Origin of the sequence: Planotetraspora sp. GP83, assembly GCF_041262585.1 — a bacterium.
Lineage (GTDB): Bacteria > Actinomycetota > Actinomycetes > Streptosporangiales > Streptosporangiaceae > JAOEGB01.
Window position 1 is genome coordinate 509,897 of sequence record NZ_JBGCBZ010000001.1, and the last position, 112,812, is coordinate 622,708.

Here is a 112,812-nt window from a genome sequence, read left to right on the forward strand (position 1 = left end):
TCCTCCACCACGTACAGGCCGTACCGATCACACAGTTCGAGGAAGTAGGGATCGGGCGGATAGTGACTGGTGCGCACGGCGTTGACGTTGTGCCGCTTCATCAGGACCACGTCGCGTTCCATGGTCTCCCACGTCACCGCGCGTCCCGAGCGGGCGTCGATGTCATGGCGGTTCACTCCGCGGAACACGAGCGGAGCGCCGTTGAGCAGGAGCCGGCCGTCCTCGACGGAGACCGTGCGGAATCCGATGTCGGCCGAGATCGTCTCGGCCTCGCCGGCGATCAGGACCCGGTAGAGACGCGGCGCCTCGGCCGACCACGGTTCCACCGACGTCAGGTGGATCGTCTCCCCAGCGGCTCCCCGGACGTCGCGCTCGGGCACCTCCACCGTCACCGGTCGCGTGCTCTTCGCCTCCACCCGCAGCAGGCCGTCCCCGCTGCGGTGGTCGTAGTCCGCGACGATGCGCACGTCGTGGATGCCGTGCTCAGGGCGATGCAGCAGGGCGACCGAGCGGAAGATCCCCGACAACCACCACTGATCCTGGTCCTCGACGTAGCTGGCGAAGCTCCACTGGTGTACCCGCACAGCCAGCACGTCGTCGCCCCCGGTGAGCAGGCCGGTCACGTCGAACTCGACCGTGAGCCGGCTCCCCGAGGACCGGCCGGCGGGCGAGCCGTTCACCCACACCTCGAACCACGAGTCGACGCCGTCGAACCGGAGGAGCACGCGCCCGGTGTCCCATCCGGGCGGACGCCGGACGATCCTGCGGTATTCACCGGTGGGATTCGCTTCGGGCACGCGGGGTGGGTCGATCGGGAACGGATAACGGACGTTCGTGTACGCGGGGGCGCCGTAACCGCACACCTGCCAATGGGCGGGAACCGGGATCTCGTCCCACGTGTCACCGGGATCCGAGGGGTCCTTCCCGGTGTGCGCGGTGGGCGACCAGGCGAACCGCCAGGTGCCGTCGAGGGAGAGCACACCCGCGTCCGAGCGCGTCCGCGCGCGTGGCGGTTCCGCCCCTGTGGGCGGCGAGACGATCTCGTGGACTGCCAATCGAAAGGACGTGTCGGTAAATGTCGGCATGACCTAGCTCAGGTGGAAGGTGCGGATTTCCCACGGCTGCAGTGGGATCTCTCGCACGGACGCGGCAGGGAGACGTTCGATGGGCCGGCCGAGCAGGTCGACGGTGGTCGCGGCCTCGTACGGGCCCGCGACGGTCGCCACGGTGGGCTCCGGCGTCATGGCGACGATCCGCAGCTCTACCCCGATGGGCACCGCGCGCAGCGCCGACACGTGGACGCCCCGGCCGGAGACCTCGATGCCCGACCGGGCCGGTGGCAGCGCGGCACCCGGCTCGGCCGAACCGTGCCGCCACAGCCCTGGCGAGCGGAAGTGCTCGGCCCAGCGGACCGTGTCGGCGGCGCGCCAGCCGCCCGCGGACGGGAGGATGGCCAGATCCACGTTGATCTCGCTGCCGAGTTCCCTGCCGCCGGGGATCGGGATCTGGGACGCGGCCGGTTCGTCCCGCAGCGGATGGACGTTGACGCTTATCGACCCCACCGAGCGGAGAAGCGTCACGGCGAGTTCCGCGCCGTCCGCGGCAAGCTCGTACTCCGTGGCGCCGCGCAGCAGGACGGTCGCGTCGCCCGAGGACACGAAACCGGTGGCCGGATAGGTGGGAATCGGGAATTCCCCCCAGCCGCCCTCGTTGGTCAGCCCGCGATCGGTGACCGAGAACTGGCCCTCGGCCGAGGAGTGCGACGCGGGCCGCGGCAGGGGGACGTGCAGCCTCAGCCGGTGATCGGCCACGACGTTCACGAATGAGACGGACACGCGCGCGAACGGCTCGCCGGCGCGTAGCTCGACCCGCGTGCGCACCGGCATGTCCAGGATCTTGTCCGAGCGGCGGTCGGGGTCTTCGCTCAACGCGGTCGGCAGTCCGTACCGCCGGTCGATCTCGACGGCGGCGCGGACCGGTCCGGACTCCACGACCCGCACCTCGACGCTCGCCGGTGCCTCGACCAGCCGATCGAAGGCCGGCGGGCCGTAGTTGTAGCTGTCGCCCCGGTCGCCCCCGTCCACCAGACGACCGACCCCGTGCAGCACGGTCCCGTCCTGCCCGCGTACGTCGAAGGTGCCGTCGGGGAGCACCTCCACGGAGACGAGCCCGTTGTCCAGGCGGGACCCCGACGCGCGCGGTACCGGACCGGGAGGCGCACCGGGCGCGTCGCCCGGATCCTGGGCAATCCGTACGGCGGTGCTCCCGGAAGCGCCCACGAGAACCGGGATGAGGACGCTCCTTCTCGGCTCCGCCAGGGTCCGCACGTTCCACGGGCCCGGGTGCGCGTCGACCGCGCGGCGGAGTTCGCTCCGGAGGGCGAGCAGGTCGAACGCCGGCGTCGAGGGCACCTGCGCGACCCAGAAGGTGAGACCGCCGGGGACGATCTCGTACCTGTCGATTTCCTGGCCGAACAGCTCGCGGCGGTGGATCCGCCGCAGGACCCGTTCGACGTCCGCGGCCTCCCAGACCTCGTCTCCGAGGACCACCGGCGCGCGGCCCGACTCCTGCACGGGGAGCCGTCGCCCGTCGGGGAGCGTCGCGCTGACCGCCAGCCCGTCGGACGGCGCCGCGACGTCGGTCTCGACGACAATCGTGCGCGGCGAGGTGAGGGTGTTGACGACCAGGATCGCGTCGCTCGGCACCTCCAGGGCGGCCTCACTGACGGCCTGGTCGCGTACGGCACGGCCGAGTTGCGCCGCCTCGGCGAGACGCGACGCGACCTGTTCGACCGTCTCGTCGGTGCCGGACCCGACCACCGAGTCGTGTGCGCTGGACTCGACGATGTCGCGCCACGCCAGGTCGAGGAAGGGAGCCGTCCGGTCGAGAGGGACGCCGAGGGACACGCGTTCCGCCTCACCGACGACGCGCTCGGCCTCCGCCATGGCGTCCTTGAGCCGGCGGCGAATGGAGACGACCCCCGGCAGGATGTTGCCGCGGGCGTGGCTGCGGAGCTCTCCGTGGACCCGCGTCAGGTCGCCGTCGTCCGGCAGCCCGTGGATGTATTCGCCGAGGGTGGCGACCGTGATGGGAAAGTCCGGCGAGTCGAAGCGCCGGACCAGGTCCATCAGGTCCGCACGGGGCGCCATGTGGTCGGTCCCGACCATCCCGAGGATGGGGTCCGCGCCCCAGCGGGATCGGGTGAGCGCGCGGTAGTCGCGCAGCGCGCGGGGGATCTCGTCGGGGACGAGCAGCACGTCGAGGGCATTGCCGTACCCGTCGAAGAGATATTCCGCGCGCACGCTCGAACCGTCGGGGGCGACCCAGCGGAACGCGTGGCCGGTCACGCTTCCGGGCACGCCGCGCCAGAACGCGGCGTGCCGGATGCCGGCCCGCGCGAGAATCTGCGGCATCTGTGCGATGTGGCCGAACATGTCGGGCAGGTAGCCGATGTCCATCGCACCGCCCAGGCGTTCCGCGCCCGCCCATCCCAACTGGAGGTTGCGCACGATCGTCTCGCCGGTGCAGAGGAACTCGTCGAGCAGGATGAGCCAGGGGCCGAGCGCGAGTTGCCCCCGTCGTACGGCCGCGCGCACGCGGTCGAGGTGCTGGGGCCGGATCTCGAGGTAGTCCTCGATCGCCGCGGTCTGCCCGTCGAGGGTGAACCGGAAGGTGTGGTCGGCCTCCGCCATGTCGAGCACACGGTCGAGCGCGTCGACGAGGCGGTGGCGGAACACCTGGAAGGGCTCGTACCACTCGCGGTCCCAGTGCGTGTGGGGCACGAGGACGATGCCCGGATTCTCTGTAGTGGTCATGCGTGGCCCGACTCTATAACGGCCTCCGCGGCGGCGGTCATGGGCCGCCGCAGCCGGGCGAGCCCTCCCGAGGGGACGCTCAACGCGTGGGGCCCGCGGCCCAGGACGACGCCCCCATCGGCGACCCGCCGTCCCCTGGCGTCCCAGATCTCCAGGCCGGCACGCACCTCGTCTCTCTCGTTCACCAGGATCGGGGAGCTGTCGTCGGCGTTCGCGACCAGCAGTTCCGTCCAGTCCCCCTCCGGGATCCGGATCGTGTGCGGGGCGTACCTCGCCACGAGGTGCCGTCCGCCGTCATGGACGCGGGCCACCGGGTACAGCAGGTCGGGACGCTCGGGCGTGAGCCTGCCGTGCAGCAACAGGTCGCGGTACTCGCGCCAGACACCGAGCCAGAACGCCAGCGCCTCGGACTGCTCACCGGGAAGCCCCACCAGGTCCATGGAGATCTGCGGCACGCCCAGGATTGCGTTGATCAGGTGATGGGCGACCCGCTCCGGGCTGTCACCCTCGGCCCACATGATCGGGTCGCTGTGGATCGGCGTGTCCGGCCGCGCCAGGCGGAGGTCGAGGATGCCGACGCGGTTCTGGACCGCGTTCAGCGGGCAGTCGCCGACGCGGATCATCGAGGCGAACCGCCCCACCGCCGGGTGCACGTACGGCTCGCGGAACTCGATCAGCGGCTCGGTCCCGAGGCCTCGCAGCCTGTCGACGATCTCGGACATGGTGTCGACGGCCGCTGCCACGGACCCCGGCGCCCCCTGGTCCTCGAACTCTTCCAGAAAGTCGAGTTTCAGGCCATCCGCCGCCGTCCGCGCGATGATCTCCTCCATCCGCCCGACGAGGTAGGCGCGGGTGGAGGGGTCGCGCGGGTCCAGGACCTCGGCCTGGAGTTCGGGCCTGTCGCGGAGCGTCGAGAGCCCGAGGTCGCGGGCCTTCGCCTGATGGCCCAGGAAGGGAGTGCCGACCCACCACACGGTTCGCAGCCCCCGGCCGCGCAGGGCGTCGACCAGGCCGGCCGCATCGGGGAACTTCTCCTCCGCGGCCTCCCAGTCGCCGCATGATCCGTATCCCCGGTCGTGCGAGTTCGTCTGCCAGCCGTCATCGACGATGACGGTGCCGAACCCCATCGCGGCCGCGCGATCGGCCTGTGCGAGCACGGTGGCGGCTGTGACGTGCTGGTGCGCGAAGTACCAGGTGCACAGGACAGGGTCCTCGGCTCCCGGCGCCGTACGGTGGCCTTCCTCCCCCTGGAGCCACCGTCCCGCCTCGGGTACGGCCTCCGCGAAGGATCGGCCGGATGCGTCCAGGAGCAACCTCACGTGATCCGACGTGCGGGAGGCGCCGACCGTGACCATGATCGCGAATTCGGCGGTCTCCTCCACGAGACCGGCCCGCACCGTGGTCACGCTCGTGCCGGCGTCGACCGCGTAGAGCAGCCGTGCGAGGTCGTGCGTCGCGAGCAGGGCCCCGATCGGGAGCCCCCGCAGGGCGGTCACGTCGGACGGCTCTCCCCATGACGGCGGAATGGTGGCGTGCGGCACGGTGCTGCCGGGGCGCCACCAGGCGGCGGCGTCCGTCGCGGGAATCGTCGCGGTGAAACCGAGCGGCTCGCCGAGCGTGCGGAACACGACCTCGAAGACACCTTCTCGGAGCTCACTCACGCACACGTCGGCTGAACGGGTCGCCTGCAGCCGGAGACCGGCGTCGGGGTGGCTCCCGGCCAAGACGACGGGTGTCTCGGGCGGCGCCTGCGTCGTGCCCGGCAGCCAGAATGTAACGGTCGACGGCGATGCGACGTCGGTCATTTGCTCCCCGTGAATGATATTCCGCCGATGATGTGGCGCTGGGCGATGAAGAAAAGCAGTACGCATGGAAAGGTCACCACCAAGGCGGTGGCCATCAGGAGTGGAGTGTTCGCGCCGTTGACGGACTGGAAACCCGCCAGGGCGAGGGGCAGGGTCTTCCACCGATCCGTCGTCAGGTAGATGGCGGCCTGGAAGAAGTTGTTCCAGTAGGACATGAACTGCAGCACCGCGGTGGCGATGATGATCGGCCGGGAAAGCGGCAGATAAATCGAGAACCAGATGCGGAACCAGCCCGCGCCGTCGATGAGCGCTGCGTCCGTCAGCGCCTCCGGCAGTCGCAGATAGAACTGCCGGTACAGGAAGATGAAGAACGCGGAGCCGAAGAAGGTCGGGACGATGATCGGCCACAGGGTGTCGATCATGTCCAGATTCTTGAATAGGATGAACTGCGGCACGATCGTCACCTCCTGCGGAAGTAGGAGCGTCGAAAGGACGACCGCGAAGAGCACGCCGGATCCCCGGGCCCGAATCCGCGCGAACGCGAATCCGACCAGTGACGAGGAGAAGACCACGGCGACGACCGGCACGAGCGTGCTCAGCAGTGAGTTGCGCAGATACGCCCAGAAGGGGAACGAACCGAGTCCGTCGCCGAAGTTGGACCACTGCCACTGGATCGGCCAGAGCGACACTCCCCCATGCGACACACCCTCCGGCGTTCGCAACGCGGTCGCGATCATCCAGAGGAACGGATAGACGAAGCCGACCGACCCGACCACGAGCAACGTGACCGCGAGGATCCGGCCGCCGAGCGGCGCACGGCGCGACCCGCCCGCCGTGGTCAGTGCTTTCGCGGTCGGTGCTTTCGCGCTAGCCGACATGGACACGCCGCCTTCGCTCCCTCGGTCGTTGCGATTCGTAGTAGACCCAGAAGGCGCTTCCCCGGAACACGAGCGCCGTGAGCACCATGATCATGATGAAGAAGATCCAGGCCAGGGCCGACGCGTATCCCATCCGGAAGAACGAGAACGCGTTCTTGTACAGGTAAAGGACGTAGAAAAGGAGCGAGTCGGCCGGGCCGCCCCCGTTGTGGGTGACCACATATCCCTGAGTGAACGTCTGCATCGCATAGATGAGCCCGGTGACCACGTTGAAGAAGATGACGGGGCTCACCTGTGGGATCGTGATGTTCCACAGAAGGCGCCATCGGCCGGCGCCGTCGATTTCCGCGGCCTCGTAGAGTTCCTTGGAGATGTCCTGCAGGCCCGCGAGATAGATGATCATGTTTCCGCCGACCGTCCAGAGGCTCATGATGATCACCGTCGCCAGAGCCCAGTGCGCGTCGAAGAGCCATTTGGGCCCTTCGACGCCGAAGAGGCGAAGCAGCCCGTTGGCGAGACCGTAGCTCGGGTTGAAGACCCAGATGAACAGCACCGCCTGCGCCACCCCGGTGACGAGCGACGGCAGATACCAGATAGTGCGGAACACATGGATTCCGCGCACCTTGATGTTCATCAGCAGCGCCACGGCCAGCGAGAGCACCGTCTGCAGCGGAACGCTGACGACGGCGTAGATGAGCGTGACCTTGATCGCTTGCCCGAGATCGGGATCCGAGACCGCTTCCTTGTAGTTGGCGATCCCGACGAACTTCGCCGGGTCGATGAGGTTCCAATCCGTGAACGACAGGACCAGGGAGTACACCATCGGCCCTCCCGTGAAAAGGAGGAAGCCGACGATCCATGGCGAGACGAAGATCCAGAATGCCGCGGTGTTCCGCGTGATCCAGCGTGCTCGGACAGCCCCCCAGAGGACGGCGCAGATGACCGCGAACACGGCGGCCAGCAGGATGACCAAGGACAGGATGGGTCTGATTCCCGCATCGATGTGCAGCCGTTCGAGTAGTCCCTCGAGGCCCTGCACGATGTCCGACATGTCGATGTTCTCTCTCTACGCCGCCCAACGACTCCAGTCGTCCTACTTGGTCGCGTCCAGCATCTTCTGGCACTGGGCCTGAAGCTCCGGCAGCACGACCGCCGGGTCCTCCTTCCCCGAGCCGATCGCGGTGCGCGAGTTGAGGTCGGTGGAGAAGGTGCTCTCGATCTTCACCTTGTCCTTCACGTAGGGCGTGGTGACCGCGTTGGTGACGGCGTCGACGAAGGCCTGGAGGTTCACTTTCGGGGCGATCGCCTTGAAGGTGTCGAGCGATCCCTGGATGACCGGGACGCCGAGCGCGGACGTCGTCGTCGCCAGCAGGTTCTGCGCGTCAGGGCTCGTGCTCATGAACTTCGTGAAGGTCGTCGCCGCGGTGCGCTCGGCCTCTGTCGCCGACTTCGAGATGCCGAGGCTGTCGACCTCCATCGGCTCTCCCTTGCCGGGCATCGGCACGATGAGGAACTTCGAGGTGTCCAGCGCGGCGATCTTGGCGATGTTCCACGGCCCGAAGTCGGGCAGCATGGCGACCTTGCCGTCGGTGAGCCACTGGAACATGTCCTGGCCCTGGGCGTCGGTCGGGTTCGGCGCGAACCCGTCGGGCTTCGTGGAGTCGACCACGGTCTGCGCGGCGCGGATTCCGTCAGCGTTGCCCATGGTGCAGTTCTGGGCGTCCGGGCTGTAGTAGGAACCACCCTCCGCGATCAGCCAGCCGTCGTACCACAGGGGCGCGGAACCGTAGACCTTCTTCGCCCCGGACCCGGACGTCAGCCGCTTGGCGGCGGACACGAAGTCCTGGGTGCTGATCGGCGTCGAGCCGGAGGGAACGGCGACGCCGGCCGAGTCGAATGCGGCCTTGTCGACCGCCATGACCTTGCTCTTGGCGACGAAGGGGACCGCGTAGTCGGTGCCGCCGACGTTGCCGGCCTTGCCGACGGCCGCCGAGTAGTAGACGCTCGGGTCGACCTGGACCGGCGTGAACGCGTTGGCGAAGCTCGGCAGCGAGGTGTTGGAGATCTGCGCCACGGTGGGGGCGTCACCGCCCGCGATCGAGGTTTGCAGTTTCTGCTCGTAGTCGCTCTGAATCCAGTTGGCCTCGACCTTGATCCCTGGATTCGCCTTCTCGAACGCCGCGATCATCGACTTGATGGTGGCGGATTCGTCGTTGTTGCCCCAGAAGGCATAGGTGATCGTGGTGGTGCCGGTGCCGGTGCCGGTGCCTCCGCTCGGCTCGCTGCTACACGCGGCGAGCGCGAGGAACGAGGCGGCGGCGACGGCGGCGAATGCCTTTCCCTGCAAGGGGGGTCTCCTTTTTGTTAGTGATCTATCGCTGCTCGTGGAGCACGACGACGCTGCCGTCGGCACCTGCGCGTACGCGTGAACCGTTCGGCACGTCGACAGTGAAGACGTGGCCGTCGTCCCAGGCCGAGGTCCAGGTCACGCCTGGTCCCCCGGTCACCTCGAACTCGGTGGCCTCCCGGCCCTCGTGCCGCACGCCGACGATCGAACCGCCGACGCGGACTCCGCCGACTTCGATCCACTCACCGGCCGGAAGGTGGGAGCGGGTGTGGACGACGCCCTCGTCGGTGCCCGGCTGCAACCCGGTCAGGCCGACCGCGACGTGGGCGACGTGCGTGAAGGGAACCTCCGGGTAGTCCGCGCGCGAGCCGGCGAGGAACCGCATCCACCGCAACGCCTCGTCGTCCCAGCCGTACCGGAAGAACGCCTCCGGAAGGTAGGTGAAGGCCTCGATGTTGGACGGCGGCGTCGCCTCCAGACCGGACCGGAGGAAGCCGAGGTGGGCGCTCAAGCGCTGGTCCTCACGCATGATCCCCTTGACCGCCGGGAACCACGTGCTCTCCAGGCGGAATCCGCCGACCGGCCCCTCGGCGGTGAAGCCCGCCGCGTAGTGCTGGTCGCCCGGCAACCACCATGAAGTCGAGAAGTGGTCGCCGAGTTCCTCCGCCCGTCCGCGGTTCCACGCGGCGAACTCCTCGTCGAGCACCGCGCCCGTGACTGAGCCGAGTGCCTGGTGCGCCGCCCACTGGCTGGCGATCCCATCGGCGGCGACCTGCAGGTACGGCGGTCGTTCCACCTCGTTGTAGGTGGCGGTCCCGCGGAAGATGTCCCCGGTACCCTGCTCCCCTGCGACGCCCGTCCCAAGGGGATCATGGGCGTCGACGAACGACGTCATCGTGTTCCGCAGGAACGACGCGATTTCCGGAGCGCGCAGGAATCGGTCGTCCGCCGTCCAGCGATACTGCTCGACCGCCTTCTCGACGAGTTCGAAAGGCGCGGGGATCTCCCGCACGAAGTCGTCATCCGAGTGGTAGTCGATGGCCGCCGGCGTGCCGTCGAACTCGAATGCCCACAACGGATACCAGGCGCGGTCTCCGTTCGACGATCCGGCGAATTGCCGGAGCATCGCGAAGTTCTCGGCATCCAACCCCAGCAGGTGGGCGCCGAGCATCTGATGGGCGAGGTCTCTCGAATAGAAGAGGGGCCGGTCCGTCAGGCCCGCCCAGTAACTCGGCAGATATCCCGGGTCCCGTTCCGTCTGAACCCACTCGTACGAGCGCGCTGACGCCCAACTGAAAGACTCGACAAGATCGCGCATGCTCGAATCAATCCGGACATGTCCAGATTGATCGTTTCGGTCCACCCTTGCTGCCATCATCGCAGGTGGTGACTTCCTCGTCATGAAAGTCAGTGTTACAGACACGTCATAAACACGTCAACAGCAGGACAAAAACGTGCATTACAAGACGGCAACGCGACGCGTGACCCAACGACGACGGCGACGGGCCTGGTCCGGGACCGCGTCGCGGATGAGTGGACGGCCCTCGCGGTCGGACACCGCGTGCGCATGAACAGCGCCTGAAGGCGCGGATGTGCCAGCAGCCTTCACGTTGCCACGGCTCCGTCACCGGAGGACGGATCGCGGACGAGTCGCGGACGAGTCGCGGACGGATCCCAGGACGGATCCCAGGACGGATCTCAGGACGGATCTGACCGGCGCCGATGCCGGGGAACATGTCCCATCGGCAACCAGCCGTTCAAAAGCCGGGGACCGCTCCTACGCGGGATCACCCTGGTGGGCTGGGACCGGTGTCACTGGGCGCGAGGGGCGGCCGTCGATCCGCGAATGATCAGCTCGGGGTCGAACATCAACTCCCCCGCCGGCACCGGTCGCCTGTTCACCAGATGCACCATGGCGGCGGAGATCGCCTGCGCGATCCGCTCGACCGGCTGCCGGACCGTCGTCAGGGGCGGGTCGACGAAGCCCATGATCTCAGAGTCGTCGTATCCGACGACGGACACGTCGCCCGGCACGGACAGACCGCGGCGGCCCGCCGTCCGGATGGCGCCAAGAGCCATGTAGTCGCTCGCCGCGACGATGGCGGTGACGCCCTGGTCCAGCAGGGTCTCGGCGGCCGACATGCCGCCTTCGACGCTGTACACCTGGTGCACGACGAGTCGCTGCGGATCGTCGACGCCGCGTGAGCTCATCGCCTCGACGAAACCGTTGAGGCGCCGCTCGCTCGGCCGGTTCCCGACCGGGCCGACTATCATGCCGATCTCGCGGTGGCCGAGGTTCCACAGGTGGTCGACGGCCAGCGCCGCCGCCACTTTGTCGTTCGTGGAGAAGCTGGGGGCGCAGACGCTTTCGATCGCGCCGTTCATCGAGACGAAGGGGATCTGGCGTTCCTGCAGCAGCCGGTACGGCGCCGGATCGGCTCCGATCAGGGTGTTACTCGCCGAGGCGAAGACCGCCCCCGCGATGCCCAGATCCATGGTGCAGGTGATGAAGTCGATCTCCTGCAACCCGCCCACCGTCGTGGAGCACACGACGGCCTTGAACCCCTGGGGAGCCAACGCCGACTCGATCAGCTCGCAGAGCCGTCCGAAGAAGGGCTGGGCGAGGCCCGGGGTCAGGACGATGATGAGCTGGCTCTGTCCTCCTCGCTCATAACCCAACTCCCGGATCGCGTCCTCCACGACACGGCGCGTCCGGGCGGCGACCACACCCCGGCGGTTGAGCACGCGGCTGACGGTCGCTTCGCTGACCCCGGCGCGAGCGGCGACGTCACTGATTCCGACCTTGGCCATAGCTCCCTTTGATCGATACGGACGACGCGTGATGTCACTATACGGCCAGACGTCCGGCTCAGGCAGTTCGGTGAAGCCGCGGGCGGGCGGCCGGCCCCATACAGGGCGGCGGCCTTGCACGGCTGCCGGGCCTTGCGGAGGTCTTCCGGCAGGAGATTCAGCGGCACGTCCAGGTCCGCGGGCTCAGTTGGCCGGGCCGGCGATCCGCGCGAGCAGGCGGGCGAACTCCGGCGGCGGCGCCACGACCAGGCGGGTCTGCCCGTCGTGGGCGACCAGGTCGGCCTGGATGCGGGTCAGCCGGTCCCGGTGCCACCAGTAGACGTGCGGGCTCAGCCCCTCGTCCCGGCTGTCGAACTCCCGCTGGGCGAACATCCGCAGCCGCTCGATGGCCCGCACCACCCCGATGCCCGCCACGGGGTGCAGGGCGGCCATCCGGCGCTGCGGAAGCGCGACCAGCATGCCGTCCGGCGGCACGAGCATGTGATCGGAGAGCCGGCGCAGGTGCGCGGCAGCGCTCGGAGCCGTCAGCAGCGAGACGCCGGTCCCGCCGAGATCGAGCCGCGACACGACCGGCCGCTCGTCGGCCAGCGCGTTGTCCACCGCCACGTCGAGCGCCTCACCCGGAGGGATCGGCCAGCAGAAGGCCTCCTCCGGACGCACCGGCCGGGTGCCGATGGTCAGCACCTCGATCAGGTCGGCGCTCAGGTGGCGGCCGATGATCCGGGACGGGTCCGGGATCGCCGGGTCGTCGGCGGTGTGGATCCTCGTGCGCAACAGCGGCCGGATCGGCGTGAGGTTGCAGGCGTCGAACGGCTCGCCGGACACGGCATGGGCCAGGTGCTCGGAGACCAGCATCGGCCAGTCCTCGCGGGAGCGGCGGCCCGCCTCCCGGCGGAGCCCGACGAGGTTGACCATCCGGCCGGACGTCTCCCCCGGCCCCGTCGAGCCCAGCGTCAGCGACGCGCCGTCAGGGGCGAAGTGGCAGGCGAACCCCATCGTCTCGGCGACGAGGGCGAGAAGCGAGTCGAGGTCGACATCCTCGATGGACCTCGATGCGGGAGGACTGGGCTGCGTTCGGCCGAGCAGTCGCCGCAATAGTCGCAATGCACCATCCCTCCGCCTCTGCCCGGAGGTTCCAGGCGCGTTTCAGGCTGCCGTGTCCGGGTCGCGGAACAGGCCAGCTAGTGAATACGTTTCGGTATCAATCACCCCATGTGCCCCAAGCCACACACTGAACTGTGGTGTGCCGTGGCCGATGGGGAGGCCCGCGATGATCGGCACGCCCAGCGGCTCCAGCCGCTCCGCGAGCACCGGGAGCGGGTCGCCGCAGTCCACCCAGGAGCCCAGGGCGAAGCCTGCCGCGCCGTCGAAGCAGCCCGCCTGGAGGAGTTGCGTCAGCATCCGGTCGATCCGGTACGGCGCCTCGTCCACGTCCTCCAGCAGCACGATCCGGCCTTCGGCGCGGAGGGCGTGCGGCGTGCCGCAGAGTGCGGCCAGCATGGTCAGGTTGCCCCCAGTGACAGGCCCCTCGGCCCTCCCCGAAGCGATCACCCGGTCGCCCGTGACCGCCCCGGCGGCCGCGCCGGCGAACAGGCTGTCCCGCAGATGTCTGAAGGTCCGGGGTTCGGGTCCTCCGGGATCGCTGATCGTGGCGCACGCCGGCATCGGCCCGAACAGCGTCGGCAGGCCGAGCCTCCGGGCGAAGGCGAGGTGCAGCGCGGTGATGTCGCTGGAGCCGAGGAGGATCTTGGGCCCGGCCGCCGCCATCGCGTCCCAATCGAGCAGGTCCAGCAGCCGCGTGGCCCCGTAGCCACCCCGGGCGCAGATCACGGCCGCTACCCGGGGGTCGCACCACACCTCCTGGAGACCGGCGGCCCGGGCCGAGTCGGTCCCCGCGAGGTAGCCGTCCCGGTCCGTCAGCCCGGCTCCGAACACCACGTCGAGGCCCAGCCCGGTGAGGACCTCGGCGCCGCGGGTGAGCCGTACGGGATCGACGGGACCGGAGGGGGCCACGAGCGCGACGGTGTCCCCCGGCCGGAGACGCTGTGGAGGGCCGTCCACCGTTATCGAGGCGTCATCCCCCAGGGCCCCCGAGATGCGTTCGTTCACCCCCCAAAGGGTGTCAGACTTAGCCGTACCTATGCGACCTCCGACGCACATTCTCGTGGTCAACGGCGTGAAGGTCCGCCAGCCGGTGTTCGTGATGGGCGCACCGCACTCCGGCGCGGACCTCCTGGGCCGTGCCCTCAAGCGCTCCCCCGGGTTCCACGTGACGATGGGCCGGGCCCCCGTGGCCCGGGTCGTGTACGCCTTCGCCAGGAGGCCGTCGATCGCGCGCAGCGGCGGCGCGCCGAGCGTGATCCGCGATGTGCTGGCCGAGGCGTGGCAGGTCGTCCCCGGAGCCTGCGCGGAGTGCACCGCGACCTGCCGGGAGGCGGGCGGGATCGTCGGATCCGGCCCCTGCGTGGGCGCCGGGACGCTCACCCGGTTCGGCGACGCCAGCCCCGACCTGCTCTACAGCGCCCCCGTGCTGCTGCGGGCCTTCCCCGACGCCCGGCTGATCCAGATCATCAGGGACGGGCGGGACGTGGTCGCCGACATGCTGGCCGACCCGAACTGCATGGCCTGGTTCAAGCCGCACATGCTGAGCGAGGACGCCGAGTTCCCCAACCCGTTCCTCGGCGTGAACTCGGCCGACCACCGGGGCCGCTGGAAGGACATGGCCCCCGCCGGGAAGTGCGCCCTGCGCTGGCGCGGCGCCGTACGGCTCAGCGCGGCGCTCCGCCGGGAGTTGCCGGCCGAGCAGTTGCTGACGCTGCGCTACGAGGACATGCTGGCCGCGCCCGGCGAGGCGATCGACGCCGTGTCGTCCTTCCTGGAGACCAAGATCTCCACCATCGCGTTGTACGGCACGGCCGTCCCGAAGCCGGGCGGCTGGCGCAAGCGGCTGGCCCCAGCCGACGCCGAGCTCGTGGAGAAGGTCGGGCGCGACGAGCTCAGCCGTCTCGGCTACCGGTGAGCTCCGGGCTGACAGTGACATCCGGGCTGCCGGCGGTGAACTGGGTCCGGTAGAGCTCGGCGTAGGCGCCGCTCCGCTGGAGCAGCTCCTCGTGCCGGCCGCGCTCCACGACCCGCCCGTCGTCGATCACCAGGATCGTGTCGGCCTCGCGGATGGTGGACAGCCGGTGGGCGATCACCAGCGAGGTCCGCCCGCGCAGGGCGGTCTTCAGCGCCTGCTGCACCGCGGCCTCGGACTCGGAGTCGAGGTGGGCCGTGGCCTCGTCGAGCACCACGACCCGCGGCGCCTTCAGCAGCAGCCGCGCCAGCGCGATCCGCTGCTTCTCGCCTCCCGACAGCCGGTAGCCGCGGTCGCCCACCACCGTCTCGAGCCCCTCGGGCAGGTTCTTGACCAGGTCGGCGATCTGGGCCGCGCGCAGCGCCTCCCAGACCTCCTCGTCGCTCGCCTCCGGCCGGGCGTAGCGCAGGTTGGCGCCGATCGTGTCGTGGAAGAGGTGGGCGTCCTGCATGACCACGCCCACGGTGTCCCTGATGCTCGCGAGGGCGGCGTCGCGGACGTCCGTGCCGTTGATGCGGACGGCCCCCTCGTTGATGTCGTAGAGGCGGGACACGAGCGAGGTGATGGTGGTCTTGCCGGCCCCGGAGTGCCCGACCAGGGCGACCATCTCCCCCGGCCGCGCGGTGAAGGTCACGCCCTTGAGGACCTCCTGCGAGGGCCCGGTGTCCGGCCGGGCCACCGACTCCAGTGAGGCGAGGGACACCTCGGACGCCGCCGGGTAGTGGAAGCGCACGTCGTCGAACTCGATCGTCACGGGGCCGCCGGGGATCGGCCCGGCGCCGGGCCGCTCGGCGACCATCGGCTTGAGGTCGAGCACCTCGAAGACGCGGTCGAAGCTCACGAGGGCGGTCATCACGTCCACGTGGACGTTGGACAGGCTGGTCAGCGGGCCGTACAGGCGCATGAGCAGCGACGAGAGGGCCACCAGCGTGCCGAGCGCGAAGGCGCCGGACACGGCCAGCGCGCCGCCGAAGCCGTAGACGAGCGCGGTCGCCAGCGCGGCGACCAGGGCCAGCGCGATCCGGAAGACCGCGCCGTACATCGCGACCGTGACGCCGACGTCGCGCACCCGCCCGGCCCGCTCCCCGAAGTGGACGGCCTCGTCCTCGGGCCTGCCGTACAGCTTGGCGACCATGGCCCCGGCTACGTTGAAGCGCTCGGTCATCACCGAGCTCATCTCGGCGTCGAGCTGCATCTGCTCGCGGGTGAGCGCGGACATGCGGCGCCCCACCCACTTCGCCGGGAAGATAAAGATCGGCAGCAGGACCAGCGCGACGAGCGTGATCTGCCACGACAGCACGAGCATGGCCACGAGCACCATGACCAGGCTCACCACGTTGGAGACCACCGAGGACAGCGTGCTCGTGAGGGCGCGCTGCGCCCCGATGACGTCGCTGTTGAGCCGGGAGACCAGCGCGCCCGTCTGCGCCCGCATGAAGAAGGCGACCGGCATGCGCTGGACGTGGTCGAACACCTCGGTGCGCAGGTTGTAGATCAGCCCCTCGCCGATCCGCGTGGAGAACCAGCGCTGCACCAGCCCGAGCCCGGCGTCGACGAGGGCCAGGCCGCCGATCGCGAGGGCCAGCCACAGCACCACGTCGGTCCGCCTCGGGATGATGCCGTCGTTGATGATGGCCCTGATCAGCAGCGGGTTGGCGATCACGATGACCGCGTCGACCACGACCAGCGCGAGGAAACCCGCGATCTGCTTCTTGAACGGCCGGGCGTATCCAGCGATGCGCCGCACCGTCCCCGGCGCGATCCGCTCCTTCGTCACAGAGCTGTCACGCCGGAGAGACCGCATCACTTGAGGCCCGTAGCCCCCGCCCATCATCGTCATATACCGCTCATCCTCCCGCCTGTGAAGCATCGGGAGGACATCCCCGATTCCTCCTGAGCCTCAGCTGGAAGCGAACAGCGTCCGCAGCCGCACCGCCTGCTCGGCGCGCTCGGCGGCGGCCTGCTCCTCCAGCGTCCTCGTGGCCGCCCCCTGGAGCAGCCGCTTGGTCGCGGCCGCCGCGTTCCGGTCGGTGCCGAGCAACGCGGCCGCCAGGTCCGCCACGGCCTGGGCCAGCTCGCCCGGCGGCACCGCGATCTCGGCCAGGCCGAGCTGGAGCGCTTCGGCCGCGCCCACGGTGCGCGCGGTCAGGCAGATCTCGATCGCCCGGGGAACCCCCACGAGTTCCACGAGCGGCTTGGTGCCCGTCAGGTCCGGAACCAGCCCGAGGGCGGGCTCCTTCATGCAGAACTTGACGTCGTCGCCGACGACACGGAGATCACACGCGAGTGCCAGCTGGAACCCCGCGCCGATCGCGTGGCCCTGGACCGCGGCGATCGACACGATGTCGGGCCGGCGCAGCCACAGGAAGCCCCGCTGGGCCTCGGCGATCGACCTCTCCAGAGCCGTGTCGTCGAGCCCGGCGTAGCTCGCGAACGAGCCCTGCCCGGGGATTCCGTCGGCTGTGAACATGCGGAGGTCGATGCCCGCTGAGAAGGACGGCCCCTCACCTCGGATCACGACCACTCGTACCTGGTCCGGCAGGTTTTCCCCGATCCGGGCCAGTGCCGACCAGGTGGCGAACGTCTGAGCGTTCCGCCGGTCCGGCCGGTCCAGAGTGATTGTCGCGATCTCGCCGCCCACCTCGAAGCGCAGCCCGATCTCGGCCAGTTCGGCCGCTGAGATCGTCTCCGTGTCCGAGGGGTCGCTCACCGCCTGGGCTTGCTTCCCACTCCCCCCAAATGCCGCTTCCGCCATCGCCTGCTCCTGCGTCCGGTCGAGGTCGCGTCGCCTCGCACGGCCGGTCCGGTGCGGCGTCCCGTCCGTGCACGACTCGCGATCCCCATTTGTCCTGCGGTCGCGCCCGAGCCTACCGAACGATATTCGGATGGGCCGGACGCGACCGCTCCGTCCACGGGAACGAGCGGCTGCGGTCGCGCGTTGTGAGGCGGATCTCTAGCGCTTGGACTTGCCCCGGGTCGCCCCGCCGCGCCCGCGCAGAGTCACGCCGGACTCGCTGAGGATGCGGTGGATGAACCCGTATGACCGGCCGGTGGAAGCCGCTAGGGCGCGGATGCTCTCACCCGCGGAATAGCGCTTCTTGAGATCGCTGGCCAGTTTTTCACGGTCGGCCCCGGTCACCCGGGTGCCCTTCTTCAGAGTCTCGGCCACGAGTACCTCCTGTAGTGCCAGACTTCCGCAGCGTTACTTACGCCATGATCAGTCATTTCGGCTGGATCGGCTACCTACTCCGCGGGAAAAGATCCCTACCCGCTCAAATTAAGATCAGGCGAGTGCCACAAGATCGGAAAATTCGTCGCTCCAGGCGTCCTCGACTCCGTCTGGCAACAAGATGACCCTATCGGGCCGTAGCGCCTCAACCGCGCCCTCATCATGAGTGACCAGCACAATCGCGCCCGTATAGGAGCTGAGCGCGGACAGGACCTGGTCCCGGGAGGCCGGATCCAGGTTGTTCGTGGGCTCGTCGAGCAGGAGCACGTTGGCGCTCGACAGGACCAGCGTCGCGAGGGCCAGCCGGGTCTTCTCGCCTCCTGAGAGCACCCCGGCGGGCTTGTCCACGTCGTCTCCGGTGAACAGGAACGACCCGAGGACCTTGCGCAGGTCGACGTCCGCCAGATCGGGACCCGCCGAGCGCATGTTCTCCAGCACCGTGCGGTCCGGGTCGAGCGTCTCGTGCTCCTGCGCGTAGTAGCCGAGCTTCAGCCCGTGACCGGGCCTGACCTCGCCCGTGTCGGGCGTCTCCAGGCCACCGAGGAGACGCAGAAGCGTGGTCTTGCCCGCGCCGTTGAGACCCAGGATGACCACCCGCGAGCCGCGGTCCACGGCCGCGTCGACGTCGGTGAAGACCTCCAGCGAGCCGTACGACTTGGACAGGCCCTGCGCCGTCAGGGGGGTCCGCCCGCAGGGGGCGGGGTCGGGGAACCGGAGCTTGGCCACCCTGTCGGAGCGCCGCTCGCCCTCCACGCCCGCGAGCATGCGCTTGGCCCGGCGCTCCATGTCCTGCGCGGCCTTGGCCTTCGTGGCCTTGGCGCGCATGCGATCGGCCTGCGAGAGCAGCACGGACGCCTGCTTCTCCGCGTTGGCCCGCTCGCGCTTGCGGCGCTTCTCGTCGGTCTCCCGCTGGGCCAGGTAGGCCTTCCAGCCGACATTGTAGGTGTCGATCACGCACCGGTTCGCGTCGAGGTGCAGAACGCGGTTTACCGTCGCATCAAGAAGGTTGACGTCATGGCTGATGATCACCAAGCCGCCTTGGTGGGATCGCAAAAAATCACGAAGCCACCCGATTGAGTCCGCATCTAGGTGGTTTGTCGGCTCGTCAAGCAGGAGAGTCTCCGCCCCGCTGAACAGAATCCGGGCCAGCTCGACCCGGCGGCGCTGGCCTCCGGAGAGGGTCTGGAGCTGCTGTCCGAGCACCCGGTCGGGCAGCCCGAGGCTCGACGCGATCGACGCGGCCTCCGCCTCCGCCGCGTAGCCGCCGAGGACGTGCAGGCGGTCTTCCAGCCGCCCATAGGCCCGCACGGCCTTGTCCCGGACCCGGGGGTCGTCGGCGGCCATGCCGAGCTCGGCCTCGCGGAGCTCGCGGAGCACCTCGTCGAGCCCGCGCGCGGACAGGATGCGATCGCGGGCGAGCACGCTCATGTCGCCGGTGCGCGGATCCTGCGGCAGGTAGCCGACGCTGCCGGTGATCGTCACCGTGCCGCCGGCGGGGATCCCCTCACCGGCGAGGACCTTGGTCAGCGTGGTCTTGCCCGCGCCGTTACGGCCGACCAGGCCGATCTTGTCACCCGGGTTGACCCGGAACGAGGCGCTCTCGATGAGCAGCCGGGATCCGGCGCGCAGTTCGACGTCAGTAGCTATGATCATGATAAAGGAGACACTCCCGGGAAGTGGTGGAGGACAGGATCGGCGGGGAGTCGATCAGTCGGGAGTGCGCATACCCGTCATTGTAGGGCCACGACAGGCCCCCCGATCTGGACCGCTCACCTGTCGGCGGTCCGCGTCACGTCCGAGGGTCTCCGCGGCGCGTCGCGGGATCCGGGCCGGCGGAGATCATTCGCCCGGGTCGATGACGCGGATCCGGACCGCGCGGAATTTCGCGGAAGCGCCTTCCAGCACGGCCAGCCGGGGATCGGGGACCGTCAGGAAGGGATCCGCCTCCAGCGCGAACAGCGGGGCGAGGCGCCTGTCCTCGCGCAACTCGTCGATCGCGCGCCTGTCGCCTCCCAAGACGACCGCGTCCAGTTCGGCCGCGCGGGGCGCAAGCACCCGGGCGGCCACGTCGGCGGCCGCGCGCATCGCCTCCGACGACTGCTTCTCCCTGCGCCTGGCGAACCGCTGCTGCGACCAGCCGCCCGCCGCGCTGCGCCCGTGGACCAGCCGCGACCCGACCTTGGACACCACCAGCCGCTCCCCCTCGAACACCCCGGCCGCGTAGCCGCCGAGCCGTACGAGAAGGACCCCGATCCGGCGGCTCCGGCACGCATGGGCCACCAGGGCCGGCAAGGGGGCCGTATCGCCGCCAGAGACCAGGGGCGGGAAGGGCACGTGGCATTCGGCGACCGCGCCGTCGGCGGCGGCCAGCCGTACGACTTGGGGGGCCGCTCCGGGGGTCGCCGTCGCCTCGACGGCGCCGTGCCGTTCGGCGAACCCGCGCGTCCACCCCGAGAGCCGCTCGGGGGACACCGCCACCCATCTACCGCCGCCCGCCGCCGGCCGCACCGTCATGGCAGGTCAGATTACCTCGGCTCGCCTCGACGGCGGCCCGCGCCGGCTCTCCGGGATCCATGCTCAACATATGGGGAAATGTCGGTGAATTTCGGTCTGCTTGGCCGGTATGCCGGGTGGGAAGGGCCCACAATTCAATCGTGTTGGCCCCCTCCTCTCCGGCGGTGCCCGCTGTGACCCCACCTCAAGCGACCGCTCCCGACGTCCCGGGATTCAGCGACTTCGCCGCGATCCCCTCCGGACCCCCGAGCAGGCTGGACCGTTCCGGCAGCCCGCTGTTCCTGCCGGTCGTCGACCTCGACACCGGAGGCGTCGTCGCCGTGGAGGTGATCGCCCCCGGCGTGCCGGGCGATCCGCGGCCGGGCATGGACGGGACGGTCAACGGCGTCCTCGCCGCTTCGCGCGAAGAGGCGCTGCTTCCTCTGGTGCTCCCCATCCCGGCGTCGGCCGTGATTTACGGTTCGGCCGGGCTCGCGCCGCTTCACGAGGCGCTGCGCGCGTCCAACCGCCGCCCGCGCGAGGTCATCCTCATGATCGAGGGTGACATCTCCCCCCGCGACCGCACCGCACTGCTGTCCGGCATCGACGGACTCCGTGCCGTGGGCTATCTCATCGCGTTCGGCGGCCTCGGCACCACGTATCTCCCTCTCGACCTGCTCGCGGACGCCTCGCCGTACGTGCTGGTCATCTCGCCGGACGTGGTCGAGCGAGTGCCGCGCGACCCGCGCCGCAGTGGGCTGGCGGAGTCGCTGGTGAGCCTCGCGCGCGGCATCGGCGCCCACGTCCTCGCACCCGGCCTGCGGGAGGAGAGCCAGCTCGCGGCGGTGCGCGGCTGGGGCATCAGGCTTGCTCAGGGACCGCTGCTCGCCCCGCTCGACTGGAAGCCGTCGCACGGCCACGGCCGGGTCCACGTGCCGCTGCCGGTGCCCGAGACCACGCCGATCGACGCCATGCTGGGGCCCCGGGTCCAGGAGTTCCTCCTGCCCGCCGTGACTCTGCCCATGGAGGCCACGGCGGAGGATGTGGTCTCCGTGCTCGGCGCCGAGCCGTCGATCACCAGCGTGGTCCTCGTGGACGAGTACCAGCGGCCGCGCGGCAGCATCGACCGCAGCCGCTTCCTGCTGTTCATGGCGGGGGCGTACGGCCACGCGCTGCACGCCAGGAAACCCGCCGGCCGTCTGGCCGACGCGGCGAGGGTCGTGCCGAAGACGACCCCGGCGATAGCCGCCATGCAGGTCGCGGGGCGCGACAACGCCCGCGTCTACGACGATCTCGTGGTCGTCGACGAGGTGGGCCGGTGCATGGGCGTCGTCCGCGTCAGCGACCTGATCCGCCACGTCGCCAACCTCCAGCACACCCGCTGACCCCCTCCCTCGTGGGTGTGATCATGCACGTCCCCGTGAAGGTGATCATGCACAAGTTCCCATGACGCCTCGCCCACCTGCGGCTCCCGGGTTCATGATCATGCACGCGGGGGGCTGCCGGCTTTCCGAGGGCGACGGTCAGAGCCAGCCCTGGGCCTGGGCCCTCTGCACCGCTTCGATCCGGTTGCGGGCGGCGGTCTTCTGGATGGCCGAGGAGAGGTAGTTGCGGACCGTGCCCTCGGACAGATGCAGCCGCCTCGCGATGTCGCTGATGGTCGAGCCGTCCACGGCGGCGGCCAGCACATCGCGCTCACGGGCGGACAGCGGGTTGGGCCCGGCGCTCAGGGCGGCCGCCGCGAGCCCGGGGTCGATGACGCGCTCCCCGGCCAGCACACGCCGGATCGCGGCGGCCAACTCCCGGGCCGGACTGTCCTTCACCAGGAACGCCGCCGCCCCGGCCTCCATGGCCCGCCGCAGGTAACCCGGCCGCCCGAACGTGGTCAGGATCATCACCTGGCACTCCGGCAACCGCCGGCGGATCTCCCCGGCGGCGGTGATGCCGTCCATCCCCGGCATCTCGATGTCCAGGAGGGCGATGTCGGGCTTCGTCGTGACGGCCACGGCGAGGGCCTCGTCTCCGGTGGCCGCCTCGCCCACGACCTCGATGTCGGGCTCCAGGCCCAGCAGGGAGGCGAGCGCTCCCCTGATCATGCTCTGGTCCTCTGCCAACATCACCCGGATCACGGGGCTCAACCTATCCGCCGCCACCCCGGCCGTCGTCATACGGCTGCCTGATCGGGCTTCAGCTCGACGGGCCGGCGTGGGACCACCACCCGCAGGCGGAACCCGGCCGGCATCGGAGCGGCCTCGACCGAGCCTCCGGCCGCGCTCACGCGCTCGGTGAGCCCGGTGAGACCGCTACCCGGCTGGTACGGCCCGGCCTTGCCGTTGTCGGCGACCTCCAGCGCGGCGCCGGCCTCGCCGTACGTCAGGTCGATCTCGCAGCGGGTGGCGCGCGCGTGCCGTATGACGTTGGTGGCCGCCTCGCGCACGGCCCACCCGAACAGGCCGTCGAGGTCGTCGGGCAGCGGGGTGCCGGCGGTGCGCACGGTCACCTCGACCCCGGCTGCCGCCAGCGCGGCCCTGGCGCCGTCGATCTCGTCGGTCAGGGAGCGCTGGCGGTATCCCGTGACGGCTTCGCGCACCTCCACCAGCGCCTGCCTCGCCACGGACTCGATGTCGGCCACCTCCTGGGCCGCCCGCTCGGAGCCCTGTTCGGCCAGCCGCCGGGCCAGCTCGCTCTTCAGGACGATCAGCGACAGGCTGTGGCCGAGAAGGTCGTGCAGATCTCGGGCGATCCGCAGGCGTTCCTCGTTCGCGGCCAGCCTGGCGACCTCGCTCTGCGCCTTCCGGAGCTTGACGATCAGCACGCGGGTGTTCCGGACGCTCACGAACAGGACCCCAAGCGTGACCACCTGGAGGAGCAGCAGGGATATCGCGCCGCCGTCGGCGTTCGTCACCAGCCCGTCGATCAGCACGATCGCGGCCATGCCGCCGATGCCGACCAAGGCGCCCCGCGGAGGCAGCGCCATCGCGTAGACCACCGTCGTATAGATCGGCAATGCCAGCCATCCGCCGCTGAAGAGCAGCGGGTAGACGGCCGCCATGGCGGTGGTGAGGCCGAGCAGGGGGAGGGTCCATCTGCTCTTCTCCTCGTACCCACGAGGGCTGAGCACGGTCAAGACGTAGGTCACCACGAAACTCGCCAGTGCGACGGACTGCCACACGGCCGTGGCTCCGGTCACCTTGCCGCCGACGATGTCCGAGATCGGGTAGAAGAGGTACACCAGGCCGAACGACATGCCGACCAGGCGTCGCCAGCGGTTGGGCCTGTCGTCCATCCCACCGAAGGTGAAAATGCGAGCCAGCCGGCTCATCCTGCCTCCCTGCCTCCCTGCCTCACTCCGCCTTGCCGTACTCCGCCCGGCCGGGTCCCATCGTGTCCGCCCCGCCCTGCCGGGTCCCGCTCTGCCGTACGGCTCGCCGGCTCGCTAGGCCCGGACCGTGGCGCGGCGGTAGGCGACCACCGCGAGCGCACCGAGGACGACACCCCAGCCGAGGATGCCGAGGACGGCGGAGACCTGCGGCGCCTCGCCCGCGACGATCCGCCAGCCGATGCTGGCGTAATCGTAGGACGGCAACGCCCGCGCGATCGATCGCATCGTGGCCGGCATGATCTCCAGCGGGAACCAGAGCCCTCCCAGCAAGGCCAGCCCGAACATTCCAACCATGGCGGCCGGCTGCGCGGTGTCGGGCGGGAGAAGCGAGCCGATGATCAGTCCGAGCGCCACGAACGGGATCGTCCCGATCCACATCGCCGCGATCAGCCCGGCCCACTCCCCCGCGGAAAGCGACACATGCTGGGTCAGCACGGCGGCCAGGCAAACGAGCAGCAGCGACGGCAGCACGAGGAGCAGCGACGCGACCAGCTTGGTGACGATGATCGCCCAGCCGGAGAGCGGGGTGATCTGGAGCTGCCGCAGCCAGCCGCTCTGCCGCTCCTGCGCCCACGGCACCGCGCTGGACATCATCGACGACGCCAGCGCGCCGTACGCGGCCATGGACACCATGAGGATCACGCTGCCCTTGAGCCCTGTGGTCTTGTCGACCTGCGAACCCCAGAGGTTGGAGTAGAGGAGGTAGAACCCGACGGGGAAGGCGACCACGAAGATGACGTAGCGCTTGTTGCGGAACATCCTCAGCATTTCGATCTTGATGTAGTGCGGCATGGTCATGCCTCCTTGGTCAGGGCGAGGAAGGCGTCCTCCAGGTCGGCCCCGTGGACCTGGAGATCGCGGATGTCGAGAGTCGTCTTGCGGTAGAGCGCGTCGACCGTGGCGTCGGGGTCACTGGTCCTGAGCGTGACCCGGCCCGAATGGATCTCCACCGCGGTGGTCCCGGGCAGCGCGTCCAGCCCGGCGGCGGACTGCCCGCCCAGCGAGAAGCTCACCGCGTGCCCGGCCACCCCGGCCTTGATCTCCGCGGCGGTGCCGTCCGCGACGACCCGGCCGCGGGCGACCACGATCACCCGGTCGGAGTTCTCGTCGGCCTCTTCCAGGTAATGCGTGGCGAACAAGATCGTGCGGCCCCCCGCCGCGTACGCCCGCATGTTGTCCCAGAAGGCGCGGCGAGACTCGACGTCCATGGCGGCCGTCGGCTCGTCCAGCAGCAGGAGCTTGGGCGCGCCGGCGATGGCCAGCGCGAAGCGGACCCGCTGGGTCTGGCCGCCGGACAGTTTGTCGGCCCGCCGCTTGGCCAGGTCAGTCAGGTCCGCCATCCGCAGGATGTCGTCCAGGGGCAGCGGGTTCGGGTACAGGCGGCGGATGAACTCGACCGTCTCGGCGACGGTCAGCTCGGGGATCAGCGTGCCCTCTTGGAGCATCGCGCCGATGTCCCCCCGGGCGACTGCCTCACTCGGGCTGTCGCCGAAGACCCGGATCTCGCCGCTGGTCGGGCGGAGAAGGCCCAGCAGCATGTTGATCGAGGTCGACTTTCCCGCCCCGTTGGGCCCGAGAAGGGCGACCGTACGCCCCACGGGCACCTCCAGGGTGAGCCCGTCGACCGCGAGCACGTCTCCATAGCTCTTGGTCACGTCGTTGAAGGCGATGGCGTTCATGAGATCAACGGTAGGAGCCGGCGCCGTAGAGCTTTAGTGGCGAGCCTCCGGGCTTCGCCATGACATTTGTCAGCTCACCCCAGACTCCGCCATCCGCTCCGGAGCTCAACGTTCCGCTGCCTGTGCCGTTCATGGTCAGTTCATGGTCTTGCCGCTTCTGCGGGCTCGGTGGCATTCGCGTTGCGGTACGGCATGCCGCCTGCGGATAACACTCGCGGATAACTCTCCGGCCTTATCATATTTATCGCCAGGCGAAACACGTCCGAACAGGGTTGCATGGAAATAAACTGACAAAAGGCGTCTAGATACGACTATGTTCGGCGCTGCGTCGCCATTTTCTTGGGGGGCACTCTCAAAGGAGTTCTCGTCGCCTGGACGCGTTTTTGTCGGTGGTGGTTGGTAGTTTTACCGTGTGATTGTCGAACGGCAGCGAATCCCTGAGGGGCTGGCGCGGATGGCGCCCGGTCCTGGGCTGGCCGCCGTCCTGGACGGGTTGGACATCGCCCGGTTGAGCGGCTACGACGCGGTGCTGGTGCTGCAAGCCTACGCCCGGCTCGAAGCGCACGTCCAAGCCCGCAAAGCCGCCGTCATGGCCGAAGTCGGCCTGTATGAGCCGTCCCCGTGCGATATGAAGAAAATGCCGCGCCCGGACAAATACTCCGCCGATGAGATCCGGGCCGCGCTGGTGTTGACCCGCCGCGCCGCCGAGCGTGAATACGTTTTCGCTTATGATCTGTCGACCCGCCTTCCCGCCGTCCACCGGGCCCTTGCGGTGGGGGTCATCGACAAAGCCCGCGCCCTGGTTTTTCATGACTGGCTGGAGGGTGTCCCCGACCCCCTCGCCCGGGCGGTGGCCGGTCATCTGCTGCCGAAGGCCGGGACGTGCACGACCAGCCAGCTGAAAGACAAGATCAAGACGCTGCTGGTGGCCGCCGACCCGCAGTGGGCGCGGCGTAAGTATGAGCGGGCGCTGCAGCGGCGCCGCATCGAGGGCATGCGGCACGCCGACGGGACCGCGACGATCACCGGTCACCAGTTGCCCGTGGACCAGGCGGCGGCCGCCATCGCCCGGGTGGATGCCATCGCCCGGCAGACCAAACGCGCCGGACTGCACGCCCCGATCGACCACATCATACTCGCCGCCTGCACGAGACCCTGGGTTCCTGCCGAATTCCCATCGGGGCCATCAGCCGTGTCGAGCTTCGGCCGACCTCGGGCTGGCGCGGACACGGCGAACTGCGCGTCATCACACGGCCAGGAGCCGACCCCTACCGCGCCATCGTCGAAGGCCACCTCCCCGACCGCTTCGACCCCTTCCGCCTCCACTTCACAAAGAAACAGGAACTCCTGGCCGAGTACTACGCAACCGAGATAACAACGGCCGCCGGAAACGAACCGTCGACCTCACCGATCCCCACACCACCACCGCCGATCGCCATTGACTCGACTGCGGGCGGGATCCACTTCGACGGAGCCTACGTCCAGCGAACTAAGCACAGCCGGACAGCCCGCCACGAACACCCCCCGGCCAGCGGAAACAGGGCCAACGGGCCCATGCCAAGGGCAGGCCAGCCGAACAGGAAGCACAACCGAACAGGCCGCCGCCGCGAACACACCTGGGGCCGCCCTGGTGAAGCCCCCCGGCTGGCCATACCCGACTAACAGACCGCCGCCGGGACCGCGCCCCGGCCAGCGGAAACCTAGCTAACAGGCCAATACTGAAGGAACCGCTGACCACGGGAAGCGGGACCACCAGGGCCGCCGACCAGGAAACCCACGGCCGGTAGGCCGCGGCCGAGAGCAGACGGCTGGCCCACGCAGTGCGCCGGCCACAGCGCGGGCCGCCACACAGCGCGGGCGAAGTGCCTGGCGGGGAGGCGGGGCTAGAGGCGGCAGGCGTAGATGGCGGTGACGAGGATGGCCTTCGCGCCGATCTCCCAGAGTTGATCCATGACCTGCTGGTGGCCCTTACGGGGAACCAAGGCGCGGACGGCGACCCAGCCCTCGCGGTGGAGCGGGGAGACCGTCGGCCCCTCCATGCCGGGGGTGATCGCGATGGCCTCGTCGATCCGCTCGGCGCGGATGTCGTAGTCGATCATCACGTAGTCGCGGGCCACCAGCACGCCCTGGAGGCGCCGGATGAGCTGCTGGAACCCGTTGCTCTCGGAGGAGCCCGCACGCTTGATCAGCACGGCCTCGGACCGGGCGATCGGCTCGCCGAAAACCTCCAGGCCGACGTTGCGCAGGGTGGTCCCGGTCTCGACCACGTCGGCCACGGCGTCGGCCACACCCAGCCGGATGGCGGTCTCGACGGCGCCGTCCAGCTTGATCACGCGGGCGTCGACGCCCTGGTCGGCGAGGTACTTGCTGAGAAGGCCGGCGTAGGACGTGGCGATCCGCAGGCCGGCGAGGTCGGCCACGCTGGAGTAGGTCCCGGCGGTGGACGCGAACCGGAACGTCGACTGGCCGAAGCCCAGCGGCACGACCTCCTCGGCGGGAGCGCCGGAGTCGAACAGCATGTCGCGGCCGGTGATGCCCGCGTCGAGGGTGCCCTCGCCGACGTAGACGGCGATGTCGCGGGGGCGCAGGAAGAACAGCTCGCAGGAGTTCTCGGGGTCGACGACCACGAGTTCCTTGCTGTCCCTGCGCTCGCGGTATCCGGCTTCTTTCAGGATGGTCTGGGCGGCCTCGGTGAGCGCGCCCTTGTTCGGGACTGCTAGTCGCAGCATGACGTGAGAAACCCTTCCGGAGTCAGGAGAACAAGGTCAAAGGAGGCAAATGGCCGCGAGATCGCGGCTACAGATGCTTGTAGACCTCGTCCAGCCCGACGCCGCGCGCCAGCATGAGGACCTGGATGTGGTAGAGCAACTGCGAGATCTCCTCGGCGGTCCGCTCGGTCGACTCGTACTCGGCCGCCATCCAGCTTTCGGCGGCCTCCTCGACGACCTTCTTGCCGATGGCATGGACACCGGCGTCCAGGGCGGCCACCGTGCCGGACCCAGCGGGCCGGGTGCGTGCCTTCTCTGCCAGCTCGGCGTACAGCTCTTCGAAGGTCTTCATGGTCTCTCTCGGGTCGTCGGGCGTGCGCATCCCAGGGTAACCACCGTACGCGCGCATCCAGGTTAGTCCCGCCCGGGACCTGGGAGCGCGTCTTGTCCACGCTCCGAGATCGCACGGATCCGACACAGATCCCGCGCAGATCCCGCGGGAGGTCCGGCGGAGATCTCGATGCGCCGCCGTACGGCTTCGCGGGCCGTACGGAAGTCAGCCGAAGAGCTTCCGGGCGACCCGGAGTTGCTCCAGGGCCTGCTGGGACTCGCCGCCCTCGTGGCCGTTGAACGGCCAGACCGCGATGTCTTTGGGGCCCGCGTAGTGGTTGTACGCGGCGAACACGGTAGAGGCCGGGGTCACGCCGTCGCGCAGCCCGACGGAGAAGAGAGCGGGCGTCTGGGCACGCACGGCGAAGTTCACACAGTCGAAGTAGTCGAGCGTGGCGAAGATGTCCTCGACCCGGGTGCGGTGGACGGCGCAGAACCGGCCTAGTTCCCCATAGGGGTCGATGTCGGTGATCTCCACAGCGCGCCGGAAATGGCTCATGAATGGCACGTTGATGAAGGCGTGTGTGATCCCCGGGACCAGCGCGGCGGCTACGAGCGCCATGGCCCCGCCCTGGCTTCCGCCCGCGACGATGACCTTCTCCGAGTCCACCGCGGGATGCGACCGAGCCGCCTCGACGGCCCGGACGACGTCCGTGAAGAGCCTCCGGTAGTAGTACGCCTCGGGATCGAAGATGCCCTGCGTCATCTTGCCGGACTGCTCGGGCCCGATGCCGGGGAAGGGGTCCGGGGTGTCGCCGGGGCGCCAGCCGCCGCCCTGCCCACGGGTGTCCATGACGAAGACGGCGTATCCGGCGGCGGGCCACAGCAGCCAGTCGTGGGGCAGGCCCCGGCCGCCGTTGTAGCCGATGTACTCCACCACGCACGGCAACGGGCCGGAAGGCGACGCCGGCTTGAGGAACCATCCCTTGATCGGATGGCCGCCGAACCCCGCGAACGTCACGTCGAACACCTCGACCAGGGAAAGATCAGCGGCGTACGGCACGAAGGTGGCATTCAGCTCGTGCTCCCGCGCCTCGGCCAGAGTCCGCTCCCAGAAGAGGTCGAAGTCCTCGGGCTCCCGGCGCTCCGGCAGGTAGGCACGCAATTGGTCGAGGGGCATGTCAACGAACATGGGGGCACTCCGGGGGAACGTCATCGGGCCAGCCCTCCGACCCTACCGGTGCTCCATCCCGTGGCAGTGATCGCGTACGGCCCTCCGCGTACGGTCCTCCGGCGCCCGGCGCCCGGCCGGCGACGGAAATAGATGTGACTCGCGACGTTCGAGTCCGCAAGGATGCCGGGATGAAGGCCCGCCCCTACGCCGACGACGACATGCCGCTGCTGCAATCGACCTTCGCGACGTGGATCGCCGAGGCGGGCAGATGCGGGTACGACCACATCGGCGAACTGCCCCACCGGATCTACGAGAACCTGCGAGATCGCCGCCCGGTCGGGGAACTGGTTCGTCTGTGGGAGGGCGACACAGGCCTCGCCGGCATCGCGATCAACCTCCGCTTCGGCTCCGCGTTCGACGTCTTCACCGCGCCCTCGCTACGCGGCACGCCCGAAGAGCGTCGCATGCTGGAGTTCGCTTACCAGACCACGGCCCGCTTCATGAACCCCGGCGAACGATACGTCCTGACCGACGTCTTCGACTGCGACGCCACCAGGATCAGGCTGCTGCGGGAGCTCGGCTTCGAACGCTTCAGAACCTGGGACCACGTCAACGACCGCGACCTCGGCCAGCCGGTCGCCGAAGCTCGCGTCCCCGCCGGCTTCGTTCTGCGTGGCGCTCGTCCGGCCGACGCCGACCAACTCGCCGAGGCCCGCAACCACGCCTTCGAGCAGGATTGGACCGGGTCGCAGTACCGCGCGGCGGTGATGGAGAAGCCCGGGTACGACCCGGAACGGGAGATCGTCATCGAGGCGCCCGACGGCCGGATCGCCGCGTTCACCGTCTACTGGATCGACGAAGTCAACCGGACCGGCCATTTCGAGCCGGTCGGCACGCACCCGGACTTCCAACGTCGGCGCCTCGCACGGGCGGCGATGGTGCACGCGATGCGGCGAATGCGGGCGCTCGGCATGACGGTGGCGACGGTCAACCACGATGCCGGCAACCTGCCCGCCCGCAGGCTCTACGAGTCCCTCGGCTTCGTCAGGCGGCACGAGACGTACGGCTTCCGCCGGCCCTCACCCAGCACGCCTCCACTCAGCGTGTCCCAGTAGCCGGCCCGAGCCTCGGAACCGGGCACGGCGCCGCGCCGTCCGCCCGGGCACGGCCGAGCTCTCCTCATCGACGTGGTGGCTGTGGCGGCCGCAATGGCAACGGCGTGTGTGGTGGTCCTGGGGCCCCGGCGGTCGTGGTCCCGGCGCGATTGCCGCGCCGAGGATCAGCAGATCGGCAGGTAGGGCGGCTCGGGCCTGTGCGGTTACCTCCGGAGACGCGGACAGGCCTGCCCCTCCCCCCTCTCATGGAGCAAGAGCAGGAGCAGGAGCAGGCCTGTGCGTCGCCGGCCCTGCCAGTCACAACGACCAGACGCAGACAGCACTACGAACACCCGTGGCGTACGGACTCCGTCCGCCACGACGCCATTGCCGAGGGCGTGCCCGCCGACCGGTGAGGATTCTCGTCAGCGGCCGGTAAAGCGGTTGCCGGAGTGACCGCCGGTGCGCCCGGTGGGGCGGCCGCCCTGGCGGAACCCGCCGCCATAGGGGGCACGGGACTCCCCACGGCTGTCCGGACGGCGCTCGGAGCGGCCTTCGCCGCGTCCCCGCTCACCCTGATAACCGCCGCCCTGGTAACCACCACTCTGGTACCCGCCGCGCGAGTCGCTGCGCGAGTCACCGCGCGAGTCGCTACGCGAGTCACCGCGCTGCTCGTAACGGCCGTCGCCGTTCGAGGGCCCGCGCTGCCGGTCGCCCTGGTAGCCGCGGCCGCTTGCCCGCTCACCGTCCCGGAACGAGCCGCCCTCACGGTTCTCCCGGAAGGGGCGGGCTCCGTCGCGGTAGTCGCTCCCCGTGCCGCGGCCACGCTCGCCATGGGCGTCCCCGCGCCGGCCGTCGCCGAGCCTGCGATCGTTGTCCCGGCCGGCGAAGCCGCCGCGGTCCCCGCGGAACTCGCCGCCACGGTCACGGCGCTCGCCACCGGAACCCCCAGCGCCACCGGAACCCCCAGCGCCACGGTCACCCCTGTCACTGCGGTCACCACGGTCATCTGCCGAGCCGCCGCGGGAGGAGCGGAACGAACCCTCGCGGAACTGGCCGCGCAGGTCGCGGACGCTGCCGCCGGAGTCGTTGCGACGCCGGTACTGCGTGGCCTCGGCCGGGCGCCCGTCTCCCGGGGCACGGTCACGGCCGGAGCTCTCGCCTTCGCGGCGGAACCCCTCGTTCCCGCGCCGGAAACCCTCGCCCTCCCGCCGGAAACCGCCATCGGAGCGGTCGCGCCAGGGGGCGCCTTCGGGACGGTCACGGCGGGGGCCGTCGCCGTCCCGGCCGCGGCGGTCGCCGAAGCGGCGCGGACGACGCTCGCCGCCGGGGTGGTCGTCGCGCTTGGGCCGGAGGGGCCTGCGCACGTCGGGCTCCCAGACGGGGATGGCCTCACCGCTGGGGCGGCGGGCGCCGGCGATCTCGGCCAGGATCGGGTCGCCGGGCGCGACCCGGTGGCGGGACGGGGTGATGCCCGCCCGCCGCGTCATCGAATCGGTGGAACGCCGCTCGTTGGGGGTGATCAGCGTCACGACGCTGCCGCGCTCGCCCGCGCGGGCCGTACGGCCGCCGCGGTGGAGGTAGCTCTTGTGGTCCATGGGCGGGTCCACGTGGAGCACGAGGCTGACGTCGTCCACGTGGATGCCGCGGGCGGCCACGTCGGTGCAGACCAGGACCTTGACGTTGCCCTCGCGGAACTCGCTGAGAATGCGGGTGCGCTGGTTCTGCCGCTTGCCGCCGTGCAGGCCGCCGGCGCGGACGCCGACCCGGGCGAGCTGCTTGACCACCCGGTCGACGCCGTGCTGGGTGCGGACGAACAGGATCGTACGGCCCTCGCGGTTGGCGATCTCAGCCGTCACGTCGATCTTGTCGTCCCGGTGGACCTGGACGAGGTGGTGCTCCATGGTCTCGACCGAGGAGGTCGCCGGGTCGAGCGAGTGGGTCACCGGGTCGGTCAGGAACCGCCGGACCAGCTTGTCGACGTCGCCGTCGAGCGTGGCGGAGAAGAGCAGCCGCTGGCTGTCGGCGGGCGTCTTGTCGAGGATCGCGCTCACCACGGGGAAGAAGCCGAGGTCGCACATGTGGTCGGCCTCGTCGAGCACGCTCACCAGGACGTCCTGGAGCGAGCACTCACCCTGCTCGATGAGGTCGGTCAGGCGTCCGGGCGTGGCGACGACGATCTCGACGCCGCGGCGCAGCGCGTCGATCTGCTTGCCCATGGACATGCCGCCGACGACCGTCTTGACCCGCAGCGACAGGCCGCGGCCGAGGGGCTCGATCGCGTCGGCGACCTGCAGGGCCAGCTCTCGGGTGGGGACGAGGACGATGGCGCGAGGACGCTTGGGCAGGGCCTTCTCCCCCGCGATGCGGGCCATGGTCGGCAGGCCGAACGCGAGGGTCTTGCCGGAGCCGGTCTGACCCCGCCCGAGCACGTCGTGCCCGGCGAGGATGTCGGGAATGGCGGCCCGCTGGATGGGGAACGGAGAGGTGATGCCCTGCCGGGCCAGCCCCGCGACAAGCGGCTTGGGCAGGCCGAGCAGAATGAACTCGTCAAGCACCTCAGGCAGCCCGGAGTCGATGGTCTCGGGCAGGCCGGAGTCGAGCATGGTCACGAAATCGTGCCTTTCATCGAAGATGACGTGTCGGAACACGGGGGCGCGTCACTTCTGCGAAAGGACGAGCCAGGACATGTACGGCGGTGCCGTACCTCATCAGGACGCGGGGGATGGAATCCCTCTCATCGGGGCTTCCAGGAGGTCGTCCCCCTGGACGGACACAAAGTCCGGCGCGGCCGACGGTCGATCCGTCGGCCAGCAGGCCCCTGCGTCGGGCGGCAGTGCCGCGCGGTCCACGCGCTTGGTGGTCCAGCACTGCGATCTGTCCGCGAGTCTATCCGAACAGGGCCGACTCGCGATCACGGCGGCTTCGGCGCTCCCGCAGATGTGCCGGCCATCACGCGAAATCGGATGGCCTTCTCACGGACGCCATGTTGCAAGCCGCTAGGTAAAGCAAAACACCACTATACGGCATTCCCAATTGTCACAGGACATCATCGGAACCGCTTGCGGCGCGCGGGCATGGCCCGGCGCGCCGGGCGGCGATACGACCGGGGATCAGACGGGGGATCAGACCGGGATCAGGGATCAGACGTTGAAGCCCAGCATGCGGAGCTGGTCACGCCCGTCATCGGTGATCTTGTCCGGGCCCCACGGCGGCAGCCACACCCAGTTGATCACGACACTGGAGACCAGGTCGGCGAGTGCCGAGTTGGCCTGGTCCTCGATCACGTCGGTCAGCGGGCAGGCCGCGCTGGTCAGCGTCATGTCGATGGTCGCGATGGGGCGCTCGCCCTCGCCCGCCGGGTCGAGGTTGATCCCGTAAATGAGGCCGAGGTCCACGACGTTGATCCCGAGCTCGGGGTCGACGACGTCCCTCAGCGCCTCCATGACGTCGTCCAGAGAGGTCTCCCCGTCGTACGTCGCTGTCGGGGCCCCAGTGGGGGTCTCTGTCGGCTTGCTCACGTCGTCTCCTCACCTCGCGGCTTGCGCTGAGCGGTCACGCCTGGCTCCGCACGACCGCGTCCTTGTACGCCATCCAGGCCAGCAGGGCGCACTTGACGCGGGCGGGGAACTTCGCCACTCCGGCGAACGCCACCGCGTCTCCCAGCACGTCCTCGTCGGCCTCGACCTGGCCCCGGCCCTGCATCAGCCGGGTGAACTCGTCCACCACCGACAGCGACTCCTCCACGGTCGATCCCGTGGCGAGCTCGTGCAGCATAGACGCGGCGGCCTGGCTGATCGAGCAGCCCTGGCCGTCGTAGGACACGTCGAGGACCTTGCCGCCGTCGTCCACCTTCACCCGCATGGTGACCTCGTCACCGCAGGTCGGGTTCACGTGGTGCACTTCCGCGTCGTACGGCTCACGCAGTCCCCGGCCCTGGGGGTGCTTGTAGTGCTCCAGGATCAGCTCCTGGTACATGGATTCAGCGATCATGGCTCAGCCGAACACCTTCTGCACGTGGTGGAGGCCGCGGACCAGCGCGTCGATCTCGGCCGTCGTGTTATACAGGTAAAAAGACGCCCGCGTGGTCGCTGGAATTCCGAACCGGAGATGCAGCGGGCGGGCGCAGTGGTGACCTACCCGGACAGCGATGCCGTACACGTCGTCGAGGATCTGCCCGACGTCGTGCGGGTGGATTCCCTCCAGCGTGAACGACACCGTGCCACCTCGGGCGACAGCCGTACGGGGACCGATGATCCTGAGCCCGGGGAAGCCGTCCAGCGCGTCGAGGGCGTAGGTGACGAGCTCCTTCTCGTGCCGCTTGATCTCGTCCATGCCTATCGATGTCAGGTAGTCGACCGCCGCGCCGAGGCCGATGGCCTCCACGATGGGCGGGGTCCCGGCCTCGAACTTGTGCGGAACAGGGGCGTAGGTCGAGTGGTCCATCCAGACCGCCTCGATCATCTCGCCGCCGCCGAGGAACGGGGGCATGGCGTCGAGCAGCTCCCGGCGACCCCAGAGCACGCCGATGCCGGACGGGCCGACCATCTTGTGCCCGGTGAAGGCCACGAAGTCCACGCCCAGCCCGGCCACGTCGACCGGCTGGTGGGGCACCGACTGCGACGCGTCGAGCATCATCAGCGCGCCGACCTCGCGGACCCGCGCCAGGACAGGGGACACCGAGTTGACCGTGCCCAGCACGTTGGACTGGTGCACGATCGAGACGATCTTGGTGCGCTCGTTGACCAGCTCGTCGAGGTTTCCGATGTCGAGACGGCCCTCGTCGGTGACGCCGAACCAGCGCAGCGTCGCGCCGGTCCGCTGCGCCAGCAGCTGCCAGGGCACGATGTTGGAGTGGTGCTCCATCTCGGAGATGACGATCTCGTCACCCGGGCCGACCTTGAACCGCTCGTCGGTGTTCACCGGGTTTCCGAAGGAGTAGGCCACCAGGTTGATGGCCTCCGAGGCGTTCTTGGTGAAGATCACCTCGTCGCGCGAAGGAGCGCCGACGAAGGCCGCGATCTTGTCCCGCGCGCCCTCGTACGCCTCGGTGGACTCGCTGCCCAGCGCGTGCAGCGCCCGGCCGACGTTGCTGTAGTGGGAGGCCAGGTGCTCGCGCATGGCCTCGATCACCTGGGTGGGCTTCTGGGAGGAGTTCCCCGAGTCGAGGTAGACCAGCGGGCGGCCGCCGGGCAGCTCGCGGGAGAGGATCGGGAAGTCCTTCCTGATCCTCTCCACGTCGAAGCTCTCGGCAGCCATCAGGCGGACGCCTTCGCGGTGTCGGCCTTTCGCGCGTCCCGCACGTATGACTCGTAGCCCTCGGCTTCCAGCTTCTCCGCCAGCTCGGGGCCGCCCTCCTCGACGATCCGGCCACCGGCGAAGACGTGCACGAAGTCGGGCTTCACGTAGCGGAGGATGCGGGTGTAGTGCGTGATCAGCAGCACGCCGGTGTCGCCTGTGGACCGGAACCGATTGATCCCCTCGGAGACGACGCGCAGGGCGTCGACGTCGAGGCCGGAGTCGGTCTCGTCGAGGATGGCGATCTTCGGCTTGAGCAGCTCCAGCTGGAGGATCTCGTGCCGCTTCTTCTCACCGCCGGAGAAGCCCTCGTTGGTGTTGCGCTGGGCGAAGGCCGAGTCGATGGACAGCGCGTCCATGCCGGACTTCAGGTCCTTGGCGAAGTCGCGCAGCTTGGGGGCCTCGCCGCGAACGGCGGTGATCGCCGAGCGCAGGAAGTTGGACACCGTGACGCCCGGGACCTCGACGGGGTACTGCATGGCGAGGAACAGGCCGGCGCGGGCCCGCTCGTCGACGGACATGTCGAGCAGGTCCGCGCCGTCGAGCAGGACGCTGCCGGACGTGATGGTGTACTTGGGGTGACCGGCGATCGCGTAGGCCAGCGTGGACTTGCCGGAGCCGTTCGGCCCCATGATGGCGTGGGTCTCGCCCGACCGGACGGTCAGGTTGACGCCGCGCAGGATCTCCTTGTCGCCGACGGCGACGTGCAGGTCACGTATCTGAAGGGTGTGCACTCGATTACTCCTTCGAGAGCGAGACGAACACGTCGTCGCCGTCGATCTTGACTCGGTAGACGTTCACGGGCTTGGTTGCGGGCGGCCCGGTGGGCTTGCCGGTGCGCAGGTCGAAGCAGGAGCCGTGCAGCCAGCACTCCAGCGTGTGGTCGTAGACCTCGCCCTCGCTGAGCTTCACCTCGGCGTGCGAGCAGACGTCGTGCAGGGCGAAGATCTCGTCGCCCGTGCGGACCACCGCGACGGGGACGCCGTCGACCTCGACACCGACGGCGCCGTTGTCCGGGATGTCGCCGACCTTGCAGACCTTCTCCCACCGCCCCTCGTGGGAGACGTCAGCGGACGAACGTGCGCCGATCATCGCGCCAGCTCCGCCTCAACAGCGGCGAGGACGCGCTCGCGGATCTCCCCTACCTCGATCTTCTCGAGGAGCTGGGCGAAGAAGCCGTGGATGACCAGGCGGCGGGCCTCGTCGAACGGGATGCCGCGGGCCTGCAGGTAGAAGATGTGCTCGTCGTCGAGACGGCCGGAGGCGGACGCGTGTCCCGCCCCGGCGACCTCGCCGGTGAGGATCTCCAGGTTCGGCACGGAGTCGGCGCGGGCCCCGTCGGTGAGGATCAGGTTCCGGTTGAGCTCGTAGGTGTCGGTGCCCTCGGCCTCGGCCCGGATGATCACATCGCCGATCCACACCGCGTGGGCGCCGTCACCCTGCAGCGCGCCCTTGTAGGTCACGTTGCTGCGGCAGTTCGGCACGGTGTGTTCTACCAGCAGGCGGTGCTCCAGGTGCTGCCCGGCGTCCACGAAGTAGAGGCCGGTCAGGTCGGCGTCGCCGCCGGGCGCCGTGTACGCCACGGAGGGCGAGAGCCGTACGAGATCGCCGCCGAGGGTGACCACGAAGGACCGGAAGGTCGCGTCCTTGCCGAGCTGGGCGTGGTGGTGCGAGACGTGCACGGCGTCATCGGCCCAGTCCTGCAGGCTGACGACCTTCAGCGTCGCGCCGTCGCCCACGACGAACTCGACGTTGTCGGCGTAGACCGCGCTGCCGCTGTGGTCCAGGACCAGCACGGCCTCCGCCAAGGGCTCGACCTTGATCAGGAGGTGGCCGTAGGCCGCCCCACCGCCCGTACCCCGGAGGCTGACCACGGTCGGGCGCGAGGTGACGGCCTCACGCGGGACCGTGACGACCGTCGCCTTCTCGAACGACGCGTACGCCTGGGCGCTGACCCGGTCGGCAGGCACATAGGCCTTGCCGAGACGCGGGTCGTCGCGGCCCACGGTCTCGACGGTGACCTCGGGGGCCGCGTCGACCTCGACCAGGACGTCGCCGGAGGCGGCCGCCGTGCCGTTGTGCAGGCCCTTGAGGCGGGACAGCGGGGTGAACCGCCACTCCTCCTCGCGGCCGGTCGGCACGGCGAAGTCCTCCACGTCGTACGACGACCTCTCGTGAAGCGTCGACAGCGGCTTCGTTGCGAGACCCATCAGCCGACGGCCCCTTCCATCTGCAGCTCGATGAGGCGGTTCAGCTCCAGCGCGTACTCCATCGGGAGCTCGCGGGCGATCGGCTCGACGAAGCCGCGCACGATCATCGCCATCGCCTCGTCCTCGTTCATGCCGCGGCTCATCAGGTAGAACAGCTGGTCCTCGGACACCTTGGAGACCGTGGCCTCGTGGCCCATCGAGACGTCGTCCTCGCGGACGTCGACGTACGGGTAGGTGTCGGAGCGGCTGATCTGGTCGACGAGCAGGGCGTCGCACTTGACGGTCGAGGCCGAGCCGGCCGCGCCCTCCTCGATCTGGACGAGACCGCGGTAGGACGTCCGGCCGCCGCCACGGGCGACGGACTTGGAGATGATCGTGGACGAGGTCTTGGGCGCGAGGTGCACCATCTTGGCGCCCGCGTCCTGGTGCTGGCCCTCACCGGCGAAGGCGACCGACAGGGTCTCGCCCTTGGCGTGCTCGCCCATGAGGTAGACGGCCGGGTACTTCATCGTGACCTTGGAGCCGATGTTGCCGTCGATCCACTCCATGGTCGCGCCCTCGTACGCCACGGCGCGCTTGGTGACCAGGTTGTAGACGTTGTTCGACCAGTTCTGGATGGTCGTGTAACGGCAGCGGGCGCCCTTCTTCACGATGATCTCGACGACCGCCGAGTGCAGGGAGTCCGACGAGTAGATCGGCGCGGTGCAGCCCTCGACGTAATGGACGTAGGAGTTCTCGTCCACGATGATCAGGGTCCGCTCGAACTGGCCCATGTTCTCGGTGTTGATCCGGAAGTAGGCCTGGAGCGGGATCTCGACGTTGACGTTCGGCGGCACGTAGATGAACGAGCCGCCCGACCACACGGCGGTGTTCAGGGAGGCGAACTTGTTGTCGCCCACCGGGATCACCGAGCCGAAGTACTCCTTGAAGAGCTCCTCGTGCTCCCGCAGACCGGTGTCGGTGTCGACGAAGATGACACCCTTCTCCTCAAGGTCCTCACGGATCTTGTGATAGACGACCTCGGACTCGTACTGGGCGGCGACACCCGCGATGAGGCGCTGCTTCTCCGCCTCCGGGATGCCCAGCTTGTCGTAGGTGCTCTTGATGTCGGCGGGCAACTCGTCCCAGGACGCGGCCTGCTTCTCGGTCGAGCGCACGAAGTACTTGATGTTGTCGAAGTCGATGCCGGTGAGGTCGGAGCCCCACGTGGGCATGGGCTTCTTCCGGAACAGCCGAAGACCCTTGAGGCGCAGGTCGAGCATCCACTCCGGCTCGTTCTTGAGCGCGGAGATGTCGCGGACGACCTCTTCGGACAGCCCACGTCGGGCTACGGCCCCGGCCGCGTCCGAGTCGGCCCAGCCGAACTTGTAATTCCCGAGGCCTTCCAGCTCCGGGCGGTCGGTGACAGTCACCTTCCGGTCTCCTTGCTCGTTGATGTGCTCGATTCATGGGTACGCGCCTGCCTCCCGGCCAGCGCGTGGGAACTCACATGGGTGGTGCAGACCCCGTCGCCGTTCGCGATGGTGGCCAGTCGTTGCACCGGCGTGCCCAGGAGCTGCGCGAAGGCCTCGGTCTCCGCCTCGCACAGCTGGGGGAAGGCCGCGGCGACGTGCGCGACCGGGCAGTGGTGCTGGCAGAGCTGTTCGCCGCCCTGCCCCGTCTTGGTCGCCGACGCGGCGTAGCCCTCTGCGGACAGCGCCTCGGCGAGCACGCGGACCCGCTGGTCGGCGGGCACCTCGCGCATCAGCGTCTCCAGCCTGCTGACCAGGCCGGACACCTGCGCCCGCGCGAACTCCGACACCGCCTCGCCGCCCATCCGCTCGGCCAGGAAGCGCAGGGCGCTGCCGGCCAGGTCGTCGTAGGCGTGGACGAAGGCGCTGCGGCCCGCGTCGGTGATCGCGAACAGCTTCGCCGGCCTGCCGCGGCCTCGCTGGCCGCGCGGCCGTGCCGTACGGGGCTCGATCATGCCTTCGGCGAGCAGCGCGTCGAGGTGGCGGCGGACGGCGGCGGGCGTCAGGCCCAGCCGCTCCCCGAGCGCCGCCGCGGTCACCGGGCCGTGCTCCAGGATGAGCCGGGCCACCCGGGCGCGGGTGCCGCGCTCCGCCGTGATCTGCGCGGACGCGGCTGGGCCGATCTGCGCGGGGGCCTGGGACACCGGGTGCGCAGGGGACAGCGCGGAGGGCCGCGTCACGGCGGTCTCCTCGGCGTTCGTCTTACCCGGCACGTATTTCACAACATCAGTGTGCCGTAATTCCTTCCCGCACGACAAACCCAAGGCACGATCCAAGTGAATGCAATTTCTCACGCAGGTAAGCCTTACCTAACCTGGGACGATGTCCTCGCGGCAGGCTTTAGCGATCATGTACGGCGGGCACGGTCGAGCGGCCGGTCCGGGCGTGAACGGAGACTATCGCCCACCGGCCCGGCCCGCAGGCCGGGGCCACCGCTCCGCGGCCCGTGGCGGACGGCTACCGCCCGGTCGCCTGCCACACGGCGAAGGACGCGCCCTGCGGGTCCGCGAGGATCGCGAAGCGCCCTATCGGGATGTCCTTCGGAGGGAGGAGAACCCTGCCCCCGTGCCTCTGGATGCCGTCCACGGCTTCGTCGCAGTCGGCGACCCCGAAGTAGACCAGCCAGTGCGGAGGCACCTCAGGCGGGTACAGATCCCCCATGGGCATCATCCCGGCGATGGAGCGGCCGTCCACCTGGAACTCGGTGTACGGCATGGGGCCGCCCTCGTGGGTCTGGGACTCCCAGCCGAACACCCGCGAGTAGAACGCCTTGGCGGCCTCGACGTCACGGGTGGCGAGCTCGTTCCAGGTCAGCGTGCCGGGTTCGTTGACCAGTTCGGCGCCCTTGTGGTTGCCGGGCCGCCACGCGCCGAAGAAGGCGCCGGCCGGGTCCTGGAAGACGCCCAGCCAGCCCTCCTCGAAGACCTGCATGGGCCCCATCACCACGGTGCCCCCGGCCTCCCGGACGGACTCGGCGGTCCTCTCGATGTCATCGGTGGCGATGTATGTGTTCCACACGGCGGGCATGCCGTCGACGAACGTGGGCCCGACGCCCGCGACCCTCTTGCCCCTCAGGCGGAACTGCCCGTAGCCACCGGCCTCCGGGCGCGGGTCGATCCCGGCCTCCCAGCCGAAGACCTCCCCGTAGAACGCGGTCGCGGCGGTGACATCGGTGGTCGACAGATCCACCCAGCAGGGCACGCCGGGCTGATACTCGGTCGTCTCGGTCATCTCGACCTCCCCCGGTCTGTGACACCGTTCATTGACACCGTACGTATCGAGACGTATCGAGCGATTCACGGCATGGCGAGGCATGGGACGCATCGGCCCGATCGAACTCAACCATTTCCAGATCCACCCCAATCGTTTACCCGTCCTTCCGCCCGCTCGGCAGGCATCCGCCGTCCAGACCGGCCGGTTCGCTCCCTAGACTCAAGTGAATCGACGACCAGCGGGGCGACGCGTCTGCCATGCCGCCCTGGCGGTCCTGCCTGGCTGAGGGGAGGCCGGTGACGTGCGGGCGGGTGACAACGCCTCAAGTAGGGCCTCAAGTAGGGCCGCGGGTAACGATGCCTCGGCCGGCGGGGCCTCAGGCGGGGCGGCCGTCGAGATCCGGGGACTGGTCAAGCGGTACGGGCGGACCACCGCGGTCGACGGCCTGACCCTGACCTGCGGCAGGGGCGAGGTCACGGCGATCCTCGGGCCGAACGGCGCGGGGAAGACCTCCACCGTCGAGATCTGCGAGGGATTCCGCACGCCCGACGCCGGAACCGTCCGCGTCCTGGGCATGGATCCGGCCGACCCCGCCCTGAAGCCGCGCCTCGGCGTGATGTTGCAGGCGGGGGGAGTGCCGCCCGCCGCCCGCGCCGGCGAATGGCTGCGCGTGGTCTCGCGTTTCTACGCGCATCCCCTCGACCCGGACGCGCTGCTCGACCTCCTCGGCCTCAGCGGCCACGCCCGCACGCCGTACCGGCGCCTGTCTGGAGGGCAGCAGCAGCGCCTGTCGCTGGCGGCGGCCGTCATCGGGCGGCCCGAGCTGGTCTTCCTCGACGAGCCGACCGCCGGGCTCGACCCTCAAGCCAGGCACGCCTGCTGGGACGTGGTCACCGGGCTCCGCGAGGCGGGCGTCTCCGTGGTGCTGACGACCCACCACATGGACGAGGCCGAGAAGCTCTCCGACCTCGTCGTGGTCATCGACCACGGCCGGGTGGTCGCGGAGGGGTCGCCGCAGGAGCTGACCGGCGCCGAGCGCCAGCTCCGCTTCCGGGCCCGTCCGGGCCTCAACCTCGACGAGCTGCTCGGCGCGCTCCCTCCCGGCAGCGCCGCCAAGGAGTCTCCGTCGGGGCACTACATCATCGAGGGGCAGGTCGGCCCCCAGCTGCTGGCCACGGTCACCGCGTGGTGCGCCACCGAGGGCGTCACCACCGAGGACCTGAGCATCGAGCGCCGCACGCTGGAGGACGTCTTCCTGGAACTCACCGGCAGGGAGCTCCGATGAGCCCCGACGAGCACCTGATGAGCACCTGATGAGCCCCGACGAACTCTGGACGCCGTGATGACGACGCTCGACTTCACCCCGAGACCGGGGGCGGCGCCGCTCCCCCGGATGGTCCTCGCGCAGGCGGGCGCCGAGGTGCGCGCCATGCTCCGGAACGGCGAGCAGCTGCTGCTCACGATGATCATCCCAATCCTGCTGCTGGTCGGGTTCTCCCAGGCTCCGCTGATCGACGTCGGCGGGTCCCGGATCGGCTTCGTCACCCCCGGCATCCTGTCGCTCGCCGTCATGTCGACCGCGTTCACCGGGCAGGCCATCGCCACCGGCTTCGAGCGGCGGTACGGCGTGCTCAAGCGGCTGGGCGCCACTCCCCTGTCGCGGGCGGGGCTCCTGCTCGCCAAGACGGCGGCCGTCGTCGCGGTCGAGCTGGTGCAGGTCGTGGTGATCGGCGCGGTGGCCCTGGCGCTCGGCTGGTCGCCCCACGGCAATCCCCTCTGGGTCGTGCTGCTGATTCTGCTCGGCACGGCGGCCTTCAGCGGGATCGGCCTGCTCATGGCGGGGACGCTCCGGGCGGAGGCCACCCTCGCGGGGGCCAACCTGGTCTACCTCGTGCTGCTCGGGCTGGGCGGCGTGGTCTTCCCGCTGACCAAGTTCCCCGCGGCCGTGCAGCCGGTCCTCGGGCTGCTGCCGATCACGGCGCTCACCGACGGCATGCGGTCGGTGCTCGCGGCGGGGGCCGGGTTCCCGGGCGGCCAGCTTCTCGTGCTGGCCTGCTGGGCGGTCGTCACCCTGGGCGTCGCCTCCCGGACCTTCCGCTGGGAGTAACCGCGTGATCATGCACGCCTTCCCGTGCATGGGCGCCGACCAGCCCCAACGCCAGCCGTGATCATGCACAGGTTCCCGCGCGCGGCAGATGACCTCGTCCGACGCCGACCGTGATCATGCAAGGGCGTCCGTCGTGCCCGTACGGCTCTGGCATAGTGCTTTTGCCCGGTAATGGAATGATTGACCCCTTCGTAATTGGAGCCGTGCGCATGACCGCTGAAATCCTGTCCGGGGCCGCCGAGCCGTACAGGATCAGGCCGGGAAAGGCGATGCGCGCGGCGTCGGACGCGGTCCCCCCGTCCGGGCTGGTGCTGCTGGCCATCCTGTCGGTGCAGGTCGGGGCCGGTCTGGCCAAGCACCTGTTCGCGCAGCTCCCGCCGAGCGCGGTGGTCTTCCTCCGGATCACCACGGGGGCGCTCATCCTCGTGGCCGTCGCCCGGCCCAAGGTGCGCGGCCTGACCCGGCGGGACCTCGCCGTCGGCATCGGCTTCGGGCTGAGCCTGGGCCTGATGAACTGGTCGTTCTACGAGGCGCTCACGCGGCTGCCCATCGGGATCGCGGTGGCCATCGAGTTCATCGGGCCGCTCACCGTGGCGGTGGCCGCCTCCCACCGTCGGCGCGACCTGCTCTGGGTCGCGCTTGCCGCCGCTGGAGTGCTCCTGATCGCGCCATGGGGTCAGGGCGGCGCGGGTCAGGGCGGCGCGGCGATCTGGACCGGCATCGGGTTCGCGGCGTTCGCCGGCGTCTGCTGGGCGGCCTACATCCTTCTGGCGGCCGCCACGGGGGCGCGCTTCCCCGGCGCCAGCGGGCTCTCCTTCGCGATGATCGTGGCCACGATCCTCATCACGCCCGTCGGGGTCGTCTCCGGCGGAGCCGCCCTGCTCCAGCCCGAGATCCTGCTGCTGGGCGCGGGTGTGGGGCTGTTGTCGTCGGTCATTCCGTACTCGCTGGAGCTGGAGGCCCTGCGCCGGATGCCCAAGCGCGTCTTCGGCGTCCTCATGAGCCTGGAGCCGGCCGTCGCCGCGCTCGTCGGCCTCTTCGTCCTCGGCGAGGTGCTGCGGGTGCGCGAATGGACGGCGATCGGCTGCGTCGTCATCGCCTCGATCGGGGCAACCCGCTCGGAAGGGTGACGCACAGCGCCCTGACCGGGGCCTAAGCGGGCCCTAAGCGGGGCCGCTGGACCAGATGCCCCGCATGTGCTCGATGTGGTGGGTCATGATCCGTTCGGCGGCCTGGCCGTCGCCGCGGACCAGGGCGTCGAGGACCTCGACGTGCTCGCGGGCCGCGTCCGCCAGCAGCCCCCGGTCGGCGAGCCCCTTCAGGCCGTAGAGCCGGGCCCGGCCGCGCAGGGCCCGGATCACCTCGACGAGGTGCGCGTTGCCCGAGAGCGCCAGCAACTCCAGATGAAACCGCAGGTCGGCGTTGACATAGCCCAGAAGGTCCGTACGGCGGGCCGTGGCGACGATCTCCTGCGCCAGTGGCCGTAACTCCTGGAAGTCCGGCACGCGGCCGCTGTCGGCCAGCCGGGCCACGGTCGGCACCTCGATCAGCCGCCGGAGCTCGGTGATCTCCGCCAGATCGCGCTCGGACATCACGCTCACCCGGAAGCCCTTGTTGCGCACGGCCTCCACAAGGCCCTCCTTGGCGAGGTCGAGCATCGCCTCGCGCACCGGCGTGGCCGAGACGCCGAACTGGGCGGCCAGCACGGGGGCCGAGTAGACCACCCCCGGCCGCATCTCCCCCGCCACGAGGGCGCTGCGCAGCGCCTGGGCCACCTGTTCGCGCAGACTCTGCCGCTCTCCGACTGCGGGCAGGCCGAGGCCCTCCGGTCCCGTCCCCATGACTCTCCTCCCGATGCCCCCGCCCGGCGATCGTACCGTTCCGCGCAGAAACGATCACACTGTCCGCGGTTCAAGCCGAAAGCGGGCCGAACGCGGGCTGAATCGGGGCCGCAACGGGCCGGACACGGGGGCGCTCGTTGCGCCACCTACCATGAATGCCGTGAACCACCTCGCTGACCAGCCTCGCGCCCGCGCGGCCGCCGCCTTGTTGAGAGCCCTCAAACGCCTCGCTGGCCAGCTTCGCGCCCGTGCGATCGCCTTCTACGGCTCCTTCTGGTTTTCTACGACCGAGACGATGCGGCGGTGGGCACTGGCGGCGGTGGTGGTCAACGCGGGCATCACCGTAACCGGCGCGGCCGTCCGGGTCACCGGGTCTGGCCTCGGCTGCCCGACGTGGCCGAGATGCACCCCGGACAGCTTCGTCCCGGTCAGGCACGACGCCCACTCCGCGATCAACATGGCGATCGAGTTCGGCAACCGGCTGCTGACGTTCCTGGTGCTCGCCGTCGCGGCGGCCTGCGTGGTCGCCGCCGTACGGCTCGGCCGCCCCGATTACGGGCAGCGCCGTCCCGCCTTGGTGCGGCTGGCCGCGCTGCAGCCGCTCGGCGTCCTGGCGCAGGCCCTGTGGGGCGGCCTGGTGGTGCGCACGCTGCTCAACCCCGTCACGGTGAGCGTCCACTTCCTCCTGTCCATCGGGATGATCGCCGCGGCGTTCACGCTGTTCGCGCGGGCCGGGGAGGGTGACGCGCCGCCGCAGCGGCTGGTCCACCGCGACATCCGCACTCTCGGGTTCGTCCTCACCGCGGCGGTGTTCGTCCTCCTGATCGCGGGAGTGGTCGTCACCGGCACGGGCCCGCATTCGGGCGACAAGGCGGCGTCGCGGTTCGGCTTCGACATCCAGAGCGTGGCGCAACTGCACACCGACGTCGTGTGGATCGTGGTGGGGCTCACGTTCGCGCTGCTGTTCTCGCTTCACGTGACCGACTCCCCCGGACGCGCGCGGCGGGCCGCGCTCGTGCTGCTCGGGGTGGAGCTGGCCCAGGGCGTGGTCGGCTACGTGCAGTACTTCCTGGCCGTCCCGGCGTTCCTCGTCGGCGTGCACGTGCTGGGCTCGACCCTCGTGTGGATCGCCACGCTGCGCGTGGTGTTCCTGACGCGGTCACGCGGCCCGGTCGCCACTCCGGTATCCGGCCGCTCGAACCGCGGCGAGCTCGCAACTAACTACGCCATGCGAGCGTCTAATCCCGCGTGATCACTCTTCTGCCCTGGCGATGGTCTCAAGCCGCGCTGCGAAGGGCGTTCCAGTGCCTCGCCGTCCTCAGCGTCCTGCCGCTGGCCCCGATGACGTGGGTCTGGCTCACGAGCGCGTCGCACCGGGTGGTCGCCGAGCCCGGGACCCCCTGGATGGAGTCGGTACCGGCGATGCCCGCGGCGCTGGTTCTCGGCGCGGGGATCTTCGGCGACCAGCCCAGCCCGATGCTCCGGACCCGGCTCGCTCTCGCGACCCGGCTCTACCAGGAGGGCAAGGTGCGCGCGCTGCTGCTGTCGGGTGACAACAGCCGCGCCGGATACGACGAGCCGACCGTGATGCGCGACTTCCTGATCGCCCATGGCGTGCCCGCCAAGAAGATCGTCCTCGACTACGCGGGCTTCGACACCTGGGACTCCTGCGTCCGGGCCAGGAGGATCTTCGGGGCCTCACGCCTGATCGTGGTGACCCAGGAGTTCCATCTCCCCCGCGCCGTCGCGCTGTGCCGTACGGCCGGCCTGGACGCGTTCGGGGTGGGCGACGACTCCACTCCCGACTGGCCGATGGAGACCGCGGGGTACGCCGCGCGGGAGGTCTTCGCCTCCGCCAAAGGCGTGCTGGACGGCGTGCTGCTCCACTCCCAGCCCCGGTTCCTCGGCCCCCATGAGGCCGGACTCGACCGGGCGCTGGCGTCCGCGCGCCGCGCCCGGCGCTGACCAAGCCCGGCGGCCTGCTCCCGAAACCCTCGCCTCGGTCAGGTCGTCCCGGAGCCGCCCGGGGGGAAGCCCGGGCCGGCCGCGCCGTACCCGGGCCCCTGGCCCGGCCAGCGGCCAGGGGGCGGGGCTCCGGGGGCGTACCCCGGCGGCGGCACTCCCCGGGCGGCGCGGGCCTGGTGGCGCTCCGGGATCGGGAAGGACATCCGGGCGTAGGCCATGAGGTCGGCCAGCGACCGCTGCGTGGTCCGGAACGTGGCCTCGTCCACGCCTCCCCTGGCCGCGCGGGCGTGGAGCAGCCCGAGCTCCGTCGAGGCGAGCTGGTAGTCGCTCATCGCCCGCGCGCCCGCCTTGCCGCCGTGGGCCTTGGCCCAGGCCCGGGCGTGGCTGCGCCGCCGCAACGACGTCAGCATGAAGATGTCCGCCTGGTTGACCAGCCCGTTCCGCTCGTACGACGGCAGGTAATGCTGGATCAGCCCGATGATGCGCTTCCTGTCCCTGAAGATCACGGTCAGCTCGACGACCAGCAGGACCATCAGGATGAGATAGGCGATCGCGAGGCCCCCGAGCCCGCCGAACGACGCGAAGCCGTTCCATATGCCGTGCAGGATCATCGCGCCGAGCCAGCCCGCGATGATCATCACGAGGCCGGACGGCCCTCTGCGGTGAGCCGCGTAGGCCACCGAGATGCCGATCAGGGACGTGAAGAGCGGGTGCGCGAACGGCGAGAGCACCCCGCGCAGCACCAGCGTGGCGGCGAGGACCTGGGCCCCGTTCTCGTTCAGCGCCGCGATGTAGTAGCTGACGTTCTCGGACATCGCGAAGCCGAGGCCGACCATGCTGGCGTAGATGATGCCGTCGGTGGGCCCGTCCAGCTCCTGCCGCCGGTACCGGAACAGGCCCAGCAGCACCAGGCCCTTCAGCGTCTCCTCCACCGGCGGCGCGCCGAACGTCGCGACCAGGCTGCGGGCGCTGTTCTCGTCGCCCAGCTGGTGGGCCACGTAGACGAGGTTGAGCGAGTTCAGGAGGCCCGCGACGAGGACGGCGATGCCCGCCCCCCACGCGAACGCGAAGATCAGGTTGGTGCGGGGTTCCGGCTCCAGGCGGTCGAGGGCGAGCACGCCCGCCAGCAGCAGTGGAACGGGGGCCACGGCGAGCCCCAGCGCGATGAAGAAGTGAACGGGGTCGCCGTTCAGTATGTCGAACGAGAAGGACACCAGAGCGCAGATCCCGGCGATCACGAGACCGATGATCAGACCGACTGACGGACGCTCCTTCAGCACCGCACGAGGATCAAGGCTGGCCATTCCGCGAATGTAACCGAACATCCACGTTCTGTCCCCTCCGCCCCCACCGCTGGCGCCCTCGGCCGCTGTCCTGGGACCGGCGGCCGGCTTGCGGAACCGGCGGTTCGCGATACCTTCACGATCGCGATATCCGTTCTGGTGACGAGTGGGGACGATGAGCGAGAAACCTCCGGGCGGGCTCGGCCGGCGGCGATTCCTGCGCGTGGCGGGGACCACCGCCGTGAGCGCGGTCGCCGCGGGGTCGGGGGTGGTGGGGGACGCCTCGCCGGCCGCCCGTCAGGCCACCCGGCCTGGCGACGCCCGTCCGGCGCCCACCGCCGAGCCCGGCCCGGTGGCATTGCCGGGGACGCGGGCCGCGGCCCTGCCCGAGCGGCTGCTCCCGGGCGACTCGTCCTGGAGGTTGCGCAGGTACGGCCCGGCCGACGCCATCGACGGCTACTGCGACCAGGTGAGCGTGCTCCCCGGCGAGCCGGTGGGCCTGCACGCCTCCACGACCGCGGACCGCTTCCGGGTCACGGCGTACCGCATGGGCTGGTACGGCGGGGCGCTCGCGCGCCGGGTGTGGCGGTCGAGCTGGATCAAGGGCCGGAGACAGGCCCCGGCCGAGGTCGCCCACGCCACCCGCACAGCGCACGCCGGGTGGGACCGGACGCTGTCCGTGCCCACGGACGGCTGGCCGGAGGGGGCCTACCTGCTGCGTCTCGACGCCGACCACGGGCCCCAGCGCTACGTGCCGCTGGTCGTGCGGTCGGCGACCGCCGCCGGGAAGACCGTGCTCGTCCACGCCGCGGCCACGTGGCAGGCCTACAACAGGTGGGGCGGCTACAGCCTCTACTACGGCGAGGACGGCCGCTACGACAGCCGCTCGCTCGCCGTGACCTTCGACCGGCCGTACGACAAGGTCGGGGTGCGGAAGTTCCTGATCCACGAGCGGGCGGTGGTGGAACTGGCCGAACGGCTCGGTATCCCGCTGGCGTACACCACCGGGGTGGACCTGGAGACCGGCGGCCAGGTGCTGGACGGCGCCACGGCGGTCTTCTTCCTCGGCCACGACGAGTACTGGACGCCGGGGCTGCGCCGCCGCGTCACCGAGGCCAGGGACGCGGGCGCCAACCTCGCGTTCCTCGGGGCCAACACCTGCTACCGCCGCATCCGCCTGGAGCGGGACGGCCGCCTGGTCGTCTGCTACAAGACCGCCGCCGCCGAGGATCCTCTGTACGGCAAGCACCCGTCGCTGGTGACGACGGACTTCCGGGCCGACCCGGCGCCCGACCCCGAATCGTCGCTGACCGGGGTCTACTACGACGGCTTCCCGGCGGACGCGCCCTATGTGGTCACGGCTCCCCGGCACTGGGTCTTCGCCGGCACGGGCGTGAGGCACGGCGACTCCTTCGCGCACCTGGTGGGCGTGGAGTACGACCGGGTCACTCCGGGTGTGCCGACGCCCCGGCCGCTGGAGATCCTTTCCCACTCGCCCCTGACGTGCGCGGGGCGGCCGAGCTTCGCCGACTCGGCCTACTACACGACGCCTGAGGGGGCCGGGGTCTTCGCGTCTGGGACGATGCGGTGGACCGAGGCGCTGATGGCCGGGACCCGCGACAGCCCGGAGGCGCACGGCATCGACGCCCGCACGAGGAGATTCGTCACAACGGTGACGACCAATTTGCTGACGGCATTCGCCGAGGGCCCGGCGGGGACGCACCGGCCGCCCCCGAAGGACAACGTCCGCAAGATCTACGGGTGAGCGGCCGGGCTCAGACCAGCGGCCCGCGCCTCAGACCAGGAGGGAGTCGAGCGCCACGGCGAGGAAGAGCAGCGCGAGGTAGATGTTCGACCAGTGGAAGAACCGCATGGGCCGCAGGTCCACGCCGGTCCTGCCCGCGTTGACCCGGCCGAGCAGGCGGTAGACCTCCCACAGGCACGCCGCCCCGAGGGCCAGGGCGACCACCGGGTAGAGCAGCGAGGTGCCGGCGACCGGCCACAGCAGCAGCGAGCACAGCACGGTGGCCCAGGTGTAGGCGACCACCTGCAGGACGACGCGCCGCTCCGTGGTCACGACGGGCAGCATGGGCACGTGCGCGGCCGCGTAGTCCTCGCGGTAGCGCATCGCGAGCGTCCACGTGTGCGGGGGCGTCCAGAAGAAGACGACGCCGAAGAGCACCACGGGAGCCCACGACAGGGTTCCGGTGATCCCGGCCCAGCCGATCAGCACGGGCATGCAGCCGGCGATGCCGCCCCACACGATGTTCTGCGACGTCCGCCGCTTGAGGATCATCGAGTAGACGAAGACGTAGAACAGGATCGCGGCCAGCGACAGGCCGGCCGCCACCCAGTTGACCGCGAGGCCGAGGCCCAGCGTGGAGGCGACGCCGAGGACCACGCCGAAGACGAGCGCGCCGCGCGGCGAGACCTCCGCCTTCGCGAGCGGCCTGCGGCGCGTGCGCCGCATCGTCGCGTCGATGTCGCGGTCGATGTAGCAGTTCAGCACGTTCGCGCTGCCCGCCGACAGGGTGCCGAAGATCATCGTCGCCGCGGCCGTCCACAGCGGCGGAAGACCGCGCGCCGCCAGGAACATGACCGGCAGGGTCGTGATCAGGAGCAACTCGATGATCCGTGGCTTGGTGAGCGCCACATACGCCTTCACGAGCGCCCCGAGGGAGCGGGGGGCCGTGGCCGTCGCGGCGGTTCCGAGCGGGGCCATCGTCTGCTTGTTCGTCAGCACCGTCAAGGCGCATCCAACACATGCGGGGTCAACGCGTAACCTCTGAATAGAGCGGATCTCCGGACCTGGGACCGGCATTGCGCAATCACTGTAGTCGGCGTAACCGGTGGTCCAGGAACTGGGGCCGGAAGCGGCCCCGATCCCGCCACCCCGGAAGTCTCGCTGCTCACGGGGCCCAGTTCATTGAACAGGAAATCGAACAGGTCATCGAGCACATCATCCAACCGATCACCGAGCCGGCCATCGAGCGGCCCAGACGGGGTGGGCTACCAAACGGTATGACAGGGGACCCGTTAGGGTCCCCAGTGGGCGGGAAATGCCACAACGGCGCGGATTTGAACAGAGGGGATCGAGCAGTTGAGCAGCGCAAGCCTTGAGTGGAGTGACCTCGATCGGCAGGCTGTCGACGTGGTGCGCGCACTGGCCATGGACGCGGTCGAGAAGGCGGGTTCGGGCCACCCCGGCACCGCCATGAGCCTCGCACCCGCCGCCTACCTCCTTTTCCAGCGGTTCCTGCGGCACGACCCGTCGGACCCCACGTGGGTGGGACGCGACAGGTTCGTCCTTTCCGCCGGTCACAGCAGCCTGACGCTCTACATTCAGCTCTACCTGTCGGGTTACGGCCTGGCGCTGGACGATCTGAAGTCGCTCCGCCAGTGGGGCAGCCTGACGCCGGGCCACCCGGAGCACGGCCACACCGTGGGCGTGGAGACGACCACCGGTCCGCTGGGCCAGGGGCTCGGCAACGCCGTGGGCATGGCGATGGCGGCCCGCCGCGAGCGCGGCCTGTTCGACCCCGACGCGCCCCAGGGCGAGTCGCCGTTCGACCACATGATCTGGTGCATCGCCTCCGAGGGTGACATCGAGGAGGGCATCAGCCACGAGGTCAGCTCGATCGCGGGCCACCAGAAGCTCGGCAACCTCGCGGTCATCTTCGACTCCAACCACATCTCGATCGAGGACGACACCCAGATCGCGCTGTCGGAGGACATCGCCAAGCGCTACGAGGCGTACGGCTGGCACGTCCTGACGGTCGACTGGACCGCCGGTGAAGGTCGTGCCGAAGGCGCGCAAGGCAAGCACTACGAGGAGAACGTCCAGGCCCTTTCCGACGCTCTGGAGGCCGCCAAGGCGGAGACCGGGCGCCCCACCTTCATCAGGCTCCGCACGATCATCGGCTGGCCCGCGCCGAACAAGCAGAACACGGGTAAGGCCCACGGCTCGGCGCTGGGCGCCGACGAGGTCGCGGCCACCAAGCGCGTCCTGGGCATGGACCCGGAGAAGAGCTTCGACGTCCCGGCCGAGGTCCTCGACCACTCCCGCGAGGTCGTCAAGCGCGGCCGGGAGCTCCGCACCGAGTGGGACAAGAGGTTCGAGAGCTGGCGGGCCGCCAACCCCGAGCGGGCCGAGCTGTTCGACCGGATCTCGGTGCGCAGGCTCCCCGAGGGCTGGGACAAGGCGCTGCCCAGCTTCGATGCGGGCTCGTCCGTCGCGACCCGCAAGGCGTCGGGTGAGGTGCTGAGCGCGCTGGCCCCGGTCCTGCCGGAGCTGTGGGGTGGCTCCGCCGACCTCGCCGAGTCCAACCTCACCTCGATGAAGGGCGAGCCGTCCTTCATCCCGGACGAGTACCAGACCCGTGAGTTCCCCGGCAACCGGTACGGCAGGACCCTGCACTTCGGGATCCGCGAGCACGGGATGGGCGCGATCCTCAACGGCATCGCCCTGCACAACGGCACCCGCCCGTACGGCGGCACCTTCCTGGTGTTCAGCGACTACATGCGCCCGGCCGTACGGCTGGCCGCGCTGATGAAGCTGCCGGTGATCTACGTCTGGACGCACGACTCGATCGGCCTCGGCGAGGACGGCCCGACCCACCAGCCAGTGGAGCACCTGTGGGCGCTGCGCGCGATCCCGGGCCTCGACGTGGTCCGCCCGGCCGACGCCAACGAGACCTCGGCGGCCTGGAAGATCGTGCTGGAGCACGACGACCGCCCGGCGGCCCTCGCCCTCACCCGCCAGAACGTGCCGGTCTACGACGGCACCGGCGACCCGGAGAAGGTGGCCCGCGGCGGTTACATCCTGGAGGAGGCGTCGAACGGCCAGCCGTCCGTCGTCCTCATCGGCACGGGCAGCGAGGTCCAGCTCGCCGTCGAGGCGCGCGAGGCCCTGGAGGCGGAGGGCATCCCGGCCAGGGTCGTGTCGATGCCGTGCGTCGAGTGGTTCCGCGCGCAGGACCCGGCGTACCGGCAGACCGTGCTGCCGCCGGCGGTCCGCGCCCGGGTGGCCGTCGAGGCGGGAATCTCGCTCGGCTGGCGCGAGTTCGTGGGTGATGCGGGGGAAGTCCTGAGTCTGGAGCACTTCGGCGCCTCCGCGCCGTACAAGACGATCTTCGAGCAGTTCGGCCTGACCGCCGACCGAGTGGTGGCCGCCGCCAAGGCCAGCCTCGCCAAGACCGGGGCTGACAAGGGCGAGACGACCGGAAACTGAGGAACAACCAATGAGCGAGAATCTGAAGCGTCTCACCGCGGCAGGCGTGTCGATCTGGCTGGACGACATCAGCCGGGAGCGCCTGCGCACCGGCAACCTGGCCGCCCTCATCCGTGAGAAGTACGTGACCGGCGTCACCTCGAACCCGACGATCTTCGCCTCGGCGCTGAGCAAGGGCGACGCGTACGACGCCCAGCTGCGCGACCTCGCCACCCGGGGCGTCTCGGTCGACGAGGCGGTCCGGGCCATCACGACCTTCGACATCCGCTGGGCCGCCGACGTGCTGAAGCCGGTCTACGACGGCACCCACGGCGTGGACGGCCGTGTCTCCATCGAGGTCGACCCGAGGCTGGCCCGCAACACCGAGGCGACCATCGCCGAGGCCCGCGCCCTGTGGTGGCTCGTCGACCGGCCGAACGTCCACATCAAGATCCCGGCGACCGTCGAGGGCCTGCCCGCGATCACCCAGGCGATCTCCGAGGGGATCAGCGTCAACGTCACGCTGATCTTCTCGCTGGAGCGGTACCGCCAGGTCATGGACGCCTGGCTGACCGGCCTGGAGAAGGCCAGGGCGGGCGGCCTCAACCTCTCGGGCATCGAGTCGGTGGCGTCGTTCTTCGTCAGCCGCGTCGACACCGAGGTCGACGCCCGCCTGGACGAGATCGGCACCCCGGAGGCGAAGGAGTTGAAGGGCAGGGCCGGCGTGGCCAACGCCCGGCTGGCGTTCGCCGCCTTCGAGGAGGTCGTGAACTCGCCCCGCTGGCAGGAGCTGCGCGCCGCGGGGGCCCGCCCGCAGCGGCCGCTGTGGGCCTCGACCGGCGTCAAGAACCCGGACTACCCCGACACGCTCTACGTCGACCAGCTCGTCACCGCCGGGGTCGTCAACACGATGCCCGAGAAGACGCTCGACTCGGTTGCCGACCACGGCAAGATCTCGGGCGACACCATCCGTCCCTTCTACGAGCACGCCTGGAACGTCATGGCCGCGCTGAAGGAGGCCGGCATCGACTACGACGACGTGGTGCGGGTGCTGGAGGAGGAGGGCGTCGAGAAGTTCGAGAAGTCGTGGACCGAGCTGCTCGAGACCGTCGAGACCGAGCTCAGGAAGGCCTGAGTCACATGACCATTGAGGTAACCGCCGGCGACGCCGCGGAAGCCGTACAGGCGGTCAAGGAGAAGCTGGTCGCCGAGGGGGTGCCCGCGGCGCTCGCCGCGGGGGATTCGGCCCTGTGGGGCGCCGACGCCCAGGCCGAGGCGGCCGTCAGGCTCGGCTGGCTCAACCTGCCGCTGACGAGCAGGGAGCTGCTGCCCGAGATCGAGAACCTGGTGGAGAAGGCCCGCGCCGAGGGCCTCGACCACGTGGTGCTCGCCGGGATGGGCGGCTCCTCGCTCGCTCCCGAGGTCATCGCGGCCACCGAGGACGTGCCGCTGACCGTCCTCGACACCACCGACCCGCACCAGGTGCGGCGCGCCCTGGCGGACGGGCTGGAGCGGACGCTGCTGGTCGTCTCCAGCAAGAGCGGCGGCACGATCGAGACCGACAGCCACCGAAGGATCTACGAGAAGGCGTTCAGGGACGCCGGGCTCGACCCGGCCGAGCGGATCGTCGTCGTGACCGACCCGGGCTCCCCGCTGGAGCAGTCGGCCATCGAGGCCGGCTACCAGGTCATCCTGGCCGACCCGAACGTCGGTGGCCGCTACAGCGCGCTGAGCGCCTTCGGCCTGGTGCCGAGCGCCCTGGCCGGAGCGGACGTGCGGAAGCTGCTCGACGACGCGGCGGCCGTACGGCCGCTGCTCGCGCAGGACGAGGGCAACCCCGGCCTGGACCTGGGCGCCGTGCTCGGCGCGGAGGCACTCCAGGGGCGCGACAAGCTGATCCTGCGCGACAGCCTGTCCGACATCAACGGGCTGCCGGACTGGATCGAGCAGCTCATCGCCGAGTCGACCGGCAAGTCGGGGAAGGGCATCCTCCCCGTCGTCGGCGCCGAGGCCGCGGAGGACGACGACCAGTACGTCGTCGCCATCGGCCGTGACGGCGGCACGGTGGTCGACGGCCCGCTGGGCGCGCAGTTCCTCACCTGGGAGTACGCCACGGCGATCGCGGGCCGGGTGCTGGGGATCGATCCCTTCGACCAGCCCAACGTGGCGGAGTCCAAGGAGAACACCACCAAGATCCTGCAGGAGGCCGGCGACGGCCCGCTGCCGACCGGCACGCCCGTCCTGACGGACGGCCCGGTCGAGGTCTACGGCGACGTGCCGGGCGACCCGAAGAACCTGGCCGACGTGCTGACCTGGCTGCTCCAGGCCATCCCCGGCCGGGGCTACCTGGCGATCATGGCGTACCTGGACCGGGAGGCGGCGTTCGACGCCGCGACGGTCGGCGACGCCTCGTTCGAGGAGATGACCGAGACGTGGGCGAGCGCGGACGTGGCCACGCTGCGCGCGCTGCTCGACTACCGCACCGACCGCGCGGTCACGTTCGGCTGGGGCCCTCGGTTCCTGCACTCGACCGGGCAGTATCACAAGGGCGGCCCGCCGGTCGGCGTGTTCCTGCAGATCACCGGGGCGGTCACGGACGACATCGAGGTGCCCGGCAAGCCGTACACGCTGGGCAGGCTGCAGCTCGCGCAGGCGCTGGGCGACCTGCGGGCGCTGGCCTCGCGCGGCCGGCCCGCCGTCCGCCTGCACCTGACCGACCGGGTCGCCGGCGTCAGGCACCTGCTCTCCGTGGCGGAGGAGCTCTGACCATGCGATGCGTTACTGGCCACGTCACCGGCCAAGGATCCACCGGGAGGGAGGCCGCATGACCAAGCAGCCCAAACCCGCCCCGGGGACCGAGGCGGCCAAAGCGGCCGAGGGCGCTGAGGCGCCGGAGAACGTGGTGCCGCCGATCCCCGCGACCAGCCCCGCCGCGCCCGTCGAATCGTCGACCGCGGTCGCGGCGCAGGTGGCCGCGACCGCGACGACCGAGGAGACGGTCGCCGCCAACCCGCTGCGCGACCCTCGCGACAAGAGACTCCCACGTGTGGCCGGGCCGTGCGTGCTCGTGCTGTTCGGCGTGACCGGAGACCTCGCGAAGCGCAAGCTGCTGCCCGCGATCTACGACCTGGGGAACCGGGGGCTGCTGCCGCCCGGCTTCTCGCTGGTCGGCTTCGCCCGCCGCGACTGGGCCCACGAGGACTTCGCTCAGGTCACGTACGAGGCGGTGAAGGAGAACGCGCGGACGCCCTTCCGCGAGGAGGTCTGGAACCAGATCCGCGAGGGCATCCACTTCTGCCCGGGCGAGTTCAACGACGACGGCGCCTTCGACGTGCTGTCGATGATGCTCAAGGAGATCGACGAGACCCGGGGCACGGGGGGCAACTACGCCTTCTACCTCTCGGTGCCGCCGAAGTTCTTCCCCACGGTGATCGAGCAGCTCAAGCGGACCGACCTCGCCAAGGCGCCGGAGGGCTCCTGGCGGCGGGTGGTCATCGAGAAGCCGTTCGGCCACGACCTCAAGAGCGCCCGCGAGCTCAACGCGATCACCAACGCGGTCTTCCCCGAGGAGTCGGTCTTCCGGATCGACCACTACCTCGGCAAGGAGACCGTCCAGAACATCCTGGCGCTGCGGTTCGCCAACACGCTCTACGAACCGATCTGGAACCGCGGCTACGTGGACCACATCCAGATCACGATGGCCGAGGACATCGGCATCGGCGGCCGGGCCGGCTACTACGACGGCATCGGCGCGGCCCGTGACGTGATCCAGAACCACCTGCTCCAGCTCCTGGCGCTGGTGGCGATGGAGGACCCGATCTCCTTCGACGCCGACGCGCTGCGGCGGGAGAAGGAGAAGGTACTGCGGGCGGTCCAGCTTCCCGCCGACCTCTCCACCGGCACGGCGCGCGGCCGGTACACGGCCGGGTGGCAGGGCGGCGAGCCGGTCAAGGGCTACCTGGAGGAGGACGGCATCCCGCCGGACTCGATCACCGAGACCTACGCCGCCATCAAGGTGGAGGTGGCCAACCGCCGCTGGGCGGGCGTGCCGTTCTACCTGCGGACGGGCAAACGGCTCACCCGCCGGATGACGGAGGTCGCCGTGGTCTTCGAGCGGGCGCCCCACCTGCCGTTCAGCAAGGACGACACCGAGATCCTCGGGCAGAACGCCCTGGTCATCCGGGTCCAGCCGGACGAGGGCATCACGGTGCGTTTCGGCTCCAAGGTGCCGGGCACCGCCATGGAGGTCAGGGACGTCAGCATGGACTTCGCGTACGGCGAGTCGTTCATGGAGTCCTCACCGGAGGCGTACGAGCGGCTGCTCCTCGACGTGCTCATCGGCGACCCGCCGTTGTTCCCGCACCAGCGGGAGGTGGAGCTGTCGTGGATGATCCTCGACCCGATCGAGGAGTTCTGGGCCTCCCAAGGCAAGCCCGAGGGCTACCCGGCCGGCACCTGGGGCCCCGCCTCGGCCGACGCCATGCTGGCCAGGGACGGACGCGCCTGGAGGCGGCTGTGACGAGTTTCAACCTGACCGAGACGACGGCGTCGAAAATCTCCTCGACGCTGACCAGGCTGCGGCACCAGATGGGCGCCCCGGCGATCGGCATGGTGCTGACGCTGGTGACGGTCGTCGACGAGGCCGGCCAGTACGACGCGGTCCGGGCGGCCACCGACGCGGCGCGGGAGCACCCGTCCCGGATCCTGGTCGTGATCAACCGCGACCCGGCCGAGCCGAACCGGCTCGACGCCGAGATCCGGGTGGGCGAGTCCGCCCCCGGCGAGGTCGTGCTGCTCCGCCTGTACGGCGATCTGACCGAGCACGCCGACTCGGTGATCAGCCCGCTGCTGCTCACCGACACGCCCGTGGTGGTCTGGTGGCCGGGAGAGTGCCCGGAGGTGCCCGCGAAGGACCCCGTCGGCCAGCTCGCGGGCCGCCGGATCACCGACGCCCGCTCGGCGAAGGACCCGGTCGCGGCCATCACCGGCCGGGCCGGGGGCTACGTGCCCGGGGACACCGACCTGGCCTGGACCCGGCTCACCCCGTGGCGCAGCCTGCTCGCCGCGGCCCTCGACCAGCCCATCGGGAAGGTCGCCGAGGGCGTCGTGGAGGCCGCCAAGGGCAACCCCAGCGGTCCGCTGCTCGCGGCGTGGCTGTCCGACCGGCTGAACGCGCCGATCCAGGTCACGGAGTCCTCCGGGCCCGGTCTGACCGCCGTACGGCTGACGGTCGCGGGCGGCGGGGAGCTCAAGGTGAACCGGGGCGACGCCCGGCTGGCCACCCTGTCGAAGCCCGGACAGCCGGACCGGCGGGTCGCGCTGGCCCGCAGGCCGGCCTCGGAGCTGCTCGCGGAGGAGCTGCGCCGGCTGGACCCCGACGAGGTCTACGCCTCGACGATCCACCGGCTCGCGGAGAAACCGCGGTCCTGATCCATCGCCGGGGGCCCGTGTCGCGGGCTCCCGGCCCACTACTTCGCACGTGATGAAAGAGAAGCGGTCGTGAGCGTTCCCACAGTCATCGTCCACCGCGACGCCGGAGTGCTGGCCGAGGCCGTGGCGGCCCGCCTGATCACGCGGCTGGCCGACACGCAGGCCGCCCGAGGCTCGGCCCATCTGGTGCTGACCGGCGGCACGATCGGCATCGCGACGCTCGCGGCGGTCGCCGCGACGGCCGCCCGCGACGCGATCGACTGGCGGGCGCTCGACATCTGGTGGGGCGACGAACGGTTCCTGCCGACCGGCCATCCCGAGCGCAACGAGACCGGGGCCCGCGAGGCCCTTCTCGACCACGTGGACGTCGACCCGTCCCGCGTCCACCCCATGCCCGGCCCCGACTCGGGGCTGACGGCGGAGGAGGCGGCCGAGTCCTACTCCGTGGAGCTGGCGAAGGCGGCCAGGCCGGAGGACCACGGTCCCGTGCCGTCGTTCGACGTGCTGCTCCTCGGGATGGGGCCGGACGGCCACGTCGCCTCGCTCTTCCCCGGCCAGCCCGCCCTCTACGAGGAGGAGCGCTCCGTCGTGGCGGTGCACGGCTCGCCCAAGCCGCCGCCGACCCGGCTGTCGCTCACCTTCCCCGCCATCCAGGCCGCCCGCGAGACGTGGATCGTCGCCGCGGGTGAGGAGAAGGCACAGGCCGTGCACCTGGCGCTGTCCGGGGCCGGCCCGATGCAGGTGCCCGCGGCCGGGGCGCGCGGGCGTCAGGGCACGCTGTTCCTGCTCGACCGCGCCGCCGCCGCCAAGATCCCGCCCAGCCTCGGCCGCCTCGCCTCTCCGTAAAGCACTTGTCCTGAAATATCTCGCAGAAATATGCTTTTGGGTGGCTTTGTCCACTCAAGGGCTTATTTCCCATCTATCGGACACCCGGTTCACAGGGGGATGTCAACGGTGCCGGTCGCCGAGAACTGGATCAGCGCGACTCCGGCGGCGTTGCGCTTCCCGTGATGGTGAACATCACCGCATCGACCGGGCCGCCCTTGCGGACCGAGATCCGAGGCCGGGTCGGCGGCGGATCGGCGGGACTTGCGTCGACGGCGACCCGAACAGTGAAGGACTTCGCCAGGCTCACGTAGCCCGCACTCGAGATGCCGCAGCGGCGGACCGTGACTTCCCAGCGGCCGGGCCCCAGCTGAGCAGGTCGGAGGTCCCCGCCGGTCGCGCCGAAGTTGACGTCCCCGCCGAACACCTGTCCCGCCGACGCGTACGAGATCCGGGTCGAGATGACGAGCCCGTCACTGGGACTGACCCGGATCACTGGCGCATACGGTTCGGTTCCCATGGCGGGGCTGCGCAACTGCGCCGTCAGCGTGACCGGCGGCAGGCTGCCCAGCAGTTCTATCAATGCGCGCATCGAGGTGCGCTGCTGCCTGCTGCTGACCGGCTTCACCAGCTCGCCGGGCAGGCGCAGTCCGATCGGCTGGTGGAAGCCGAACTCGCCGGAGTCCCGGGGAATCCCGTTGGGGTCGTCGTCGAGTCGGATGTCAGTGGCCATTTGTCTCCTTCGGTGTAGCCGCTGATGTCAACGGCTCAAGCACTCGTGCATGCTTCGTTCCTGCCCACGGCGGCGCGCGCCCCGTCGCGCGGACGCATGCCCTGCGCGAGTCACGTTGACCACGGCGAGCTTCACCGCGTCGACGAGCGCAACGTATCCATCGGTCGCGAGCCGGTCAGGCCACGCGTCTTCCTCCATCACAACTACGACCACGCCCGCGATAGCGGGAAGACTCCCGCCCACGATTTGGGCGATGACCGGGTCATTAACGGGCATGGGCCGGAACTCCGACCGGAACCGGGCCGACGGCGGGCGGAATGTCGACATCGCACCCGGCGTCCACGTTCCCGTGGCCAAGATTGCCGCGGTGGCCGGTCGTCGACACGACGATGGGCTGGCCGATGAGGCCCACTCCCGGGTTGCACGCGTAACTCTGCCCGTCGACTTTGAAAAGACAGGCCACAGGTATGGCTCGCCGTTGCCGCTGCCGTCTCCTTCGTCGTGACAGTGCAGCCGGTCGAGGGTGATCGCCAGGTGCACGGCAGCCTCTCATCACTCCGGAATTCTGAAGAGGTGGAAGCGTAATTGTGCTACTTGCAAGGTTAATGTCGCAAGATCCTTACTAACCGATTTATGCTGAACACGCATGACAAATAGGCCTCCAGCCGCGAGAGCTCCGCGACGGGCCTATTCCGGGAGCTCTTCCCCGGACTCATCGTGGGGCTGATCCTGGGATTCGGACTTGAGGGCGGCTTCGGTCCGGTCGGCGAGGAAGCGGGCGGATCGGGCCGCACGGGCGGTGCGGCTCTCCTCGCGCTTGGCGACGTCGAGCCGATGGCCGGCGCCCGCCAGCTTTTCCCGGGCCTTGGCCAGCTTCTCGGACAGCTCGGCCACCTTCGCGGCGCGCCGGTCGTGTTCCCGTACGGCTTCCGCCAGCTCGGTCTCCCAGGAGGCGTGGGCCTCCTCGGCCTCCGTCGCCGCCCGGTCGGCCTCCACGTGGGATCTTTCCAGCTCGCGGATCCGGCGTTCCCGCTCGGCCGCCCGGCGCTCGGCCGAAGGCTGCGGCGTCCCGGCCTCCTTCGCGCCCTGCTGGCCGGCTCTCTTTCGCGCCGGACCGGTCCCCTCGGAGGCGCGTGGGCGGGCCGGTCGGACGATCGGCGCGGGGGCGAAGCCGCTGTAGCTGAGGCCGCGCACCAGCCTGCCCTGCCGCACCTGGCCGGCGGCCTCCTCGTCCACGACGGCCGCGTCGAGGGTCTGCTCGATCTCGGTACCCGCCGAACCTGACAGCGCCTGGCCGCCCGCCTCGGCGTCTTCCCGGATCATGCGGGCGAGCTGGGCCGTCAGTGTGGACCGCTGCCGGGTGAGCTCGGCCAGAGCCTCGGCGTCCTGGTCGTGCCACGCCTCGCGCAGCCGCCGGCCGACGTCGAGGAGCTCGTCCAACTCATCGAGATGGCGGCGGGACGCCTGGTTCACCGCCCAGCCGACGACGGTCGGTTTCCTCAGGCCGCCGATCTCCCGCGACAGCGGAACGTCGCCGCCGGCCTTCGCCTCCTTGGCCAGCCCGTCGCGGGCGGCGGTGAACTCACCGGGCGCCATGCCGTACAGCCGGTCGGCTGCCTCATCGAGATTCACAGGTCAACGTGTACCCCTCCGGTATGTCCGCAGTCCACTCCCCCATTCACCCCTCGTACGGCCTGACCGATCATGTGGCAACTTCCGACAACGATCGGTTAATGCCACCTTTTGGTCAGTAATGATCCTTCTTGTACTAACTCGTGGTGGTTCCTACCTTCGGGGCACCTGGCGCGAATGCCAGACCGAGGTTCCAGGAGGGACCAATGACGCACCCCCCGACGTCTCGCACGCCGCTCCGCTGGGCCGCCCTGCTCGTCGCCGCCGTGGCGCCCGCGCTCGCGACGGTGCTCGCCACTGGCCCGGCGGCGTACGCCGACGACCCGCCCGCCCCCGCGCCGGCGCAGGGAACCGTGCTGGCGGAGGCGTCCGACCCGGCCGACCTGATCCCCGGCAGCTACATCGTCGTCCTGAAGAACGGCGCCGACGTCGACTCGGCGGCCCGGTCGCTCACCGGCCGCCACGGTGGCAGGTTCGACCGCACCTACCACTTCGCGCTGCGCGGCTTCGCCGTACGGGCGAGCGCAGCCGAGGCGAAGAGACTCGCCGCCGACCCGGCCGTGGCCTACGTCCAGCAGAACTCCGTGGTCCGGGCGTCCGACACCCAGCCCAGCCCGCCCTCGTGGGGTATTGACCGGATCGACCAGCGGAACCTTCCGCTGAGCTCGTCCTACACGTACGGCCCGACCGGCGCGGGGGTCCACGCCTACATCGTCGACACCGGCATCCGGACCACCCACTCGGACTTCGGCGGCCGCGCCTCGATCGGCTTCGACGCGATCGGCGACGGCCAGAACGGCCAGGACTGCAACGGCCACGGCACCCACGTCGCCGGTACCACGGGCGGCGGCTCGTACGGCGTGGCCAAGGGCGTCCTGCTGGTGGCCGTCCGGGTGCTCAACTGCGACGGGTCCGGGACGACCGATCAGGTGATCGCGGGTATCGACTGGGTCACCGCCCACGCCGTCAAGCCTGCCGTGGCCAACATGAGCCTCGGCGGCAGCACGAACACGGCCCTCGACGACGCGGTGCGACGTTCGGTCGCCTCCGGCGTCGGGTACGCGATCGCGGCCGGAAACGGCTTCCTCGGCCTCTTCGCCCAGAACGCGTGCAACACCTCGCCGGCCCGTGTCCCGGAGGCCATCACGGTCTCGATCACCGACATCTCCGACAAGAAGCCGTCGTGGGGCAACATCGGGACGTGCGTGGACCTGTTCGCCCCCGGATACAACATCACCTCGGCATGGAAGGACTCCGACACCTCGACGAACACGATCAGCGGCACCTCGATGTCCACGCCGCACGTGACCGGCGCGGCGGCGCTCTACCTCCAGGGCCACCCGGCGGCGACACCGCAGCAGGTGCGGGACGCCATCGTGAGCAACGCCACCGCCGGCGTCGTGGTGAGCCCCGGCAGCGGCTCCCCCAACCGCCTGCTCTACACCCCGGGCCTGTGACCCCCTGACCGCCGCTCACGCCCCCGGCCTGCGACCGGCCGGGGGCGCCTCCGCGCCGTTCACCGGGCGGCCGGCTTGGCGACAGCGGTGACCACGTGTCCTCTGCCTGTCCTCTGCCGCCGTTTCTGACGCATAGTGGAAGCACCCGCCAACGACGGAGGCCTCCCGTGTTCGAGCGCTTCACCGACCGTGCCCGCCGTGTCGTGGTTCTCGCCCAGGAGGAGGCGAGGTCGCTCAACCACACCTACATCGGCACGGAGCACATCCTTCTCGGCCTCGTCCACGAAGGCGACGGGGCCGCCGCCAAGGTGCTCCGTGACGAGGGGATCGACCTCGAGGCCGTGCGGCAGGACGTCGAGCGGATGATCGGCATCGGCGCGGAGACCCCGGGCGGGCACATCCCGTTCACGCCGCGCGCCAAGAAGGTCCTGGAGTTGTCCCTCCGCGAGGCCCTGCACCTCAACCACAACTACATCGGCACCGAGCACATCCTCCTCGGGTTGATCCGGGAGGGCGAGGGGGTCGGGGCCCAGGTGCTGGCCGGGCGTGGAGTCCACTTCGACCATATCCGCATGAAGGTCATCCAGGAGGCGCGGCTCGAATCCGAGGCATCGGGCCGGGCGGCGGGCCTGTTCATCGGCGGCCCGTCGATCGTGGCGCGGCTGGATCGGCTGCAGGAGTCCCTCGACCGCGTCGAGCGACGCCTCGACGCGATGAACGCCCCGCCCGACCCCGGCCCCGCCGCCCCCACACCGGGGTGATCATGCACGGGTTCCCGGCCGTGGCCCCCGACCTGCCCCCTCTCGGTCGCGATCATGCACTGATTCCGGAGCGGCGCCGACCTGGTCTCTTTTATTCGTGATCATGCGGGTACGGCAACACACGGATCACTTTGGAGAGGCCGACGCCATCACTCCCACGGCGATCCGCGCCTCCACGACGCCGGGGTCCTCCGTCTGGGTGATCGTCGCGCCGAGCGAGGTCAGCAGCCGGCGCATACGGACGTTGTCGAACAGCAGGGTCGCCCGCACCTCGGCGAAGCCCAGGTCCCTGGCCTCCCGCAGGAGCATGCCGGCCATGGCGGAGCCGAGCCCGCGGCCCTGCCAGCGGTCCTCGACAAGGAAGGCGATCTCGGCGATGCCGGGGTCGGGGGTGAACATGAGGGAGGCCACCGCCACCACCTGGCCGTCGTGCCCGGCGACGATCGAGTGCCCCCGGCTGCGGTCGCAGAGCCGGTCGAACACCCTCGGGGGCAGCGTCGGCATGGAGGTGAAGTACCGGAACCTGCGCGTCTCCGGTGAGCAGCGCTCGTGCAGGTCGCGCAGGGCCTCCCGATAGAGCGTCGTCAACGGCCGGATCAGCACCTCGGTGCCGTCGGCCAGCCGTACGGGACCCTCGGGCATGGCGGCCTCGACGGGCGGCTGCGCGAGCCGTACGAGCGCGGCGGCGCGGGCCGCCTCGGTCAGCGTGAACGGCAGGCCGGAGCGGCGCAGCCGGATCGCGCGCCGGGGCGCGACGGGAACGAGGAGCAGCGTGGGGTCGGGAAGCTCCACGCCCTCCGCGCCACCCCGGGGACGGGCGGGATCGGCGCCGTAGACCCAGCGGGCGTCGTCGGCCCGCAGCAGGTCGCCGAGGATCTCCGGGAGCCGCCACGGCATCGAGCGCAGGCGGGCGGCGAGCAGCAGCACGCGGGTGGGCTCGTCGGTCAGCTCGTGCGCGGTGGCGGGCACGACCTGGACCCGGCGGCCTCCGGCCGCTTCCAGCGCCTCTCGCACCGCGTCCGGGGAGGCCGGGATGTCGGTGACGAACTCGTCCACCGTGCCGTCCGTGTCCGGCTGCACCGAGAGGCCGAGGATGTTGCCGCCCTTCTCGGCGAGAGCCGCCGCGAGGGAGGCCAGCCGGCCGGGCCGCTCGTCCACCGTCGTCCGGATCCGCAAGAACCCCATCGCGTACCGCTCCCCTCTGTTGTGCTGGCCTCAGACTGCCTGAGGACTGTTACGCCGCTGCTACACGGGGGTGAGCCGCCCGTTTCACTTGGCCGTCCACGTTACGACTGCGGTTATCCGCGTGATCATCGCGATTTCCCAACGACTTCCGTCGCCCGATGCGGATGGTGGAACGGATATAGCAGGATGTCGTCCATGAGTGCTCCGTTGTCCCCCGGCTTCGTCAACGGCGAGGTGTCCTTCTGGTACCGATCTCTCGGGCTTCCCGTGCCCGGCGATCCGCTGGGCGGGGACCGCGAGGCGGACGTGGCCATCGTGGGCGCCGGGTACACGGGACTGTGGACGGCCTACTACCTGAAGAAGGCCCAGCCGTCGCTCCGGGTCGTCGTGCTGGAGAAGGAGTTCGCCGGGTTCGGCGCGTCCGGCCGCAACGGCGGCTGGCTGACGGGAGCCCTGGCCGGCTCGCCGGAACGCTACGCGCGGACCCACGGCCCGGAGGCCGCCAGACGGCTGCAGCGGGCGATGTTCGCGACGATCGACGAGGTCATCCGGGTCACCGCCGAGGAGCGGATCGACGCCGATATCGTCAAGAGCGGCCTGTTCAACGTCGCCAGGGGCCCGGCCCAGGCCGCCCGGCTCCGTGAGGAGCTGGCAGGACAGCGGGAGTGGGGCTGGACCGAGGACGACGTCCGGCTGCTCTCCCCCGATGAGATGGACTCCCGCCTGCGGGTGGCCGGCGCCGTCAGCGCCACCTGGAGCCCCCACTGCGCCAGGATCCAGCCCGCGAAGCTCGCACGGGGCCTCGCGGAGGCCGTACGGAACGTCGGGGTCGAGATCTACGAGCGCACCCCGGTGACGGAGATCAGCCGGGGCAGGGCGGTCACGGAGCACGGCACGGTGACGGCGCCCTACGTGCTGCGCTGCACCGAGGGGTTCACCGCCACCATCCCCGGCCACCACCGCGACTGGCTGCCGATGAACAGCTCGATGATCGTCACCGAACCGCTGCCGGAGAGCGTCTGGGCGTCCATCGGCTGGGAGAACCGCGAACTGCTCGGCGACATGGCCCATTACTACATGTACGCCCAGCGGACGGCCGACGACCGGATCGCCTTCGGCGGGCGCGGCAAGCCGTACCTCTACGGGTCGAGGATCGACGATCGCGGCCACACCCACGGTTGGACCGTCGACGCGCTGTGGGAGCTGCTGACTTCGTTCTTCCCCGCTGCCGGCTCCTCGCGGGTGGCGCACGCCTGGTCCGGCGTGCTGGGCGTGCCCCGCGACTGGTGCTCGACCGTGCGCGTCGACCACGCGACCGGCCTCGGCTGGGCGGGCGGCTACACCGGCCACGGGGTGACCACCACCAACCTCGCCGGGCGGACACTGTGCGACCTCGTCCTGGGGCGGGAGACCGAGCTCACCGGGCTGCCGTGGGTGGACCGGCGCGTCCGCGCCTGGGAGCCCGAGCCGCTGCGCTGGCTGGGGGTGCACTCGATGTACCGCCTCTACCGCCTGGCCGACGCCCGCGAAGGCAAGGGCATGGCCAAGACCTCCAGCCTGGCCAGGATCGCCGACCTCATCACCGGCCACTGAGCCACCCCCTCGGCCGTGATCATGCACAGCCTCCCCGGCGGGGGCATTGACGTGCCCGCCTCCCGATCGTGATCATGCACGGATTCCCGGTGGCTAGGCTGACCTGGAGAAACGCAAATCGTGATCATGCAGTCCGGCACCATCCAGAAGGGCAGAAGTCCTGTGAGCTCCCATATCCTCTTCCGCGGCGGCCGGGTCTTCACCCCGCACGGCTTCGCCGAGGCGGTCCTGGTCCGCGACGGGGTCATCGCGGCCGTCGGCGCCGAGGCCGATCTCGTACGGCTCTCACCCGCAGCCGAACCCGTGGACCTCGACGGCGGGCTGCTCACGCCGGGGTTCACCGACGCGCACGTCCACCCGGTGCAGGCCGGCCTGGAGAGGGCCAAGTGCGACCTGTCCGAGGTCTATGGCCTCGACGCCTACCTGTCCAAGGTCACCGACTATGCCCTGACAAATCCGCACAAGGAGTGGATCGACGGCGGCGGCTGGGACATGTCCGCCTTCCCCGGCGGCCTCCCCCACCGGTCCCAGCTCGACTTCCTCGACCGCCCCGCCTACCTGATCCAGCGCGACCACCACGCCGCCTGGGTCAACACCCGGGCGCTGGAGCTCTCCGGCATCACCCGGGACACCCCCGACCCTGCCGACGGCCGCATCGAGCGCGACCCCGACGGCACCCCGAGCGGCGTGCTGCACGAGGGCGCGATGGACCTCGTCGGCCTGCTCACCCCCCGGCCCACCCCCGCCGATCTCGACGCGGCCCTGCTCGACGCCCAGGCTTATCTCTTCTCTCTCGGCATCACCGGCTGGCAGGACGCGATCGTCGGCTCGTACGCCGGGTCCGACGATCAGCTGCCGGTCTACCTGTCGGCCGCCTCGTCCGGCCGCCTGAAGGCCCGCGTCGTCGGCGCCCTGTGGTGGGACCGGACGCGGGGGGCGGACCAGATCCCCGGCCTGACTGAGCGGCGCGCCAAGGCCGAAGGCCTCGACCGGTTCCGCGCGTCCGCCGTGAAGATCATGCAGGACGGCATCGCGGAGAACTTCACGGCCGCCGTGATCGAGCCGTACTGCCGCTGCGGCGGCACCGGGCTCTCCTACGTGGACCCCGGGCTGCTCAAGGACTACGTCAAGGAGCTCGACTCGCTGGGGTTCCAGGTCCACTTCCACGCCATCGGGGAGCGGGCCGTACGCGAGACGCTGGACGCGCTGGCCGGGACCGACCCGGGGAACCGGCACCACATCGCCCACCTGCAGATCATCACCCCGCAGGACGTGCCGCGCTTCGCCGCACTCGGCGTGACCGCGAACCTCCAGCCGCTGTGGGCCACCCACCACGCCCAGATGGACGAGCTGTGCATCCCGTTCCTGGGGGACGAGCGGTCGTCGTGGCAGTATCCCTTCGCCGATCTCGTACGGCACGGCACCCGGCTGGCGGCGGGCTCGGACTGGCCCGTCTCGTCGGCCGATCCCCTCCAGGGGATGCACGTGGCCGTCAACCGGACGGAGCCGGGCGGCTCGGCGCACGCGTCGTACCCGACCGCGCAGACGCCGTTCCTCCCAGGTCAGAGCATCAACCTGAGGACGATCATGACGGCCTACACGGCCGGGTCCGCGCGGCTGAACCGCTCCCCCGCGGGCGTGATAGAGGAAGGCCGCCCGGCCGACCTGGTGGTGCTCGACCGCGACCCGTTCACGCTCGACCCCAAGGACATCTGGACCGCCCGCGCCATGATGACCTTCGTCGACGGCGAGTGCGTCCACGGCTGAGGCAGGCCGCCTCGTCAGAGGCCGCTTAGAGGTACGTGTAGACGCCCCCGGGAGAGCTGGAGCCGCCCGCCGAGGCGGCCGTGACGCTGACCGGGCCCGAGCCGGGGGGCGCGGCGGCGACGATCTGGATGTCGGAGACGATCGAGAAGGAGGCCGGGGCGGCACCGAAGAGCACATCAGTGGCATTCGTGAAGTTCGCGCCCTTGATGGTGACGAGGTTGCCGCCCGTGGACGGCCCCTGGGCGGGGGTGAGGGTCATCACGGTGGGCGCGGGGACGTAGGTGTAGGAGGTGCGCGTGCCCGTCGCGCTCGTTCCTCCCGGCGTGGTGACCGTGACCTGGACGGTGCCGCTACCGGCGGGCGCCGTCGCGGTCAGCTGGCCGTCGGAGACGACGGTGAAGGGCCCGGCCGAGACCGATCCGAACTTCACCGAGGTGGTTCCGGTGAACCCGCCGCCCGTGACGGCGACGGCGGTTCCGCCGGCAAGGGCCCCCTGGCCGGGAGCCACGTCGGCGATGACGGGAACGGCCGGGACGGAGTAGGCGTACGCCGCCGGGTTGCCGACCCCTCCAGGCGTCGTCACCGTGACCAGCACCGCGCCGGCCGCCGCCGCCGGAGCCGTCGCGGTGATCTGCGTGGCGGAGTTGACCGCGAAGGCGGCCGAGGCGGATCCGAACTTCACCGACGTGGCTCCCGTGAGCCCGGTGCCGGTGATGGTCACGGAAGTGCCGCCGGCCGTCGTGCCCTGGTTCGGAGCCAGGCCCGAGATGCTCGGGATGGGGACGGCCACATAGGTGTAGGGGACGGTCTGGGAGCTGTTGCCGCTGGACGAGGTGACGACCACGTTGACCGTCCCCGAACCCGAGGGGGTGACGGCGGTGATCTGCGTGCTGGACTGGACCGTCACGCCGACGGCCAGGTTCGTGCCGAATCTCACGCCTGTGACGCCGGTGAACCCGCTGCCGGTGACGGTCACGGAGTTGCCGCCCGCGGTGGACCCCTGGTTGGGGCTCACACCGCTCACTACCGGGGCCATGAATGCTCACGCCCTCTCATTCGGGCGCGTGCCCTGGCCGAGACCAGGGCACGCGCTTCCTCTCTTTCCTTGCCGCACGGGCCGCCCGGCCGTACGGAGGTGCCCGGGCCCTGTCTCACGGAGACTCGGATCTGGGTGGCTCAGACATAGGTGAAGGTCACCGGCGCGCTGCTGCCGCCGGGCGTCGTGACCACCACGTTGACCGCGCCGGTCGGGCCTGTGGGGGCCGTGGCGAGGATCTGCGTGTCGGAGTTGACGCTGAAGTCGGCGTCGACCCCGTCGAAGCTGACGCTGATCGCCGAGCCGGCGAAACCCGTCCCGGTGATGATCACGCTGGTCCCGGCGGCCCCGGTGTCGGGATCGAGGTCGGTGACCGCGGGCGTGTCGTACAGCGCGATGGCGTTGGCGACGGTCACAGTGCCGCCGGCCGTCCGCACGGACGCGTTCCTGACCTGGAACCAGGGGCTCGCCCCGAGCTCGGTGATGCTCGCGGGGGTCGCCGTGATCTGGACGTCACTGGTGGGCGGGATGAGGGTCGCGGTGACTCCGCTGAACTGCACCCGGTTGCTGGTCAGCAGCGTCTCGCCCGAGATCGTGACGGGCACGGGCGTCGTCGCGGATCCCTCCACGGGGAAGACGACCGAGACGAAGGGCGGGTCGATGTAGTAGAGCGGCAGCGCGTTGCTGGTCCCGGTGGGGGTGACGACGCTGACGCTCACGGAGCCGCAGCCGGAGGGAAGGGTGCAGGTGACCACCGTGCCGGCGAGGTTCGCGCTCGCGGCGACCGTCCGCGAGCCGATCCTCGCGCTGGTGGCTCCGGCCAGGCCGGTGCCGTTGATGGTGAGGGTCTGGCCGTAGCTTCCCTGGTTGGTGTTCTGCGGGGCCGCGCTGAGCGACGTGATGACGGGTGCCATGGGATTCTCCCTTTCTCGTGGAACGCTCCATCGGAATTGGGCAGAGCGTGAATGGCCGTTTTCCGGGTCGCTCAATGGACGGCACCACTCAGCGAATGGACGCCGTCACCATGAACGGGTTAGTCGGAATGCCGCCCGAGTCGAAGGCGTTGGGAGGACGCGTTCCGGGAGTCCTGACGACTCCTAAGGAAACGTGAGACGCATGGCTCCTCCCGGGGGGATCTGACGATATTCAGGCCGGCATCGACTCGCAGAAGCCCCTCGCCGACCTCATATCTCGCAAGGGCCGCCGGCGATCATGCTCCGCGGTCGCTCGTCCCGATTCGCTGGAGACGCCCCTACTTGCGGGAATGAGGATCCCTGCTACCCCACCGAGTAGACCCTACGGCCATAAGCCATGTAAAGAGGAAGTTCGCCAATGATATAGCGCAAGTAACGATGGTCTTGCGGTCCCAATGACGCCGTACGCGATGAAGCCCCGCCTGGGGGCGCAATTAGGGACGGCCGCCATGATATTCACATGGAATCCTCATGGAATCCTCATGGCGGCCGTCTTATGGGTGCCCTTATGCCCCCGGCGATGCCAAACCGGGGATACTAAAGACTGACAAATCCCGATAAATCCGTACTGCTACTCAGCCGTCCTGGCTCTGGCGGATCTTCTGATGGTAATGGCGGCGAATCTTGTGCCGGCGAATCTGGGTAGGCACGCGGCTTTGCGGATCGTCGGTGACGACGCGCCCGGTCGCCACACCCAGAGGATGGCCGCCGACGGCGACCGTTCCGATGACCTTGTTGGTGACGGTGTCGATGACCGCGACGTTGTCGGAGTCGTTGTTGGCGGCGTACAGGCGGTTGCCGCTGGGGGAAAGCGCCAGCCCGAAGGGAGAGACGGCGACGGGAATGGCGGTGGTGACTTGGTTGGTCACCGTGTTGATCACCTCCACCGTGTTGAGACTCGGGACCGACACGTAGGCACGGGCGCCGTCAGGCGAGATCACCACCCGGTCCGGATCGCTCCCCGTGCCCGTGGGGATGTTGGGATCGACGACACGGGTGACGGTGTTGATTACCGACACCGCGCTCGCACCGGCATCGGCCACGTAGGCGCGGGCGCCGTCCGGAGTGAACGCCACCCCGACAGGGGCGTGGCCGACGGTGATGGGCTGGCCCACGACGGCGTTGTCCGCGGTGTTGATCACCGACACGGTGTCCGAATTCAGGTTGGTGACGTAGACCTGACCGCCGTTGGGGCTGACCGCCACCCCGCTGGGGGTCGCGCCGACGGGGACGGTCGCCACGACACCGTTGGTCGCGGCGTCGATGACCGACACCGAGCCGGCGGTCGCGTTGGTGACGTAGACCCGGGCGCCGTCCGGGCTGACCGCCACGGCGAAGGGCCCCATGCCGACGGGGATGTTCTTCACGACGCCGTTGGTCAACGTGTTGATCACCGACACCGTGTTCGAGCCCTCGTTGGTGACGTACGCCCGGGTGCCGTTGGGGGAGATCGCCACCTGCAGAGGAGTGAGACCGACCGGAATCGTGGCCGTGACCCGGTTCGCGGCGATGTCGATCACCGACACAGTCCCCGCACTTGAGTTGGTCACGTAGGCGAAGTCCCGATTCTGCGCCATGGCCGCCGAGGGCACGGACACGACCGTCGCCACCGCCGCGGCGGCCACCAGGACCGCCGAAGCCACGGACGACCGGACGCGTGACCATCCTCCACGCCTTCGGCCGTTTCGGAACGGGTTTCTCAGCCGGATCCGCAGCACCGGGACCTCCTCATCGACGGCAGGGTCCCGTTCTACGCGGACAAGTGATCTCGGCCGGGAATGCGGCACGCCGGCTTACGTTCTCGTGGCCCGCGACTTGGCCCATCCATCGCTTCACGCCGCCTGGATCATCCGGCGCCGACACGAAGTTGACCTTGACCAGAGGTCGGCACCGCGGACAAGCGAAAGTCCCCCGCGACGGATCGCCGCGAGGGACCTCTGTGCTGCCGTGCCGTACGCCTCCGGCCGTGGCGACCGACGGCTCTCTACCGGCTCAGTAGATCGGGCGGGAGGACGAGCGCAGGCGCTCCAGGGCCTCGGCGAGGATCTGCGCGCCGTCCTTGTCGCTCCGGCGCTCCTTCACATAGGCCAGGTGCGTCTTGTAGGGCTCGTTCCGCGGCGGAGCGGGCGGGTTGGACTCGTCCTGACCGGCCGGCAGTCCGCATCGAGGGCAGTCCCAGTGCTCGGGGACGGCCGCGTCGCTGGCGAAGCTCGGGCGCGTCTCGTGCATGTTGGCGCACCAGAACGAGACCCGTACACGGGGGGCGGCCTCGCCGCGCTCGGCCTCCCCCATGGGGCCGGCGCCTACTCGGCTGCCACGGATCGCGTTGCCACTACCCACGGATGAACTCCTTGCTCGATCGCCCCGCGGACAACGGGGGGAGATGAATCTCTGTCACGCGTAGCCGGGACGGAGCCGCTACGGCCTGAGCAGCAGCCCCAGCGCGATGATGCAGACGAACCAGACGACGCCCGTGATGATGGTGAGCCGGTCCAGGTTACGCTCCACCACCGACGATCCGCCGAAGGACGACGAGAAACCACCGCCGAAGAGATCCGAAAGGCCACCGCCCTTGCCCTTGTGGAGCAGGACGAGCAGCACCATCAGAGCGCTCGACAGGATGAGGGCGATGGAGATTCCGATTGTCACCGTAGACCTGTTCCTATGTCCGGGCGTGTGCACGACGCCGACGGCGTGACGATTCAATCTTGCTCTATGAGGGTACGACTTATTGTCAAGTCACACCCCCCGAACGGCTCAGCTAGCCAGACATCTCACCAAAGCGGCAAATCTTGACGAACTCGCCCTGGTCGAGGCTGGCCCCTCCAACGAGGGCGCCGTCGACGTCGGGCTGCGCCATGATGCCGGCGATGTTGTCCGACTTCACCGAGCCTCCGTAAAGGATACGGACCCCAGCGGCCACATCGTCCCCATAGAGCTCGGCGAGTCTGGTCCTGATGGCCCCGCAGACCTCCTGGGCGTCCTCCTGGGTGGCGACCTCACCGGTGCCGATCGCCCACACCGGCTCGTATGCCACCACGATGGACTTCACCTGCTCGGCGGGGATTCCGTCCAGTGCCCCGTCGAGCTGCGCCAGCGTGTGCTCGACGTGGCGGCCCTCCCTGCGGATCGGGAGCGGCTCCCCGACGCACAGGATCGGCGTGAGCGAGTGCCGGTACGCCGCCTTCACCTTGGCGTTGCACAGGCCGTCGTCCTCGTGGTGGTACTGCCGCCGCTCGGAGTGGCCCACGAGCGTGAACGTGCACCCCAGCTTGGCGAGCATCACCCCGGAGATCTCCCCGGTGTAGGCCCCGGCGTCGTGCCGCGACAGGTCCTGCGCGCCGTACACGATCCTGAGCTTGTCGGCGTCGACCAGCGTCTGGACGCTGCGCAGGTCGGTGTACGGCGGCAGCACCGCGACCTCGACGGCGTCGAAGTCCTTGTCGGTGAGCGAGAACGCCAGCTTCTGCACCAGGTTGATGGCCTCGAGGTGGTTGAGGTTCATCTTCCAGTTGCCGGCGATGAGAGGCTTGCGGCTCATCTATTCCTCCAGGGCGGCGAGTCCGGGCAGCGTCTTGCCTTCGAGGTACTCGAGGCTGGCGCCGCCGCCGGTGGAGATGTGCGAGAAGCCGTCCTCGGGCAGGCCGAGCCGGCGCACGGCCGCCGCCGAGTCGCCGCCGCCCACCACGGTGAACGCGTCCGACCCGACCAGCGCCTCCGCGACGGCACGGGTGCCGCCGGAGAACGCGTCGAACTCGAACACGCCCATCGGGCCGTTCCAGAACACGGTCCTCGCGTCCGACAGCTTGGACGCGAACAGCTCGCGGGTCCGCGGGCCGATGTCCAGGCCCTCGCGGTCGGCCGGGATGGCCGTGGCGTCGACCACCTCGTGCGGCGCGTCGGCCGCGAAGTGGGTGGCGGCCAGGATGTCCACCGGGAGCACCAGTTCGACCCCGCAGGTGACGGCCTCGTTGAGGAAGCCGCGGACCTGGTCGAGCTGGTCCTCCTGCAGCAGCGACTTGCCGACCTCGTGGCCCTGGGCCTTGAGGAAGGTGTACGCCATGCCGCCGCCGATGAGCAGCCGGTCGACCTTGGACAGCAGGTTCGCGATGACGCCGAGCTTGTCGGAGACCTTCGCGCCGCCCAGGACCACGACGTACGGCCGGGCCGGGTCCTCGGTGAGCTTCTTCAGCACCTCGACCTCGGTGAGGACGAGATCGCCCGCGGCGTGCGGAAGCCGCTTCGGCACGTCGTAGACGCTGGCGTGCTTGCGGTGCACGGCGCCGAAGCCGTCCCCGACGTACAGCTCGGCCAGCGCGGCCAGCTTGTCGGCGAACTCGCCCCGGACCGCGTCGTCCTTGGACTCCTCGCCCGGCTCGAACCGCAGGTTCTCCAGGAGGGCCACCTGGCCGTCCTGGAGAGCGTCGACCGTGCTCTTCGCCGACTCGCCGACCACGTCGGTCGCGAACGCGACGTCCTCGCCGAGCAGCTCGGACAGCCGCCGCGCCACCGGGGCCAGCGAGTACTTCGGCGTGGGCGAGCCCTTCGGGCGGCCGAGGTGAGCCCCGACGATCACCTTGGCGCCGCGTTCGAGCAGCTTCCTGATCGTCGGCACCGACGCCCGGATCCGCCCGTCGTCGGTGATCGTCTCCCCTTCGAGGGGGACGTTGAGGTCGGCGCGCACGAAGACGCGCCGGCCCTTCACATCGAGGTCGTCGATTCCGATCATCAGAGGGAGGCGCCCACGTACTCGATCAGGTCGGCGAGGCGGTTGGAGTAGCCCCACTCGTTGTCGTACCAGCCGACGACCTTCACCTGGTTGCCGATGACCTTGGTCAGGCCGGCGTCGAAGATGCAGGAGGACGGGTCGGTGACGATGTCGGTGGAGACGATCTCGTCTTCGGTGTAGCTGAGGTAGCCCTTCAGCGGGCCCTCGGCGGCGGCCTTCAGCGCGGCGTTGACCTCCTCGACGGTGACCTCGCGGGACACCTCGACGGTCAGGTCGGTGGCGGAGCCCGTGGGGATCGGCACGCGCAGCGCGAACCCGTCCAGCTTGCCCTTCAGCTCGGGCAGGACCAGGCCGATGGCCTTGGCGGCGCCGGTCGAGGTCGGGACGATGTTCAGCGCGGCGGCGCGGGCCCGGCGCAGGTCCTTGTGCGGGCCGTCCTGCAGGTTCTGGTCCTGCGTGTAGGCGTGGATGGTGGTCATCAGACCCTTCTCGATGCCGAAGGTGTCGTTGATGACCTTGGCCATCGGGGCCAGGCAGTTCGTCGTGCAGGACGCGTTGGAGATGATCGTGTGAGCGGCGGGGTCGTACTTCTCGTGGTTGACGCCCATGACGATCGTCACGTCTTCGTTCTTCGCCGGGGCGGAGATGATGACCTTCTTCGCGCCGTTGTCGGCGTGGACCTTCGCCTGGTTGCCGTCGGTGAAGAAGCCGGTCGACTCCACGACGACGTCGACGCCCAGGTCGCCCCAGGGCAGCTTCGCCGGGTCGCGCTCGGCGAAGGCCTTGATCGCCTTGCCGTCCACGGTGATCTCGTCCGCCGAGGACTTCACCTCGTACGGCAGGCGGCCCAGGATGCTGTCGTACTTCAGCAGGTGGGCGAGCGTGGCGTTGTCGGTCAGGTCATTGACCGCGACGATCTCGATGTCCTTACCGCTGGCTGCCACAGCGCGCCAGAAATTGCGGCCGATACGGCCGAAGCCGTTGACGCCTACGCGGATGCTCACGGATCCGATCTCCTCGTACGTCGTGCGCCGGCAGACCGGCGACATGGCTGGCGTGAAACCTCAATGACAGACCTTATCGGACCTAAATTGGTGTAGACCACCGGCCCGTGCTTTGGCGGCCGGACAGGTCAAGCGCGCCCCATGAGTTCGGAATTCGAGTAAGGTGCCCGACTCGTCACAGTAAACTCCTCTCCCCCCAGGAGCCTTCATGTATGACAGTCCCGAGGCCCGTCGGAGCGGCCTCGTCCCGGGCATCCTCGCCGGCCTGGCCGCCGCTCTCGTCGGCGCCGGGCTCTATGCCGTGATCATCGACCTCACCGAGTGGGAGTTGGGCATCGCGACTATCGGCATCGGCGTGCTCGTCGGCCTCGCCATCATGGCCGTCAAGCCCACCAGCCCCGTCCTTCCGGCCCTCGCCGCCGTCATCTCGCTCGCCGGGGCCGCCCTCGGCACCATCGCCGGAGACGTCGCGCTGATCGTCAAGATCGCTGGAGACCAGGGCCTCCAGATGAGCTACGGCGACGCGTTCGGCTTCGTCAGGAACGGTCTCGGCGAGTTCATCGACATCAAGACCGTGCTCATCTGGGCGGTCGGCGCCGCCGCCGCGTTCTCCTTCGTGAACAAGCGGGTCAAGGCCTCGGCCGAGAGCGCGTCGCTTCCCCAGGAGGCCGGCGCACCCCAACCCGTCGCGGATCTGGGCCTGGCTCCCATGACCACCCCGCAGGCGACGCCGGCCGAGAGCGAGCAGGGCAAGCCGTCCGCGTGATCCAGCAGGCCACTCGCTCTCCCGTACGGCACGGCCGTGCCGCGCCGCCGTACGGGAGGGTGGGCGGATCGATCGCGCCCGCTGAGGCGCTGTGCCGTACGGGACGGGCCGGTCAGGGGGCGAGCATGTCGACGGTGAGGTTCGCCTCCGTGTTGGCGATGCCGAGGTCCTGGGCCCTCTTGTCGGCCATGGCGAGCAGGCGCCGGATCCGCCCGGCGATCGCGTCCTTGGTCAGGGGTGGATCGGCGATCTGGCCGAGCTCCTCCAACGACGCCTGCTTGTGCTCGACGCGGAGCCGTCCGGCGATCACGAGATGCTCGGGGGCCTCGTCTCCGAGGATCTCCAGCGCCCGCTGCACCCGGGCGCCCGCCGCGACGGCGGCCCTGGCGGACCTGCGCAGGTTGGCGTCGTCGAAGTTGGCGAGGCGGTTGGCGGTCGCGCGGACCTCGCGGCGCATCCGCCGCTCCTCCCACGCCAGCACGCTGTCGTGGGCGCCGAGCCGGGTCAGCAGGGCGCTGATCGCGTCGCCATCGCGGACCACGACCCGGTCGACGCCGCGGACCTCGCGCGCCTTGGCGTGAATCTTCAGCCGCCGGGCGGAGCCGACCAGCGCCAGCGCGGCCTCCGGGCCGGGGCAGGTGACCTCCAGCGACATCGACCGGCCGGGCTCGGTCAGCGACCCGTGCGCGAGGAACGCACCCCGCCAGGCCGCCTCGGCGTCGCAGGTCGCCCCGGAGACCACCTGGCGCGGCAGCCCGCGCACCGGACGGCCGTGGTTGTCGATGAGACCCGTCTGCCGGGCCAGCGCCTCGCCGTCCTTGTAGACGCGGACGACGTACCGCGAGCCCTTGCGCAGGCCCGCCGGGGCCAGCACGAGCACCTCGGCCTTGTGGCCGAACACCTCGCCGATGTCCCTGATCAGCCGCCGGGCGGTGACGTTGGTGTCGAGCTCGGCCTCGATCACGATCCGCCCGCCGACCAGGTGCAGCCCGCTCGCGAACCGCAGCAGCGTCGACACCTCGGCCTTACGGCAGCAAGGCTTGACCACCGATAGGCGGCTCAGCTCGTCTTTCACCACACCCGTCATCGCCATCTGCGCGTGTCCTCCCCCAAACAGACTCTGGCGGCCAGTCTCTCGCACCTTGACAGGCGGGGATCACCGCTTCTCACGGAAAATCTCGTCCAGGACCGCGGCAAGACGTGGTCCGTCGTGGCGCGGAGATCCGTCAGAGGCGGCCACATCGGCCAATACCAGACGGCCGCCGAGCGACACGGCGGCCTTCTCCAGCTCCCTGAGATCCCCCACCACGCCCTCGTCGGCGAGCACCGCGTCGATGAGCAGAGAGGGGGCGTGCTCCCTGAGCACCTCCAGATGCTTCTCAGGTGAGAAGCCGTCGGTCTCCCCCGGCTGGGGCGCCAGGTTGAGGATGACGAGCCGCCGAGCGCTCGTCGAGTGCAGCGCGTGGGCCAGCTCGGGCACCTTGAGATGCGGGAGGACGCTGGTGAACCACGAGCCCGGCCCGAACACCACCCAGTCGGCCTCCTCGATCGCCTCGACGGCCTGCGGGCAGGCGGGCGGGTCGGGCGGCAGCAGCGAGATCGCCTGGACCCGGCCGGGGGTCACCGCGCACGCCACCTGACCCTGGACGGTCGTGACGACCCCGTCCAGCTCGACCTCGGCCTGGATGTCCAGGGGCACCGACGCCATCGGCAGCACCCGGCCGTGGGCGCCGAGCAGCCGGCCCACCCAGTCGAGGCCCTTGACGGGGTCGTCGAGCAGCTCCCACAGGGCCACGATGAGCAGGTTTCCGACCGCGTGGCCGTGCAGCTCGCCCTCGCTGCGGAAGCGGTGCTGGACGACCCGGCTCCAGGTCTTTCCCCACTCGTCGTCGCCGCACAGCGCGGCGAGGGCCATCCGCAGGTCACCGGGCGGCAGAACCCCCAGCTCGCGCCTCAGACGGCCGCTGGAGCCCCCGTCGTCGGCGACGGTTACGACTGCCGTCAGATCGGTCGTGACGGTCCTCAGGGCCGACAGGGAGGCGTACAGGCCGTGGCCGCCGCCGAGGGCGACGACCTTGGGCCCCCGCCGATTCACAGCTCGCTGGGGATCACTCTCGGGGCTGTTTCCGGGGACGTCGGCGCTGATGGGGACGCCAGGGGGATCGCCAGCGGGGATGCGGCCGGGATAGTCGCCCAGACCTTCCAGTCCTTCCAGATCGCCGTCGGGGTGGCCGTCCGGGTCGCCTTGGGGGATGCCATGGGGGATGCCATGGGGGATGCCATGGGGGATGCCATGGGGGATGCCATGGGGGATGCCATGGGGGATGCCGGTCTCACCGGTTCCATAGGCGAGTTCCTTCATACTCCTCCTCGCCTTGAGGCCCGCCCCGCCCCAGGAAGCCGCTGCCCCGAGATCCGGCCATGGTCGCCGATCGGCGCCGTACGGAAGACCGCTGCGGAGACGGCCGCTGTGTTGATCTGCGGGCCGGAGTTGATCTGCGCGGGGTTGATCTGCGCATGATTTATCTGGGGGCCGGTGTTCTTTCGCGGGCCGGTGTTGACTTGTGGGTCGGTGTTGACTTGTGGGTCGGTTTTCACTTGGGGGCCGGTTTCAGGAGCGGGTCGGATTCTGCAGCGGGCCGGTCGGACCTCTCACTCGCGGCCCACGTCCCGATGACTGACCTGCACGTCCATGCCGCGGTCACGCAGCCGGGCCCCGAGCTGCTCCGCCATGGCCACGCTGCGGTGCTTGCCTCCGGTGCAGCCGACGGCGAGCGTGGCGTAGCTCTTGCCCTCACGGGTGTAACCGGCGGCCACGACGCCGAAGACCTCCTCGTAGCCGTCGAGGAACTCCTTGGCGCCCGGCTGGCCGAGCACGTAGTCCCTGACGGGCGCGTCCAGGCCGTTCATGGGGCGCAGCTCCGGGACCCAGTGCGGGTTGGGCAGGAACCGGCAGTCGACCACCAGGTCGGCGTCCACCGGCAGGCCGTACTTGTAGCCGAACGAGACGACGTTGACCTTGAGGCCGGGCCGGTCCTCGCCGCCGAAGAACGAGACGATCTTCTTGCGGAGCTCGTGGACGTTGAGCAGGGAGGTGTCGATGACCAGGTCGGCGTTGGCCCTGACCTCGCGGAGGATGCCCCGCTCGCGGTCGATCCCGTCGACGAGCCGCCCGTCGCCCTGCAGAGGATGCGGGCGCCGGACATTCTCGAAGCGGCGGACCAGCTCCTCGTCGCTGGCCTCCAGGAACACCACCCGTACGGCGACGCCCCGTACGGTCAGCTCCTCGATGGCCACGTTCAGGTCGGTGGTGAAGGCGAGGCTGCGCACGTCCACGACGGCGGCCACCTTGTCGGCGGCCAGGTTGACCTTGCCGGCCTCCTCGGCCAGCGAGAACAGCAGGCCCGGCGGCAGGTTGTCGATGACGAACCAGCCCAGGTCCTCCAGCGCCTTCGCGGCGGTGCTCCGCCCCGCCCCCGACATGCCCGTGACCACCACGAACGCCGGCTCAGTCGTGCTCATCGCCCGCTCACCGCCCTGCCCCGATATCGGCGACGCCCCGCGAACGGCCCCGCCCCTCCGGGACACGGCCCCCTATCGCGGGAGGATGGCATCGCGGCGCGTGGCCGCGCCAGCGGCACGCCGCACGACCCGCCATATGAGATGCGTCCCAGTCGCTCGATCTTCACCCGCTCTCACCCTTCAACGCCGCCACGATCGCCTCCGCTGTAGATGGCCCGATGCCGGGGACCTCGCGGATCTCATCCGCGCTCGCCTCCCGCAGCCGCTTCACCGAGCCGAAGTGCCGGAGAAGCGCCTGCCTGCGCGCCGGCCCCAACCCGGGGACCTGATCGAGCGCGCTCTCCTTCAGGCTCTTGGACCGCTTCGACCGATGGTAGGTGATGGCGAAGCGGTGTGCCTCGTCACGCACCCGCTGGAGTAGGTAGAGGCTCTCACTGGTGCGCGGGAGGATCACCGGCTGGTCGTCTCCGGGGAGCCACACCTCCTCCAGCCGCTTCGCCAGGCCGCAGACCGAGACGTCGTCGATCCCGAGCTCGTCCAGGGCGCGCTGGGCCGCCGCCGCCTGAGCGGGGCCGCCGTCCACGACGACCAGGTTCGGCGGGTAGGCGAACTTCCGCGGCCGGCCGGTCTCGGGGTCGATCGGCATCCCCGCTCCGGGATCGCCGCCGCGGCTGCCGTTGACGAACACGGCCGATTCGCCGTCCCCGTCCCCGTCGCCCGGGACCGGGGGCTCGCCGTCCAGCTCGCCGGTGGCCACCCGCTCCTCCAGGTAGCGCTTGAACCTGCGGCAGATGACCTCGTAAATCGAGGCGACGTCACCCTCGGCGCTCTTGATCGAGAACCGGCGGTATTCGCTCTTGCGGGCCAGGCCGTCCTCGAACACCACCATGGAGGCCACCACGTCGGAACCCTGGATGTGCGACACGTCGTAGCACTCGATGCGCAGCGGCGCCTGGTCCAGGTCGAGGGCGTCGGCGATCTCCTGCAGCGCCCGGCTCCGCGTCGTGAGGTCGCTCGCGCGGCGGAGCTTGTGCTGCGTCAGCGACTCCTTGGCGTTGCGCTCGACGGTCTCCATCAGGCTCTTCTTGTCGCCCCGCTGGGGGACGCGCAGGTCGACCCGGGAGCCCCGCTGCTCGCCGAGCAGCTCGACCACCGCTTCGTGGTCGGGCGGCAACGCCGGAATGAGGATCTCCCTGGGGATCGCGGCCTCGCCGTACATCTGGAGGAGGAACTGCTCCACGAGGTCGCCGGGCGTGCTGTCCTCGACCTTGTCGACCACCCAGCCGCGCTGGCCGCGGATCCGGCCGCCGCGCACGTAGAAGACCTGGACGGCGGCCTCCAGAGCGTCCTCGGCGAGGGCGATCACGTCGCAGTCCGTGCCGTCGCCCAGAACGACGGTCTGTTTCTCCAGAGCGCGGTGCAGCGCCTGGATGTCGTCGCGGAGCCGGGCGGCCTTCTCGTACTCCTCCACGGCGGCCGCGTCCCGCATCGCGCGTTCGAGCCGCTTGATGAACCGGCCGGTGTTGCCGGCCATGAAGTCGCAGAAGTCCTCCGCGAGGGCGCGGTGCTCCTCGGGCGTGACCCGGCCCACGCAGGGCGCGGAGCACTTGTCGATGTACCCCAGCAGGCAGGGCCGTCCGATCTGCCCAGCGCGCTTGAAGACGCCGGCCGAGCACGTCCGCACGGGGAAGACCCGCAGCAGCAGGTCGACGGTCTCCCGGATCGCCCAGGCGTGGGAGTAGGGGCCGAAGTAGCGCGTGCCCCTCCGCTTGGCCCCGCGGAGCACCTGCACCCGGGGGAACTCCTCCCCCATGGTGACCGCGAGGAAGGGGTACGACTTGTCGTCGCGGTACTTCACGTTGAAGCGCGGGTCGAACTCCTTGATCCAGGAGTATTCGAGCTGAAGCGCCTCGACCTCTGTGCTGACCACCGTCCAGTCGACCGAGGCCGCGCTGGTGAGCATCGTCTGGGTCCGCGGGTGCAGCCCCGCGAAGTCCGCGAAGTACGAGTTCAGCCGCTGGCGCAGGCTCTTCGCCTTCCCGACGTAGATCACCCGGCCGCCGGGGTCGCGGAAGCGATAGACGCCTGGCGACTCGGGGATCGATCCGGGCGCCGGTCGGTAACTTGCCGGATCCGCCACACCGCAAGCCTACTGGGATCCACCGACAGACCACGATTCACGGAGATCGCGACGAGGATCTCCGAGCCGATTTACGACGGTGGACCCTCCCGCCGCCGACCCTGTGCATGATCACGGCGTGGGTTGGTGCCGGCCAGACCGGCGGCCGGGAATCCGTGCATGATCACGCGCAGAATGGGGGCCGCCGGTCCGGGGGGACTACGCCAGCGTGATGCTGTCGCCGGTCACCGTGATCTTCTGCTCGGCGAGGGGGTCCTTGGCCGGGCCCTTGGCGACCGAACCATCCTTGATGTTGAACTTGCTGCCGTGGCAGGGGCAGTTGATCGTGCCGTTCGAGACGCTCGCAACCGTGCAGCCCGCGTGGGTGCAGACCGCGCTGAACGCCTTGAACTCCCCTGCCGCGGGCTGGGTGATGACGATCTTCTTGTCTTCTAGGATCTTCCCGCCGCCCGTGGGGATGTCCGACGTCTGGGCGATCGCGTTGCCGCCCGCGCCGCCGCCCGACCCCGCGCCGCCACCGGCCGCGTCCGTGGCCTTGGAGGTCGCCTGGTCGTCCGCCGGCGCCGCCGCGTCGGAGCCGCCCGTGCTGTATCCCGTGCAGGCGGTCAGCGCGGCGGCCAGCCCGGCCCCTCCGGCGCCGAAGACCACGGCGCGGCGTGTCGTATCCGTCATGCTCGTCCTTCCTTGGCACGGACGGGTCCGGGCATCGTTCACCCGGCGCCCTCTCCGTGACGCATCACCTTATGTCGTTAAGTACGGCTCTCGCCCCGAGCCTGGTTCAGCATGACGGACAGATCACTGGCGAACCATGGACAATTACCCACTCGGGGCGCCGGATCGGTCAGACGCCGAGGATCTTCCGGAGGAAGACGCCGGTGTGGCTCTCCTCCATCTTGGCGACCTCCTCGGGCGTTCCGGTGGCGACGAGCCTGCCGCCCCGGGAGCCCCCTTCGGGTCCCATGTCGATGATCCAGTCGGCGGTCTTGATCACATCGAGGTTGTGCTCGATGACGATGACCGTGTTGCCGTTGTCGACCAGGCGATTGAGCACGCCGAGCAGCCTGCGGATGTCCTCGAAGTGCAGGCCGGTCGTCGGCTCGTCGAGCACGTAGACCGTGCGGCCGGTGGACCGCCGCTGCAGCTCGGAGGCGAGCTTGACGCGCTGCGCCTCGCCGCCGGACAGCGTGGTGGCCGGCTGGCCGAGCCGTACGTAACCGAGGCCGACGTCGTTGAGCGTCTGCAGGTGGCGGCGGATCGCGGGGATGGCGTCGAAGAACTCAAGCGCCTCCTCGATCGGCATGTCGAGGACCTCGGAGATCGTCTTGCCCTTGTAGTGGACCTCCAGGGTCTCCCTGTTGTACCGGGCGCCGTGGCAGACCTCGCAGGGGACGTAGACATCCGGCAGGAAGTTCATCTCGATCTTGATGGTGCCGTCGCCCGCGCAGGCCTCGCAGCGGCCGCCCTTAACGTTGAAGCTGAACCGGCCGGGCAGATATCCGCGGATCTTCGCCTCGGTGGTCGCGGCGAACAGCTTGCGGACGTGGTCGAAGACGCCGGTGTAGGTGGCCGGGTTGGACCGGGGGGTGCGGCCGATCGGCGACTGGTCGACGTGCACGACCTTGTCGACCAGGTCGGTCCCGGTTACCCGGGAGTGCCGCCCCGGAACCGTGCGGGCCCCGTTGAGCTCCTTCGCCAGGGCGCTGTAGAGGATGTCGTTGACCAGAGTCGACTTGCCCGAGCCCGAGACGCCGGTCACGGCCGTGAAGACGCCGAGGGGGAACTCCACGTCCACGCCGGTCAGGTTGTGCTCGCGGGCGCCCTTGACGACGAGCTGCCGCTTCCTGTCCTTCTTACGCCGCGCGGCCGGCACGGCTATCGCCCTCCGGCCGGACAGGTAGGCGCCGGTGAGGGACTGCTCGCTGGCGAGCAGCTCCTGAACCGTGCCGGACACGACGACCTGGCCGCCGTGCTCGCCCGCGCCGGGGCCGATGTCGACCACCCAGTCGGCGGCGGCGATGGTGTCCTCGTCGTGCTCGACGACGATCAGCGTGTTGCCCATGTCTCGGAGCCGGATGAGGGTCTCCAGCAGCCGCTGGTTGTCGCGCTGGTGCAGGCCGATCGACGGCTCGTCCAGCACGTACAGCACGCCGACGAGACCCGAGCCGATCTGGGTGGCCAGGCGGATCCGCTGGGCCTCACCGCCTGCGAGCGTCCCGGCGGCGCGGTCGAGGGTGAGGTAGTCGAGGCCGACGTCGAGCAGGAAGCCGAGCCTGGCGTTGATCTCCTTGACCACCCGCTCGGCGATGTGCATGTCGCGCTCGGAGAGCTTGAACCCGGCCAGGAACTTGGCGCACTCCCCGATCGACATGGCCGAGACCTCGGCGATCGAGGCGTCGCCCACCGTGACCGCGAGCGACACCGGCTTCAGGCGGCGGCCCTGGCAGGCCGGGCACGGGACCTCGCGCATGAAGCCCTCGAACCGCTCCCGCGTCGCGTCGCTCTCCGACTCGGCGTGCCGGCGCTGCACCCAGGGGATGACGCCCTCGAAGGTCGTGTAGTAGGACCGCTCCCTGCCGTACCGGTTGCTGTAGCGGATGTGGACCTGCTCGTCGTGGCCGTGCAGGATCGCCTTCTGCGCCTTCCTGGACAGCCGCTCCCACGAGGTGTCGAGGTCGAAGCCGAGCGCGTGGCCCAGCGCCTCGATCATCCGGATGAAGTAGTCGCTGGTGTGCCCGTTCGACCAGGGGCTGATCGCGCCGTCGCCGAGCGTCCGCTCCGGGTCGGGGACCACCAGGTCGGGGTCGACCTCCATGCGGGTGCCGAGGCCGGTGCACTCGGGGCACGCGCCGAACGGCGAGTTGAACGAGAACGACCGGGGCTCCAGCTCCTCGAACGACAGGTCGTCGTAGGGGCAGTAGAGGTGCTCGGAGTAGAACCGCTCCCGGTTGGGGTCGCCCTCGGGCAGGTCGACAAAGTCCAGCGTGATCGTGCCGCCGGACAGCTGCAGCGCGGTCTCCACCGAGTCGGTGAGCCTGCGCCGGGCGCCGTCCTTGACCGCGAGCCGGTCGACGATCACCTCGATGTCGTGCTTCTCGTACTTCTTGAGGGTCGGCGGCTCCTCCAGCCTGATGATCGTGCCGTCGACCCTGGCGCGGGCGAAGCCCTTGGTCTGCAGCTCGCGGAACAGCTCGGCGTACTCCCCCTTGCGGCCGCGGACGACCGGCGCGAGGACCTGGAACCGGGTGCCCTCCTCCAGCTCGAGGACGCGGTCGACGATCTGCTGCGGGGTCTGCCGGGCGATCGGCCGGCCGCAGGTGGGGCAGTGCGGCTTGCCGATGCGGGCCCACAGGAGGCGGAGGTAGTCGTAGACCTCGGTGATCGTGCCGACGGTGGAGCGGGGGTTGCGGCTGGTGGACTTCTGGTCGATGGAGACCGCCGGGGACAGGCCCTCGATGAAGTCGACGTCGGGCTTGTCCATCTGGCCGAGGAACTGGCGGGCGTACGCGGACAACGACTCGACGTAGCGCCGCTGACCCTCAGCGAAGATCGTGTCGAAGGCCAGGCTGGACTTGCCGGAGCCCGAGAGCCCGGTGAAGACGATGAGAGCGTCTCGCGGCAGGTCGAGCGAGACGTCCTTCAGGTTGTGCTCACGTGCGCCACGCACGATCAGGCGGTCAGCCACGGTGGTCCCGATAGGTCGATGGAGTCAACAGGAGGTGCACGGGCAAGCTATCCGGAGCCACCGACAATTTCGGGGGCGGCTCCCGGCGGCCGGGGCGGACGGCCTCACGAACCCCTCCCGGGGGTCACGTCCCAGGGGTGCGCCCCCAGACAACCGCCCGCATGAACAGGGTATGAGTTCCGTCAAACCCGCGTCCCGCGCTTGGCCCGGAAACTCCCACTGGTAGAACCGCTCCGGCGCGCCCGATCTTCCCGTACGGCTGCCGCGCGCCGTTACGGCTGTGGTCCATGATGTGTCTATGTCAGCTCTCGAGGAGTTCCAGGCTGCACTGGCCATATCCACGGGCCGGCTGCTGGCGACGGCCGCCCGGCTCACCGACGACGAAGTCCGGGCGGCGTCCCTGCTTCCGGGCTGGACCCGCGGGCACGTGCTCACCCACGTCGCGCGCAACGCCGACAGCCACGTCAACCTGCTGACGTGGGCGAGGACGGGCGTCTACACCCCGCAGTACCCCACGCCCGAGACCCGCGAGACCGAGATCGAGGCGGGAGCCGCACGGCCCGCCAAGGAGCAGCTCGCCGATCTGGAGGAGAGTTCCGAGCGGCTCGACCGGGCGATCCGCGAGCTGCCGCCCGAGGCGTGGAGGGCGATCGTCGGCGGGTCGCGGCCGCCGCGGCACCCCGCGTGGTACGTCCTCATGCGCCGGCTCCGTGAGGTCGAGATCCACCACATCGACCTCGGCGCGGGGTATGGCTGGGCCGACCTGCCGGAGCCGTACGTGCGGTGGGAGCTGCACGACACGATGCATTTGTGGCCGCGCGGTCAGGGCCCGGTCAGCGAGATCGTGTCCCGCGAGGTGCGCGACGACGGCGAGCACATCCAGGTGTGGCGCGGCCTCGGGGACGGCCCGGCCGTCCACGGAACGCCGCGGGAGCTCCTCGCCTGGCTCACCGGCCGGGCGCCGGGCGAGGACCTGAGCGTGAAGCCGTCGGACGGCGGCGGCGAGCCGTCCGGCTCCCCCGCCACCTCCAGTGCGACCTCCCCCGTGACCTCCCCCGTGACGCCGCCCTCCCCGCCGCAGTGGATGAGCATGCCCGCCCCGAGGGACCTCCCGGTGGAGCCGCCCGCCACGTGGCCGCCCAGGCATGACTAGCGTGAGCCGTACAGGACTCGAGGGAGAATCATGAGCTACACGGGAGACGTCGCCAAGGGCGGCCCGGCCGACGTGCGGGAGCTGCCCGCGCTGACCATTTCCAAGATCGAGGTCGGGGACTTCGGCAACAACGCCTATCTGCTGCGCTGCACCGAAACCGGCGACGGCCTGCTCATCGACGCGGCGGCCGAGCCGGACCGCCTGCTGGAGCTGATCGGTGACCGGCCGATCAGCTCGATCGTCACCACCCACGGCCACCCGGACCACTGGATGGCGCTGGAGGAGGTGGCCGGGGCCACCGGCGCCCAGGTGGTCGCCCACCCGCTCGACGCCGGCGACCTGCCGGTCCCGGTCACCCGGGAGGTCGGGCACGGCGACCGGGTGACGGTGGGCGTCGTCACGCTGGAGGTCATCCACCTGCGCGGGCACACGCCCGGCTCGATCGCGCTGCTGTACCAGGACGGCCATCTGTTCACCGGCGACTCGCTGTTCCCCGGCGGCGTCGGCAACACGCAGAAGGATCCGGAGCGGTTCGACCGGCTCTTCACCGATGTGGTGGAGCGGATCTTCGACCGGCTGCCCGACGAGACGTGGGTGTATCCCGGCCACGGGGCCGACACCACGCTCGGCGCCGAGCGCCCGGCCCTACCGGAGTGGAGAGCGCGCGGCTGGTGATCATCGAGCCCCAGCGCGTGATCATGCACAGGTTCCCGGGGATGCACTGAGAGCAGCAGAAATCCAGCTCGTGATCATGCACCCAGTTCATACATGGTGCATGATCACGAATGGTGAACTCCCAGCTCGCGAACGCGGCCGCTGATGAGCCAGAGGTCAGACGATCAAGAGCTCGGTGGTGTCGTTCTGCTGCGTGGTGCCGCTGAGCCTGGTGTTCTAGACGTCTCCGAGGCCGGGGTGAGGACGCGGCTCTCCGGTGGTGAAGACCTTGACGATGCGGTCCGCCGCGGCGGCCGGCTCGTCGGCGCTCTCCACGACGTCGCCCCAGGACCAGCGGTAGAACCAGCCGTCCGACATGGCGACGCAGTCCACCGTCTCGGAGAAGATCGCCGCGTCCGGGTCGCGGACCTTCAGGGACGGAGGGTCGGGACGCAGCGACGCCTCCAGCCCTCTGAGCTCCAGCTCCCGCGCGAGCTTGCCGAGGAAGTACGTCCGGGTGTGCTCACGAGGCATGGCGACCATGGCTCCAAAGGACTAGGCGATCGATCCATGTGAAAGCGAGGGCCGAAAGAAAAGGGGCCCTGATGAGCGGGGCCCCCTGTTCGTTACCGACGTGGGCCGACGCTCTCCGAGCGTCGTTCCCTGCGCTGCTGGTGTTTGAACATGAGAACGCGCAGCGGAATGGCGGACACGATGGCGATCTGCATGATCGCGCCCACGGTGATGAGCTGGTCGCCTCCCGTGAGGCGGGCCGCCCAGATGGACAGGCAGGCCACGTTGATCATCATCCAGGCGAGGACGACGGCGGCCAGGTTGCCCTTGGGCTTCGGATACTCGATGCGGCTGACCATCAGCCAGGCCACGCCGATGATGCCGGCGATCGTGAGATAGCTGGGCTGGAAGAGCAGCACGATCGAGACCACGGTCATGGCGCCCATCGGGATGGGCAGGCCCATGAAGTCGCCGCTCTTGGTCTTGACGGAGGCGAAGCGGGCGAGCCGTACGACACCGGCGATCAGGACCGAGGCGGCCGCGAACAGCACGACCCAGACCGGCAGCTTGCCCGAGAAGCCTGCCCAGATGACCACCATGAAGGCGGGGGCGAAGCCGAAGCTGATGACGTCGGCGAGGTTGTCGAGCTCGGCGCCCATCGCGGACGCGCGGAACTTCCTGGCCACCAGGCCGTCGAACAGGTCGCAGGTCGCGCCGATGAGCAGCAGCACCACGGCCGTGCCGAAGAAGCGGGGGTCGGGCTCGAACTTGCCGCTCGCCTGCAGGTCGGTGATCGCCGACCACGCGAGCACGCAGACCGCCAGGAAGCCGCTGAGCGCGTTGCCGAGCGAGAGGGAGTCGGCGGCCGACAGGCGGAAGGCCTTGCCGACGGGCCCGCGGGGCTCGTCGGCGAGCGGCTCCACCGGCCAGCCCGCCTCCGCGCCGAGATCAGACGTGGTCAAGGCGAGTCACCCCCGCCACGGTCTTCTGGCCCACGCTGACCGCGGACGCGATGCCCTCGGGCAGATAGACGTCCACACGGGAGCCCAGGCGGATGAGACCGACCCGCTCGCCCTGGGCCACCTTGGCCCCGGCCGCGAGGTACGGCACGATGCGGCGCGCGACCGCGCCGGCGATCTGCACCATCTCGATGTCTCCGAGGTCCACCGAGGAGCTGCTGTCGAAGTGCCAGACCACTCGCTCGTTCTTGTCGCTGTCCTTGTTGAAAGCGGGCACGAATCCGCCGGGCACGTGCTCCACCGAGGTGACCGTGCCGGCCACCGGAGCGCGGTTGACGTGCACGTTCAGGGGGCTCATGAAGATCGCCACCCTCGTGCGGCCGTCGGGCCACGGGTCGACGCTCTGGACGACGCCGTCGGCGGGCGAGATCACCCGGCCCTGGCCCGGCGCGCGCTCGGGGTCGCGGAAGAACCAGAGCATCCCGCCGGTCAGCGCGACCAGCGGGGCCGCGGCGAGCGCCCACTTGGGGGATCTGCGGGTGAGAAGGGTCGTGACGGCCGCCGCCGCCGCGGTCGGGGCCAGCCACGGGGAGACCCCGCGGGCGAGCCGGATCGAACCCCGGGGACTTCCCGCGACCTCGGAGGTCGGCACGAGATCGCGGGACAACTCAGAATCGTTGGACACAGGGAACCTTTGTACTCTTTAGCGACTAGGGACCGGTATGCGCCTGAAAAAGTGATATTACCGATCCGGCAGTCATTACACGGCACAACGAGACAAGCAAACAGCCTCATTGCCCGTTTTGCTAGCCCTGTGGGGCCTCCGCCGGAGCGGTGATCTCGTCGCTGCGGGCTTTGAGAAGGCTGGCGACGGTCGTCGCGGCCATTGTGACTCCGATGACCATCAGCGACACCCAGATGGGAATCTGGGGAGCCCAGGAGATCTGGCTCTCGTGCAGCGCTTCGAGAACCAGCTTAACCCCGATGAAGCCGAGGATGAACGCGAGACCGTAGCTGATGTACACCAGACGCTGGAGCAGGCCGCCCAGCAGGAAGTAGAGCTGCCGCAGCCCCATCAGGGCGAACGCGTTGGCGGAGAAGACGATGAACGCGTCCTTCGTGAGGCCGAAAATCGCCGGGATCGAGTCGAGCGCGAAGAGCAGGTCGGTCGTCCCGATCGCGATCATGACGATGAGCATCGGGGTGACCATCCGCCTGCCGTCCACCCGCACGGTGACGCGCGAGCCGACATAGCTCGGGGTGGTGGGGAAGACGCGGCGCGCCCAGCGCAGGATGATGTTCTCGGTGAACTCGTGCTCCTGCTTGCCGTGGTCGCGGACCAGCGTGTACGCCGTGTAGACGAGGAAGATCCCGAACACGTAGAACAGCCAGCTGAAGCGGGCCAGCGCCGCCGCTCCGACCGCGATGAACAGGCCGCGCATGACGAGGGCGAGCAGGATGCCCACGAGCAGCACCTTGTGCTGGTAGATCCTGGGCACCCCGAACCGGGTCATGATGATGTAGAAGACGAACAGGTTGTCGACACTGAGGCTGTATTCGGTGAGATACCCGGCGAAGAACTGGCCTCCCGGCTCGGCACCGCCCACCACCAGCAGCGTTACGCCGAACAGCACGGCAAGCGTGACGTAGAAGCCGACCCAGATGCCAGCCTGCCGCATCGAGAACTCGCGGGGCTCCCCACGGTCGACGATCCACAGGTCAACGGCCAGGACGACGAGCAGACCGGCGATGACCGCGGCCCATGCCCACACAGCGACGTTCAAGATCGATACCCTCCGGCGCGCGATTAACACACTGCCGGAGTCTCTCCCGCCCGCGCACTGGCGGACCGGCAGCCCCGGGCGCTGACGCCGTGATGACGGGACTGTCGCGAAGGGATACTCCCCCCAACCGCTTCAGTATATGGATCAGCCGCAAATTGACCTAATCCCATCCGGATGCCCGGCCCCGCGAAAGATGAGACTGCCGGTTCCGTGACCCATATGTACCGGTTAGGCCACCTCGGAGGACCAGCCGCCCCTGACCTCCGGTCACCGAACTCTCCCCCTGGGGCCACCTTTGTATTTCGCCACGGCAATGAGCGGGAGCCGTTTCGGCCCTGTCCGACGGCACCGAGCTTTGACCCGCCGTGCACCCGGCGTCACCCGGCGTCACCCGGGGTCAGCGAGCGCGGGGTTCCAGACCGGAGTAGACCTCGATCACTGCGCGGACGGCCGCGGCCTCGTCCGGCAGGTCCGCGCCACGCCGGGCCGACGCCCCGGCGAGGCGTGCCGCCAGCGCCGGGTCGCCGAGGAGGCGGCCGATCTCCCGGCTCAGCGCCACGGCGTCACCCGGAGGGACCAGGAGCGCCGCGTCACCGACCATGTCCGGGATGCCGCCGACCCGGGTCGCGATGATGGGCCTGCCCGCCTTCAGCGCCTCCTGGACGCTCAGCGGCTGCCCCTCCCACCTGCTCGGCACCAGTACGGCCGTCGCCACCTGGAGGAGGTCCGGCGGGCTGGCCCAGCCGTACATGAAGACGGGCAGCCTCTCCGCGTCGATCCGCGCCTGGAGCTCGGCCCGCAGAGGCCCGTCTCCGGCGATCACGAACAGCGGTTCGCTGCCGTACGGCCGAGCCGCCGCGTCGAGCAGCGTCTCCAGCCCCTTCTGCTGGGCCAGCCTGGCGACGGTCAGCAGCACCGGCCTCCCCCGCGGGCCGGGCAGCTCCCGCCACACCTCGTCCGGGGTTCGCGCGGGGTCCGCCAGGGGCGGCGCGGGAACCACGGCCGGGCCGACGCGCCGCGCGCCTCGGGCGTGCATGCGCTCGCCGATGTCGGGCGACACCACCAGCACGTGGTCGGCCCGCCGCGCGACGATCCGCTCCAGGACCCGGTAGATCGCCCCGATCGCGCCCCCGGCCGTGACGGCGTTGTGCAGCGTGACCACGAGGGCGGGGCGGCGGCGCGCGCCGGTCAGGGCCAGCGCCGCGAGAGCGCCCGCCCGCAGCCCGTGGGCGTGCACGGCCCGGGCCCCTCGGGCGACGGATCTCAGCGCCGCGACCGATCGGAGGTCGCTGACGGGATGAGGGCGATCCGAGATGGGCACCTCGGCGAAGCCCGCCCCGGCCTCCGCGAAGCCGAACGCCTCCTCCGTCGCGGCCGGGCCCGCCACGACGACCTGATGGCCCGCGCCCGCCAGCCCCGCGACCAGCGTGCGCACATGCCGGCCCACGCCCCCCGCGCTGGTCCCCAGCACGAGCACGACCTTCATGCCCTGCCCCTCTACGCCTGCCGTACTCATGGCTCGCCGCGCCCGGCGCCGGTGGAGGCCGTCGCGGGCTCCGCGGGCTGCCGGCCGCCGCCCCCGGTCCTGAGCCGGGACAGGACGGTTCGCAGGTCCCCCCGGTCGACGGCGGCCACCGTGAGCACTCCGGCGCCGAGCGCGGCGACGCCCGACAGGGCCGCCACGCCCACGCTGCCCCAGGGACCCGCGCCACCGAGAAGGGCCACCACACCGGCCCCCGCGAGGAAGCCGCAGCAACCGCCCGCGACGGCGGCGAGCGTGGCACGGGGCACCCCGTGCAGGGCCTCCGGCCCCCGCGCCCGGAGCACCGACACCAGCAGCACACCGCCTCCGGCGGTCATGCCCACGGCCTGGCCGAGGGCGAGCCCGCCCAGCTTCCAGCCCTGCGGAAAGGCCGGCACGAAGGCGGCCTGGGTCACGATGACGACCAGCCAGCCGATGACCATCCCGCGGGCCGCCGCTCTCCCGCGCCCGTCGGCGTAGAGGACCCGGCTGAGGTTCGCCATCAGCCCGTAGCCGACCAGCCCGGGAGCGAACAGCGCGATCGCCGGGGCGAACTCCGTGGGCGAGATGGTGGTGTCGGCCTGCCCCCCGAGGAAGACCTGGGCGACGGGGCCGGCGGCCGCGGCGAGCGCCCCGGCCGCCAGGCCGGAGATCAGCACGACCACCCGGGTCGTCTGCGCGGACAAGCCGGCGAATCCCGCCCGGTCACCGCCTTCCGCCCTGGCCGCGAGCACGGGGAAGGCGCTCGTGGCGATCGGCACGGCCAGCACCGCATAGGGCACCTGATAGATGGCCCACGCGTAGTTGTACGCCGGGAGCGCTCCCCCGCCGATCCCGCTGTTGGCCAGCGGGATCACGATCGCCATCGCGACCTGCTGGGCCACCAGCGCACTCAGCCCGGCGAGGGCCAGCCTTCTGACCTGTACGGCCACGCCGTCCGGGAAGCGCAGCGCCGGCCGCCAGCCCGAGCCGAGCCGGGAGGCTGGGCCGACCACGGTCACGACCAGCGCCAGCACCCCGAGCGTGGTCCCGGCCGAGAGCGCGAGCTCGGCCGGGCGCGGCACCGACGCCGGGTCGCTGTCCCGACCGCTGAGGGGTGCGAAGGCGAGGTAGGCGGCGATCACCACCACGCTGGACACGAGAGGGGCGAGCGCCGGTCCCGCGAACCGCCGATGGGCCTGCAGCACGCCGTAGAGCACGACGGCCAGGCCGTACAGCGGGATCTGCGGGGCGAACACCACCAGCATCCGGGTGGCCACGGCGATCACGTCGCCCGGCACGCAGCCTTCAATGTCCCCGCCGACGAAGAGCAGCAGCCGCATCACCGGCCCGGCTGCCACCGCCGTCAGGACGCCGAGCGGCACCAGAAGCACGAGCACCCACGTCAGAAGCGCCGAGGAGATCCGGCCCACCTCCGCCCGCGCGTCGGCCGTGGACCGGGCGGCGGCTCCGGCCAGCACGGGCACGACCATGCCCGTGAGAGCCCCGCCCACCACGACCTCGAAGACGATGTTCGGCACGAGATTGGCCGTGTAGTAGGCCGTGGCCAGGCAGTTCGTGCCCACGGCCCGGGCGAAGACGAGTTGCTTGGCGAAGCCGGTGACGCGCGCCAGGATCGTGATCGCGCCTATGAGTACGGCCGCCCCCGCGACTCCACGGCCGATCCGGTCAGCCATGTCGATCCGCTAGGCCATGTCGGCCCGCTGAGCCACGGAAGCCCCTCGGCACGCCGGCAGACGACCGAGGGGTGCGGTAAGGACGGCCGGAGGTCACGGACGCCGGGCGCTCCCCGCCGAGGGCTGTGGCGCACGGCGGCCGAGCATGTCGATGCGGTTCAGGACGGGATTACCCGCGATGACCTTGGTGAAGCTGATCTTCTCCGACGCGGCGGTGAGCGCGACGACCGTGCCGAGCAACGCCAACCGGCCGGGCCTGCCGAGCTTGACCGTCGCCGCCAAGCCGAGGAGCGCGCCGAGCGCGTTCGCTCCCGCGTCGCCGAGCATGGCCCGCTCCCCCAGGTCCTCCGGCAGCAAGGCCACCGCCGCACCCAGCGGGATGGCGGTCAGCACGGCGGCCTGATGTCCTCCGGCCGCACCGCCTGCATGGGCGGCCGGCTCAGCGGCGGCACGCAGGCCGTTCCGGGACGCGAGCGAGGCGACGAGCAGCGGGACCCCGGCGAGCAGGCCCACCTTGATGGCGCGCCCCGGCCGCAGGTCGAAGAGGTTGGCCAGGTTGGCACTCCCGGCGATCAGAGCGCCGTCGATCAGCGTGTCCAGCGCGCCCCAGACCATGCCACCGGAGTGACGCCCCGCCCCTGCACGACCGGCCGTCCCCGTCCCGCGCCGCACGTGCCCAGCCCCCACGTGCCCAACTCTCGCGGCGCCGGCTCTCCCGGCACCGGCCCGGACGGCCACGGCCGCGGTGAGGCCGGCTGCGCCGATGCCGAGGATCTTCACGGCGCCGCTCGTGACCTCGCCACGGGAAAGAGCCGCCAGGTGCCCCTTGAACCCCTTGGAGGAGGCCGTCCCGAACACGTCGTCGTACGCGCCGAGGACGCCGCTGCCGACTCCCGCGAGCAGCGCGGCGGCCTTCACGCGCACCGGAAGGCCGGGGGCCAGCGCGACGGCCGCACCGGCGCCGGCGACGAAGGCCGGGCCCTCCAGCAGCGTGACCGGCTCGCCGCGGTGGTTGACGCGCGTCCAGTACTCGTCGGCCGTCTTCTCGTCACCGAGCGGGGGACGTCGCTTGAAGGTGGCGTAGGCCACGCGGGCGGCGGTCGCGCCCAGGGCGGCGCCCAGCGCGGCACCGGCCAGAGGGCCGAGCGAGAAGCGTTTCGCCACAGCTGCCTCCCCTTCTCAGATGCGGTATGCGTGGTCGCGGCGACCGGCACGCGGTCACGGCCAGTGACCGGCACCCGGGTCAGCCGCGTGTCGACGCCGGGCTGGGGCTCGGGCTGGGGCTCGGGACCGCCGGTTCGAACGCCGTGGATCCGCTGCCCACGCCGTACGCTCCCGAACGGCCGGTCAACTGCTCCCGCAGAGCGTAGACCACGACGATCCGGCCCGCGGCGATATCGACGGTGTCGACGGTGGAGACGTTCGAGGCGGCCTCTCCGGTGTCGTGCAGGACCGAGATGGCGCCCCCCGCCGCGGAAGCGGTCGTCGTCCCGGCCAGGACGGTCCCGAGGTCCACGGAGTCGAGCCCGGCGGCCACCGACACGACGGCCGCCGTCTGCTGCTCGGCGTCCTCACCGTCGTACGGCTGGGCGGGCGCGAGGACGATCGCCATCGTCGCGCGCTGCGCCGGGGTGCCGCTCACGGTCAGGAAGTCACCGGCCTGGAACGCGTCCAGCACCCCGGCGGCGACCAGGTTGGGACGGCCGGCCTGGGTCCGGTCGCCGGTCACGATCGCGCTGGCGAGCATCGCCGCGGCCTTGTCGTACGGCGAGGCCCCGTCGGGGAACTTCGTCCCGACGGGCGCGAGCGTGGTCGCGAGCTGGTCGACCACGGCCGCCTGATCGGCCGCCGTGAACTTCTCGGTGAGGCTGACCCGGCCCATGTAGGAGGCGCCGGCGCCGGTGACGAGCTTCTGGATCGGGTCGCGCAGGCTCGCCGACGCGCCGGGGGCCTCGACGAGCACGACCCGCTCCCCGGCGAGCTGGCCCCGGACGAGCTCGGGGGCGTGGGAGAAGACGAACGAGTTGTTGCCCTCCTCGCGCGTCTGAAGTTCGGTGATCTTGCTGCGGTATTCCTGGTTGGTCTGCCGCAACGAGGCCGTCATCTCCTCCGCCGACTTGAAGAGCGGGCCCTCCAGCACGGTGCTGCCCAGCACGATGCCGACGGTGAGAGCGAGGAAGATCGCCACGATGGAGACGAGGTGATAGCGGAAATCGATCACGAGAAGAGTCCGACCAGCCAGAAGATGAAGCCGTTCCAGGCGTCGCGCAGGCCGTTCAGCCAGATCTTGCCGACCGGGGAGACGGAGAGGACCACGCCGATCGTGATCAACGTGGTGGCGACGAGAAGCAGCAGGGAGCCCGTGGAGATGCGGCTGCGGTAGAGCCTGCTGACGCCCTTGGCGTCCACGAGCTTGCTCCCCACGCGGAGCCGGGTGAGGAATGTGCTGGCCGCGCCCGACCGGCCCTTGTCGAGGAACTCGTCGAGCGTCCAGTGCGTGCCGACCGCGACGATCAGTGAGGCACCCTTGTCGTCGGCCAGCAGCATCGCGATGTCTTCGCTCGTGCCGGTCGCGGGGAAGACCACGGCCTCCTGGCCAAGCTGGTGGACGCGCTCGAGGCCGGGCGCGCGGCCGTCCCGGTACGCGTGCACGACGAGCTCGGCACCGCAGCGCAGCGCCTTCTCCGACACCGAGTCGAAGTCGCCGACGATGAGATCGGGCATGTAACCGGCCTCGATCAGGGCGTCCGCGCCGCCGTCGACGCCGATGAGCACCGGGCGGTACTCCCGGATGTACGGCCGCAGCGTCGCGATGTCCTCCTTGTAGTGGTACCCCCGGACCACGATGAGGACGTGCCTGCCCTCCAGGCGCGTCTTGATGTCGGGCATGCCCACGCCGTCGATGAGGAGGTCGCGCTCACGCCGGACGTACTCCATCGTGTTGGCGACGAACGCCTCCATCTGGACGGCGAGCCCGGCCCTCGCCTCGGTCATCGCCGCGCCGATCGTATCGGCGGTCTGTGGCTCGCCCTTGCCTACCAGGTCCTCACCGAGGTAAACCATGCCCTCGTGGATCCGGACCACGTCGCCGTCCGAGACACGCTCGAAGAGCTCTGTCGTGGCATTGTCGATCAGCGGGACGCCGGCGTCGAGGAGAATCCGCGGCCCCAGGTTGGGATAGCGGCCGCTGATGCTGGCGGCCACGTTGACCACCGCCGCGGCACCGCACGCGACCAGTGCCTCCCCGCTGACCCGGTCGACGTCAACGTGGTCGATAATCGCGATTTCTCCGGCGTTGAGGCGCTTGGTGAGCCTCTTCGTCCGCCTGTCGATTCTCGCCACAGCCGTCACCCCGGGAAGGTCGTCCACCTTCCTGCGGCGGAGGCCCGCAACATTCAAGCTCGGGACCTTCATCGTCAACCATCCTGCCAGAGGCGGCGACCCCGATGGTCGCAGACCTCGAGGCGTGTCAGCTTTGTCACACATCGTCATGGGCGCCGACGTGCGGAATCCGGCCGCTGCCCCTCGCCTCGTCGTCCTGCGTCGGCTCCCAGGAGCGCTCTGCCCCAAATGTCAGCGCGGTCACTCGTCACCGCCGGCCCTTCACCTGGTCACTGCGAGCCAGTCGTTCCGAGCGGGTCACTCCGAGCCGGTCACTCCGAGCCGGTCATTCCGCGGCTTTGTCGGCGGCGGCGATGGACAGCAACTCGGCCGCGTGGGCCCTGCCGAGCTCGGAGTCCTCCAGGCCGGCGAGCATCCGGGACAGCTCACGCGCCCGGCCCTCCTGGTCGAGCGCGACCACGCCGCTGCGGACCACGCTGCCGTCGCTGGCCTTCTCGACGACCAGATGCTGGTCGGCGAAGGCGGCCACCTGCGGCAGGTGGGTGACGACGATGACCTGGGCCGTCCTGGCGAGCTTGGCGAGCCGCCTGCCGATCTCCACGGCCGCCTTGCCGCCCACGCCCGCGTCGACCTCGTCGAAGACGAACGTCGGGACGGGGTCGGCCCCGGCGAAGACCACCTCGATGGCGAGCATGACGCGGCTCAGCTCGCCTCCGGAGGCGCCCTTGGTGAGCGGTAGCGCGGGAGCCCCCGGGTGGGAGGACATCCGCAGCTCCACCTCGTCAAGACCGTGCGGGCCGAAGTCGCCGCTTTGGGTGATGGCCACGCTGACCCGGGCATGCGGCATGGCGAGGGCGGTCAGCTCCTCGGTCACCACATGGCCGAAGCGCTCGGCAGCCGCGGTCCGGATGGCCGTCAGCTCGGTGGCCAGCTCCTTCAGCCGCTCGGTGAGCTCGGCGTGCTCCCGCGTCAGCTCCTCGATCCGCTCGTCGTCGCCTTCCAGATCGGTGAGCCGCTCCGCCGCCCGCTGCGCCCAGGCGAGCACGCCCGACACGTCCTCGCCGTACTTGCGCGTCAGGCCCGTGAGGAGCGACCTGCGTTCCTGTACTGCCGCCAGCCGGGCCGGGTCGGCCTCGACGGACTCGGCGTACGCGGCCAGCTCGGTCGCCACATCGGAGATCAGATAACCGGCCTCCGCGAGCCGCTCGGCCAGGCCGGCGAGCGCGGGATCGAACTCCCGCACCGCCTCGACCGCCGACTTCGCCTGCCCGACCAGAGACACCGCGTCGTGTACGGCGTCCACGCTCGACATGGGGTCGCCGAGAAGGGCCGTGTGGGCGGTCGTGGCGGCGGTCCGCAGCGCGTCGGCGTGGGAGAGCCGCTCGGCCTCCTCCTTGAGCTCGGCGTCCTCACCGGCCTTCGGCTCGGCCTTCTCGATCTCCTCCAGGCCGAACCGGAGGACGTCGGCCTCCTGCGCCCGCTCCCTCGCCTTGACCGTCAGCTCGTGGAGCAGGTCTCCGACCTGCTTGTGCCGCTTGTACGCCTGCTCGTAGGCCCTTAGGGGTTTGACGAGGTCGTCTCCGGCGTAGCGGTCGAGCGCGGCGCGCTGGCGGCCCGGCTGGAGCAGCCGCTGCTGGTCCATCTGCCCGTGCACGGCGACCAGGTCGTCGGCGATGTAGGTGAGCGTCCCGACCGGCACGGTGCGGCCGCCGAGCCAGGCGCGTGAGCGTCCTTCCGACGAAACGGTCCGCGAGATGATGAGCTCGCCGTCCTCCGCCTCGCCGCCGACGTCCGCGACCTGCTGGGCCACCCTTCCGCCGGGCTCAATGACGAGCGTGCCCTCCACCGTGGCCTTGTCGGCTCCCGGCCGGACCCTCGCCGGATCGGCCCGGCCGCCGAACAGCAGGCCAAGGCCCGTGACGACCATCGTCTTGCCCGCACCGGTCTCACCCGTGACGACGGTGAACCCCGGTGACAGCTCCAGAACGGCCTCGTCGATCACGCCGAGCCCCTGGATGCGGACCTCCTCGACCCTTGGCCGCACTGGTCCCTCCGTTTCGCCGACCGATCCTTCGCCAACCGATCCTTCGCCAACCGATCCCGCCAGAGATCCTACGCGCAACTCGTCAAGATTTTCGAGGAGCACGACTTCGCATCGGGCGGAGCAGCGGGACGATGATCGGGGCAGAGCATCGGGACGGACAAGAGCCTCAGGCCTGCTGGAATGCGGACGTAAACCCCACCAGGACCACGGGTGGCCCTGCCTTCACCCGCAGCTACTGGGATCGGACGCGGCCTCGCCACCCCTCCACCGGCAGGCCGAACTTGGCGACCAGCCGGTCGGTGAACGGCGCGCCCGTCGTCTCCACGCCGAGCAGGCGTGCCAGCCGTACCGGGACGTCGGCCCTCCGGACCTCGACCCGCGCCCCGGGCGGCAGGTCGAAGCGGCGGCGGCCGTCACACCACAGCAGCCCGGCGCCGGTGTCGGGGACGATCTCGACGGCGAGCGTCGAGCGGGGAGAGACGACCATCGGCCTGGCGAACAGGGCGTGGGCGCTGTTCGGCACCAGCAGCAGCGCCTCGACCTCCGGCCATACGACCGGTCCTCCGGCCGAGAACGCGTACGCCGTGGAACCGGTCGGCGTCGCGCAGATCACGCCGTCGCAGCCCCACCGGGACAGCGGACGGCCGTCGATCTCGGCGACGACCTCCAGCATGCGGTCGACCTTCTCGACCGACGCCTCGTTGAGCGCCCAGGTTCGGGCCAGGGTTGCGCCGTTCAGCCGGACGAAGACCTCGATCGTCATCCGCTCCTCGACGTCGTAGCGGCCCTCGACCACCCTGTCCACGACCGAGCCGAGGTCCTCGACCTCCGCCTCGGCGAGGAAGCCGACATGACCGAGATTGACGCCGAGCAGCGGCACACCGGCCGGGCGGGCCAGCTCGGCGGCTCGAAGCAGCGTCCCGTCCCCGCCGAGGACGATGATCAGCTCCGCCTCGTCGATGGCCTCAGGGCTCTCCGGCACCACCTCGGCGCCCGGGCAGCCCATCTCCTCCGCCTCAGTGTCGAGCACACGCACGTTGAGACCGGCGGCGATCAGGCGGTTCATCACCAGACGGGCGCTGTCCACGGCCGCCTCCCGGCCCGTGTGCGCCGTGACCACAACCGTCCGCTTCGCGCTCCCCCGGTTCGTCGCGCGCCCGTTCACGGGATCGTTCACAGGGTCGTTCACCGTCTCCTCGCCGTCCACGCCGCCACCACCCTCATCCCGCAGTTCCTCCGTGTCACTGAGGCCCCTCCGCCACCGCCCGCTCGATCGCCGCCTCCACGTCGGTAACCGGGTCGTGTCCTGGCCCTTTCCCCAGCCACAGGACGTATTCCACGTTGCCGGACGGCCCCGGCAACGGGCTCGCTGTCACGCCCCTCACCGTGAGCCCGAGGGCTTGGGCCGCTGTCGCGACATCCCGTACGGCTTCCGCGCGCAGAGCGGGATCCCGGACGACGCCCCCCGAGCCGACGCGGTCCTTGCCCACCTCGAACTGCGGCTTGACCAGCATGGCGAACTCCGCGACCTCCGCCGCGCAGCCGGTCAGCGCTGGAAGGACCAGGCGCAGCGAGATGAAGGACAGGTCGCCGACGATCAGCGTCGGGGGCTCGCCGACCATGTCCGGGGTCAGGTCGCGGACGTTCACCCGCTCCATCACCGTGACGCGCTCGTCGGTGCGCAGAGACCAGGCGAGCTGGCCGTACCCGACGTCGACCGCGAGAACGTGCGCCGCCCCGCGTCTGAGGAGGACGTCGGTGAAGCCGCCGGTCGAGGCGCCCGCGTCCAGGCACCGGCGGCCCTCGACCGTGAGGCCCTTGAAGGCGTCCAGCGCGCCCAGGAGCTTGTGCGCCCCCCGGGAGACGTAATCGGGGCCGTCGGCCGCTTCGGCGACGACTATGGCGGCCGCCGTGTCGACCTGGGTCGCGGCCTTGCCCGCCACCTGCCCCCCGACGGACACGCGGCCCGCCTCGATGAGCTGGGCCGCCTGCTCCCGGGAGCGCGCGAGCCCCCGGCGGACGAGCTCGCTGTCCAGCCGTACCCGCTTCACCGGCCCCACCGCCCGCCCGCGGCTGCGCTCGCGGAGCATCGCTCCTCGTGCCCGCGCTCGGGTGGCGAGGAGGTCACGCCCCGGCACGGCTGGGCTCGGCTCCCGGAGGCTGACATGGCGGTGCGCACGGTCACTGCTGGGGGTCCGTGGCGGGCTCGTCCACCGATGCGAGGACCGCCTCCAGGCCGGTGAGGACGCCCTCGAAGACACCGACGTGCTCGAAGACGGGCGTCTCGTCCAGCCTCCCAAGGAGTGAGAGGGCGGCTTCCACACTCGTTCCGCCGCTCCGGCCACCGCTCAGAACGTTCTCGTCTTGAACGGCATGGCGGCCCCTGGGCCCGGCATCGTCCGCCGCTCGGCCCTCCGGCGCCGCGGGCTCCATGACGGCCTGCTCCTCGGATGCCCCGGCCTCCGCGACGGCATGGCCGCCTGGGGCTCCGGGGTCGGCGGAGGCACGGTCAGCCAGGAGCGCGAGCCACGCCGGCGGTTTGCTACCGGTCTCCGTCATCCGTTCCCCTCCGTTGGACCTCGTCTCCGTAGGCCCCGTCTCCTGAGCCCGCGTCGTGGATCCGGTCGTGCCCATCGTCCTGCCCTATCGTGCCAGCCGTACCGACCGCGGAGCGCCAGGAAGGCCTCGTGGCCGTGCGGTCTCTGCCGCATCGCGAACCCCCGGTGCGCTACCCGATTGCGAACCCCGGTGCGCTACCCGCGCCACACGGTGCATCGACGCTCACCACTGACGCTGACCATCTGTGTAAGCTGGTCGCGGTTCGTCCTGCCGACGGCGCAGAGTTCGCTGTCCAACGCCGTCTGGCCGGGGAGCCGAGCGATGCCGCTCCCACCGACTCGTGAGCTCGGTCAGGCCGGTCGCGATCCACACAGCCCCGTAGTCATCGAACACCGCGCGGACCCTGCTTCCGCCACGCACACGCGCTGGATCGTGCGCGGGGGCCCACGCGGAACGTTACCGTCCCTAGGTAGAGGGGCATCTGAGTGGTCCACGGGAAGAGAGGGAGACGCATGGCGACCGTCGACGAGTGCCGGGTGGCGCTGGAGAAGCTCGTCGAGCAGTTCGGCGAGATCAGCGCGGAGGACCGTGCCAGGCACGTGGTCGAGCGCAGGCTGGCCTGCCACATCTCCGATCTCGGCGTGACCTTCTACGGCCGCATCCACCGCGAGGGGCTGGACCCCTTCAAGGAGGTCCCCCCGGAGGACGGCCGCCCCGCGGAGGTCAAGATCACGATCGCCAGCGAGGACCTGATCTCAATGGTCAACGGCGAGCTCGACATGGGGCGCGCCCTCTTCGGCGGCCGCGTCAAGATCGACGCCAGCCTCGGCGACCTCCTCCGGTTGCGCAAGCTCCTCTGACCCGCCGACCGCGCGTGCTCCCTGATCTCCGCCTTCGCGTGCTGCCCTGACCCGCGTCTCCGGGAAGCGACCTCAGATTCCGAGGCTTGCGAGCGCGGGTTTCACGGCGTCCTCATCGGCGTGGCCGTCTCCCACCGCCTCCCAGGTCGCGGCGCACGCGGCCCGCAGCCCGTCCACGGGGTCGCCATCACCCGTCAGGCCGAGATGCCCGTTCTCCCAGGTGGCCGTCCAGCCCTGGCAGGTCCAACCCTTGGTGTTCCGCCGTACATCGGCCACGGGCGCGTGCAGGCCCGACAGGTCGGCGGCGATGTGCGTGGGACGGTGGCGCGGGGCGGCCGTCAGCAGGTCGAGAGGGCCGGTCACTCCGGTGAGGACCAGCAGGCTGTCCACTCCGGCGCTGGTGGCGCCCTCGATGTCGGTGTCCAGACGGTCGCCGACGATGAGCGGCCGCTCGGCCTCCGTACGGATCATCGACTCGCGATGCAGGGGCGGCTGGGGCTTTCCGGCCACTACCGGCTCGACTCCGGTCGCTGTGGCGATGACCCGGCTCATGGACCCGTTTCCCGGTAGCTCTCCGCGTTTCGTGGGCATCGTCGTGTCGGCGTTCGCGGCCACGAACCACGCGCCCTGCCGTACGGCGAGCGCCCCCTCGCTGAGCAACTCGTAGGACATCCTGTCCCAGATGCCCTGGACGACCGCCGCCGGAGCGTCGAGAGAACTCGTCACAGGGCGGAGACCGTGTGCCCGCAGGGCGGCGCGCAGACCCATGCCTCCCACGACGAGTACGGCGGAGCCGGGCGGGACGTGCTCGGCCACGAGGCGGGCGGCTGCCTGCGCGGATGTCACGACATCGCCGGCAGTGGCGGATACGCCCAGATGGGTCAGGTGCTCCGCGATGGCCCCTGGCGTACGGGACGCGTTGTTGGTGACGAACGCCAGCCGTACGCCCAGGTCGCGGGCCCGCTGCAGCGCCTCGGGGGCATTCGTGACGGCGTGATTGCCGAGGTAGACGACACCGTCAAGGTCGAGGAGGAGAGTGTCGTAGGACTCGATCAGAGCGGGCGCCCCCGATGCGGCGCCTTCGGCCTGGGTCATGCCTGCCTCGCCCGCAGCGTCGCCCGGACCTGCGTGAGGGCCGACACGTAGTGGCGCAGGTCGGGCCGCATGGCGACGGCCATGGCGAGCGGCTCCTGGGCGGCTTCGATGTCGCCGGTCCGCCACAGGGCCATGCCGAGGCCGAAATACGCGTAGTCCTCGGCCGGGTTGGCCTCCACGATCAATTTGAAGCTTCCGGCGGCCTCGGAGTATCGGCGGGAGTTGAACTGGGCCCGGGCCAGGGCCTCACGGATGCTGCGCGACTCGGGCTCCGCCTCCGCGGCCCGCTCCAGGAGGGCCGCCGCGGCCGCCGGGCTGCCCTCCTGCAGAAGCTTCACGCCACGCTGGAACCACTCGTACACGTCCCCGGCCGGACCGCCGGACGGATACTCCGCTGAATCGAACGCTCCGTTCCGCTCCTGAATCATGGGGAAAGGCCTTCCTGCACTCCGATTTCATGACGAACCGGGCACCGCAGCGTCGGGGAGTCCGGGCCTTATGGCAACATGCCCGGTATGGAGAGTTCTGAACGGACGGGACTGGTGCTACGTCCGTTCCACGGCGTGCGATTCGCGGTTGACGATCTCGCCGCGGTCACCTCGCCGCCCTACGACCTCGTCTCCCCCGATGAACTGCGCGATCTGCTCGGTCGTCATGCGAACAACGTGGCGCGCCTGATCCTTCCCGGCGTTAGCCATTACGCCGACGCGCGTGAACTGCTGGCCCAGTGGCTCGGGTCCGGCGTGCTGACCGTGGACAGCCCACCAGGGCTGTACGTCTACGAGCAGAGCGGGGTCGGATTCCTGCAACGAGGCCTCATCGGGACCGTCGGAGTCGGGACCGCCTCGATCCTGCCCCACGAGGCCGTCATGCCGGGCCCCGTCGCCGACCGGCTCGCCCTCATGCGGGCGACCGAGGCCAACCTGGAGCCGATCTTCCTGCTGTACGAAGGCGGCGGAACGGCATCGCGCCTGGTCGACGACGTGGCGACCCAGGGATTCCCGCTCTTCGACATCCGGACCTCCGACGGAGTCCGGCACCGGCTCTGGACGGTGACCGACCCCGTCGAGATCGCCGCCGTGGGCGAGGACCTGCGCGACCGGCAGGCGTTGATCGCCGACGGCCACCACCGTTACGCCACCTATGAGGCGCTACAGCGAGACCATCCCGGACCCGGCCCGTGGGACTACGGGCTCGCCTTCCTGGTCGACTCTCTCGCGTACCCGCCTGACCTGAGGGCGATCCACCGGGTGATTCCCGGCCTTCCCTTGGAGGAGGCGGCCGCCAGGGCCAAGGGGGCATGGCAGGTCCACGAGTTCGCCGTGCTGGAAGACGCCCTGGCGGGCCTCGCCACGGCCTCCGGGCCCGCGTTCGTGCTGGCCGGGGATGGCCCGACCCATCTGCTCACCGATCCCGACCCTCTGCAGGTCGAGCGCGCCATGCCCGCCGGCCGGTCGTCCCGCTGGCGGTCGCTGGACACCTCGATCCTCACCGCGTTCCTGTTGCCGAGGGTGTGGGGCATCGACGACAGCGAGCAGGCGGTGCTGGTGGTGCACCACGATCCCCTCGCGGCGGTACGGCTCGCGCGGCGGCAAGGGGGGACGGCGGTCCTGCTCAACCCGCTCTCGACGGAGGACGTGCTGGCGGTCGCGGCTGAGGGCGAACGGGTGCCGCGCAAGTCGACCTCGTTCGGCCCCAAGCCGCGCACCGGCCTCGTCATGCGGACCTTCGCGTCAGGCTGATCGGCTTCGGATCTCGTCCAGAACCTCCTGGATCATCCCGACGAGCGCCCTATGCCGCACGTCCGCGATCCTGCCCTGCTCGGTGATCCTGTGATCGAGCGGGGCAGGATCGAACCGGACATTGGCCTTCTCAGCTTGCAGCAAGAGCTCGCCAGCCACGTGCTCCAAGGTGCCGACCCTCTCGTCGATGTTGGCCATGGTCATTGACCTTACCCTTCGTCGTCGGCCGGTGCCGTTGTGTTAGCTGAATGACCATCCGCGGTGGAGTCGTCTTCCCGCGTGGTTTGATCTCCCTCGGTGGGGCGGTCCCCCTTGGTGGGGCGGTCTTCCTCTGAGGCCGCGACCGGACCTTCTTCAAGGCGGCGGGCCGTACGGACCTCGACCTCGTAGCGGCTGCCGCCACGCCACCAGCGGCGCCGCAAAGCGCCTTCGACCTCGACGACGTCGTCGATCCGCCAGCCGGTCACCATGTCGCGCACTTCGTCGTCGAAAGTGGCGCATTCGATCGCGTCGGACCGCTGGCAGCCCGGGTGGTCCGGTGGCCGCCGGACGGCGAGCCGCCACTGCGTGAGCAGGCTGCCACTCGGCAACTCCCTGTCGGCGGGCTCCATGGACAGCCGGCCGACCAGCGACACCTGGTTGAGGTGCATGTGATCCCCTCTCTCGTGGGAGATCACTGTCGGTCATTAGGCTGAGGCGTCGATGGCCTGAATGACATTCTGTGGATGCCGGTTCTAGTTTCTGGGGTGGCCTGTGGACAACGTGACACCGCTCGGCGGCGACGTGTACGAGATCGACACCCGGATGGCGGGCTATTCGGGCATCACCGCGGGTTATCTCATCCTGGGCGACCGGCCGTGCCTGGTCGAGACGGGGACCTCGACGTCGGCCCCCGTCGTGCGAGACGCCCTCACGTCGCTCGGGGTGGGGCCGGGCGACCTGGCGACGGTCGTCGTGACGCACATCCACCTCGACCACGCCGGCGGGGTCGGCGACATAGCGGGCTTCTATCCGTCGGCGGAGATCGTCGTGCATGAGAAGGGCGCCCGGCATCTCGCCGATCCATCACGCCTCATGGCCAGCGCGAAGCTGGTCTGGGGTGACAAGCTCGATGTGCTGTTCGGAACGCTCGCCCCGACCGATGCTGCCCGCATCCGAGCGCTCGGGGACGTCGGCGCGGTCGACCTCGGCAACGGTCGCACGCTGTCAAGCCATTACTCCCCTGGCCATGCCAAGCACCACGTCGGCCTGCTGGACTCCTTGACTGGAGATCTCTACGTGGGTGACGCGGCGGGCGTCTACCTGCCCGAGACGGGCGACCTGCGCCCCGCCAGTCCGCCACCAGACTTCGACCTCGGCGTGGCTCTCGAATCGATCGCCCTGTTCGAGGCGCTTGCACCGCAGCGGCTTCTTTTCAGCCATTACGGCCCGGTCGACGGCGTGCGGACGACCCTGGAACGGTCTGCGGAGGAGCTCAAGATCTGGGTTGACCTCACCAAGCAGGCCAGGGCGGACGGTCTCGACCTCGACCACGCGGTGGCCATGGTCCGTGAACGCACACGCGAGCGCTATGCGGCCCTGCAGGCCGGTGGCGCGGCCGCGGATCGATTCGAACTGTTGAGCGGCGCCCCGTCAAACGTCGCAGGCATCATGCACTGGCTCGACCGCTCGCCCACCGCGTGAAGCTGAAGAGCTGGCACGCTTCGATCACGACACCGCAGCGGTCCGGTTCGCCGCACCCGGCGTACGCTCTGGCGTCACTGAAGCCGCGTCGCAGGGGGCGCGAATTACTACCCGATCCAGGTCGAGCGCGCGTGCGACACTGCCGTCCGCTCCACCCGTCCCCGGCGCATGCGTCGCAGCGCTGAAAGCCGAGTCTCGGACGGCTCAGACCGACTGCAGGGGATGGACCAAGCATACGAAGGCCGGGCCGCCGCGTCGTATTGCCAAGGCGCCGCCGCTCGCGATTGGTCATCACGAGCGGCGGCGCCTAGCCGTACGGACCTCAGGGTTCGCGCTTCGCGCGATCCTCGGACTCGTCGTGATCGTCGTCCAGCACGTCACCGAAGTTGGGCTCGATGAAGGCCGGGCCGAATGCCGTCACTTCGCTCTTGGGGTCCTTGGTGTCGGCCGACGACTCTGCCGTGGTGTCGCTGAGCTGGACACCCGGCACGTCATGCTTCCCCGTCGGCTCCTCGGCCGTCAGCAGATCATGCGCCGCGTCGGACTGATCGCTCGTGCCGTCTTCCTCGGACACCGCGTCTTCCGCCGCCTTCGCGCTTTCCCCGTCGGCTGCGGCGAAGGCCTGCGGCTGGTCGGTCCCAGTGGGGCCCTGGTCCTGCCCTGCGGCGCGCTGAGTGTTGCCCGCGTCGGCGCTGAGGATGTCCCCCTCATCGGCCGAACCAGGCAACGCATCGGTGTCGTCGGCGTCGGGCTCACTCGTTGTGACGCCGGCACCCCGTCCGGCCGCGGCGCCCTCGTGGACGTCCGAGCCTTCGTCGATACCAGCGTCCTCGTCGATGCCGGCGTCCTCAAGATCGACATCCTCGAGGTCAGTTTCCTCAAGGTCGCCGTCGTCGAGGTCGCCGTCGAGTTCCTCCGACAGGCTCTCGACGATCTTCGCGGCCTCCTCGTCCCCGAGGTCGCCAGTGATGTCGTCAAGGTCGCCGTCGGCGTCCTCGAAGTCCTCATCAGCGTCGTCGTCGAAGTCCTCTTCAAGGTCCTCTTCAAGGTCCTCTTCAAGGTCCTCGATGACGGCGCCGGTCAGTTCCGCGTAGCGCTCGGCCGCGTCGGTCTCACCGTCCTCGTCGAACGCCATCGCGCGGGCGAACCAGTCGGTCGCCGCGGCCTCATGCCCGGCCTCGGCCAGGGCGTCCGCGTAGGCGAACGCCAGGCGCGCCGACCATGGCTTGGGCTGCGGATCCCGAAGCTCGGGTACGCGCTGGAGCGTGATCACAGCCGCGTCGTGCTGGCCCAGGTCGCGGCGGGCGCCGGACTCCACGATGGCGAGCTCGATCTTGCCGGCTCGGTCCAGGCGCTCGGCCTCGCGCGAGCGGATGAGGTCGAGCGCCCGCTCCGGGCGGCCCAGGCCGCGCTCGCAGTCCGCCATGATGGGCAGGTAGGCGTCAGAGCCGGTCATCCGCCTCGCCGCCCGGAGATCGCCGAGCGCCTCGGCGTACTGCCCCGCATGGTAGGCCGCGATCCCGCTGGCCTCCCTGACGACGCCGATCCGGCCGGCGAAACGCCGGGCCACCTTCGCGTGCTCATAGGCACGCGCGGGCTCGTCAGCGCTCAGCGCGCGAGCGGCCGCGACGAGATGCTGGGCCACCAGGTCGGCGAGGTCGTTGGGGAGAGAACGCAGCTCGGCGCGCGCCTCACGGTCCAGCTCATCGGGCGTGATGTCTGCCTCGAGCTCGGGCAGTTCCTCGCGCTGCCTCGGCTCCTCCGGTCTGCCATATCGCGCCCGGCTGCCCGGCTGCTCGTCTCGGCTGAAGGGCCTCGGGCCCCCTCTGTCCTCACGGTCGCCGAAGGGACGCTGCGGGCGCTCGCGCTGCCCCGACTCGCGCTCAGGTCCCCGGAAGGGTCGCGGACCACGGTCGTTGTCACGGTCGGAACGACCGCCTTCTCTGCCGCGGAAACCGCTTGTGTCACGGGCACCGCCCCGCTCGTCACCGCGGCGGTCCTGGAAGGGCCGTCCACCGCGGTCGTCGCGGTCGCGAGAGCCGTACCGCCCACCGAAACCGCCGCCACCCTGACGCGGCGGCCGGCCACCACTGTCGTCCCGATCGCGCGAGCCGTAGGCACCACGAGACCCATCGCGGTCACCGAACGGTCGCGGTGACCTGTCGCGGTGGGTATCGCGATCGCCATACGCACGCTGGGGACGGTCCCCCGCTCGGTCACGGTCTCCGTAAGAACGCTGCGGGCGATCCCCTCCGCGGTCTCCGAACGAGCGCTGGGGACGGTCCCCCGCTCGGTCACGGTCTTCGTAAGAACGCTGCGGGCGATCGCCTCCGCGGTCACGGTCCTCATAGGCCCGCTGGGGGCGGTCCCCGCCTCGGAATCCATCCCGGTCTCCGTAGGGACGCTGTGGGCGATCGGCGCCCGGAGGCCTGCCCTCGCCTCGATCACCTGCCGAATAGTCGCGAGGCGGTCGGCTGTCGCGATAACCGTCACGGTTCGGGCCGGCGTCGCGGTCGCGAGGCGGGCGGCTGTCGCGGCCACCACGATCATCACGGTTCTGGAAGGGACGACCGCCGCGATCGTCGCGGTCGCGCGAGCCGTACCTCCCACCGAAGCCACCGCCACCCTGACGCGGCGGCCGGTCGCCGAAGCCTTCGCGACGGCCTCCATCGCGGCCACCGTCCCTAGCACCCGAGAACCCGCGGCCCGCTTCACGATCACCGGAGAAACCGCGCGCGCCGTCACGGCCTCCCTGGAAGCCACGACCTCCGTCGCGACCGCCGGCGAACCCGCCGGAGGAACCACGGCCGCCATCACGTTGCGGGCGGGTGCCTCGATCATCGGATCGGAACGGACGGCCGCCCCGGTCGTCGCGTTCGCGCGAGCCGGATCCGCCCCGCGAAGCGTCGCGGTCTCCGTACGAGCGCTGCGGACGGTCTCCGCCTCGGAATCCGTCCCGGTCTCCGTACGAGCGCTGCGGACGATCGCCTCCGCGGGAGGAGTCACGGTCACTGAAGGAACGCTGCGGACGGTCTGCACCACGGGCGGCGTCACGATCACCGTAGGAGCGGGCGCCGCCCCGGTCATCGCGGTCCCGGGAACCGTACCGGCCGGCAGGGCCACTGTCCCGGTCGCGGAATCCGCCACGCCTGTCGGAACGGAACGAGCGCTCGCCACGATCGCGGTCTCCCGGAGGGCCCTGCCGCCGCTCCGCGTCGCGGCCACCGGCGCCGCCGCGTCCTCCATCTCCGCGGAAGCCCCCGGCGCGCTCGCCCCGGTCCCTGCTCTCTTCGCGGTTGTCTTCGCCACGGCCCGCGCCGTCACGCCCGTCTTCTCTGTTCACTTCTGTCCTCTGTTGCTCGCTCACCGCGTACGGCGCTGCGCCCGGTCCGCTGACCGCGATGCTGGTTGTGCCCGATCGTGGCGAACGGCGCACGATTGCCCGATATCGGCTCATGGACGGGGAGACAAGCGTGACTGCCCTGGGTCCGCTGAGACCACTTTGTGTGCCGTAGCCTTCGCTCCTCGCCCAACGCGACGAAGGCCACCCGTGGTGGGGGTGGCCCGGCCGCTCCAGCCTAGCGCCCCGGAGTCGATGCGCGCGCCCAAGCGGTAACTTCCGACGCCGGCACCCGAGCTCCTGACGCACCGCCCTCCGCTCCCAGTACGGCGAAGCCCTAAAATTGCCCGGAAAACAGAGAAAGCCACCCCTGTCGGGGTGGCTTCCTCAAACGATTGTCCGGCGGTGTCCTACTCTCCCACACCGTCCCCGGTGCAGTACCATCGGCGCTGGAAGGCTTAACTTCCGGGTTCGGAATGTAACCGGGTGTTTCCCTTCCGCCATAACCGCCGTAACCCTATGAAACTATCAACCACACACACGCGGGTGTGCCGGTTGTTGTTTCTGAATCACATAGTGGACGCGGGCACAACCAACCCCCAGGTTCGCGCACCCACCCCACCCCGAAAAAGGGAGGGAACGGATGCCGCAGGAACCACACAGGGTGGTATTTGCTTTGTGGTCAAGTCCTC

Annotated in this window: 97 protein-coding genes, 1 rRNA gene and 2 pseudogenes (1 of these 100 running past the window's edge); 29 read left to right on the plus strand and 71 right to left on the minus strand. The window is 70.2% G+C overall.

What is annotated here, in order from left to right; all coding sequences use genetic code 11:
* From ABH927_RS02375 to ABH927_RS02420, 10 genes are all read right to left on the minus strand, one after another.
* A protein-coding gene (locus tag ABH927_RS02375; RefSeq protein WP_370017745.1) for a glycoside hydrolase family 2 TIM barrel-domain containing protein crosses the window boundary here: on the minus strand, positions 1-1,055 show its beginning. The gene continues 1,816 nt to the left of window position 1, outside the view; the window shows 1,055 of its 2,871 coding nt (coding positions 1-1,055); its start codon is at positions 1,053-1,055; its stop codon lies beyond the left edge, outside the window.
* Between the two features lie 33 nt (positions 1,056-1,088).
* Positions 1,089-3,815 carry an alpha-mannosidase gene (locus ABH927_RS02380; RefSeq protein WP_370017746.1) on the minus strand — a complete coding sequence of 909 codons (2,727 nt, stop codon included), beginning with the start codon at positions 3,813-3,815 and terminating at the stop codon, positions 1,089-1,091.
* On the minus strand, positions 3,812-5,620 hold the full coding sequence (locus ABH927_RS02385; RefSeq protein ID WP_370017747.1) for an alpha-galactosidase: 1,809 nt from the start codon (positions 5,618-5,620) through the stop codon (positions 3,812-3,814). Before ABH927_RS02385 ends, ABH927_RS02380 begins: the two co-directional genes overlap by 4 nt.
* Positions 5,617-6,396 (minus strand): carbohydrate ABC transporter permease, encoded by a 780-nt coding sequence (locus tag ABH927_RS02390; RefSeq protein ID WP_370017844.1) that lies wholly within the window; start codon positions 6,394-6,396, stop codon positions 5,617-5,619. The genes ABH927_RS02385 and ABH927_RS02390 overlap by 4 nt, the downstream gene beginning before the upstream one ends.
* A gap of 91 nt (positions 6,397-6,487) precedes the next feature.
* Positions 6,488-7,549, minus strand: a complete 1,062-nt coding sequence (locus ABH927_RS02395; protein WP_370017748.1) for a carbohydrate ABC transporter permease — start codon at positions 7,547-7,549, stop codon at positions 6,488-6,490.
* A 42-nt stretch (positions 7,550-7,591) separates the two neighbouring features.
* Positions 7,592-8,845, minus strand: coding sequence for an extracellular solute-binding protein (locus ABH927_RS02400; RefSeq protein ID WP_370017749.1), 1,254 nt, complete (start codon positions 8,843-8,845; stop codon positions 7,592-7,594).
* A gap of 25 nt (positions 8,846-8,870) precedes the next feature.
* Positions 8,871-10,163: a hypothetical protein gene (locus ABH927_RS02405; RefSeq protein ID WP_370017750.1), complete on the minus strand. Its 1,293-nt coding sequence runs from the start codon at positions 10,161-10,163 to the stop codon at positions 8,871-8,873.
* A 494-nt stretch (positions 10,164-10,657) separates the two neighbouring features.
* Positions 10,658-11,656 carry a LacI family DNA-binding transcriptional regulator gene (locus tag ABH927_RS02410; protein WP_370017751.1) on the minus strand — a complete coding sequence of 333 codons (999 nt, stop codon included), beginning with the start codon at positions 11,654-11,656 and terminating at the stop codon, positions 10,658-10,660.
* A 183-nt stretch (positions 11,657-11,839) separates the two neighbouring features.
* Positions 11,840-12,760 carry a hypothetical protein gene (locus tag ABH927_RS02415; RefSeq protein ID WP_370017752.1) on the minus strand — a complete coding sequence of 307 codons (921 nt, stop codon included), beginning with the start codon at positions 12,758-12,760 and terminating at the stop codon, positions 11,840-11,842.
* Between the two features lie 42 nt (positions 12,761-12,802).
* Positions 12,803-13,765 carry an LD-carboxypeptidase gene (locus ABH927_RS02420; protein WP_370017753.1) on the minus strand — a complete coding sequence of 321 codons (963 nt, stop codon included), beginning with the start codon at positions 13,763-13,765 and terminating at the stop codon, positions 12,803-12,805.
* A gap of 31 nt (positions 13,766-13,796) precedes the next feature.
* On the opposite strand from ABH927_RS02420, the gene ABH927_RS02425 reads away from it, so the two are divergent.
* The gene (locus ABH927_RS02425) at positions 13,797-14,675 is read left to right on the plus strand and encodes a sulfotransferase (RefSeq protein ID WP_370017754.1); all 879 of its coding nucleotides are present in this window, start codon (positions 13,797-13,799) and stop codon (positions 14,673-14,675) included.
* On the opposite strand, the gene ABH927_RS02430 is transcribed toward ABH927_RS02425, so the two are convergent.
* The 5 genes from ABH927_RS02430 to ABH927_RS02450 all read right to left on the minus strand — a co-directional run bounded on the left by ABH927_RS02430 (position 14,653) and on the right by ABH927_RS02450 (position 20,475).
* Positions 14,653-16,572: an ABC transporter ATP-binding protein gene (locus tag ABH927_RS02430; RefSeq protein WP_370017755.1), complete on the minus strand. Its 1,920-nt coding sequence runs from the start codon at positions 16,570-16,572 to the stop codon at positions 14,653-14,655. The genes ABH927_RS02425 and ABH927_RS02430 overlap by 23 nt on opposite strands.
* Before the next feature lie 60 nt (positions 16,573-16,632).
* On the minus strand, positions 16,633-17,487 hold the full coding sequence (locus ABH927_RS02435; RefSeq protein ID WP_370017756.1) for an enoyl-CoA hydratase/isomerase family protein: 855 nt from the start codon (positions 17,485-17,487) through the stop codon (positions 16,633-16,635).
* A 198-nt stretch (positions 17,488-17,685) separates the two neighbouring features.
* The gene (locus ABH927_RS02440; RefSeq protein ID WP_030904785.1) at positions 17,686-17,901 is read right to left on the minus strand and encodes a helix-turn-helix domain-containing protein; all 216 of its coding nucleotides are present in this window, start codon (positions 17,899-17,901) and stop codon (positions 17,686-17,688) included.
* 114 nt (positions 17,902-18,015) lie between these two features.
* Positions 18,016-19,614 (minus strand): ABC-F family ATP-binding cassette domain-containing protein, encoded by a 1,599-nt coding sequence (locus ABH927_RS02445; protein WP_370017757.1) that lies wholly within the window; start codon positions 19,612-19,614, stop codon positions 18,016-18,018.
* A 186-nt stretch (positions 19,615-19,800) separates the two neighbouring features.
* On the minus strand, positions 19,801-20,475 hold the full coding sequence (locus tag ABH927_RS02450) for an acVLRF1 family peptidyl-tRNA hydrolase (protein WP_370017758.1): 675 nt from the start codon (positions 20,473-20,475) through the stop codon (positions 19,801-19,803).
* A 173-nt stretch (positions 20,476-20,648) separates the two neighbouring features.
* Between ABH927_RS02450 and ABH927_RS02455 the strand changes: the two genes are divergently transcribed.
* Complete coding sequence (locus ABH927_RS02455; protein ID WP_370017759.1) at positions 20,649-21,839, plus strand: EAL domain-containing protein; 1,191 nt, start codon at positions 20,649-20,651, stop codon at positions 21,837-21,839.
* A 138-nt stretch (positions 21,840-21,977) separates the two neighbouring features.
* On the opposite strand, the gene ABH927_RS02460 is transcribed toward ABH927_RS02455, so the two are convergent.
* The 4 genes from ABH927_RS02460 to ABH927_RS02475 all read right to left on the minus strand — a co-directional run bounded on the left by ABH927_RS02460 (position 21,978) and on the right by ABH927_RS02475 (position 25,515).
* On the minus strand, positions 21,978-22,583 hold the full coding sequence (locus ABH927_RS02460; protein WP_370017760.1) for a response regulator: 606 nt from the start codon (positions 22,581-22,583) through the stop codon (positions 21,978-21,980).
* Between the two features lie 35 nt (positions 22,584-22,618).
* The gene (locus ABH927_RS02465) at positions 22,619-23,776 is read right to left on the minus strand and encodes a sensor histidine kinase (RefSeq protein WP_370017761.1); all 1,158 of its coding nucleotides are present in this window, start codon (positions 23,774-23,776) and stop codon (positions 22,619-22,621) included.
* Positions 23,777-23,890: 114 nt separating this feature from the next.
* Positions 23,891-24,634 (minus strand): ABC transporter permease, encoded by a 744-nt coding sequence (locus tag ABH927_RS02470; protein WP_370017762.1) that lies wholly within the window; start codon positions 24,632-24,634, stop codon positions 23,891-23,893.
* Positions 24,631-25,515 (minus strand): ABC transporter ATP-binding protein, encoded by an 885-nt coding sequence (locus ABH927_RS02475; RefSeq protein WP_370017763.1) that lies wholly within the window; start codon positions 25,513-25,515, stop codon positions 24,631-24,633. The genes ABH927_RS02470 and ABH927_RS02475 overlap by 4 nt, the downstream gene beginning before the upstream one ends.
* Positions 25,516-25,969: 454 nt before the next feature.
* Between ABH927_RS02475 and ABH927_RS02480 the strand changes: the two are divergent.
* Positions 25,970-26,596 (plus strand): annotated as a pseudogene (locus ABH927_RS02480) (DUF222 domain-containing protein); the annotation flags it as partial.
* A gap of 104 nt (positions 26,597-26,700) precedes the next feature.
* A complete protein-coding gene (locus ABH927_RS02485) occupies positions 26,701-27,177 on the plus strand; it encodes a DUF4429 domain-containing protein (protein WP_370017845.1) in 477 nt (158 codons plus the stop codon).
* 221 nt (positions 27,178-27,398) lie between these two features.
* Here ABH927_RS02485 and hisG read toward each other — a convergent pair whose 3' ends face one another.
* The 3 genes from hisG to ABH927_RS02500 form a co-directional block, all read right to left on the minus strand.
* Positions 27,399-28,244 carry an ATP phosphoribosyltransferase gene (gene hisG / locus ABH927_RS02490; protein ID WP_370017764.1) on the minus strand — a complete coding sequence of 282 codons (846 nt, stop codon included), beginning with the start codon at positions 28,242-28,244 and terminating at the stop codon, positions 27,399-27,401.
* 67 nt (positions 28,245-28,311) lie between these two features.
* Complete coding sequence (locus ABH927_RS02495; RefSeq protein ID WP_370017846.1) at positions 28,312-28,575, minus strand: phosphoribosyl-ATP diphosphatase; 264 nt, start codon at positions 28,573-28,575, stop codon at positions 28,312-28,314.
* Positions 28,576-28,779: 204 nt separating this feature from the next.
* Positions 28,780-29,745 carry an acetylxylan esterase gene (locus tag ABH927_RS02500; RefSeq protein WP_370017765.1) on the minus strand — a complete coding sequence of 322 codons (966 nt, stop codon included), beginning with the start codon at positions 29,743-29,745 and terminating at the stop codon, positions 28,780-28,782.
* A 170-nt stretch (positions 29,746-29,915) separates the two neighbouring features.
* Here ABH927_RS02500 and ABH927_RS02505 point away from each other — a divergent pair, with 170 nt between their 5' ends.
* Entirely contained in the window at positions 29,916-30,842 is a 927-nt protein-coding gene (locus ABH927_RS02505) for a GNAT family N-acetyltransferase (protein WP_370017766.1), read from the plus strand.
* A 404-nt stretch (positions 30,843-31,246) separates the two neighbouring features.
* Here ABH927_RS02505 and ABH927_RS02510 read toward each other — a convergent pair whose 3' ends face one another.
* The 10 genes from ABH927_RS02510 to ABH927_RS02555 form a co-directional block, all read right to left on the minus strand.
* A complete protein-coding gene (locus ABH927_RS02510; RefSeq protein ID WP_370017847.1) occupies positions 31,247-33,427 on the minus strand; it encodes a DEAD/DEAH box helicase in 2,181 nt (726 codons plus the stop codon).
* 537 nt (positions 33,428-33,964) lie between these two features.
* Positions 33,965-34,342 (minus strand): metal-sulfur cluster assembly factor, encoded by a 378-nt coding sequence (locus ABH927_RS02515; RefSeq protein WP_370017767.1) that lies wholly within the window; start codon positions 34,340-34,342, stop codon positions 33,965-33,967.
* Between the two features lie 34 nt (positions 34,343-34,376).
* A complete protein-coding gene (sufU, locus tag ABH927_RS02520) occupies positions 34,377-34,814 on the minus strand; it encodes a Fe-S cluster assembly sulfur transfer protein SufU (protein WP_370017768.1) in 438 nt (145 codons plus the stop codon).
* Between the two features lie 3 nt (positions 34,815-34,817).
* Positions 34,818-36,080 (minus strand): cysteine desulfurase, encoded by a 1,263-nt coding sequence (locus ABH927_RS02525; protein WP_370017769.1) that lies wholly within the window; start codon positions 36,078-36,080, stop codon positions 34,818-34,820.
* Complete coding sequence (sufC, locus tag ABH927_RS02530) at positions 36,080-36,853, minus strand: Fe-S cluster assembly ATPase SufC (protein ID WP_370017770.1); 774 nt, start codon at positions 36,851-36,853, stop codon at positions 36,080-36,082. The genes ABH927_RS02525 and sufC overlap by 1 nt, the downstream gene beginning before the upstream one ends.
* A gap of 4 nt (positions 36,854-36,857) precedes the next feature.
* On the minus strand, positions 36,858-37,211 hold the full coding sequence (locus tag ABH927_RS02535) for a non-heme iron oxygenase ferredoxin subunit (protein ID WP_370017771.1): 354 nt from the start codon (positions 37,209-37,211) through the stop codon (positions 36,858-36,860).
* The gene (gene sufD, locus ABH927_RS02540) at positions 37,208-38,329 is read right to left on the minus strand and encodes a Fe-S cluster assembly protein SufD (protein WP_370017772.1); all 1,122 of its coding nucleotides are present in this window, start codon (positions 38,327-38,329) and stop codon (positions 37,208-37,210) included. The genes ABH927_RS02535 and sufD overlap by 4 nt, the downstream gene beginning before the upstream one ends.
* On the minus strand, positions 38,329-39,741 hold the full coding sequence (gene sufB, locus ABH927_RS02545; RefSeq protein WP_370017773.1) for a Fe-S cluster assembly protein SufB: 1,413 nt from the start codon (positions 39,739-39,741) through the stop codon (positions 38,329-38,331). The genes sufD and sufB overlap by 1 nt, the downstream gene beginning before the upstream one ends.
* On the minus strand, positions 39,738-40,562 hold the full coding sequence (locus ABH927_RS02550; protein WP_370017774.1) for a helix-turn-helix transcriptional regulator: 825 nt from the start codon (positions 40,560-40,562) through the stop codon (positions 39,738-39,740). The genes sufB and ABH927_RS02550 overlap by 4 nt, the downstream gene beginning before the upstream one ends.
* 235 nt (positions 40,563-40,797) lie before the next feature.
* Positions 40,798-41,571, minus strand: coding sequence for a VOC family protein (locus ABH927_RS02555; RefSeq protein ID WP_370017775.1), 774 nt, complete (start codon positions 41,569-41,571; stop codon positions 40,798-40,800).
* 379 nt (positions 41,572-41,950) lie between these two features.
* Here ABH927_RS02555 and ABH927_RS02560 point away from each other — a divergent pair, with 379 nt between their 5' ends.
* From ABH927_RS02560 to ABH927_RS02570, 3 genes are all read left to right on the plus strand, one after another.
* Positions 41,951-42,838 (plus strand): ABC transporter ATP-binding protein, encoded by an 888-nt coding sequence (locus ABH927_RS02560; RefSeq protein WP_370017848.1) that lies wholly within the window; start codon positions 41,951-41,953, stop codon positions 42,836-42,838.
* Positions 42,839-42,895: 57 nt separating this feature from the next.
* Positions 42,896-43,660 (plus strand): ABC transporter permease, encoded by a 765-nt coding sequence (locus ABH927_RS02565; protein WP_370017776.1) that lies wholly within the window; start codon positions 42,896-42,898, stop codon positions 43,658-43,660.
* 209 nt (positions 43,661-43,869) lie between these two features.
* Positions 43,870-44,790 carry a DMT family transporter gene (locus ABH927_RS02570; RefSeq protein ID WP_370017777.1) on the plus strand — a complete coding sequence of 307 codons (921 nt, stop codon included), beginning with the start codon at positions 43,870-43,872 and terminating at the stop codon, positions 44,788-44,790.
* A 33-nt stretch (positions 44,791-44,823) separates the two neighbouring features.
* Here the strand turns inward: ABH927_RS02570 and ABH927_RS02575 are convergent, their stop codons facing one another.
* Entirely contained in the window at positions 44,824-45,501 is a 678-nt protein-coding gene (locus tag ABH927_RS02575) for a GntR family transcriptional regulator (protein ID WP_370017778.1), read from the minus strand.
* A 160-nt stretch (positions 45,502-45,661) separates the two neighbouring features.
* Between ABH927_RS02575 and ABH927_RS02580 the strand changes: the two genes are divergently transcribed.
* A complete protein-coding gene (locus tag ABH927_RS02580; RefSeq protein ID WP_370017779.1) occupies positions 45,662-46,753 on the plus strand; it encodes a heme A synthase in 1,092 nt (363 codons plus the stop codon).
* The gene (locus tag ABH927_RS02585; protein ID WP_370017780.1) at positions 46,750-47,466 is read left to right on the plus strand and encodes a vancomycin high temperature exclusion protein; all 717 of its coding nucleotides are present in this window, start codon (positions 46,750-46,752) and stop codon (positions 47,464-47,466) included. The genes ABH927_RS02580 and ABH927_RS02585 overlap by 4 nt, the downstream gene beginning before the upstream one ends.
* 38 nt (positions 47,467-47,504) lie before the next feature.
* Here the strand turns inward: ABH927_RS02585 and ABH927_RS02590 are convergent, their stop codons facing one another.
* Complete coding sequence (locus ABH927_RS02590) at positions 47,505-48,770, minus strand: PrsW family intramembrane metalloprotease (protein WP_370017781.1); 1,266 nt, start codon at positions 48,768-48,770, stop codon at positions 47,505-47,507.
* Positions 48,771-48,924: 154 nt separating this feature from the next.
* On the opposite strand from ABH927_RS02590, the gene ABH927_RS02595 reads away from it, so the two are divergent.
* Positions 48,925-50,514, plus strand: a complete 1,590-nt coding sequence (locus ABH927_RS02595) for a N,N-dimethylformamidase beta subunit family domain-containing protein (protein WP_370017782.1) — start codon at positions 48,925-48,927, stop codon at positions 50,512-50,514.
* Positions 50,515-50,544: 30 nt separating this feature from the next.
* Here the strand turns inward: ABH927_RS02595 and ABH927_RS02600 are convergent, their stop codons facing one another.
* Positions 50,545-51,471, minus strand: coding sequence for a heme o synthase (locus ABH927_RS02600; RefSeq protein ID WP_370017849.1), 927 nt, complete (start codon positions 51,469-51,471; stop codon positions 50,545-50,547).
* Positions 51,472-51,918: 447 nt separating this feature from the next.
* On the opposite strand from ABH927_RS02600, the gene tkt reads away from it, so the two are divergent.
* The 6 genes from tkt to pgl all read left to right on the plus strand — a co-directional run bounded on the left by tkt (position 51,919) and on the right by pgl (position 60,234).
* Positions 51,919-53,979: a transketolase gene (gene tkt, locus ABH927_RS02605; RefSeq protein WP_370017850.1), complete on the plus strand. Its 2,061-nt coding sequence runs from the start codon at positions 51,919-51,921 to the stop codon at positions 53,977-53,979.
* A 10-nt stretch (positions 53,980-53,989) separates the two neighbouring features.
* Positions 53,990-55,093 (plus strand): transaldolase, encoded by a 1,104-nt coding sequence (tal, locus tag ABH927_RS02610; protein ID WP_370017783.1) that lies wholly within the window; start codon positions 53,990-53,992, stop codon positions 55,091-55,093.
* 5 nt (positions 55,094-55,098) lie between these two features.
* Positions 55,099-56,724 carry a glucose-6-phosphate isomerase gene (locus ABH927_RS02615; protein ID WP_370017784.1) on the plus strand — a complete coding sequence of 542 codons (1,626 nt, stop codon included), beginning with the start codon at positions 55,099-55,101 and terminating at the stop codon, positions 56,722-56,724.
* Between the two features lie 58 nt (positions 56,725-56,782).
* Positions 56,783-58,477: a glucose-6-phosphate dehydrogenase gene (gene zwf, locus ABH927_RS02620; RefSeq protein ID WP_370017785.1), complete on the plus strand. Its 1,695-nt coding sequence runs from the start codon at positions 56,783-56,785 to the stop codon at positions 58,475-58,477.
* Positions 58,474-59,388, plus strand: a complete 915-nt coding sequence (locus tag ABH927_RS02625) for a glucose-6-phosphate dehydrogenase assembly protein OpcA (RefSeq protein WP_370017786.1) — start codon at positions 58,474-58,476, stop codon at positions 59,386-59,388. Before zwf ends, ABH927_RS02625 begins: the two co-directional genes overlap by 4 nt.
* A 69-nt stretch (positions 59,389-59,457) precedes the next feature.
* Entirely contained in the window at positions 59,458-60,234 is a 777-nt protein-coding gene (gene pgl / locus ABH927_RS02630; RefSeq protein ID WP_370017787.1) for a 6-phosphogluconolactonase, read from the plus strand.
* 130 nt (positions 60,235-60,364) lie between these two features.
* Here the strand turns inward: pgl and ABH927_RS02635 are convergent, their stop codons facing one another.
* Entirely contained in the window at positions 60,365-60,946 is a 582-nt protein-coding gene (locus ABH927_RS02635; protein WP_370017788.1) for a hypothetical protein, read from the minus strand.
* Between the two features lie 687 nt (positions 60,947-61,633).
* Positions 61,634-62,578, minus strand: coding sequence for a hypothetical protein (locus tag ABH927_RS02640; RefSeq protein WP_370017789.1), 945 nt, complete (start codon positions 62,576-62,578; stop codon positions 61,634-61,636).
* 206 nt (positions 62,579-62,784) lie between these two features.
* Here ABH927_RS02640 and ABH927_RS02645 point away from each other — a divergent pair, with 206 nt between their 5' ends.
* Both ABH927_RS02645 and ABH927_RS02650 read left to right on the plus strand, forming a co-directional pair.
* Positions 62,785-64,035 (plus strand): S8 family peptidase, encoded by a 1,251-nt coding sequence (locus ABH927_RS02645; RefSeq protein ID WP_370017790.1) that lies wholly within the window; start codon positions 62,785-62,787, stop codon positions 64,033-64,035.
* Positions 64,036-64,202: 167 nt separating this feature from the next.
* Positions 64,203-64,581 (plus strand): annotated as a pseudogene (locus ABH927_RS02650) (Clp protease N-terminal domain-containing protein); the annotation flags it as partial.
* A 341-nt stretch (positions 64,582-64,922) separates the two neighbouring features.
* Here ABH927_RS02650 and ABH927_RS02655 read toward each other — a convergent pair.
* Complete coding sequence (locus ABH927_RS02655; RefSeq protein ID WP_370017791.1) at positions 64,923-65,981, minus strand: N-acetyltransferase family protein; 1,059 nt, start codon at positions 65,979-65,981, stop codon at positions 64,923-64,925.
* Positions 65,982-66,176: 195 nt separating this feature from the next.
* Between ABH927_RS02655 and ABH927_RS02660 the strand changes: the two genes are divergently transcribed.
* The gene (locus tag ABH927_RS02660) at positions 66,177-67,574 is read left to right on the plus strand and encodes an NAD(P)/FAD-dependent oxidoreductase (RefSeq protein WP_370017792.1); all 1,398 of its coding nucleotides are present in this window, start codon (positions 66,177-66,179) and stop codon (positions 67,572-67,574) included.
* A gap of 162 nt (positions 67,575-67,736) precedes the next feature.
* The gene (locus ABH927_RS02665) at positions 67,737-69,341 is read left to right on the plus strand and encodes an amidohydrolase (protein WP_370017793.1); all 1,605 of its coding nucleotides are present in this window, start codon (positions 67,737-67,739) and stop codon (positions 69,339-69,341) included.
* A gap of 25 nt (positions 69,342-69,366) precedes the next feature.
* Here the strand turns inward: ABH927_RS02665 and ABH927_RS02670 are convergent, their stop codons facing one another.
* The 8 genes from ABH927_RS02670 to gap form a co-directional block, all read right to left on the minus strand.
* Positions 69,367-70,377, minus strand: coding sequence for an IPT/TIG domain-containing protein (locus ABH927_RS02670; protein WP_370017794.1), 1,011 nt, complete (start codon positions 70,375-70,377; stop codon positions 69,367-69,369).
* Between the two features lie 140 nt (positions 70,378-70,517).
* Positions 70,518-71,291 (minus strand): IPT/TIG domain-containing protein, encoded by a 774-nt coding sequence (locus tag ABH927_RS02675; RefSeq protein ID WP_370017795.1) that lies wholly within the window; start codon positions 71,289-71,291, stop codon positions 70,518-70,520.
* Positions 71,292-71,926: 635 nt separating this feature from the next.
* Positions 71,927-72,994: a beta-propeller fold lactonase family protein gene (locus ABH927_RS02680; RefSeq protein ID WP_370017796.1), complete on the minus strand. Its 1,068-nt coding sequence runs from the start codon at positions 72,992-72,994 to the stop codon at positions 71,927-71,929.
* Between the two features lie 349 nt (positions 72,995-73,343).
* Positions 73,344-73,691: an RNA polymerase-binding protein RbpA gene (locus ABH927_RS02685; RefSeq protein WP_261585772.1), complete on the minus strand. Its 348-nt coding sequence runs from the start codon at positions 73,689-73,691 to the stop codon at positions 73,344-73,346.
* 78 nt (positions 73,692-73,769) lie between these two features.
* Complete coding sequence (secG, locus tag ABH927_RS02690; protein WP_261585773.1) at positions 73,770-74,000, minus strand: preprotein translocase subunit SecG; 231 nt, start codon at positions 73,998-74,000, stop codon at positions 73,770-73,772.
* A 112-nt stretch (positions 74,001-74,112) separates the two neighbouring features.
* On the minus strand, positions 74,113-74,892 hold the full coding sequence (gene tpiA, locus ABH927_RS02695; RefSeq protein ID WP_370017797.1) for a triose-phosphate isomerase: 780 nt from the start codon (positions 74,890-74,892) through the stop codon (positions 74,113-74,115).
* The gene (locus ABH927_RS02700) at positions 74,893-76,080 is read right to left on the minus strand and encodes a phosphoglycerate kinase (RefSeq protein WP_370017798.1); all 1,188 of its coding nucleotides are present in this window, start codon (positions 76,078-76,080) and stop codon (positions 74,893-74,895) included.
* A complete protein-coding gene (gene gap, locus ABH927_RS02705) occupies positions 76,080-77,084 on the minus strand; it encodes a type I glyceraldehyde-3-phosphate dehydrogenase (RefSeq protein WP_261585776.1) in 1,005 nt (334 codons plus the stop codon). The genes ABH927_RS02700 and gap overlap by 1 nt, the downstream gene beginning before the upstream one ends.
* A 208-nt stretch (positions 77,085-77,292) precedes the next feature.
* On the opposite strand from gap, the gene ABH927_RS02710 reads away from it, so the two are divergent.
* Positions 77,293-77,850 carry a hypothetical protein gene (locus ABH927_RS02710; protein ID WP_370017799.1) on the plus strand — a complete coding sequence of 186 codons (558 nt, stop codon included), beginning with the start codon at positions 77,293-77,295 and terminating at the stop codon, positions 77,848-77,850.
* Between the two features lie 112 nt (positions 77,851-77,962).
* Here the strand turns inward: ABH927_RS02710 and whiA are convergent, their stop codons facing one another.
* The 6 genes from whiA to uvrA all read right to left on the minus strand — a co-directional run bounded on the left by whiA (position 77,963) and on the right by uvrA (position 87,194).
* Entirely contained in the window at positions 77,963-78,943 is a 981-nt protein-coding gene (gene whiA, locus ABH927_RS02715) for a DNA-binding protein WhiA (RefSeq protein ID WP_370017800.1), read from the minus strand.
* A 63-nt stretch (positions 78,944-79,006) separates the two neighbouring features.
* On the minus strand, positions 79,007-79,945 hold the full coding sequence (gene yvcK, locus ABH927_RS02720; protein ID WP_370017851.1) for a uridine diphosphate-N-acetylglucosamine-binding protein YvcK: 939 nt from the start codon (positions 79,943-79,945) through the stop codon (positions 79,007-79,009).
* 557 nt (positions 79,946-80,502) lie between these two features.
* A complete protein-coding gene (gene rapZ, locus ABH927_RS02725) occupies positions 80,503-81,372 on the minus strand; it encodes an RNase adapter RapZ (protein WP_370017801.1) in 870 nt (289 codons plus the stop codon).
* 163 nt (positions 81,373-81,535) lie between these two features.
* On the minus strand, positions 81,536-83,512 hold the full coding sequence (uvrC, locus tag ABH927_RS02730) for an excinuclease ABC subunit UvrC (RefSeq protein WP_370017802.1): 1,977 nt from the start codon (positions 83,510-83,512) through the stop codon (positions 81,536-81,538).
* Between the two features lie 198 nt (positions 83,513-83,710).
* Complete coding sequence (locus ABH927_RS02735; RefSeq protein ID WP_370017803.1) at positions 83,711-84,184, minus strand: Rieske (2Fe-2S) protein; 474 nt, start codon at positions 84,182-84,184, stop codon at positions 83,711-83,713.
* A 169-nt stretch (positions 84,185-84,353) separates the two neighbouring features.
* Complete coding sequence (gene uvrA / locus ABH927_RS02740) at positions 84,354-87,194, minus strand: excinuclease ABC subunit UvrA (protein WP_370017804.1); 2,841 nt, start codon at positions 87,192-87,194, stop codon at positions 84,354-84,356.
* A 298-nt stretch (positions 87,195-87,492) separates the two neighbouring features.
* On the opposite strand from uvrA, the gene ABH927_RS02745 reads away from it, so the two are divergent.
* Together ABH927_RS02745 and ABH927_RS02750 are read left to right on the plus strand one after the other, a co-directional pair.
* Positions 87,493-88,347, plus strand: a complete 855-nt coding sequence (locus ABH927_RS02745) for a maleylpyruvate isomerase family mycothiol-dependent enzyme (RefSeq protein ID WP_370017805.1) — start codon at positions 87,493-87,495, stop codon at positions 88,345-88,347.
* Between the two features lie 30 nt (positions 88,348-88,377).
* Positions 88,378-89,022: an MBL fold metallo-hydrolase gene (locus ABH927_RS02750; RefSeq protein ID WP_370017806.1), complete on the plus strand. Its 645-nt coding sequence runs from the start codon at positions 88,378-88,380 to the stop codon at positions 89,020-89,022.
* A 216-nt stretch (positions 89,023-89,238) separates the two neighbouring features.
* On the opposite strand, the gene ABH927_RS02755 is transcribed toward ABH927_RS02750, so the two are convergent.
* The 13 genes from ABH927_RS02755 to ABH927_RS02815 all read right to left on the minus strand — a co-directional run bounded on the left by ABH927_RS02755 (position 89,239) and on the right by ABH927_RS02815 (position 103,400).
* Positions 89,239-89,544, minus strand: coding sequence for a hypothetical protein (locus ABH927_RS02755; protein WP_261585784.1), 306 nt, complete (start codon positions 89,542-89,544; stop codon positions 89,239-89,241).
* A gap of 83 nt (positions 89,545-89,627) precedes the next feature.
* Positions 89,628-90,476, minus strand: coding sequence for a CDP-diacylglycerol--serine O-phosphatidyltransferase (gene pssA / locus ABH927_RS02760; protein WP_370017807.1), 849 nt, complete (start codon positions 90,474-90,476; stop codon positions 89,628-89,630).
* Positions 90,463-91,125: a phosphatidylserine decarboxylase gene (locus ABH927_RS02765; RefSeq protein WP_370017852.1), complete on the minus strand. Its 663-nt coding sequence runs from the start codon at positions 91,123-91,125 to the stop codon at positions 90,463-90,465. The genes pssA and ABH927_RS02765 overlap by 14 nt, the downstream gene beginning before the upstream one ends.
* Positions 91,126-91,279: 154 nt before the next feature.
* Complete coding sequence (locus ABH927_RS02770; protein ID WP_370017808.1) at positions 91,280-92,257, minus strand: TerC family protein; 978 nt, start codon at positions 92,255-92,257, stop codon at positions 91,280-91,282.
* 397 nt (positions 92,258-92,654) lie between these two features.
* Positions 92,655-93,743, minus strand: coding sequence for a glycosyltransferase family 4 protein (locus ABH927_RS02775; RefSeq protein WP_370017809.1), 1,089 nt, complete (start codon positions 93,741-93,743; stop codon positions 92,655-92,657).
* A gap of 26 nt (positions 93,744-93,769) precedes the next feature.
* Positions 93,770-95,455 (minus strand): murein biosynthesis integral membrane protein MurJ, encoded by a 1,686-nt coding sequence (gene murJ, locus ABH927_RS02780; RefSeq protein ID WP_370017810.1) that lies wholly within the window; start codon positions 95,453-95,455, stop codon positions 93,770-93,772.
* A 93-nt stretch (positions 95,456-95,548) separates the two neighbouring features.
* Complete coding sequence (locus ABH927_RS02785; RefSeq protein WP_370017811.1) at positions 95,549-96,619, minus strand: hypothetical protein; 1,071 nt, start codon at positions 96,617-96,619, stop codon at positions 95,549-95,551.
* Positions 96,620-96,698: 79 nt separating this feature from the next.
* A complete protein-coding gene (locus ABH927_RS02790) occupies positions 96,699-97,676 on the minus strand; it encodes a copper transporter (RefSeq protein WP_370017812.1) in 978 nt (325 codons plus the stop codon).
* Positions 97,673-98,869, minus strand: coding sequence for a putative cytokinetic ring protein SteA (steA, locus tag ABH927_RS02795; protein WP_370017813.1), 1,197 nt, complete (start codon positions 98,867-98,869; stop codon positions 97,673-97,675). The genes ABH927_RS02790 and steA overlap by 4 nt, the downstream gene beginning before the upstream one ends.
* 253 nt (positions 98,870-99,122) lie before the next feature.
* Positions 99,123-100,841 carry a DNA repair protein RecN gene (gene recN / locus ABH927_RS02800; protein WP_370017814.1) on the minus strand — a complete coding sequence of 573 codons (1,719 nt, stop codon included), beginning with the start codon at positions 100,839-100,841 and terminating at the stop codon, positions 99,123-99,125.
* Between the two features lie 232 nt (positions 100,842-101,073).
* Positions 101,074-102,006 (minus strand): NAD kinase, encoded by a 933-nt coding sequence (locus ABH927_RS02805; protein ID WP_370017853.1) that lies wholly within the window; start codon positions 102,004-102,006, stop codon positions 101,074-101,076.
* Between the two features lie 76 nt (positions 102,007-102,082).
* Positions 102,083-102,931 carry a TlyA family RNA methyltransferase gene (locus ABH927_RS02810; protein ID WP_370017815.1) on the minus strand — a complete coding sequence of 283 codons (849 nt, stop codon included), beginning with the start codon at positions 102,929-102,931 and terminating at the stop codon, positions 102,083-102,085.
* 91 nt (positions 102,932-103,022) lie between these two features.
* Positions 103,023-103,400 (minus strand): hypothetical protein, encoded by a 378-nt coding sequence (locus ABH927_RS02815; RefSeq protein ID WP_370017816.1) that lies wholly within the window; start codon positions 103,398-103,400, stop codon positions 103,023-103,025.
* 512 nt (positions 103,401-103,912) lie between these two features.
* Between ABH927_RS02815 and ABH927_RS02820 the strand changes: the two genes are divergently transcribed.
* A complete protein-coding gene (locus tag ABH927_RS02820) occupies positions 103,913-104,260 on the plus strand; it encodes an SCP2 sterol-binding domain-containing protein (protein WP_370017817.1) in 348 nt (115 codons plus the stop codon).
* 72 nt (positions 104,261-104,332) lie between these two features.
* Here ABH927_RS02820 and ABH927_RS02825 read toward each other — a convergent pair whose 3' ends face one another.
* The gene (locus tag ABH927_RS02825; RefSeq protein ID WP_370017818.1) at positions 104,333-105,355 is read right to left on the minus strand and encodes an HAD-IIA family hydrolase; all 1,023 of its coding nucleotides are present in this window, start codon (positions 105,353-105,355) and stop codon (positions 104,333-104,335) included.
* Entirely contained in the window at positions 105,352-105,783 is a 432-nt protein-coding gene (locus ABH927_RS02830) for a tetratricopeptide repeat protein (protein ID WP_370017819.1), read from the minus strand. The genes ABH927_RS02825 and ABH927_RS02830 overlap by 4 nt, the downstream gene beginning before the upstream one ends.
* Positions 105,784-105,870: 87 nt before the next feature.
* Between ABH927_RS02830 and ABH927_RS02835 the strand changes: the two genes are divergently transcribed.
* Positions 105,871-107,097: a DUF1015 family protein gene (locus tag ABH927_RS02835; RefSeq protein WP_370017820.1), complete on the plus strand. Its 1,227-nt coding sequence runs from the start codon at positions 105,871-105,873 to the stop codon at positions 107,095-107,097.
* Here the strand turns inward: ABH927_RS02835 and ABH927_RS02840 are convergent.
* Together ABH927_RS02840 and ABH927_RS02845 are read right to left on the minus strand one after the other, a co-directional pair.
* Complete coding sequence (locus ABH927_RS02840; RefSeq protein ID WP_370017821.1) at positions 107,089-107,295, minus strand: hypothetical protein; 207 nt, start codon at positions 107,293-107,295, stop codon at positions 107,089-107,091. The two genes, ABH927_RS02835 and ABH927_RS02840, sit on opposite strands and share 9 nt — an antisense overlap.
* Before the next feature lie 11 nt (positions 107,296-107,306).
* Positions 107,307-107,747, minus strand: a complete 441-nt coding sequence (locus ABH927_RS02845) for a single-stranded DNA-binding protein (protein WP_370017822.1) — start codon at positions 107,745-107,747, stop codon at positions 107,307-107,309.
* A gap of 154 nt (positions 107,748-107,901) precedes the next feature.
* On the opposite strand from ABH927_RS02845, the gene ABH927_RS02850 reads away from it, so the two are divergent.
* Positions 107,902-108,780 (plus strand): MBL fold metallo-hydrolase, encoded by an 879-nt coding sequence (locus ABH927_RS02850; RefSeq protein WP_370017854.1) that lies wholly within the window; start codon positions 107,902-107,904, stop codon positions 108,778-108,780.
* A gap of 322 nt (positions 108,781-109,102) precedes the next feature.
* Here the strand turns inward: ABH927_RS02850 and ABH927_RS02855 are convergent, their stop codons facing one another.
* Positions 109,103-110,350, minus strand: a complete 1,248-nt coding sequence (locus tag ABH927_RS02855) for a hypothetical protein (RefSeq protein ID WP_370017823.1) — start codon at positions 110,348-110,350, stop codon at positions 109,103-109,105.
* 6 nt (positions 110,351-110,356) lie between these two features.
* On the opposite strand from ABH927_RS02855, the gene ABH927_RS02860 reads away from it, so the two are divergent.
* Entirely contained in the window at positions 110,357-110,938 is a 582-nt protein-coding gene (locus ABH927_RS02860) for a hypothetical protein (protein ID WP_370017824.1), read from the plus strand.
* Between the two features lie 9 nt (positions 110,939-110,947).
* Positions 110,948-112,396, plus strand: a complete 1,449-nt coding sequence (locus ABH927_RS02865) for a hypothetical protein (protein ID WP_370017825.1) — start codon at positions 110,948-110,950, stop codon at positions 112,394-112,396.
* 121 nt (positions 112,397-112,517) lie between these two features.
* Here ABH927_RS02865 and rrf read toward each other — a convergent pair.
* Positions 112,518-112,634 (minus strand): 5S ribosomal RNA (gene rrf / locus ABH927_RS02870).
* Positions 112,635-112,812 lie beyond the last annotated feature (178 nt).

What these genes read in the sequence shown, in the direction of transcription:
- ABH927_RS02655 (WP_370017791.1), bottom strand. Translation starts at nt 65,981, where the DNA reads ATGGGGTTCTTGCGGATCCGGACGACGGTGGACGAGCGGCCCGGCCGG.
- ABH927_RS02645 (WP_370017790.1), top strand. Translation starts at nt 62,785, where the DNA reads ATGACGCACCCCCCGACGTCTCGCACGCCGCTCCGCTGGGCCGCCCTG.
- ABH927_RS02405 (WP_370017750.1), bottom strand. Translation starts at nt 10,163, where the DNA reads ATGCGCGATCTTGTCGAGTCTTTCAGTTGGGCGTCAGCGCGCTCGTAC.
- ABH927_RS02510 (WP_370017847.1), bottom strand. Translation starts at nt 33,427, where the DNA reads ATGCTCGACTCCGGCCTGCCCGAGACCATCGACTCCGGGCTGCCTGAG.
- rapZ (WP_370017801.1), bottom strand. Translation starts at nt 81,372, where the DNA reads ATGAGCACGACTGAGCCGGCGTTCGTGGTGGTCACGGGCATGTCGGGG.
- whiA (WP_370017800.1), bottom strand. Translation starts at nt 78,943, where the DNA reads ATGGCGATGACGGGTGTGGTGAAAGACGAGCTGAGCCGCCTATCGGTG.
- ABH927_RS02475 (WP_370017763.1), bottom strand. Translation starts at nt 25,515, where the DNA reads ATGAACGCCATCGCCTTCAACGACGTGACCAAGAGCTATGGAGACGTG.
- steA (WP_370017813.1), bottom strand. Translation starts at nt 98,869, where the DNA reads ATGAAGGTCCCGAGCTTGAATGTTGCGGGCCTCCGCCGCAGGAAGGTG.
- ABH927_RS02830 (WP_370017819.1), bottom strand. Translation starts at nt 105,783, where the DNA reads ATGATTCAGGAGCGGAACGGAGCGTTCGATTCAGCGGAGTATCCGTCC.
- sufU (WP_370017768.1), bottom strand. Translation starts at nt 34,814, where the DNA reads ATGATCGCTGAATCCATGTACCAGGAGCTGATCCTGGAGCACTACAAG.
- ABH927_RS02565 (WP_370017776.1), top strand. Translation starts at nt 42,896, where the DNA reads ATGACGACGCTCGACTTCACCCCGAGACCGGGGGCGGCGCCGCTCCCC.
- ABH927_RS02615 (WP_370017784.1), top strand. Translation starts at nt 55,099, where the DNA reads ATGACCATTGAGGTAACCGCCGGCGACGCCGCGGAAGCCGTACAGGCG.
- ABH927_RS02600 (WP_370017849.1), bottom strand. Translation starts at nt 51,471, where the DNA reads ATGGCCCCGCTCGGAACCGCCGCGACGGCCACGGCCCCCCGCTCCCTC.
- ABH927_RS02700 (WP_370017798.1), bottom strand. Translation starts at nt 76,080, where the DNA reads ATGATCGGAATCGACGACCTCGATGTGAAGGGCCGGCGCGTCTTCGTG.
- sufD (WP_370017772.1), bottom strand. Translation starts at nt 38,329, where the DNA reads ATGGGTCTCGCAACGAAGCCGCTGTCGACGCTTCACGAGAGGTCGTCG.
- murJ (WP_370017810.1), bottom strand. Translation starts at nt 95,455, where the DNA reads ATGGCTGACCGGATCGGCCGTGGAGTCGCGGGGGCGGCCGTACTCATA.
- ABH927_RS02710 (WP_370017799.1), top strand. Translation starts at nt 77,293, where the DNA reads ATGTATGACAGTCCCGAGGCCCGTCGGAGCGGCCTCGTCCCGGGCATC.
- ABH927_RS02745 (WP_370017805.1), top strand. Translation starts at nt 87,493, where the DNA reads ATGTCAGCTCTCGAGGAGTTCCAGGCTGCACTGGCCATATCCACGGGC.
- ABH927_RS02445 (WP_370017757.1), bottom strand. Translation starts at nt 19,614, where the DNA reads ATGATCATAGCTACTGACGTCGAACTGCGCGCCGGATCCCGGCTGCTC.
- ABH927_RS02555 (WP_370017775.1), bottom strand. Translation starts at nt 41,571, where the DNA reads ATGACCGAGACGACCGAGTATCAGCCCGGCGTGCCCTGCTGGGTGGAT.
- ABH927_RS02845 (WP_370017822.1), bottom strand. Translation starts at nt 107,747, where the DNA reads ATGCACCTCAACCAGGTGTCGCTGGTCGGCCGGCTGTCCATGGAGCCC.
- ABH927_RS02575 (WP_370017778.1), bottom strand. Translation starts at nt 45,501, where the DNA reads ATGGGGACGGGACCGGAGGGCCTCGGCCTGCCCGCAGTCGGAGAGCGG.
- ABH927_RS02395 (WP_370017748.1), bottom strand. Translation starts at nt 7,549, where the DNA reads ATGTCGGACATCGTGCAGGGCCTCGAGGGACTACTCGAACGGCTGCAC.
- ABH927_RS02595 (WP_370017782.1), top strand. Translation starts at nt 48,925, where the DNA reads ATGAGCGAGAAACCTCCGGGCGGGCTCGGCCGGCGGCGATTCCTGCGC.
- ABH927_RS02755 (WP_261585784.1), bottom strand. Translation starts at nt 89,544, where the DNA reads ATGGTCGCCATGCCTCGTGAGCACACCCGGACGTACTTCCTCGGCAAG.
- ABH927_RS02675 (WP_370017795.1), bottom strand. Translation starts at nt 71,291, where the DNA reads ATGGCACCCGTCATCACGTCGCTCAGCGCGGCCCCGCAGAACACCAAC.
- ABH927_RS02635 (WP_370017788.1), bottom strand. Translation starts at nt 60,946, where the DNA reads ATGGCCACTGACATCCGACTCGACGACGACCCCAACGGGATTCCCCGG.
- ABH927_RS02810 (WP_370017815.1), bottom strand. Translation starts at nt 102,931, where the DNA reads ATGCTCCGCGAGCGCAGCCGCGGGCGGGCGGTGGGGCCGGTGAAGCGG.
- ABH927_RS02750 (WP_370017806.1), top strand. Translation starts at nt 88,378, where the DNA reads ATGAGCTACACGGGAGACGTCGCCAAGGGCGGCCCGGCCGACGTGCGG.
- ABH927_RS02670 (WP_370017794.1), bottom strand. Translation starts at nt 70,377, where the DNA reads ATGGCCCCGGTAGTGAGCGGTGTGAGCCCCAACCAGGGGTCCACCGCG.
- ABH927_RS02840 (WP_370017821.1), bottom strand. Translation starts at nt 107,295, where the DNA reads ATGGCCAACATCGACGAGAGGGTCGGCACCTTGGAGCACGTGGCTGGC.
- ABH927_RS02380 (WP_370017746.1), bottom strand. Translation starts at nt 3,815, where the DNA reads ATGACCACTACAGAGAATCCGGGCATCGTCCTCGTGCCCCACACGCAC.
- ABH927_RS02410 (WP_370017751.1), bottom strand. Translation starts at nt 11,656, where the DNA reads ATGGCCAAGGTCGGAATCAGTGACGTCGCCGCTCGCGCCGGGGTCAGC.
- zwf (WP_370017785.1), top strand. Translation starts at nt 56,783, where the DNA reads ATGACCAAGCAGCCCAAACCCGCCCCGGGGACCGAGGCGGCCAAAGCG.
- ABH927_RS02570 (WP_370017777.1), top strand. Translation starts at nt 43,870, where the DNA reads ATGACCGCTGAAATCCTGTCCGGGGCCGCCGAGCCGTACAGGATCAGG.
- ABH927_RS02385 (WP_370017747.1), bottom strand. Translation starts at nt 5,620, where the DNA reads ATGACCGACGTCGCATCGCCGTCGACCGTTACATTCTGGCTGCCGGGC.
- ABH927_RS02850 (WP_370017854.1), top strand. Translation starts at nt 107,902, where the DNA reads ATGGCGGGCTATTCGGGCATCACCGCGGGTTATCTCATCCTGGGCGAC.
- ABH927_RS02450 (WP_370017758.1), bottom strand. Translation starts at nt 20,475, where the DNA reads ATGACGGTGCGGCCGGCGGCGGGCGGCGGTAGATGGGTGGCGGTGTCC.
- ABH927_RS02735 (WP_370017803.1), bottom strand. Translation starts at nt 84,184, where the DNA reads ATGACGGATACGACACGCCGCGCCGTGGTCTTCGGCGCCGGAGGGGCC.
- ABH927_RS02425 (WP_370017754.1), top strand. Translation starts at nt 13,797, where the DNA reads ATGCGACCTCCGACGCACATTCTCGTGGTCAACGGCGTGAAGGTCCGC.
- ABH927_RS02660 (WP_370017792.1), top strand. Translation starts at nt 66,177, where the DNA reads ATGAGTGCTCCGTTGTCCCCCGGCTTCGTCAACGGCGAGGTGTCCTTC.
- ABH927_RS02525 (WP_370017769.1), bottom strand. Translation starts at nt 36,080, where the DNA reads ATGGCTGCCGAGAGCTTCGACGTGGAGAGGATCAGGAAGGACTTCCCG.
- ABH927_RS02495 (WP_370017846.1), bottom strand. Translation starts at nt 28,575, where the DNA reads ATGAAGACCTTCGAAGAGCTGTACGCCGAGCTGGCAGAGAAGGCACGC.
- ABH927_RS02430 (WP_370017755.1), bottom strand. Translation starts at nt 16,572, where the DNA reads ATGACGATGATGGGCGGGGGCTACGGGCCTCAAGTGATGCGGTCTCTC.
- ABH927_RS02500 (WP_370017765.1), bottom strand. Translation starts at nt 29,745, where the DNA reads ATGTTCGTTGACATGCCCCTCGACCAATTGCGTGCCTACCTGCCGGAG.
- ABH927_RS02590 (WP_370017781.1), bottom strand. Translation starts at nt 48,770, where the DNA reads ATGGCCAGCCTTGATCCTCGTGCGGTGCTGAAGGAGCGTCCGTCAGTC.
- tal (WP_370017783.1), top strand. Translation starts at nt 53,990, where the DNA reads ATGAGCGAGAATCTGAAGCGTCTCACCGCGGCAGGCGTGTCGATCTGG.
- ABH927_RS02535 (WP_370017771.1), bottom strand. Translation starts at nt 37,211, where the DNA reads ATGATCGGCGCACGTTCGTCCGCTGACGTCTCCCACGAGGGGCGGTGG.
- ABH927_RS02775 (WP_370017809.1), bottom strand. Translation starts at nt 93,743, where the DNA reads ATGAAGGTCGTGCTCGTGCTGGGGACCAGCGCGGGGGGCGTGGGCCGG.
- hisG (WP_370017764.1), bottom strand. Translation starts at nt 28,244, where the DNA reads ATGCTGCGACTAGCAGTCCCGAACAAGGGCGCGCTCACCGAGGCCGCC.
- ABH927_RS02435 (WP_370017756.1), bottom strand. Translation starts at nt 17,487, where the DNA reads ATGGCGGAAGCGGCATTTGGGGGGAGTGGGAAGCAAGCCCAGGCGGTG.
- ABH927_RS02815 (WP_370017816.1), bottom strand. Translation starts at nt 103,400, where the DNA reads ATGACGGAGACCGGTAGCAAACCGCCGGCGTGGCTCGCGCTCCTGGCT.
- ABH927_RS02835 (WP_370017820.1), top strand. Translation starts at nt 105,871, where the DNA reads ATGGAGAGTTCTGAACGGACGGGACTGGTGCTACGTCCGTTCCACGGC.
- ABH927_RS02825 (WP_370017818.1), bottom strand. Translation starts at nt 105,355, where the DNA reads ATGACCCAGGCCGAAGGCGCCGCATCGGGGGCGCCCGCTCTGATCGAG.
- ABH927_RS02505 (WP_370017766.1), top strand. Translation starts at nt 29,916, where the DNA reads ATGAAGGCCCGCCCCTACGCCGACGACGACATGCCGCTGCTGCAATCG.
- ABH927_RS02820 (WP_370017817.1), top strand. Translation starts at nt 103,913, where the DNA reads ATGGCGACCGTCGACGAGTGCCGGGTGGCGCTGGAGAAGCTCGTCGAG.
- ABH927_RS02470 (WP_370017762.1), bottom strand. Translation starts at nt 24,634, where the DNA reads ATGACCATGCCGCACTACATCAAGATCGAAATGCTGAGGATGTTCCGC.
- tkt (WP_370017850.1), top strand. Translation starts at nt 51,919, where the DNA reads ATGGACGCGGTCGAGAAGGCGGGTTCGGGCCACCCCGGCACCGCCATG.
- tpiA (WP_370017797.1), bottom strand. Translation starts at nt 74,892, where the DNA reads ATGAGCCGCAAGCCTCTCATCGCCGGCAACTGGAAGATGAACCTCAAC.
- ABH927_RS02465 (WP_370017761.1), bottom strand. Translation starts at nt 23,776, where the DNA reads ATGAGCCGGCTGGCTCGCATTTTCACCTTCGGTGGGATGGACGACAGG.